Below are 112,248 nucleotides of genomic sequence, written 5' to 3'. Positions count from 1 at the left end.
GACGCGCTCTGGGTATACGAGGGCTTGCATACGTTCTTCATCATCAGCGGTCTTTTCGTCTTTCGGTCCGCTGACCGACTGATGGAACGGGACCGCACCGGCACCTGGTGGCGCGACTTCTACGAGAACCGGGTCCTGCGAATCGGGCCCGCCCTGTGGGTTTACGGGGTGATCGCGGTGATCTTCGTAGTCGCGGTCGGTGCCGCCGCCTCCTCCGACATCGCATCCGTCCGTGGCGTCTCCTGGATCCTGTCGATGGCCTTCCTTGCGCCGTTCTACAGCCCTGGCTTTCTGGAAGATTTCGGGGTCGGAAACGTCAACGGCAGCCTGGCGACAATTGCGGTCGAGGTCTCTTTCTATGTCTTCGTTCCGCTCCTCGTGCTTGCCAGTCGCCGGATCAGGATCCGAGTCTTCTTGGGAGTTCTCCTCGCGGCCGGTGCTGTTACCTGGGTGCTGTCACCCGGCGTCGACGGCATGGCCGGCAAGTTGTTGAAGGTCACCTTCCTGCCCTACCTTTGGTGGTTCGGGCTCGGCGTCGCCTGGTACTTGTGGGGCCTCAAGCATGTCCGTCTGACCTGGCCCCGTGCCGCGGTTGCGGCAGCCGTCTACATTGCCGCAGTCCAAGCAAACGAGCACCTCTTCGATATCCCGCTGGTCGCCCTGATCAAGGGGCTCGCCCTCTCTTACGTCGTTGTGTGCGTGGGCGAGCGCGGACCGCGGGCGTTCGAGAAGTTCCCGAAGCGATTCGGTGACCTCAGTTACGGCAGCTACATCTGGCACATGCTGATTGTGAACGCCATCCTCTGGTGGGGCCTGGACAGCCACCTGCCCGATTACACGGTGACCTTCGTCGTCTTGGCGGTCTCCCTGACTCTCGCGGCGCTGTCGTGGAACTTCATCGAGAAGCCGGCCTTGAAGCGAAAGCGGGTGAGCTCCCGCTCCGGACGCGGCCTCAACGAAGGTACGCCAGCGGATGAGATCGGGCCGCAGCCGAAGGCGCCTAGTGTCCTGAATCGGTAATTCGTTGCTAACGCCGCTCGAATCCCGACCATCGTGTTCCGCGCGACTTCAGGGGACGATGACCACACCTGCCGCCGCCTGACCACGGTCAGTCCCGATGGAGCCAGAGGACGCCGAGCGGGGGGACCCGCAGCGCCGCCGAGGCGGCCATCCCATGCCAGGGCACGCTCTCCGCGTGCACCGCGCCGAGGTTCCCGACCCCGGACCCGCCGTAGTGGTGGGCGTCGGTGTTGATCACCTCGGTCCAGGCGCCCGCGGCCGGCAGGCCGATCCGGTAACCCTCCAGCGGGAGCGCGGAGAAGTTCGCCACGCATACCAGCGTCTGGCCGTCGGGGGCGATCCGGATGAACGAGACCGTGTTGTTGGCGGCGTCGTCCCCGGAGATCCAGCGGAAGCCGGCGGGCTCGGTGTCCTGCGCCCACAGCGCCGGGGTTGCCCGGTAGACCCGGTTCAGGTCGCCGACGAGGCGTTGCACGCCGGCCCGCGCCGGGTCGTGCAGCAGGTACCAGTCGAGGCCGCGCTCCTCGCTCCACTCCCGGTCGTCGGCCAGTTCGCAGCCCATGAAGAGCAGTTGCTTGCCGGGGTGCGCCCACATGTACGCCAGGAGCGCCCGCACGTTGGCCAGCCGCTGCCAGGTGTCGCCGGGCATCTTGCCGGCCAGCGACCCCTTGCCGTGCACCACCTCGTCGTGGCTGATCGGCAGCACGTAGTTCTCGCTCCACGCGTACGCGAGGGAGAAGGTGAGCTGATGGTGGTGGTGCTGCCGGTAGATCGGGTCCTTCGAGGTGTAGAGCAGGGTGTCGTGCATCCAGCCCATGTTCCACTTGAAGCCGAAGCCCAGCCCGCCCTCAGCCGTCGGGCGGGTGACACCCGGCCAGGCGGTGGACTCCTCGGCGACCATCACCACCCCAGGGTGGTGCTTGTAGACGGTGGCGTTGGCCTCCTGGAGGAACGCGATCGCCTCCAGGTTCTCCCGGCCGCCGTGCACGTTGGGCACCCACTGGCCCTCCTGGCGGGAGTAGTCCAGGTAGAGCATCGAGGCGACCGCGTCGACCCGCAGCCCGTCGGCGTGGAACTGCTCGCACCAGTAGAGCGCGTTCGCCACCAGGAAGTTGCGCACCTCCCGGCGGCCGAAGTCGAAGACGTACGTGCCCCAGTCGGGGTGCTCGCCGCGGCGCGGGTCGGGGTGCTCGTAGAGCGGGGTGCCGTCGAAGCGGGCCAGGGCCCACTCGTCGCGCGGGAAGTGGGCCGGCACCCAGTCGAGGAGCACGCCGATGCCGGCCTGGTGCAGCCGGTCCACCAGGTGGCGGAAGTCGTCCGGGTCGCCGAACCGGGCGGTGGGGGCGTAGTAGCCGGTGACCTGGTAGCCCCAGGAGCCGCCGAACGGGTGCTCCATCACCGGCAGGAACTCCACGTGGGTGAAACCCATGGTGGTCACGTACTCGGTGAGCTGCTCGGCGAGGTCGCGGTAGCCGAGGCCGGGCCGCCAGGAGCCGAGGTGCACCTCGTACACGCTCATCGGCTCCTGGTGCGGTCGCCGCTTCGCCCGGCGCGCCAGCCAGGCCGCGTCGCCCCACTCGTAGGTGGAGTGGTGCACCACCGAGGCGGTGGCCGGCGGCACCTCGGTGCGCGCGGCCAGCGGGTCGGCCTTGTCCCGCCAGTGCCCGTCGGCGCCGAGGATCCGGTACTTGTAGCGGGCGCCGACCGGCACGCCCGGCACGAAGATCTCCCACACCCCGCTGGCGCCGAGCGAGCGCATCGGCCAGCCGTCGTCGGGCGCCCAGCCGGTGAAGTCGCCGACCACCCGCACCCCGCGGGCATTCGGGGCCCAGACGGTGAAGGCCACGCCCTCGTCGAACACCCGGGCGCCGAGCGCCTCCCAGAGCCGCTCGTGCCGCCCCTCGCCGATGAGGTGCAGGTCCAGCTCGCCCAGCGTGGGCGGGTGGCGGTACGGGTCGTCGTGCACCGTGCCGTCGACCTCGACCCGGTAGTCGAGCACCTCGCCGGGCAGCACGGTCTCGAAGACGCCGACGTCGTGCACCCGCTTCATCGGATGCCGTTCGTCGCCGACCAGCACGGCCACGTCGGTGGCGCCGCGCCGCAGGGTCCGGATGGTGGTGCGCCCGGCTGCCGGATGCGCGCCGAGCACGGCGTGCGGGTCGTGCGCCTGGCCGGAGATCAGCTGCTCCATCGTTCGTCGTCCTCCACGGCCGGTGCGGTCGGGGCGGTGCCGCCGGACAGGTCGGCGGGCACGTCCTCGACGGTCAGGTCGGGCGCCGCCGGGTTCGCCGGGTCCGGTGCGGCCGGCGCGGCGGCGCGCCGCACGGTGAACACGTGCGCGGGTTGCAGGTACGGGTCGAGCCGGACGGCGTTGCGCTGCCCCCAGTCGTAGCTGACCCCGGTCAGCTCGTCGTGGACGGTGAACCGGTCGTGCCAGTCGAGGCCGAGCGCCGGCATGTCCAGGGTGGTGTTGCCCCACTGCACGGCGCGGGAGTCGAACGAGCAGATGACCAGCACGGTGTTGCCGGTGTCCGGGTCGTGCTTGGACCAGCAGAGCAGGGCCGGGTTGTCGATGTCGTGGAAGCGCAGGTTGCGCAGCCGGTGCAGGGCGGGGTTGTCGTGGCGTACCCGGTTGAGGGTGGTGATGAACGGGGCGAGCGAGCGGCCGTGCGCCTCGGCGTCGGCCCAGTCCCGGGGGCGCAGCTCGTACTTCTCGTTGTCCAGGTACTCCTCGGCGCCGGGGCGGGCGACGTGTTCGAAGAGCTCGAAACCGGCGTACATGCCCCAGGAGGGGGAGAGCAGCGCGGCCAGCACCGCCCGGATCTTGAACATCGGCGGGCCGCCGTGCTGGAGGGACTCGTGCAGGATGTCCGGGGTGTTGGGCCAGAAGTTCGGTCGCATGTAGTCGGCCGCCGCGACCAGCTCCTCGCAGTACGCCCGCATCTCCGCCGCCGTCGTGCGCCAGGTGAAGTACGTGTACGACTGGGTGAAGCCGATCTTGCCGAGGCCATGCATGATCGCCGGGCGGGTGAACGCCTCGGCGAGGAAGAGCACGTCCGGGTCGACCTGCTTGACCTCCCAGATCAGCCAGTGCCAGAAGTCGAACGGCTTGGTGTGCGGGTTGTCGACCCGGAAGATCCGGATCCCCTCGCCGACCCAGTGCAGCACCACCCGCAGGATCTCCGCCCGGATGCCCGCCGGGTCGTTGTCGAAGTTCAGCGGGTAGATGTCCTGGTACTTCTTCGGCGGGTTCTCCGCGTACGCGATGCTGCCGTCGGCCCGGGTGGTGAACCACTCCGGGTGCTCGGTCACCCACGGGTGGTCCGGGGCGCACTGCAACGCCAGGTCCATCGCCACCTCCAGGCCCTGCTCGGCGGCGGCGGCGAGGAAGGCGCGGAAGTCCTCCGGCGTACCCAGGTCGGGGTGGATGGCGTCGTGGCCGCCCTCGGCGGCGCCGATCGCCCACGGCGAGCCGACGTCGTCCGGCCCGGCGGTGAGCGAGTTGTTGCGGCCCTTGCGGTTGACCCGGCCGATCGGATGGATGGGCGGCAGGTAGAGCACGTCGAAGCCCATCGCCGCGACGCCGGGGAGCCGGTCGACGGCGGTGCTGAAGGTGCCTGACTGGGCCGGCGCGTCGACGGTGGCCGGGATCGCGCCCTCGGAGCGGGGGAAGAACTCGTACCAGGCGGAGTAGAGCGCCCGGGGCCGGTCCACCCAGAGCTGGTATTCCTCGCCGGTGGTGACCAGCTCCCGGACCGGGTGGTCCCAGAGCAGCGCGGCCAGGTCGAGCGCCGGGCCGACCCGCCGGCGCAGCTCCAGGTCGTCGGCGCGCAGCGCGGCGGCCGCCGCCCGGACCCGCGCCCGGTCGGCCGCTGGCACCAGCTCCAGCGCCGCCTCCAGCACCCGGGCGCCCTCGGCCAGGTCGTTGGCCAGCTCGGCTAGGCCCTGGCCGGCGGCGAGCTTCTTGGTCACCGCGTTCTGCCAGGTCAGGTACGGATCGTGGAACGCCTCGACGGCGAATCGCCAGGTGCCGACCGCGTCCGGGCGGATGGTGGCGTGCCAGCGGTCCTGGCCGGGCTCGCCGGGCCGCAGCCGGGTGAACGGGCGGGCCGCGCCGTCCGGGCCGAGCCAGACCACGTTGCAGCCGAGCGCGTCGTGTCCCTCGCGGTAGGCGCGGGCCGACACCGGTACGAGTTCGTCCACCACGGCCTTGGCCGGGTAGCGACCGCAGGAGACGACGGGGGAGACGTCTTCGATCGGGAACCGTCCAGTCACCGGTTCAACCTACTGCGCGAGATCGCTTCGCGCTCGGGTCGAGACGTGCTTTACCCGTCGGGCCCATGGGTAGCCCCTGACACGTACCATTTGTATTACGTGTCAGGAGGGTCGCGATGAAGCTGAACAGCAAAGGTCAGGTGACCATCCCCGCCGCCCTGCGCGCCCGGTACGGGCTGCACGAGGGCGACGAGGTCGACGTCGTCGAGGAGGGCGGCGCGTTGCGGATCGTGCGGGTGAGCGGCGCCGAAACCCGGGGGCAACGCCTGGTCCGCCACATGCGCGGGCGCGGTGGGGCCCGAGCAGCCGAGGGGATGTCCACGGACGAGTTGATGGAACTGCTCCGTGGCGAGTGAGCGGGTCCGGGCCGTCGCCGCCCGAGCGGGTGATTCGGCCACCACTCTGGTCGACACCAACGTCCTGCTGGACATCTTCACCGAGGACCCGCGCTGGGCGGAGTGGTCGGGCGACGCCCTGGCTGCCGCCCGGGACGCCGGTGCTCTGGTCATTAATCCGATCGTGTACGCCGAGGTGTCGGTGCGCTTCGCCACCATCGAGGAACTTGACGAAGCGCTGCCGGCCGCGGACTTCCTGCGCGAGGAACTGCCGTATCCGGCGGGCTTCCTGGCCGGCAAGGCGTACGCGCGATACCGTGCGCAGGGCGGAACCAAGCGTTCACCGATCGCCGACTTCTACATCGGAGCCCATGCGGCGGTATGCGGGTACCGCCTGTTGACCCGGGACGGTGGCCGGTACCGTACGTACTTCCCGAAGCTGGCGTTGATCTCGCCCGGCACCTGACCGGCGTGTCAGCCGGCGGCGCCCACCGACCGGTACACCTCCAGCGTCCGCCGCGCGATCGAGTCCCAGGAGAAATGCTCCACCGCCCTCCGCCGCCCGGCCCGGCCGAACTCGGCGGTGCGCGCCGGTTCGGCCAGCAGCTCGTTGAGCCGGGCCGCCAGGTCGGCCACGAACCGTTCCGGATCCAGCGGCCGGCCGCTGCCGTCAGAGGCCTGGTCGATCGGCACCAGCAGCCCGGTCTCGCCGTCGACGACCACCTCGGGGATGCCGCCGGTGGCGGTCGCCACCACGGCCGTCTCGCAGGCCATCGCCTCCAGGTTGACGATGCCCATCGGCTCGTACACGGACGGGCAGGCGAAGATCGTGGCGTGGGTGAGCACCTGGATCACCTCGTGCTTGGGCAGCATCGCGGCCACCCAGACCACCCCGGAGCGGGTGGCCTGCAGCTCGGCGACCAGTTCCTCCACCTCGGCCGCGATGTCCGGGGTGTCGGGGGCGCCGGCGAGCAGCACGAGCTGGGTGTCGGCGGGCAGCTCCCGGGCCGCCCGCAGCAGGTAGGGCAGGCCCTTCTGCCGGGTGATCCGCCCGACGTAGACCACGCTGGGGCGGGACGGGTCGATGCCGAGCCGGTCCACCACGTCGGTGCCGTGGTCCGGGGTGTACTGCCCGGTGTCGATGCCGTTGTAGACCACCCGCACCCGGTCCGGATTCACCGCCGGGTAGGCCGTCAGCACATCCCGCCGCATCCCCTCGCTGACCGCGATCACCGCGTCGGCGGCCTCCACCGCCGTGCGCTCGCACCAGGAGGAGAGGGCGTACCCGCCGCCGAGCTGTTCGGCCTTCCACGGGCGCAGCGGCTCCAGGCTGTGCGCGGTGACCACGTGCGGCACCCCGTACAGCAGCTTCGCGGTGTGCCCGGCCAGGTTGGCGTACCAGGTGTGGCTGTGCACCACGTCGGTGCCGGCGCAGCCGGCCGCCATCTCCAGGTCGAGGCCCATGGTCCGCAGCGCCGGGTTCGCGCCGGCCAGTTCCACCGGCTCGGCGTACGCGGTGACACCCGGCTCGTCGCGCGGCGCGCCGAAGCAGTGCACCCGCACGTCGGCGAGGCGGCGCAGCTCGCGCGCCAGGTACTCGACGTGCACCCCGGCCCCGCCGTACACCTCCGGCGGGTACTCCCGGGTGAGCAGATCAACGCGCAGCCGAGCGGAATCCGTCATGACCGGCACCCTAGTGCACAAGCCCGCCGCGCACCCGGCGCGGAACTGTGCCCGTACGAGTGGTGAAGTCGGGGCAGGATCGATAGCGTCTGAGCATGGCTGCCAAGGTGCTCGCGATCGTCCTAGCCGGCGGGGAGGGCAAGCGCCTGATGCCCCTCACCACCGACCGGGCGAAGCCCGCCGTCCCCTTCGGCGGGATGTACCGCATGGTCGACTTCGTCCTCTCCAACCTGGCGAACGCCGGCTACCTCAGGATCGTCGTGCTGACCCAGTACAAGTCCCACTCACTGGACCGGCACATCACCACGACGTGGCGCATGTCGACCATGCTCGGCAACTACGTCACCCCGGTGCCGGCGCAGCAGCGCCGCGGCCCGTGGTGGTTCGCCGGCTCGGCCGACGCGATCTACCAGAGCTTCAATCTGATCTACGACGAGCAGCCGGACTACGTGATCGTCTTCGGCGCGGACCACATCTACCGGATGGACCCGCGGCAGATGGTGGAGGACCACATCGCCTCGGGCGCCGCGGTCACCGTGGCGGGCATCCGCCAGCCGCTGTCGATGGCGAACCAGTTCGGCGTGATCGAGGTCGGTGAGGACGGCCGGCGGATCCGAGCGTTCCGCGAGAAGCCCACCGACGCGGTGGGGCTGCCCGACGCGCCGGACCAGATCTACGCCTCGATGGGCAACTACGTCTTCACCACGAAGGCCCTGATCGACGCCGTCGAGCACGACGCCGAGGACAAGAGCAGCAAGCACGACATGGGTGGCAGCATCATCCCGATGCTGGTCGAGCGGGGCGAGGCCAACGTCTACGACTTCAAGGACAACGAGGTGCCCGGCAGCACGGACCGGGACCGGGGCTACTGGCGGGACGTGGGAACGCTCGACTCGTTCTACGACGCCCACATGGACCTGATCAATGTCCACCCGGTGTTCAACCTCTACAACTTCGACTGGCCGATCTACAGCAACCAGCCGCCCTACCCGCCGGCCAAGTTCGTCCACGCTTGGGGGGAGCGGGTCGGCCGGGCGGTCGGCTCGTTGATCTCGCCCGGGTCGGTGATCTCGGGCTCGCTGGTGGAGAACTCGATCGTCTCGCCGAAGGTGAAGGTCCACTCCTGGGCGCACGTGGACGGCGCCGTGCTCATGGAGGGTGTCGAGATCGGCCGACACGCGGTGGTCCGAAGGGCCATCCTGGACAAGAACGTCTACGTCCCGGAGGGCGCCGAGATCGGCGTCGACCTGGAGAAGGACCGCCAGCGCTACACCGTCTCCGACAACGGCATCGTGGTCATCGGCAAGGGCCAGACCGTCGAGCCCTGACCGCCCGAACTCGCAAGGAGGACCCCGCAGTGGCCCACCCCCGCGCCGGCCAGCCCGCCGAGCCCGCCGACCTGGTCGACGTGCCCCGGCTGGTCACCGCCTACTACGCCGCGCACCCCGATCCGGCGGACCCGGCGCAGCAGGTCTCGTTCGGCACCTCCGGCCATCGCGGGTCCAGCCTGAAGAACGCCTTCAATGAGGACCACATCCTCGCCGTCACCCAGGCGCTCTGCGACTACCGGCGGGAGCGGGGCCTGGACGGCCCGCTGTTCCTCGCCCGGGACACCCACGCGCTTTCCGCCCCGGCGGCGGTCAACGCGCTGGAGGTGCTCGCCGCCAACGAGGTCACCGTGCTGCTGGACAGCCGCGACGGCTACACGCCCACCCCGGCGCTGTCGCACGCCATCCTCACCCACAATCGGGGGCGCAGCGCCGGCCTCGCCGACGGCATCGTGATCACCCCGTCGCATAACCCACCCGACGACGGCGGCTTCAAGTACAACCCCACCCACGGCGGGCCCGCCGACACCGACGTCACCAAGTGGATCCAGGACCGCGCGAACGCCGTCCTCACCGCCGGGCTCAAGGAGGTGAAGCGCCTCCCGTACGCGCGGGCCCGGGCCGCCGACACCACCGGGGAGTACGACTTCTTGGCCCGGTACGTCGACGACCTGCCGGCCGTGCTGGACATCGCCGCGATCCGCGACGCCGGGGTCCGCATCGGCGCCGACCCGATGGGCGGGGCGAGCGTGGCGTACTGGGGCGAGATCGCCGAGCGGCACCGGCTCGACCTGACGGTCATCAACCCGACCGTCGACCCGACCTGGCGGTTCATGACCCTCGACGGCGACGGCAAGATCCGGATGGACTGCTCCTCGCCGAACGCGATGGCCTCGCTGATCGCCGCCCGCGACCGGTTCCAGGTCTCCACCGGCAACGACGCCGACGCCGACCGGCACGGCATCGTCACCCCGGACGGTGGCCTGATGAACCCCAACCACTACCTGGCGGTGGCGATCGGCCACCTGTTCCGTACCAGGGACCAGTGGGGGCCCGCGGCGGCGGTCGGCAAGACCCTGGTCTCCTCCTCCATGATCGACCGGGTCGCCGCCGACCTGGGTCGCCCGCTGCTGGAGGTGCCGGTCGGCTTCAAGTGGTTCGTGCCCGGCCTGCTCGACGGGGCGGTCGGGTTCGGCGGCGAGGAGAGCGCCGGCGCGTCCTTCCTGCGCCGGGACGGCAGCACCTGGACCACCGACAAGGACGGCATCCTGCTCTGCCTGCTCGCCGCGGAGATCATCGCCACCACCGGGCGCAGCCCCAGCCAGCACTGGGCCGAGCTGGCCGAGCGCTTCGGCGCGCCCGCGTACGCCCGCATCGACGCCCCGGCCAGCCGGGAGGAGAAGGCCGTCCTCGGCAAGCTCTCCCCGGAGCAGGTGACCGCGACCGAGCTGGCCGGCGAGCCGATCACGGCCATCCTCACCACCGCGCCCGGCAACGGCGCACCGATCGGCGGGCTGAAGGTGACCACCGAGTCGGGCTGGTTCGCCGCCCGGCCGTCCGGCACCGAGGACGTCTACAAGATCTACGCCGAGTCGTTCCAGGGCCCGGAGCATCTGGCCCGGATCCAGGAGGAGGCCAAGGCCCTGGTCGACGCGGTGCTGTCGAAGGGCTGACGCCGGTCCCGGCGCTCGTCGCGGCTGCCCGGGCGGGCTGCTCCCGGCGACTGCTCTCGCCCGGCGGCGGGCTCCCGTCCGGCGGCCCCTCCCGGTCAGCGGCGGACTCCCGTCCGGCGGCCCGTCCCTGGTCAGCGGGGCGGGGCCAGCTCGCGCCGGGTGAGCTGCTCGCGCAGCTCCTCGGGCAGCAGTTCCCGGAGCTGGTCGGGCAGCAGCGGCAGGTCGAGCAGGCTGAGCTTGAGCTGGCTGCGCTCCTGGTAGCGGCGGGGATCGAGCCGGACGACCAGGCCGGCGTCGCGGACGTACCGGGCCTCCACCGCGCCCTCCGTGGCGGCGTCGCGGATCACGAGACCGTCGACCTCGACAGCCACCGGCGCCGAACTGGGCCGGAGGTCGAGCCGGATCCTCTCCTCGGGGGAGAACACCACCGATCGGGAGATGCCCGACATGGGCGCGGAGGGCGTCACCACCACCGCCTGGGTGGCGGGCGACACCAGCGGTCCGCCGGCGGCGTAGCTGTACGCGGTCGAGCCGGTCGGCGTACTCACCACCAGGGCGTCGCAGCGGTAGTAGCCGTACTCCTGGCCGTCGACGGCGAGGCTGGCGGTGACGAAGCCCAGGCCCGGCTGGCGGACCAGGGCGACGTCGTTGAACGCCACCACGTCGTCCCCGCAGACGTCGCAGGCCAGGCAGGCGTGCGACTCGATGGTGAAGTCGTGCGCCACCAGGCGGTCCAGCGCCCGCGGCAGGTCCGGCGGCTCCACCTCGACCAGGAAGCCGACCCGGCCCAGGTGCACCCCGAGCACCGGTTTCGGGTCGTGCACCGCCGCGCGCAGCGCACCCAGCATGGTGCCGTCCCCGCCGATGCTGATCAAGGCGTCCGAGCGGGCGGCCAGCTCCGGCCCCGGGACCGGCTGCACCGACGACGGGACCCGGTGCCGGTCCTCGGCGCGGACGGCCAGTGTCTTGCCGTGCCGGACCGCCCACCGGTCGATGATCCCGACCACCTCGGAGACGTCCCGGGTGGGATGCAGCACCAGCCCGAACACATACCCCGCCACCGGTACAGCTCACCACAGGACCGGGGACAAGGCGGGTAAACCGGGCACGACGACGCGGGCGGGGTGCCGAGTCCTGGGCGATCATGTGGCCGCCCGGCGCCAAGGTGCCCCGGCTCCCCACGGCCGTGGTCCGGGGTCGCGCCGACGCGGACGGGAATAATCGGATAAAACCGAAAGATTCCCCTCTAAGCTGACATCAGGGTTCGTCGGCAGGAGGGCGGTACACCGGTGGCATGCTGCGACATCCACGCCGACCTCAAGGTGGCTGGTGCACCGTACGGTCCGCTGTCCTCACGGGCGCCCGCCCCGCTGCCGTGGACGTCAGGGGGATGCGCGGAAGGGGAAGGTTCGGGATGCGACTGCTGATCACCGGGGGCGCCGGGTTCATCGGCGCGAACCTGGTCCGGATCGCCACGGCGGACCCGGCCGTCACCGACATCCGGGTGCTCGACGACCTCTCCACGGGCAGCAGGTCGAACCTGGCCGGGCTCGACGTGGAGCTGCGCGAAGGATCCATCCTGGACGAGGCCCGGCTGTCCCGTGCCATGGCGGGCCGCGACGTGGTCGTTCACCTGGCCGCGATGTCCAGCGTGCCCGGTTCGATCCGGGAGCCGATCGCCGCGCACGGCATCAACGCCACCGGCACGCTCTCCGTCCTGGAGGCCGCCCGCCGGGAGGGGGTTCGGCACGTCGTGCTGGCCTCGTCGTCATCGGTCTACGGCGCCAATCCCGAGCTACCGAAGAGCGAGTTGACCTGGACCAGCCCGCTCAGCCCGTACGCCGCGGCCAAGCTCGCCACCGAGGCGTACGCGTCCGCATACCAGGCCTGCTACGGCCTGCCCACCCTCGCCTTCCGCCTCTTCAACGTCTACGGCCCGGGCCAGCGCCACGACCACGCGTACGCGGCGGTCATCCCACAGTTCGTGCACGCCGCCCTGCATGACGAGCCGGTGGTCATCCACGGTGACGGCCATCAGAGCCGGGACTTCACCTACGTGGACACGGTCTGCGAGGTCATCCTCGACGCCGTCCGGCGGCACGTGCACCAGCCCCAACCCGTGAACCTGGCCTTCGGCGCCCGGACCGACCTGCACTCGGTGCTGGCCGAGCTCGAACTGATCCTCGGTCGACCGGTGGCCCGGCGGTACGCGCCGGCCCGAACGGGAGACATCCTGCACTCCGAGGCGGACAACCATCTCATGCGCCAGTTGTTCCCGCAGGCGGCAGCCGTACCGCTCGCCGAGGGGCTCGCTGCCACGGTCGCGTGGCACCAGACGCACGTTCCGCTGCGGGCCCAGGTGGCCGCACGACCCCAGCGCCGGGCCGAGCCGATCGTCGGCTGAGGCGGAGGAGGCGAGGCCGAGGCCGACACGTGCTCGTCAAGGGCTGAGGCTGGCGATCGTCACCGCCTGCCCCGGATTTCGTTACGCCAGGTGATCGCCGCCGTCCTCGCGCCGTCCGATTACCAGGATTTCCGACCCGTCCGTAAGGGGTTCCGCGTGCCCAGCCGCGTTCGCACGCTCGTCGGCAAACTGCACGACCGTTGGGTCGCCTCCCGCGATCCGGTGGCATTCGCCCGGTCGATTGGCGTCAACATCAACGGCCAGGTGAAGTTCTATGGGATGAGCCGGGAGATGTTCGGGTCGGAGCCGTGGCTCGTGACGCTGGGCGACAACGTCTACATCACTGCGGGGGTTCAGTTCGTCACGCACGACGGCGGCACCCTGATCCTGCGTAAGGACCATCCGGACCTCGAGTGGACCGCCCCGATCATCGTCAGCGACGATGTGTACATCGGTATCCGGGCGATCATCCTGCCGGGGGTGACGATCGGCAATCGCTGTGTCATCGGCGCCGGTTCGGTCGTGGCCCGGGACGTGCCGGACAACACGGTCGCGGCGGGGGTGCCCGCTCGTCCGATCCGCAGCACGGACGAGTACCTCGAGCGGCTTCAGGCGAAGTCCCTGCGGATCGGTCACCTGCCGGCGCAGGCTAAGGCCGATGCGATCAAGAAGATCTATGGCGTTACCACCGGCTGACAGCCCGGTTCGCTGCGGCGGCGGCAGCTCGCGCCAGTTGAGTTGGTCGTTCAGCAGCGGCAGGTCGAGCAGGCTGAGCTTAAGCTGGTTGCGCTCCTGGTAGCGGCGGGGATCGAGCCGGACCACCAAGCCGGCGTCGCATACGTACCGGGTTTCCACTGCGCCGGCGCGGACCGTACCGATCGGTCTGTCGTGATGCTGCCGTGTCTGGGCGGCGTTTCGGCGTGCCGTACCAAAGAGTGACGACACCCCGCGACGTCCCCGTCGTTGCTTCCTGTAAGTGCCGCAGGCGCGGAGCAGTCGCGATCAGGGCTATCGACGGGGAGAAACGGTTCGTGAGGGAGTTGTGGTCAGCGGGACACCCGCGGGTTCTCGTGGTCGGGGCTGACCCATTCAGCCACGACAGTGGTACCGGCATCACCCTCTCCAACCTGTTCCATGGATGGCCCGTCGAACACCTGTCGCAGCTTTACTTGTCGCCTGCAAGCCCTACGGCGGGCGTTTGCGGGGCCTTTCATCGCCTCGATCCCCGAAGCGCTTTAGTTGACCATCTGCTTCGCAAGGTTGTTGCACGTTCACTGCCTGTCGGAGCCGGCGGTCGTGAACCCGCTGCAGCCGGACGCACAGCATCTTCCTGGCGGTCCCGATGCCTCGGCGCTGCGCGAGCGGCAGCGGATCTGAGTCCTCTCGTTGTCGGGCACGAGGTGCGTGAATGGGTGGCATCCTGCCAACCTCAGGTGATCTATTCGATGCTCGGTAGCGTGCGGGTCATGGCGTTGGTTAACCGCCTCGCCAGGCTCTTTCACCTGCCCGTCGTGCCACATTTCATGGACGATTGGCCGACGACGCTCTTCACACGGGGGGAGCTCCTCGGGCTCGGGCGCCACGCGGTCCAATCGAGTATCGCGAAGGTCCTTCGCCACTCCCGGATGGGCCTGTGCATCAGTGAGGAGATGGCTGTCGAGTACGAGCAGCGGTACGGCATTCCCTTCGCCGCCTTCATGAACTGTGTGCCCGAGAGCGCGTTCGAGGCGTACCAGGCTAGACCGGAGGGACAGCCGGAGGGCGAACTGGAATTCGTGTATGTGGGCGGCCTACACCTGGGCCGTTGGGCCTCGCTGGTGCAGCTCGGCAGGATCTTGGAACGGCTCCGTCCCCCGCTGCCACCGGCGCGGCTCACTGTGTACGCCCCTGACCGCGACCTCGCTCGCCACACCGACGCGTTCCGTGGGCTCGCTTGCGTGCGCCTAGCGCATTCGGTCGCCAGCGAGGCGGTGCCGATCGTCCTCCAGTCGGCCGACGTGGTGGTGCATGTCGAGTCCTTCGATCCGGACTTTGCCCGCTACACCCGACTGTCGCTCTCCACCAAGCTGCCTCAATACCTGGCCGCCGGGCGTCCGGTGCTTGGCTTCGGGCCGGGAGGTCTCGCCTCGCTGCGTTATCTGGCATCGACCGGCGCCGCGTCGGTCGTCGGCGAGAACGATCCCGACCTCCTTCTTCGCACGGTCGAGCAGCTGTGCGGTGACCCGCTACTCCGACAACGGCTTGCCGAAACCGGCTATGCCCATGCCAGGGCCCACCACTCGAAGCGCGACGTTGCCGAGCGGTTCCGTGCCCATCTGGCGGCAGCGGCCGTCGCGCTTCCAGTGTCGCTGCTTGCTGATCGAGGGGACGGTCGGTCAGCCGGCACGGTGCTGGGAGCTCGTCCCTGACATGTGTCGCGTTGCACCTGTTCGCGGATCCGGACCAAGCTGAGTGCCCGTGATCTGAGAGATCAGAACACGGGAGGCGTCGGCCCAGGCCCGGCAGTCGAACTGGCTGCGTGCCGTGTCGGACGCCGCCCGGCTCATGCGGTCGAGTTGATCCTCGTCGAGGGTGAGGACCCGTCGCGCCGCCGCCGCGAAGGCCTCGGCTGAGCAGTCGTCAACGACCACCGCGTTGTAGCCGTCCGCGAGGTGGTCCGCCAAGTCGCTGGTCAGGTTAACGAGCGGCGGAGTGCCGGCGGCCAGGCTCTCCGGGATCTTGGAGGGAAACCCTGCCGCCGAGTATCTGCTGACTGGCCGTAGCAACACGGTGAAATGGGCTTGGGCGAGTCGTCGCAGCACTTCGTCCCTCGAGACCCGACCGATGACGTTCACAGTCTGCTCCAGTGCCTGGAGTGGCTCGTCCCCGCCGACCAGTTCGGAGATTTCCGTTCTGCTCGGGCCGGCGATGGTGAAGCGGAATCGGGACCGCTCGTCCGGCGTGAGAAGCATGAGGCCGCGTAGCGCTGTGCCGAGATCGTCCTTGCCTCGCGCGGAGCCGCCGTAGAACAGCTCGATGCGTGTTGCCGCGAGCGGCCCATGCGGCGCGAAGTGTGTCATGTCCACCTGTGGCGGTATCCGGACCACCTGATTCCCTCGTCGACTTAGCTCTGCGCAGATGGCCCGGGTGATGCCGATGACGTGGCCGCGGCACAGGAAGCGGAACCGATAGGCGAAACGGAGGTACTGCGGAGACAGACGGCCCCAGCGGAACTGTGACGGTTCGTGCCACTCGGTGCAGTCGATGAGGAGGGGGCGGCGCCAGACCAGCCGGCACAGCAGCGTGAGTCCGAGGGTGACGGTGCTGTGCGTCACGTATATCAGCGCAGCGTCCTTGGTGCCGCCCCGACGGGCAGCTCGGGCGAGAGCGAGGGTTTGGAAGATCCGGGCGAGGGCGCGGTGCAGCGTCCGGTCGCGCCGGTCACGGACGGTGGTGAATGGCACACCGTCCACCACATATAGGTCTGTACCGACGCGGTAGCGCTGATCAGGTACGCCGTTACCCACCACGTAGGGCGCGCAGCCCGCCTCGGCGAACGAGCGGGCCATGGCGAGCATCCGGTTGGACGGGGCATCACCGTGCGGGAACCGGTGCATCCCCAGCATGAGAATCCTGATCACGGAACTTCCTGTTCGTCCACTGGAACACCTCCCGGTACAACCAGGCCGGATCTGTGGTGGTTATGGGACTTCCGTGCCTTACGCGTAACTACCGCCATCCACGAGGCGTTGGACTGGTAACGATCGGGCGGTGACCCGTGGACGTCGCGGCGTCTCATCCATCCACTCCGACCTGCCCGGCCGTGCCTGTCACGCCAGGCACGGGTGGCGCCGCGCCCGGAGACATAGGAGATGGCAGTGAAGGTCGTGGTCACCGGCGGAGCCGGCTTCATCGGCTCCCATGTCGTGCAGACCCTGGAAGGCGTTTCGGACGTCACCGAGGTCGTCGTCGTCGACGACCTATCCACCGGGCGTGCAGAAAACCTGCTCGGTACGACGGCCGAGATGGTCCAGGGTTCGGTCCTGGACGACTCCGTGCTCGACAAGGTGCTGCCCGGTGCGGCCAGTGTCGTCCATCTGGCGGCGGTGCCCTCGGTGCCCCGATCCATCGACGACCCGCTGCGCAGCCATCACGCCAACGCCACCGGCACCCTTACCGTCCTCGAGGCGGCGCGTCGGCACCGCATCCCGCAGGTCGTGCTCGCCTCGTCGTCGTCCGTCTACGGTGCCAACACGGCGTTGCCGAAGCGGGAAGCGATGCGGCCGATGCCGCTCAGTCCCTATGCCGTGTCGAAGCTGGCGACGGAGTCCTACGCCCTGGCCTACCGAGCCTGCTTCGGCCTGCCTGTGCTGCCGGTACGCTTCTTCAACGTCTTCGGTCCGCGGCAGCCGCTCAACGGCGTCTACTCCGCGGTTGTCCCCGCCTTCGTCGCAGCTGCTCTCGAGGGCCGGCCCCTGCGGATATTCGGAGACGGTCGGCAGACTCGCGACTTCACCTATGTGGGCACGGTGGCGCAGGTGCTCGTGGCGGCCGTGACCCGCCGAGTGTCCGTCCCCGATGTGATCAACCTGGCCTTCGGTACGCGTACGTCGTTGCTGGAGTTGATCACCGAGCTGGAAGAGGTGCTCGGTCGTAAGGTCGAGGTGACCCACGACCAGGCGCGGCCTGGTGACGTGCGGGACTCGCAGGCGGACGGCTCGACACTTCGCAGTTTGTTCCCCGACATTCAGCCGGTGCCCCTCCGGGCCGGCATCGAGGCCACCGTCACGTGGCGGATGGGACAGGACACCCTGGCTGCGCGGGAAGCGGCCGCCTCCCTCGCCGTCTGACAGGGAATGAGCCCCTCTCCGGCGACGGCGGCAGATGAGGTACCTGCCGCCCTCCCCGCTACGGCGGATCCCATCGAGTCCGCCGGAACCGCTCGTGATCGCCGCCTCGTAGTCGACATCGCGTCCAGCGTGCTGAGCCGGGGCAGCGGTGCGATCGTCCCGCTGGTGCTCATCCCGCTGACGCTCAGCTATCTCGGCGCCGACCTCTACGGACTCTGGATGGCTGTCGCGGCTGTAACGGGGATGGCCGCCTTCGCCGATCTCGGACTCGGCAACAGCCTGATGACGAGGTTGAGCGTCTGCCAGGCTGCGGGTGACGTCACACGTGCGAGATGCTATGTCGCCACCGCCTACCTGGCTCTGTCGATGATGGCCCTGGGCGTCTGCGCCATGCTCTGGCTGTTTGCCGGAGTCGTTCCGTGGTCGTCGCTGTTCAACGTGGCGCAGCCCGCCCTGAATGAGGACGCTCGACTGATCGCGTTGGTCTGTCTCACGGCCTTCATCGTCAATGTTCCCCTTTCCCTCATCGTTCGGGTGCAGTACGCCTATCAGCGCGTCGCTCGCAGCAACCTCTGGCAGACCGGCGGCAATCTGCTCGCCCTGCCGCTCGCCATCGTCGCTGTACGGGCGGATCTGTCCCCCGCCGCCGTGGTGGGCGCCGTGGTGGTTGCTCCGCTGCTCGGCAACCTCGTGACAAGCTTCTGGACCTTCGCCCGCGAGTTGCCGGGACTGAGGCCGCGGCTGAGGTATGTGCGACGTGAGGTCGCTTCCTCCCTGCTGGGGCTCGGGGGGGCGTTCCTCGCCCTGACCGTGGTGATGTCCCTGGCGGCGAACGTCGACGCCTTGATCGTCGCGCACGTCCTGGGCCTTCGAAGTACGACCTCATTCGCCGTGCCGGCACGCCTCTTCGCGCAGGTGGGCCTCCTCGTTTCCATGATCAACACCCCCCTCTGGACGGCGAACGGTGACGCGCTCGCCAGAGGGCACGTGTCCTGGGTCCGCCGGTCGACGCGGCGCATGACGCTGGTCTCCCTGGTCGGGGCAGCTCTGCCTGCGGTCGTCCTGGTCGCCGCCGGCGATCTGCTCCTCGGCGTCCTGGTGGGCGAAGCGCTGGTCCCTGACCGGTGGTTGTTGGCCGGACTGGCGTGCTGGTGGACGCTCATGGCGGTGAGTTCGCCGTGCTTCATGGTGCAGAATGCTGCCGGTCTGGTTCCTCCGCAACTCTGGGGTTGGACCCTCTACCTGCTCTTGTCGGTGCCGGCGAAGTGGTTTGCCGCCGACCACTGGGGCGTGGCGATGGTCCCGTGGGCCGGCGTCGCCATCGGTCTGGTGACGCTCCTTCCGGCCGCGCTGCTCGGATACCGGCGGGTGGTCCTCAATGCGGGCCGGCCCGCGGGCGACCTGGCGGTGTGCCCCTGATTCCCGCCGGCCGCGTCGAGGCCGGGAGACCTTGGTTCGGCGACCGACCAGTGGTCGCCCACCTGCCAGTCCAAGGAGGTAGCGAGATGTCGATGCCGGTGAGGGTGTGTCTGGTCGCTCCTCTACCTCCGCCGCTCGGAGGTATCGCGCGGGGCACACAGATGATTCGCGAACGCGCCCGCCAGGGGTCAGACGTGGATCTTCAGATCGTCGACATCGCTCAGCGACGGCGTGCCTTCCACGACGACTCGCTGCGATCGCGCATCGTCGCTGGCGGCTGGCAGTTGGCTACCAGCGCATGCCGGGTCGCCGCACTGGCGCTCACTCACCGTGTGGATGTCGTCCACCTGAATTCGTCGGGGGGTCTAGGTTCCGTTCGCGACGTGGTCCTGGCCGGGATCGCCCGGCTCGGGCGGCGCCCCTTCGTCTACCACCTGCGGTTCGGGCGTGTGCCGGACATCGCTCGCCGAAACACCGTGGAGTGGCGGCTGATGGCATGGGTGATGCGTCGGTCCGATGCAGTCATCCCAATCGACCCGACGACCGCCGACGCCATTCGCTCTCGCCTGGCCGATGTCCGAATCGTGCGGATCCCCAATGGTGCCGAGCTGGATGACATACCCCAGCGGGCACCGACACACGCCGGGCAGCCCGGCACCGTGCTTTTCGTTGCCTGGGTCTTGCCGAGCAAGGGGGTCGAGGATCTGTTGACCGCATGGCAGGAACGGGACCGCCCGGGGTGGCGACTGCTGATCGCCGGTCCGGCCGACCAGGAGTACGTCGAGTCCCTCCAGCAGACGTTCGCGCCTCTGCCGAATGTTGCGTTCGTGGGTGAGCTACCGCACCGGGAGGCGTTGCGCGCGATGGCGGCGGCGGACCTGTTCGTCCTACCCAGCCACACCGAGGGCTTTCCGAACGTCATCGTCGAGGCGATGGCTGTGGGCTGCGCAATCGTCGCCACCGAAGTCGGCGCGGTGAGTGAAATGCTCGAAGGCGGATGCGGGATGGTGGTGCCACCGCGATCGCCAGCACGGCTCGCTGCCGCGCTGGACGAACTCACGGCTGATCCTGAGCGGCGCCGCCAGATGGGAACCCTCGGCCGGCAGAAGGCCCATCGAGAGTACGGAATGGCGAGCGTCTTCGACCGCTACGTGCAGTTGTGGCGCTCGGTCACTCGGCCGGCCATCGGCGAGAGCGCGGACGCCGTCGCTTCTGACGGCAGGGAGAGGGCGGGTTCGCACTGACTTTCGGGTGCGTGTGCGACCTGGCCCCGAACCTGGACCGTCAGGCGCTTCCGCGCCGCGGCAGATGCCGGCCCGGTCCGAGCCGAATCGGCTCATTGGCTGCCGCGGAGGCGGCGACGCGCCGACGGATGCGGTCGGCCAGGGATAGGGCTGCCAGTGAAACGAACGCGATCAGGGCCGGCCGGGTTTGGCCGAGTTGGTTGTTTGCCGGCACGAACGCGATCAGTAGTGCGAGTTGGCCGAACAAGGCCACCGAAAGAATCCGCCTTGTGCGTATCGATTCGATCCAGAATTTCGCCAAGAACCACCCCACTATCGCCATGAAGGCAAGCGAACCTGGATAGCTCAAATCTGAGGCAAGCCAGGGGAATATGGTCGACCAGTACATGCCGTCGGGCCATCCTGTGGCCTCGGCGGTTCGGGCCGTATACCGGTCATCGAAGTGGGGGTCGATGCTCGTGTACTGGCCGAGGTAGCTGCCGATCGCGGGCGACCCGCCGATCCCCTTCGTCCACACGAAAGGGACGGAGAGGTTATAGCTCAACCCGAGGTATCCGTGGGTCGGGTAGGAGAGGGTTACCGCAAGTCCGGAGGCGAGATCGTCTCCGACGATCCGGGCGATCACCGGGTTTGCGGGGATGGCGGAGGGCTGCCCTGAGCTCTCGGTGCGGTCGTTCTGATTGAACGACATGTACGTCAGGAAAATCAGCGTCATCACTGTTAACAGCGCCGCGCGGCGCCAGGGTCGGATTCGAACGTGTCGAGCCTTCCCGCCAACCCGGGTCGCTGATAGAAGAAGATAGCTGGCACCCCATGTGATGAGTAGGTCGCCTAGTCCCTTGAGCACGCCGATGGACAGATAGTAGGTCACGTAGATGGCGATGCCGGTGATTACGTAGCATCGCAGAAGCTTTCCAAGTCGCGACCAGTGCAGGACTGCCAGGGGAATGAGCAGGGGATAGAAGCCGGCCAGCAGTGTCAGGACCTGGACGGGGCGAGAGAACTCGCCCTCAAATTGGCGCTGGAGGAAGTACTGCTCGCCGGGATGCGTCAGGGCGTGGGCCACTTCCGACGGCGACGGGACGCCGATCACGTTGAGTTGGGCAAGTCCCAGGATCAGGAAGTACGTGGCGCACAGGAAGACGAGGCCTGGTGTGGCGGGGCCATCGGCCCTTTCGGCTGTCGGGCGTGACCGCTTCAGGCGCTGGACCTGGGCGACGTAGCCTATGCACAGTGCGCTGACGGCTGCGAGGACGAACAGCGTCAGACGGGACAGGTTCTCGACTTCCGCGGCCCGGCCGGCGGTCAGGAAGAACGCGTACGTTCCTATCAGGTAGCCGGCTGCGAGCTTGAGCGGCGTGAACATCGCGAGAGAGGCTCGCCGCGCCTCCGTCCTGATCTCCGGACTGGGCCTCAGGCTCGTCGTCATCGTCATGTGCACTGTGCTCCAGCGTCGATGCGGATAAGGGTGTGCCTTGCGCCCGAACCGGCGGGCAGGATCAGCGGTTGGACGTGCTGGCTCGTGTGCTCCCACCGTCACCGCCGGCCGCAGTCGGAGAGCGTCGATGAGAAAACTTCACCTAAATCACGCAAATCAATCCCAGGAGTTATAACACCTGGGGGCGGCCCGAGCGGCTCATTGGCGCGACGCAGTGGTCGGTATCATCCTGATCGCGTCGTTCATCACGCATATACTTTTTATGGCGTTTCGCGATCTGTGCTCCCTCGTTACAGCATGTGCGGGCCAGACCCTGCTCACTCCGGGTCCTCCTCCCGCCCCATGCAAGCCGACCAACGGGAGCGTCAGTGACTTTCTTGACTGCGGGACGCCGGGTGCTCATCACCGGCGGCACGGGTTCCTTCGGACAGACGATGGTGCGTCGCCTGCTCGACGGCGACGTCGGCGAGGTCCGGGTGCTCAGCCGGGACGAGGCGAAGCAGGACGCGATGCGGCGCCAACTCGGCGACGACCGGGTGCGATACCTGATCGGCGACGTCCGGAACGCGGACTCGGTGCACCTTGCCAGCCGCGACGTGGACTTCATCTTCCACGCCGCCGCGCTGAAGCAGGTGCCGTCCTGCGAGTTCTTTCCGCTGGAGGCGGTCCGCACCAACATCCTCGGCAGCGCCAACGTGATCGAGGCCGCCGAGCGTAACGGGGTGCGCTCGGTGGTGGTGCTGAGCACCGACAAGGCCGTCTACCCGGTCAACGCGATGGGGATCAGCAAGGCGCTGATGGAGAAGGTCGCCCAGGCTCACGCCCGCAACAACCCGCACAGCCGCACGGTCGTCTCCTGCGTCCGGTACGGCAACGTCATGTACTCCCGCGGCTCGGTGATCCCGCTCTTCGTGGAGCAGATCAAGGCGGGACGTGCGCCGACGGTGACGAACCCGTCGATGACCCGCTTCCTGATGTCGCTGACCGACTCGGTGGAGTTGGTGGAGCATGCCTTCCAGCACGCCCGCCCCGGCGACGTCTTCATCCGCAAGGCGGTCGCCTGCACCATCGGCGACCTGGCCGAGGCGGTCTGCCAGCTCTTCGACGTGCCCTCGAAGACCGAGGTGATCGGTGTACGGCACGGGGAGAAGCAGGACGAGACGCTGGCCAGCCGGGAGGAACTGGCCCAGGCCGACGACTTCGGTGACTTCTTCCGGGTGCCCGTCGACGCGCGTGACCTGAACTACGCGCTGTACACCTCTGAGGGCGAGCTGCGGGAGAATCCGGCCGAGGACTTCAACTCCGCCAACGCGCCGCGCTTGGACGTACCCCAGATCATGGACCTGCTGCGCACCTTGCCGGAGATCCGCGCGGAGCTGGCCCTACGGGATCCGGTGCTGGCATGCTGAGGCTCGCGCTCACCGGCGGGCAGGGCTTCCTCGGCTGGCACGTCCGGGTGCTCGCCCGCGCCCTGGGCTGGCCGGACCCGGTCCTGATCGATCGCGCCGAGCTGCTCGACGAGGCCTCGCTGGCGGCGAAGCTGGACGGTGTCGACCGGGTGCTGCACCTGGCCGGGGTGAACCGGGGTGACCCGCGGGAGGTGGCTACCGGGAACGTCGAGCTGGCTGCCGCACTCGTCCGCGGCCTGCGCCGCTGCGCCACCCAGCCCGGGACGGTGGTCTTCGCCAACTCGGTGCAGGCGGGTAACGGCACCCCGTACGGCGACTCCAAGGCGCTCGCCGCCGTCACCCTGGCGGCCGCCCGTCCCGACCTGGTGGATGTGCAGCTGCCCAACCTGTACGGCGAGCACGGCCTGCCCTACTACAACTCCGTGGTGGCCACCTTCTGCCGGATGCTCGCCGAGCAGCGGTCGCCGGAGGTGCACGAGGACCGGGAGCTGACCCTGGTGCACGTCACCGACGCGGCGGCCCGGCTGATGGGCGCGCCAGCGGGCGACTCGTGGGACGCCGGCATGCCGGGGCTGCGTACCGGGGTGCGAGAACTGGCCGACCGGCTCGCCGGATTCGCGGCGCTGTACCGGGGCGGCGAGATACCGCCGCTGACCGATCGGCACGCCGTCCGTTTGTTCAACACCTACCGGTCGCACTGCTTTCCGGCGCACTACCCGCTGCCGCTCACCCGCCGCGCCGACGCGCGCGGCGAGCTGGTCGAAACAGTCAAGGTGCACGGTGGCGGCGGCCAGACGTTCTGCTCCACGAGTCGTCCCGGAGTGGTCCGGGGTGAGCACTTCCACCTCGCCAAGGTGGAGCGGTTCTGCGTGCTGCGGGGCAGCGCCGAGATCCGGTTGCGCCGCGTCGGCGACGACGCCGTCGTCCGGTTCCCAGTCGACGGCGCTGAGCCGGTGGTGGTGGACATGCCGACGATGTGGGTCCACAACATCGTGAACACCGGCTCGGCGGAACTGCTCACCCTCTTCTGGACCAACGAGGTCTTCGACCCCGCCCGACCCGACACCTGGCCCGAGCCGGTGGAGTTGACCATCGCGGAGCCGGCCGTGGCGGCGGCGTAGGGAGGGAGCAGGCATGACCCGAGTGATGACGGTGGTCGGTACGCGTCCGGAGATCATCCGGTTGTCCCGGGTGTTGGACCGGTTGGACCGTACGGTGGACCACGTCCTCGTGCACACCGGGCAGAACTGGGACCACTCGCTGTCCGACGTGTTCTTCACCGAGCTGCGGCTGCGTGAGCCGGACCGGTTCCTGCGGGTGGACACCTCGTCGCTGGGGCGGGTGCTCGGCGGGGTGCTGATCGACATGGAGGACGCCATCGCCGAGGTGCGTCCCGACGCCCTGCTGGTGCTGGGCGACACCAACAGCTGCATCGCCGCCCTGATGGCCCGCCGGATGCGGGTGCCGGTCTACCACATGGAGGCGGGCAACCGCTGCTTCGACCTCAACGTGCCGGAGGAGACCAACCGCCGGCTGGTCGACCACGTGGCCGACTTCAATCTGGTCTACACCGAGCACGCCCGGCGCAACCTGCTCGCCGAGGGGTTGCACCCGCGGCGCATCCTGCACACCGGGTCGCCGATGCGGGAGGTGCTGACGCACTACCTGCCGGACATCGAGCGCTCGACGGTGCTCGACCAGCTCGGGCTGGACGAGGGCGGGTACTTCCTGGTCAGTGCGCACCGGGAGGAGAACGTGGACCGGCCGGACCGGCTGGGCCGGCTGCTCGACTGCCTGCGGGCCGTCCGGGACGCCTGGGGCCTGCCGGTGCTGGTGTCCACCCATCCGCGTACCCGCAAGCGGCTGGAGGTGCTGGCGGCCGATGCGCTGACCCTCGACGGGATCACCTTCCACGAGCCGTTCGGGCTCATCGACTACGTCCAGTTGCAGCGCTTGGCCCGATGCACGCTCTCCGACAGCGGCACGATCAGTGAGGAGTCCGCGATCCTCGGCTTCCCCGCGGTGACGTTGCGCGAGTCGATCGAGCGGCCGGAGGCGCTGGACGCGGGCGGCATCGTGATGACCGGCCTGGACCCGACGGGGGTCGTGGAGGCGGTCGGCGTGGTGGTCGAGCAGGTCGCTGCCGACGGCGTGCCCTGCCCGGCCGACTACCAGGTGACCGACACCTCCCGTCGGGTGGTCGACTTCATCCTCTCCACCGTCCGCCGGCACCACGAGTGGGCCGGCATCCGTCGCTGACCCGTCCGAGCCACGAGAAAAGGGCCGGGGACCACGAGGTCCCCGGCCCTGTCAGGTGAGGTCAGCGGCCGATGACCGCCTGCACGGTTCGGGCGAGGATGAGCAGGTCGCCGAGGAAGCTGCGGGTCTCGACGTAGCGCACGTACATCTCCACCTTGCGAGGCAGCACCACCGACACGTAGTACTCCTCCGGCTGCGGCGCCCGGGCCAGCTCCGTTGACTCGTTGCGGTACGTGATCGACGCCGGGTCGGTGATGCCCGGCCGCACCGAGAGGATGCGCCAGCGGGCCAGCGGCGGCCAGCAGTCGACGTACCTGCGGACCTCAGGGCGCGGACCGACCAGGCTCATGTGGCCGATCAGCACGTCGAAGAGCTGGGGGAGCTCGTCGAGCTTGCTCGCCCGCAGCAGCCGGCCGACCCGGGTGATCCGGGCGTCGGTGTCAGCGGTGACGGCGGCGCCGGGTCCGGCCCGCATGGTCCGGAACTTGCGGATGTGGAAGCTGCGCCCGGCCCGGCCGGCGCGTTCCTGCCGGAAGAGCACCGGCCCGCCGTCGTCCAGCCGGATCGCCAGGGCGATCACGGCCAGGACGGGGGCGCAGAGGATCAGGGCCGCCGCCGCGACGACGACGTCGAAGAGTCTTTTGATCACTGAAGCACCTTGTGGACGGTCGTGATGACGCGGTCGACCTGCTCGTCGGTCATGGCCGAGAAGATGGGCAGGCTGACCACGCGCGCGAACTCCGCGCTGGCGACGGGGAACATGGCATCGGTGAGGTGGTACCGGTGCCGCCAGTAGCTGTGCTGGTGCAGCGGGATGAAGTGCACGCTGCAGCCCACGCCGAAGCGGGACATCTCCTGGATGAACCCGTCCCGGCCGGGCGCCGCCTCCGGGCGTAGCCGGACCACGAAGAGATGCCAGGCGTGCACGTCGCCGGCGGGAGCCGGCGTGGGCAGGTCGAGGGGGAGTCCGGCGAAGGCCTCGCGGTACCAGCCGGCGATCTCCTCGCGGCGCGCTCGCATGGCCTCCGCGCGGTCGAGCTGGACCAGGCCGAGCGCGGCCGCCGGATCCGTGAGGTTGCATTTCCAGCCGGCCTCGACCACGTCGTACCGCCACGCCGGCCGGTCGCTGCGGTAGCGGTCGAAGCCGTCCCGGTCGAACCCGTGCAGCCGGGTGGTGCGGATCCGCCGGGCCAGGTCGGGGTCGCGGGTGACCACCATCCCGCCCTCGCCGGTGGTGATCGTCTTCGTCGCGTAGAAGCTGAACACCGTCGCCGCGCTCGGTCCGGCTCCGACGGCGACTCCCTGGCTGCTCGCCGGGAACGAGTGGGCGGCGTCCTCGACCACGGCCAGCTGGTGGCGCTCGGCGAACGCCTGCACCTGCGCCGGGGCGACGAGCTGGCCGGCGAAGTGCACGGGCAGCATCGCGACGGTCCTCGGCGTGACCTTCCTTGCCGCGTCGGCGAAGTCGATGTGCAGGGTCACCGGGTCGACGTCGACCAGCACCGGTTCGGCGCCCAGGTGCACGACGACCTCGGCGGTGGCGGTGAAGGTCCAGGTCGGCACCAGCACCTCCATGCCCGGCCCGACGCCGAGCGCCTCCAGGGCCAGGTGCAGGCCGGCGGTCGCCGAGTTCACCGCGACGGCGCTGACCCCCGGTCCACACGCCTCGGCGAACCGCTGCTCGAAGCGCGGCACCAACGGCCCGCTGGAGAGCCACCCGGAGCGGAGGGCGGCCGTGACGGCAGCGATCTCCTCCTCGCCGATGTCAGGCAACGCGAAGGGAAGGCTGCTGTCTCCCACCAAAACTCCTCTTTGCTGCCTTGGTCCGTTTTGCCTTGTCGGAGGTTAAACTCCCTTCGCCCCTTCTGGTGACTATTTGCCTATTTGCGAATATGGTTCGTGAGGTGACGAATGCGGGTCGGTCTGCTGACCCAGTGGTACGACCCCGAGCCGGGGCCGGCGGCGCTGCCCGGCACGCTCGCGCGCGGCCTCGCCCGACGCGGCCACACGGTCCAGGTGCTCACCGGCTTCCCGAACTACCCGACCGGCCGGCTGGCCCCGGGCTACCGGATGAGCCGGCGGCAGGACGAGGTGGACGCCGAGGGGGTGCGGATCCGCCGGGTCGCCCTCTACCCGAGCCACGACGACTCCCCGCTGCGCCGGCTGGCCACCTACGGCACCTTCGCCGCCTCGACCCTCGCCTCCGGCACCGACGCCCTGCGGGGCCTGGACGCGCTCTGGGTGAGCAACTCCCCGATCACCGTCTCGCTGCCGATGTGGTTCGCCCGCTACGCGCACCGGATCCCGGTGGTGCTGCACGTGCTCGACCTGTGGCCGGACAGCGCGCAGGCCAGCGGCTTCCTCGGCGCGGGACGGCGGGGCGCGCTGCTGGCCCGGGGCATGGCCGGCTGGTGCGCGGCGATGTATCGGTCCGCCGCTCAGGTGGCGTACATCTCGCCCAGTGTCGGTGAGCTGCTGGTCCGCCGGGGGGTGCCCGAGCACAAGCTGGTGCACATTCCGATGTGGGCCGACGAGAAGCCTGCGGCCGCTCCGGGCGACCTCCGTGCGGAGCTGGGCCTGCGCGACGACCAGATCGTCCTGGTGTACGCCGGGACGATGGGGGAGGCGCAGGGGCTCGACGCCCTCGTCGACGCCGTGGCGATGGTCGACGACCCACGGCTGGTCTGCCTCTTCGCCGGGTCCGGGGGGTGCGAGGAACGCCTGCGCCGGCAGGTCGCGCAGCACGGGCTGCCGAACGTGCGGTTCCTCGGCCGGCTACCGGCCGAGCGGATGCCGGCGCTGCTGCGCACCGGCGATGCGCACGTGGTCAGCCTCCGGCCCACCGACATGTCGGCGTACACGATGCCGAGCAAGGTCCAGGCGATCCTCGCCGCCGGCCGCGCGCTGCTCGTCGCGGCGGATGGTGACGCCGCAGCGGTGGCGTCGGCGAGCGGTGCGGGGATCACCGCCCGGCCCGGAGACCCCCACTCGATCGCCGACGCCGTCCGTGCGGTGTGCGGGCTGGGACGCGAGAAGCTGGACCTGCTCGGCCGGGACGGCCGGGAGTTCTACGACCGGGAGTACTCCCTGGCCTCCGGGGTACGACGGGTGGAGGAGGCGCTGCGCGCGGCCGCCTGGGCGGGTGGGCGCCGATGAGCCCGGCCGGCGACCTCGACGTCCTGCGCCCTGGTGACGTCCGCCCGGCCGCGGCGTTGCACGTCCGCGCGTTCGACCGGTTCTTCCTGTCCACTCTCGGCGAGCCCTTCCTACGCGAGTTCTACGCCGGCTTCGTCCGAGACCCCGACGCGGTCACCGCGGTCGCTCGGGACTCCGACGGCCAGCTGGTCGGCATGGTCGTCGGCACCGTCGCCCCGGAGCTGTTCTTCCGCCGGCTGCTGCGGCAGCGCGGCCCGCGGCTCGCGCTGGCGAGCATGCCGGCGGTGCTCCGTCGCCCGGCGGTGGCACTGCGGGTGCTGCGTGGGGTCGCCTACCGTGGCGATGCGCCGGTCGAGACCCGGGGGGCGTTGCTCAGCTCGATCTGCGTCGACCCCGCAGCCGAGCACGGCGGGCACGGGCGACGGCTCATCGACACCTGGTGGCAGGGAGTCCGCCGGCGGGGGGTGGCCTCGGCGTACCTGACCACCGACGCGGACGGCAACGATCGGGTGAACGCCTTCTACGAGCGGGCGGGCTGGACGCTGCGGGGCGGCTGGACCACCCGGGAAGGGCGGCGGATGAACTGCTACGCCATCTCGGCCACGCCGTCCGTGCCGCGCGTGGGCGAGCCGGCCGGCTGATCGGTACAGTGCGGCGACCGGCGGCGTGTGAGCCGCCCGACCGCAGGGAGTACCCGCCGTGTTGCACCTCCGGGTGATCGCACCGTCCGACCGGTCGTCCGCAGTGGTCGACATGTTGGCCGCGGAACCCGGCGTCACCCACCTCGCGGTGCTGTCCGGTGCCGCGCGGCAACCGCCGGGCGACCTGGTGCTGTGCGACGTGGTCCGGGAGAGCGCCGACGGAGTCCTGCGGCGGCTCCAGGAACTCGGCGTCGAGGCGCGCGGCGGCATCTCCGCCGACGACGTCGAGGTGACGCTGTCGGCGGCGGCGGAACGGGCCGCCCGGGAGGCGCCGGGGCACGGGGAGGATGCCCTGGTCTGGGACGAGATCGCCGCGAAGACCGGCGAGCAGACGGTGCTCAGCGGGACGTTCCTGGCTCTCATCATGGTGGCCACGATGATCGCCGGTATCGGCGTGCTGCTCGACCAGCCGATCCTGATCGTCGGGGCGATGGTGGTCGGCCCCGAATTCGGCCCGCTCGCCGCACTCAGCGTCGCACTGCTGCGGCGCAACTGGCGGGTGGTCGGCCGGTCGGTGCAGGCCCTGGTCGTCGGGTTCCTGGCCGCGATGCTGGTGACTGTGCTGAGCACCTGGGCGTTGACCGCGGCAGGTCTGGTCAGCCGGGCCACCCTGCTGGCGCCTCGGCCGCTGACCGACTTCATCTGGCGGCCGGACGCCCTCTCCTGGGTGGTCGGTCTGCTCGCCGGTGTCGCCGGCATGCTCTCCCTGACCTCGAAGAAGTCCGGCGCGCTGGTCGGGGTGCTGATCTCGGTGACCACCGTGCCGGCCGCCGCGAACGTGGCCGTGGCGGCGGCGTACGGCGTATGGCAGGAGGCGGCAGGTTCGTCGCTCCAGCTGATGATCAACCTGCTCGCGATCGTGCTGGCCGGCCTTGCCACCCTGGTCGTACAGCAGGTGTGGTGGTGGCGAATCCGCCACCGGGCGGCCGGGTACCGGGCCGCCGGGGGCTGAGCCGGCTCAGCCCCAGTCGTCGCCAGCTGCCAGCCGCCGGGTGAGCAGGTCCCGCAGCGGCATCGACTCCCCGTCCCGGCCACCGCGCCCGACGACCAGCGGCGGCGGGGTCGGCTCGGGGTCGGCCCCGAACAGCCGCGAGCGGAGGCTGGGCGGCACGGTCAGCAGGTAGAACCGTCCCTCGGCGTCGACCGCCCGACTGCGCGCCCGGTCCACGTACCACCCGGTGAGGCGGGTGCGGTAGCGGGCGCGGCCGTCGTAGGACGTCACGGTCAGCCGGTCCGGGCGCAGGCCGCGCCGGGTCGCCTCGGCCGCGAACCGGGCCACCAGCTCCGCCGCCTCGGCCTGCTCGGCGGCGCGCTGCCGGGCGTCGGCCTCGGCGTGCGCCCGCACCGCGCGGCGCTGCCGCTCCCGCCACTCCAGGCCGTCGTCCGCCACGTGTGCCACGGTACGCGGGCCTCACCGGCCCACCGCCGGGACGCCCTCGCAGCACGGCTGGCCGTGCGCCGTCCGGTGCTCGCGCCGCCTCAACCGGCGCGCCCGGTCCGCCCGCCAGTGCCGTCAGCTCCGGGCGGTCCGCTTCCGGTCGCGCTGTCGAGCTGACGCGTTCCGGCGATCCGTTGACGACATCAGCTCGACAGCGTGGCCCGAGGCTCAGGCCAGGCCGGCGCGGCGCAGCGCGTCCGCCATGGCGCCGTTGGCCGGGGCCGGTGCTCCGCCGCCGCGCCCCGGCCGCTGCTGCGGCCCACCGCGCGAGCCGCCCCGGTCCCCGCGCGGCGCACCGCCCTGGCCGCCGCGCTGACCGTCGCCCTGGCCGCCGCGCTGACCGCCGCGCTGACCGTCGCCCTGGCCGCCCCGCGCGCCGCCGCCCTGGCCACCGCGCTCCCGCCGGCCGTCAGCCGGGCGGCCACCGCCGGCGGGCGCCTCGTCGTCCAGCCGCAGGCTCAGCGAGATGCGCTTGCGGGGTACGTCGACGTCGAGCACCCGGACCCGGACCACGTCGCCGGACTTCACCACGTCCCGCGGGTCCTTCACGAAGGTGTGCGACATGGCCGACACGTGCACCAGACCGTCCTGGTGCACGCCGACGTCGACGAACGCGCCGAACGCGGCCACGTTGGTGACCACACCCTCCAGCACCATCCCGGGGTTCAGGTCACCGATCGTCTCGACCCCCTCGACGAACGTCGCCGTCCGGAACTCGGGGCGCGGGTCGCGGCCGGGCTTCTCCAGCTCGGCGAGGATGTCGGTGACGGTGGGCAGGCCGAACGTCTCGTCGACGAACTCGGTCGCCTTCAGTCCGCGCAGGATCCTGCTCTGCCCGATCAGCGAGCGGACGTCCTGCCCGGTGTGGGCGAGGATCCGCCGTACCACCGGATACGCCTCGGGGTGCACGCTGGAGGAGTCCAGCGGGTCGTCGCCGCCGGGGATGCGCAGGAAACCCGCGCACTGCTCGAACGCCTTCGGCCCGAGCCGGGGCACCTTCCTCAGGTCGGCCCGGGTGCGGAACGGTCCATTGGCGTCCCGGTGCAGCACGATGTTCTCCGCCAGCCCGGCGCCGATGCCGGAGACCCGGGTCAGCAGGGGAGCGGAGGCGGTGTTGACGTCGACGCCGACCGCGTTGACGCAGTCCTCGACCACCGCGTCCAGCGAGCGGGACAGCTTCACCTCGGACAGGTCGTGCTGGTACTGCCCGACGCCGATCGAGCGCGGGTCGATCTTCACCAGCTCGGCGAGCGGGTCCTGGAGGCGGCGGGCGATGGAGACCGCGCCGCGCAGCGACACGTCCAGCTCGGGCAGCTCCTGCGAGGCGTACGCGGAGGCGGAGTAGACCGACGCGCCGGCCTCGGACACCACCACCTTGGTCAGCTTCAGCTCAGGGTGCCGCTTGATCAGGTCGCCGGCCAGCTTGTCGGTCTCCCGGCTGGCGGTGCCGTTGCCGATCGCGATCAGCTCCACCCGGTGCGCCGCGGCCAGCTTGGCGAGGATGTCGATCGAGGCGTCCCACTGCCGGCGCGGCTCGTGCGGGTAGATGGTGTGGGTGGCGACCACCTTGCCGGTGGCGTCCACCACCGCCACCTTCACGCCCGTCCGCAGGCCCGGGTCGAGGCCCATGGTGGGCCGGGTGCCAGCGGGCGCGGCGAGCAGCAGGTCGCGCAGGTTGGTCGCGAACACCCGCACGGCCTCCTCCTCGGCCGCCTGCCAGAGGCGCATCCGCAGGTCCGCGCCGAGGTGGATGAGGATCCGGGTCCGCCAGGCCCAGCGCACCGTGTCGGTCAGCCACTTGTCCGCCGGGCGCCCCTGGTCGCTGACCCCGAACCGGCCGGCGATCGCCGCCTCGTACCGGGTCGGGCCGCCGGCCACGGCGTCGGAGTCACCCTCCGGCTCCGGGTCCATGGTCAGGTCGAGCACGCCCTCCTTCTCGCCGCGCAACATGGCGAGGATCCGGTGCGAGGGGAGCTTCGGGTACGGCTCGGCGAAGTCGAAGTAGTCGGCGAACTTGGCGCCGGCGCTCTCCTGGCCGTCGCGTACCCGGGAGACCAGCCGACCCCGCGACCACATCTGCTCCCGCAGCGTGCCGATCAGGTCAGCGTCCTCCGCGAACCGCTCGATGAGGATGGCCCGGGCGCCCTCCAGCGCGGCGGCCGGGTCGACCACCCCCTGGTCCGCGTCGACATAGCCGGCGGCCGCCTCCCGCGGGTCCAGCGTCGGGTCGCCGAGCAGTGCGTCGGCCAGGGGCTCCAGCCCGGCCTCGCGGGCGATCTGCGCCCGGGTCCGCCGCTTGGGCTTGTACGGCAGGTAGATGTCCTCGAGCCGGGACTTCGAGTCGGCCGCCATGATCTGCGCTTCCAGCGCCTCGTCGAGCTTGCCCTGGGACCGGATCGACTCCAGCACCGCGGCGCGTCGCTCGTCCAGCTCGCGCAGGTAGCGCAGCCGCTCCTCGAGGGTGCGCAGCTGCGCGTCGTCGAGTGAGCCGGTGGCCTCCTTGCGGTATCGGGCGATGAACGGCACGGTGGCGCCGCCGTCGAGCAGCTCCACGGCCGCCCGCACCTGGCGTTCGGCGACGCTGAGCTCGTCGGCGATCCGCTGATGAACAGACTGGGTCACGATCTGATCCGCCTTCTCGGGTGGGTTCCGTGGTGCATTCTGCCGTCCGCCCCGGACGCTCCGCGCCCCGGCGCACCCACCGGCGTGGATCGGCCGCCGATATCACGAAAACGGACTTACGGCATCAGAAGTCCCTCTAGCCTCCTAACCAGGTGATTCCTCCTTCCAACTGGAGCCCGGGTGAGTGCTGAGAAGCTGGTCGTGATCGGCCAGGGTTACGTCGGTCTGCCGCTGGCCATGCGGGCCGTCGAAGCGGGCATGGACGTCGTCGGTCTGGACGTCGACACCGACCGCGTCAAGCGGCTCGCGTCGGGTGAGTCATTCGTGGAGGACATCCCGGCCGACCGGCTCGGCCGGGCGCTCAGCAGCGGCCGGTACCGGCCGAGCGCGGAGTACCCCGATGCCGAGGGCTTCGACGTCTGCGTGATCACGGTGCCGACCCCGCTGCGGGACGGCACCCCGGACCTGAGTTACGTGGAGCAGGCCGGCATCGGCATCGGCCCGTACGTCCGACCGGGCTGCACGGTGGTGCTGGAGTCGACCACGTACCCGGGCACCACCGAGGAGTTGCTGCGTCCGCTCCTGGAGTCGGCCAGCGGACTGCGCAGCCCGGGTGACTTCCACCTCGGCTACAGCCCGGAGCGCATCGATCCGGGTAACCCCACCTGGCGGCTGGAGAACACCCCGAAGGTGGTTTCCGGGGTGGGCGCGGCGTCGCTGGCCCGGGTGGACGAGTTCTACCGCCGCCTCGTGGCGCGCACGGTGCCCGTGGCCTCGACCCGGGTGGCCGAGCTGACCAAGCTGATCGAGAACACCTTCCGCCAGGTCAACATCGCCCTGATCAACGAGCTCACCATGCTCTCCCACCATCTGGACATCGATGTGTGGCAGGCGATCGAGGCCGCCGAGACGAAGCCGTTCGGGTTCATGCCGTTCCGGCCCGGGCCCGGCGTCGGGGGGCACTGCCTGCCGATCGACCCCTGCTACCTCTCCTGGCAGGTGAAGCGGCGGCTGGGCCGGCAGTTCCGCTTTATCGAACTGGCGAACGACGTCAACCACGAGATGCCCGAGCACGTGACGCAACGGATCATGGCCGGGCTCAACCGGACCGGCCGCGCGGTCAGCGGTGCCCGGCTGCTACTGCTCGGGCTGGCGTACAAGAAGAACACCGGCGACATGCGCGACTCGCCGGCCGTGGAGGTGGCCCGGCGGCTGCGCGACCTCGGCGCGGAGGTCCGGGCCGTCGAGCCGTACGCCGAGCCGCACCACATCCCCGGCGGGGTGCTGGTGGTGCGGTTGACCGAACAGGAGGTCGCCGCGGCCGACGCGGTGGTCGTGGTGACGGATCACGACGTCTTCGACTACGACATGGTGACCAGGCACGGGCGCTATGTCTTCGACACCCGTAACCGGTGCGCGGGGCCGGCGGTGGAGCGCCTGTAGGACACCGGGCCGCCCGGCCCGGACGCCGACCCGTCGCTGCTGGCCGGTTCGCTGCGCTACGGTGGGCGATCATGGAACAACCTGCGGATCCGCGGGCCCGGCGGCTCTTCGGCGGCAGCGCCCGGGCGCTCGGCGACCTGGCCGCCAGCCCGTTCCGGGCCGACCGGGACCGGATCGTCGCGTCGCCGTTCTTCACCCGCCTGGGCGGGGTGACCCAGGTGGTCAGCCCGGGCGGGTCCGGCCTGCTGGTGCACAACCGGCTCACCCACAGCCTGAAGGTCGCCCAGGTGGCCCGGGCGATCGCCGAGCGGCTGACCGCCGAGGAGGCGCACCGCGAGCTGCTGGAGAAGCTGGGTGGCTGCGACCCGGACGTGGTGGAGGCCGCGGCGCTCGCCCACGACCTCGGCCATCCGCCGTTCGGGCACCTGGGGGAGCGGGTGCTGGACCGGCTGGCCCGCCAGCGCCTCGGGCTGCCCGACGGCTTCGAGGGCAACGCCCAGTCGTACCGGATCGTCACCAGTACGGAGATCCGGGGCGCGGCGACCACCGGCCTGGATCTGACGGCGGCGGTCCGGGCGGCGATGCTGAAGTATCCGTGGACCCGCCTGGACCACCCGGACCCGCACCCGCGGCACCTCCACCCGGCGCCCCGCGGCGCGGCCGCCCCGCCCGACGACCCGGATAGCGGGTCGGCGAAGTTCGGCGCGTACCGGACCGAGGTGGACGACCTGCGGCAGGCCCGGGAGCCGTTCGCCGGCCGGATCCCGGACTGGCAGCAGACCCCGGAGGCGTCCATCATGGACACCGCCGACGACATCGCGTACGCCATCCACGACGTGGAGGACTTCTACCGGGTCGGGGTGCTCCAGCAGGGCGCGGTGGCCGCCGAGCTGATGGCCTGGCAGCGGGAGAGCGGCCACTTCCGGGCGATCACCGGCGCCGCGCTGACCGCCGCCGGCCGGCGTCCCGGGGCGGCCATCGAACGGCTGCGCCGCCAGCTGCACCGCAAGGACGCCTGGATCGCCGACGACGAGGCGTTCGCCGCCGCCGTGGAACACGTCCGCGAGGAACTGGTGGAGGGGCTGCTGGCGCTGCCGTTCGACGGGTCGATCGAGGCGGAGCAGTACGTGGCCCGCTTCTCCGCCCGCTGGTCCACCCGGTTCGTCGAGGCCATCACGCTGACCCCGGAGCCGGACGTGCGCTCCGGCCACGTGCTGCTGGCCAAGGCGCAGTGGCACGAGGTGCAGGTGCTCAAGTTCGTCCACCACCGGTTCGTGCTGGCCCGCCCCGACCTGGCCCTGCACCAGCGGGGCCAGGCGCGGCTGCTGGGCAGCCTGGTGGAGGCGCTCTGGGAGTGGCTGCTCGACCCGGAGGAGGAGTCCCGGTTGCCCCGCCGGCTGCACGACCTCGTCGAACTGGCGGAGGCGGAGCTGCACCCGCGTACGCCGGACCGGATCGGCCGGGCCCGCGGCCGGGCGATCGTCGACTTCGTCGCCCAGCTCACCGACGGGCAGGCGGTGGCGATGCTGGATGCGCTCTCCGGCCGCTCCGGCGCGCTCTGGACCGACGCCTTCGTGCTCTGATCAGGCGACCGCCTGCCACCAGCCGTCCACCGGCGGCGGGTCGTCCACCACGACGCGCTCGCCCGGGCGTGGCACCGCCAGCCGGACGTCGCGGGCCTTCGCCTCGGCCCACAGCCGGTCCACCGGCTCGGACCAGTCGTGCAGGGCGAGGTTGAAGGTGGCCCAGTGCACCGGGAGGAGCAGGTCGCCGCGCAGGTCGAGGTGGGCGGCGACGGCCTCCTCGGGGAACATGTGGATGCTCGGCCAGGCGCGGTCGTACGCGCCGATCTGCATCAGCGTGACGTCGAACGGACCGTGCTCGGCGCCGATGCCGGCGTAGCCGTCGAAGTAGCCGGAGTCGCCGGTGTAGAAGACCTTCCGGTGCGCCCCGGCCACCACCCAGGAGCTCCACAGCGTGCCGTCGCGGCGCAGCCCGCGCCCGGAGAAGTGCTGGGCGGCGGTGGCGGTGACCGTCAACCCGCCGACCCGGTGGCTCTCCGACCAGTCCAGCTCGACGATCCGCCCCGCCGGTACGCCCCACCGGTCCAGGTGCGCACCGACGCCGAGCGGGACCAGGAACGGCGCGGACTGGTGGGCGAGCAGCCCGCGCACGGTGGCCAGGTCCAGGTGGTCGTAGTGGTCGTGGGAGATGAGGATGGCGTCGACGGGGGGCAGCTCGTCGAGGCGTACCGGCGGCTGGTGGATGCGGCGCGGCCCGATCCGGGCCGACGGGGAGCAGCGGTCGCTCCACACCGGGTCGAGCAGCACCCGGTGCCCCTCGATCTCGACCAGGGCCGACGCGTGGCCGTACCAGACGATGCTCAGCTCGCGGGCGGTGTCCGCCGGGGCCGGGTCGGCCGGCCGCAGCAGCGGGACGGGGCCGTCCGGCCGCCGCTTCTGCTTGCCGAACAGCAGCTCCCTGAGCAGGTTGCGGCCCGGGTCGGCGACCATCGTCCGGGTGCCCGCCGGGTTGTGGAAGGTGCCGTCGCGGAACTGGGGGGAGCGGGCGGCACGGGCCGCCCGGGCACCGGTGAGCCGGCCTCCGAGCTGCAGCGGCACGTCCCGGCCCACCCAGGCCACCCCGGCCAGGGCGGCCACGCCGGCCATCCGCCACAGCCGCCGGCCCAGCGCCCGCTCGACCGCCTGCTCCTCGGTTGTGCCCATCGCCGTCCCCTCCCGTGTCCCGCAGACCCCTGCGGCCGCCCGGGCCGCCGCCGAGTACACGGTAGCCACCCGCACGCCGGTTCGCTTCCGTTGATCACCACCGTCCGGCTCACGGCGTGAGCACGACCTTGACGCAGCCGTCCCGCTTCTGCTGGAACATCTCGTACGCCTGCGGCGCCTGCGCCAGCGGCAGCCGGTGGGTACGCAGTGTCTTCATGCCTGTTTGTCCCCTCTTCGGTGCCGTCCATGGGACTGCTACCCGCGAGGGGTGACTTGAACCGGCCGCCGCCCGTCGCTCGGCTCCGGGCGGCTCCGGCCGCGCTGCGACTGAGGCACCAGGTCTCCGCTCCCTTAGGAGCTGATCTCGCCAACGATTCAAGCCCGGCCGGTGAGCGAGTCTGGCAGGGTCGCCGCCCACCTCCGATGCCCCCGCCGGCCCTGGCCCCGCCACCCCGGGCCCAGCACCGCTCCGAGACGGCAACCGCTCCGGCCGCGCCAGCACAGCCGACTCAGCTCGAAAGGAGGTCACCGGAGATGTCCTGGCCGTGACACGGCGTACCCCGGAAAGGCCGACCGCCGCACCCTGAGGTGGGTGCGGCGGTCGGTGGGGTCGGACGGCGGGCGGACCCGCCGCGGGGGCTCAGGAGCCCGGGGTGCCGGCGCGCTTCGCGGTCGCCTTGAGGTAGTCCCGGTTGAGCCGGCCGATGGTGTTCAGCGGGATGCCCTTCGGGCAGGCCGCCGCGCACTCGCCGATGTTGGTGCAGCCGCCGAAGCCGGCCTCGTCGTGCGCGTCCACCATGCCGATCACTCGGGTGTACCGCTCGGGCTGGCCCTGCGGCAGCAGCGAGAGCTGGGTGATCTTGGCGGCGGTGAACAGCATGCCGGAGCCGTTCGGGCAGGCCGCCACGCAGGCGCCGCAGCCGATGCAGGCGGCCGACTCGAAGGCGGCGTCGGCGTCGGCCTTGGCCACCGGGCTGGCGTGGGCCTCCGGGGCGCTGCCGGTCGGCGCGGTGATGTACCCGCCGGCGGCGATGATCCGGTCGAAGGCGTTCCGGTTGACCACCAGGTCCTTGACGACCGGGAAGGCCCGGGCACGCCACGGCTCGATGTCGATCGTGTCGCCGTCGGAGAACTGCCGCATGTGCAACTGGCAGGCGGTGGTGCCGCGCTGCGGCCCGTGCGCCTCGCCGTTGATCATGAGGCTGCACATGCCACAGATGCCCTCGCGGCAGTCGTGGTCGAACGCGACCGGCTCCTCGCCCTGGAGGATCAGCCGCTCGTTGAGCACGTCGAGCATCTCCAGGAAGGACATGTCCGGAGACACGTCGTCGACCTGGTAGGTCACCATCCGACCCTTGTCCTCAGGGCCTTGCTGGCGCCAGATGCGCAGGGTCAGATTCACTTGTAGCTCCGCTGCGTGGGGTGGACGTATTCGAACTGCAGGTCTTCCTTGTGCAGCACGGGCTGGTCGCCGGTGTACTCCCAGGCCGCCACGTAGGCGAACCGGTCGTCGTCGCGCTGCGCCTCACCGTCCGGGGTCTGGTGCTCGGCCCGGAAGTGGCCGCCGCAGGACTCCTCGCGGTGCAGGGCGTCGATGCACATGAGCTCGGCCAGCTCGAAGAAGTCGGCCACCCGGCCGGCCTTCTCCAGCGACTGGTTGAGCCCCTCGCCGTCGCCCGGGACGCGGACCCGCTGCCAGAACTGCTCGCGCAGGGCGCGGATCTCGTCGATCGCCTTGCGCAGCCCGGCGTCGCTGCGCTCCATGCCGCAGTGTTCCCACATGATCTGGCCCAGCTCCCGGTGGAACGAGTCCACGGTCCGGTCGCCGTTGATGGAGAGCAGCTTCTGGATCCGCTCCTCGACGGCCGCGCGGGCCGCCACCACCTCGGGGTGGCTGGCGTCGACCTGCTCGAACGAACCGGCGCCCGCCAGGTAGTTGGGCAGGGTGTTCGGCAGCACGAAGTAGCCGTCCGCCAGGCCCTGCATCAGCGCCGAGGCGCCGAGCCGGTTCGCGCCGTGGTCGGAGAAGTTCGCCTCACCGATCACGAACAGGCCCGGGATGCTCGACTGGAGGTCGTAGTCCACCCAGAGGCCACCCATCGTGTAGTGCACGGCGGGGTAGATCCGCATCGGGACCTCGTACGGGTCCTCGCCGGTGATCCGCTCGTACATCTCGAAGAGGTTGCCGTACTTCGCCTCGATGGCCTTGCGGCCGAGCCGGTTGATCGCGTCGGCGAAGTCCAGGTAGACGCCGAGCCCGCTCGGGCCGACGCCGCGCCCCTCGTCGCAGACGTTCTTCGCGGCGCGGGAGGCGATGTCGCGGGGGACCAGGTTGCCGAAGGAGGGGTAGATCCGCTCCAGGTAGTAGTCGCGCTCGTCCTCGGGGATGTCCCTGGCGGGGCGGTCGTCGCCCTTGGCCTTCGGCACCCACACCCGGCCGTCGTTGCGCAGCGACTCGCTCATCAGGGTCAGCTTCGACTGGTGGTCGCCGGAGACCGGGATGCAGGTCGGGTGGATCTGCGTGTAGCAGGGGTTGGCGAAGTACGCGCCCTTGCGGTGCGCCCGCCAGGAGGCGGTGACGTTGCAGCCCTTGGCGTTGGTGGAGAGGTAGAAGACGTTGCCGTAACCGCCGGAGGCGAGCACCACCGCGTCGGCCATCTCGGTGGTGATCTCACCGGTGACCAGGTCGCGCACCACGATGCCGCGCGCCCGGCCGTCGACGACGACCAGCTCCAGCATCTCGTGCCGGGCGTTCATCTCCACGTTGCCCAGGCCGATCTGCCGCTCCAGGGCCTGGTACGCGCCGAGCAGCAGCTGCTGGCCCGTCTGGCCCCGGGCGTAGAAGGTGCGCTGCACCTGCGCGCCGCCGAACGAGCGGGTGTCCAGCAGGCCGCCGTACTCGCGGGCGAACGGCACGCCCTGGGCGACGCACTGGTCGATGATGTTGACCGAGACCTCGGCCAGCCGGTGCACGTTCGACTCCCGGGAGCGGAAGTCGCCGCCCTTGACGGTGTCGTAGAAGAGCCGGTGCACCGAGTCGCCGTCGTTGCGGTAGTTCTTGGCCGCGTTGATGCCGCCCTGGGCGGCGATCGAGTGGGCCCGGCGCGGGCTGTCCTGGTAGCAGTAGGACTTGACGTGGTAGCCCTGCTCGGCCAGGGTCGCCGCGGCCGAGCCGCCGGCCAGACCGGTGCCCACCACGATCACGGTCAGCTTCCGGCGGTTGGCCGGGTTGACCAGCTTCGCCTCGAAGCGGCGGCGCTCCCAGCGGGTCTCGATAGGGCCGTCCGGGGCCTTGGTGTCGGCGATCGGGTCGCCTTCGGTGTAGAGATCCATGTCAGGCCACCAATCCGGTGAGTACGGCGAACGGGACCACCAGGTAGCCGGCGACCAGCACGACGGCGAAGACCAGCGCGGCGGTTCGGGCCCGGCGCTCGCCCTTCGGGGTCTGCTGGCCGAGGCTGCGGAACGCGCTGGCGGCGCCGTGCCGCAGGTGGAAGCCGAGCGTGATGACCGCCAGCGCGTAGAAGAGCGTGACGTACCAGCGCTCCGGGGCGAAGTCGGCGACCACGTTGCCGTACGGGTTGCTCAGGTCGCCCTGCGGGTTCAGGTGACCGGTGGTCAGGTCCAGGATGTGGTAGATCACGAAGAGCAGGATGATCACCCCACCCCAGCGCATCGTGCGGGCCGCGTAGTTGACGTGCACCTTGCGGCGGTGCGCGTACGCCACCGGGCGGGCGGCGTGGGCGCGCATCGACAGGACGGTGGCGGCCCCGATGTGGCCCAGCACGGCCACGGTCAGCACGGTGCGCTGGATCCACAGGTACCAGGTCGACGGCAGCAGCGGCGTCCCGAGCTCGCGCAGCCAGTGCGCGTAGTGGTCGAACGAGGTCTCGCCCGTGAAGATCTTCAGGTTGCCGAGCATGTGCACGACGAGGAACAGCACGAGGAGAATGCCCGTCACCGCCATGACGACCTTGAGGCCGACGTTGGAGCGGATGGGCGACCGAGTCTTGGTGATTACCACGCGACCGACGCTAGGAGCACTTTGATCAGTCGTCCAATGCATCGACTGCGCAGTCTTGATAGCCATAGGCTATAGAGATGCAGCTCCATCAGCTTCGGTACTTCGTCGCGGTCGCAGAAGTACGACATTTCACCCAAGCGGCCGACCTGGTGGGCATTACCCAGCCCTCGTTGAGTAAGCAAATTCACGCCCTGGAGACCGACCTCGGGGCCCCGTTGTTCGAGCGGGTAAGGGGCAACATCGCCCTCACCGCGGCCGGCGAGGTGCTGCTGCCGCTGGCCAAGCGGATCCTCGCCGACGTCGACACCGCCACCCGCGAGGTGCAGGAGCTGGTGGGGCTGCGCCGCGGCCGGGTCCGGCTCGGCGCCACGCCTAGCCTCGCCACCTCGCTCGCGCCGCCGGTGCTGCGCCGGTTCCGCGACGCCCATCCCACCGTCGATCTGCGGGTGGAGGAGGGCGGCTCCCAGGACCTGGTCCGCGACCTGCTCCGCGGCGACCTCGACCTGGCGCTGATCATCATGCCGTCGGCCGGCACCGATCCGGGGCTGCGCGCCGACCCGATACTGCGGGAGAGCCTGGTGGTCGCCTCGGTGGACCCGCTACCGGCCGACCCGGTCACCGGCGAGCTGCGCATCACCGACCTGCGCGACGAACCGCTGGTGATGTTCCGCGAGGGCTACGACCTGCGCGACGCCACCCTCCAGGCGTGCCGGGAGGCCGGCTTCGAGCCCCGGCTCGCGGTGGACGGCGGCGAGCTGGACGCGGTGCTCAGCTTCGTCGAGGCGGGGCTCGGCGTCGCGCTGGTGCCCGGCATCGCGGTGGCCCGCCGGCCCGGCATCCGGGTCACCCGGCTCACCCGGCCCGGCGTACGGCGGACCATCGGGGTGGCCCGCCGCCGTGATGTGGTGCCCACCCACGCCGGCCGCGAGCTGCGCCGCATCCTGCTGGAGTACGTCCACGACGCGACCGCCGACAACCAGCTCCCGCCCGGTGTGGAGCCCTTGCCCTAACGCCCCTCGGCCTCGTCCATCGCCCGGTAGAGGCGCTGCTCGGACACCGGATACGGGGTGCCGAGCGCCTGGGCGAACACGTTGACCCGCAGCTCCTCGATCATCCACCGGATCTGCCGGGCCGCCGCCGACTGCCGCTTGGCCGGCGGCAGCGCGGCCAGCAGGTCCTGGTACTCCCGCTGCACCACGGCGATGCGGTCCTGCTGCTGCTTGTCCCGCTGCGGGTTGCCCGGCAACCGGTCCAGCCGCCGCTCGATCGCGGTGAGGTAGCGCAGCAGGTCGGGCAGGCGGGCGTACCCGGCCTCGGTGAGGAAGCCCTTGTGCACCAGGCCGCCGAGCTGGTTGCGGATGTCGGCCAGGGCGGCCACCACGGCCAGGTTCTTCGTCGCGCCGAGCCGCTGCTCCACCGCGTACGCGGCGGCGAGCACCTGACGGACCCGGCCCATCACGTCGACCACGGTGTCGACCAGGTCGGCGCGGACCTTGTCACGCAGCACGGCGAACCCGTCGGCGTCCCAGGCCGGGCCGCCCGCGTCCGCCATCAGCTTGTCGATCGCCGCGCCGGTGGCGTCCTCGATGAGCGCCTGCACCCCGCCGTGCGGGTTGCGGCTGAGCGCCAGCTTGGCCTCGTTGCTGAGCCGGCCCTGCAGGAACTTCGCCGGCGACGGCAGGGTCAGCCGGAGCAGTCGCCGGGTGCCGGCCCAGTGCGCGGCCTCCTGCTCGGCCGGGGAGTCGAACACCTTCACCCCGACCGTGGCGCCCTCGTCGGTCAGGGCCGGGTACGCGGTCACCGCGTACCCGGCGCGGACCTGCTCGATGGTGCGCGGCAGGGTGTCGAAGCTCCACTCGGTGAGCCCGGTCCGGGCCACGTCCGGCGCGGCGGCGGCGACGACCTGGCGTACCTCCTGGCGGAGCTGGCGTTGCAGGGCCGGCAGGTCCTTGCCCTCGGCGACCGGCTTCTCGTCCTCGCCGAGCACCCGGAAGGTGACTCGTAGGTGCGGCGGCAGCTTGGCCAGGTCCCAGGCGTCCGACGGGACGGTCACTCCGGTCATCCGGCGCAGCTGCCGGGTGAGCGCGTCGAGCAGCGGCTCCTCGCCGGGGACGATCGCCGCCAGGGCCGCCCGGGCGTAGTCGGGCACCGGGACGAAGTTGCGCCGGACCGCCTTCGGCAGCGACCGGATCAGCGCGACGACCAGCTCCTCGCGCAGCCCGGGCACCTGCCAGTCGAAGCTCTCCGCCGGCACCTGGTTGAGCAGCGGCAGCGGGATGTCCACGGTGACCCCGTCGGTCGGGGTGCCCGGGTCGAAGGTGTAGGTCAGCGGGAGGGTCACCCCGGCGGCCCGCCACTCGTCCGGGTAGTCCGCCTCGTCGACCCCGCCGCGACCGGAGTTGACCAGCAGGTCGCGGGTGAAGGTGAGCAGGTCGGGCTGCTCCCGGCGGGTCTTCTTCCACCAGGAGTCGAAGTGCCGGCCGGAGACCACGTCGGCCGGGATCCGCTCGTCGTAGAACTGGAAGATCGTCTCGTCGTCGACCAGGATGTCCCGGCGCCGGGCCCGGTTCTCCAGCTCCTCCACCTCGGTGAGCAGCCGCTGGTTGTCCCGCCAGAACTGGTGGTGGGTCTGCCAGTCGCCCTCCACCAGGGCGTGCCGGATGAACAGCTCCCGGGACAGCGCCGGATCGATCCGGCCGAAATTGACCTTGCGGGAGGTGACGATCGGGACGCCGTACAGGGTGATCTTCTCGTAGGCCATCACCGCGGCCTGCCGCTTCTCCCAGTGCGGCTCGCTGTAGCTGCGCTTGACCAGGTGCTGGGCGAGCGGCTCCACCCACTCGGGCTCGACCCGGCCGGCGACCCGGCCCCACAGCCGCGTGGTCTCCACCAGTTCGGCGGCCATCACCCAGCGCGGCGGCTTCTTGAACAACGCCGAGCCGGGGAAGATCGCGAACTTCGCCCCGCGTGCGCCCAGGTACTCGTGCTTCTGCGCGTCCTTGAGCCCGATGTGGGACAGCAGGCCGGGCAGCAGGGACTGGTGCACCTTCGGGGTGTCAATCTCCTCCGGCAGGTCCGCCCCGGCTCCGCGCCGGCCACCGGCTCCGTCGGGCTCGGCCGCCGGGCCGCCGCGCCGGCCCCGCCGCCCGTCACCCGGTTCCGGGGTACGCAGCACCTGGCGCAGCTGGCTGACGATGTCCTGCCACTCGCGGACCCGCAGGTAGTTGAGGTACTCGGCCTTGCACATCCGGCGGAACGCGCTGGACGACAGGGCGCGCTGCTGCTCGCGCAGGTACCGCCAGAGGTTGAGGAACGCGACGAAGTCCGACTCCTGGTCGGCGAACCGGGCGTGCGCCTGGTCGGCCTGGGCCTGCTTCTCCGCCGGCCGCTCGCGCGGGTCCTGGATGGAGAGCGCTGCCGCGATCACGATCACCTCGGTGGCGCAGCCGTTCCGCTCGCCCTCCAGCACCATCCGAGCCAGCCGCGGGTCGACGGGGAGCTGGGCCAGCCGCCGGCCCAGCGGGGTAAGCCGCTTCGCCGGGTCGGTCTCGGCCGGGTTCAGCGCGCCCAACTCGTGCAGCAGGTTGACGCCGTCGGTGATGTTGCGCCGATCCGGCGGGTCGATGAACGGGAACGCCCCGACGTCGCCGAGCCCGATCGAGGTCATCTGGAGGATGACCGAGGCGAGGTTGGTCCGCAGGATCTCCGGGTCGGTGAACTCGGGTCGGGACTCGAAGTCCTGCTCGTCGTAGAGGCGGATGCAGATGCCGTCCGAGGTACGCCCGCAGCGGCCCTTACGCTGGTTGGCCGATGCCTGGGAGATCGGCTCGATCGGCAGCCGCTGCACCTTCAGCCGGCTGGAGTAGCGGGAGATCCGGGCGGTGCCCGGGTCCACCACGTACTTGATGCCCGGGACGGTCAGCGAGGTCTCCGCGACGTTGGTGGCGAGCACCACCCGGCGCCCGGCGTGCGGGGCGAAGACGCGGTGCTGCTCGGCGGTGGAGAGCCGGGCGTACAGCGGGAGGATCTCGGTGCCCAGCAGGGACCGTTTCTTCCCCACCAGCTTGCCGAGCGCCTCGGCGGTGTCCCGGATCTCCCGCTCGCCGCTGAGGAAGACGAGGATGTCGCCCGGCCCCTCGGCGGCCAGCTCCTCGACCGCGTCGCCGATGGCCTGGATCTGGTCGCGGACGTTCTCCTCGTCGGCCTCCTCCTCGGCCTCGGTCACCTCGACCAGCGGCCGGTAGCGCACCTCGACCGGGTAGGTCCGCCCGGACACCTCGACGACCGGCGCGGGGTTGCCCTCGGCGTCGGCGAAGTGCCGGGCGAACCGGTCGGTCTCGATGGTCGCCGAGGTGATGACCACCTTGAGGTCGGGACGGCGGGGGAGGAGCTGCCTCAGGTAGCCCAGGATGAAGTCGATATTGAGGCTGCGCTCGTGCGCCTCGTCGATGATCAGCGTGTCGTACTGGCGCAGCATCCGGTCGGTCTGCAGCTCGGCCAGCAGAATGCCGTCGGTCATCAGCTTGACCAGGCTCTGCTCGCTGACCTGGTCGGTGAAGCGCACCTTGTAGCCGACCACGTCGCCCAGCTCGGTGCCGAGCTCCTCGGCGATCCGGTCCGCCACCGTACGCGCGGCGAGCCGGCGGGGCTGGGTGTGCCCGATCAGCCCGTTGATCCCACGCCCCAGCTCCAGGCAGATCTTGGGCAGCTGGGTGGTCTTGCCGGAGCCGGTCTCGCCGGCCACGATCACCACCTGGTGGTCCCGGATCGCGGCGGCGATGTCGTCCTTGCGCTCGCTCACCGGCAGCTGCGCCGGATAGGTGACCGCCGGCACGGCGGCCCGCCGGGCGGCCAGCCGCGCCTCCGCCCGCGCCACCTCGGTGGCGATCTCGGCGAGCGCCGCGTCGCGCCGCTGCGGGTCCCGCAGCTTCCGGACCCCGTCCAGCCGCCGCTGGAGCCGGCGCTGGTCGCGGAACATCAGGGGGGAGAGGCGCCGGTGCAGGTCGCGGACGGCCTCGGGTGCGGCGGGTGCGGCTGGATTCTGCATGTCGTCGCCAAGGATAGGCAGCCGCCGGGCGCAGCGCTCCCGGGTTACCGGCCGGGCCGCGGTGCCGCGCCCCGACCACGTCCCCGCGCGTGCCGTCCCAGGTCGGGCCGGGGCGCCGGGCTAAAGTGGCCGCCGATCGAGGTTGACGACGGACGGGATGATCATGCGCGACACCGACCGGGCACTGGTGCAGGCCGCCATGGCCGTTGCCAAGCTGCGCTGCCGCAGTGACAACCACACCGTCGCCGCCGCCGTGCGAAGCACCGACGGTCGGGTGTTCAGCGGGGTGAACGTCTACCACTTCACCGGCGGACCGTGCGCGGAACTGGTGGCGATCGGTGCCGCCGCCACGCAGGGCGCCGGCGACCTGGAGACCATCGTCGCGGTGGGGGACCGGAACCGGGGCGTTCTCGCGCCGTGCGGTCGCTGCCGGCAGGTGCTCGCCGACTACTTCCCGTCGATCAAGGTGATCGTCGGCCCGCCGGACGGGCTGCGCGCGGTCCCGGTGACCGATCTGCTGCCCGAGACGTACGTCTGGTCGGACCACCAGCTGGACGTGCCGGCCGTGCCGCGGACCGGGGTGTGGCCGATGCCGGTGGTGCCGGGCAGCCGCCAGGCCCCGGAAGACTGAGCCGGGTCAGTCGCCCGACGCCACCTCCAGCATCGACCGGGGGACCGGCACCTGTTCGAAGCGCAGGTTGCCCTCCGGCACCAGCCAGCTCATCACCTGGGCGACCAGCCGCCCGGCCCGTACGGCGGGGTCGTTGGCGTAGAGCTCGCGGGCCATCTGCGGGTCCACGGAGAGCACGGCGAAGCCACGGATCCGCTCGTCGTCGCCGCCGAGGAACGGGCCGGCGGCGAGGAGGGCGCCCTGCTCCGCCAGCCCGGCCTGGTGGGCCAGGTGCGCGTCCTGCAACCGGTCGACCGCGTCCCGGGGCAGCTCGGGCGGGTCGTCGGGACGGACCAGGAGGACGACGGTGTGCTGGTCGAATCGCATGCTCCCAGGGTAGGAGCGCAAACCAGCCGAAAAGGGGCTACGCCGAGGTCCGGGCCCGCAGCGCGCGGATCGACCAGTCGAGGACCGGCGCCAGGCTCTCGGTCGCCGGCCAGCCGTTGACCACCGAGAGCAGGTGCAGGTAGCGCTCCCGACGGGGGTCGTTCGCGGCGTCCAGCCGGTCCAGCAGCCGCCGCCGGAGGTCGACGTCGTCGGGCCGGCCGCAGAGGTGCGCGTACCGGCTCGTGAGCGCGGCGACGACCCGGTCGGCTCGGGGCGAGGCCGGGTCGACGCCGGCGGCCAGCGCCTCCTCGACCTCGGCCCGGGCCAACGCGACCGCGTCGCGGCGTACGCCCGGCGCGTCGGCCTGGTCGGCCGCGTGCTGCTCCGCCAGGTGTCGCAGGCTGGCCCGGAAGCCCGGGTCCTGCGACATTTCGGCCAGCTCCACCCAGGCCTCGACCTGGTCGGCGTCGGGGTTGTCAGGCAGGTCGGGGGTCAGCGAGCGCCTGATCCCCGCGTACGCGGGGTTGCCCGCCTGACCGGCGAAGGCGGCGTCGAGGAATTCCTCGATCAGCCGCTGGCGCTCGTCGGCGGAGAGCCGGGCCAGCTTGTGCATGAGCGCCATCTCCTCGGGTGTGGACCCGCGCCGGGCCACCGCGGTCAACACCGCGCGCCGCAGGCGCAGCACCCGGATCTGTGCCGCGAGTGCGTCGGCGTGCGCCGCGGCGACCTCGGGCAGCGAGACCTCCCGGTCCACGATCCGGCGGATCGTGGCCAGGTCCAGTCCGAGGTCGCGCAGCGTGCGGACGAGGTCCAGGCGGGCGACGGCGTCCAGGCCGTAGCGGCGGTGGCCGGTCGGGCCGCGGTCGGTGGGCGGCACGATCCCGCGGTCGGAGTAGAACCGGATGGTCTTGACCGTCAGGCCGGTCCGCCGGGCCAGTTCGCCGATCGAGTAGCGCGGGTCACCGTTCATACCCTCACCCTGGCGTCTCCCCCCACGGGAGGCGCAACCCGTCGGCCGAAGATCGACGATCCCGAGTTAGGTTCACCTAACCTCGTCGGCTAAGGTAAGGCGAACCTAAGCCGAGAGGGAACTCCGTCCGTGACCACCGTCGCCGTCCGGCCCGAGCGGGCCGACACCCCGGCCCGCCGAGGCGTCAGCCGCCGTCTCGCGGTCACCCTGGTGGCGGCGCTCCTGCTCGCCATCGCGCTGCTGGCCAGCCTGGCGCTCGGCAGCCGCCCGCTCCCCGTCGACCAGGTGTGGGCCGCGCTGACCGCCCCGGACGGCGGCGAGGCCAGCACCATCGTCCGGGAACTGCGGCTGCCGCGTACCGCCCTGGGACTGGTGGTCGGGCTGGCGCTGGCCGTCGCCGGGGTGCTCTTCCAGGCCGTCACCCGCAACCCGCTCGCCGAGCCGCGCATCCTCGGGATCAGCGCCGGCGCGTCCTTCGGCGTGGTGCTGGCCATCGCCGTCTTCGGCGTCGGGACCCTCACCGGGTACGTCTGGTTCGGCATCGCCGGGGCGTTCCTCGCCGGCCTGCTGGTCTTCGCCGTCGCCAACCGCACCCGCGAGGGCGCCAGCCCGGTCACCCTCGCGCTGGTCGGTGCGGCCCTCGACGCCAGTCTCGGCGCTGTCGTGTACGCGCTGCTCAGCATCGACGCCCGCACCTTCGAGGAGTACCGGTTCTGGGTGGTCGGCGGCCTCACCGGCCGGGACGTCGGGGTCGCCGGGCAGGTGCTCCCGTTCGTCCTCGCCGGGGCGGTGCTGGCCGCCCTGGTCGCCCGGGGCCTCGACGCGCTCGCCCTGGGCGACGACGTGGCCCGCGGCCTCGGCCACCGGATCGCCCTGGTCCGCCTCGGCGCCGGCGTCGCCGGCGTGCTGCTCACCGGCGCCGCCGTCGCCGCCGCCGGACCGATCGCCTTCGTCGGGCTGGCCGTGCCGCACCTGGCCCGGGCTCTGGTCGGTGCCGACCACCGGTGGACCCTGCTGGTCGCCGGCCTGCTCGGGCCGGCCCTGGTGCTCGGCGCCGACATCCTCGGCCGGCTCGTCGCCCCGCCCGGCGAGGTACCCGCCGGCATCGTCACCGCCATGATCGGCGCCCCGCTGCTCGCCGTCCTGGTCCGCCGCGCCCGGGTGGTGACCGCGTGACTTCCATCCACGCCGGAGCCCGGAGCGCGTCGAGCGTCGCGCTGCCCGGACGGTCGCTGCTGCGGATCGGGCCGGTGACCGTCCAGGTCCGCCGCCGTCCGGTGCTCGTCGCCGGCACGTTGTTCCTGCTGCTCGCCGGCTCCGTCGTGCTCAGCCTCTCGCTCGGCACGCCGTACGTCGCCCCGGCCGACGTGCTGCGCGCGCTCTCCGGGGCCGGCACCCCGTACGACCTCGTGGTGCTCGACCTGCGACTGCCCCGCGCGGTGCTCGCGGCGCTCGCCGGGGCCGCCTTCGGGGTGGCCGGCACCCTGATCCAGAGCGTGGCCCGCAACCCCCTGGCCAGCCCCGACGTCATCGGCGTCACCCAGGGTGCCGGGCTCGCCGCGACGGTGGCCCTCACCGGCGGCGCGGCCGCCGTCCTGGTGGCGCCGGCCGCGCTGCTCGGTGGCCTGGTCGCGGCGGTCCTGGTGTTCGCCCTCGGCGCCCGGCACGGGCTGGCGGCGCAGCGGTTCGTCCTGGCCGGCGTGGCGGTGGCGTTCGCGTTCCGGGCGCTGACCGAGGTGGTCATGCTCACCGCCGACCCGATCGACGGGCTGCGCGCCCAGCTCTGGCTGATCGGCACGCTGGCCGGCAAGGGGTGGACCGAAGCGGCCTGGATCGGCGGCACACTCGCCCTGCTGCTGCCCGTGCTGGCCTGGGCCGGCTGGGCGCTGCGCAGCACCGCCCTGGACGACGACACCGCCCGGGGCATCGGGCTGCGGCCGGTGGCCCGGCGGATCGGGCTGGCCGCCACCGGCGTGCTGATCGCCGCGGCCGTCACCGCCCAGGTCGGCGCGGTGGACTTCGTCGCCCTGGTCGCCCCGCAGGTGGCCCGCCGGCTGGTCCGGGCGGAGCGGCCGCCGCTGCTCTGCGCGGCGCTGCTCGGGGCGCTGCTGCTGGTGCTGGCCGACCTCGCCGGCCGCCGCCTGTTCGCCCCCACCCAGCTCCCGGCCGGCGTGCTCACCGCCGCGATCGGCGGGCCGTACCTGATGTTCCTGCTGCTCCGGACCCGGAAGAGGGGGTCGTGACCATGCTCTCCACCCGTGACCTGGTCGTCGGCTACGAGGGCCGGACGGTCCTGGACGGGCTGGACCTGGACCTGCCCGGCGACGCGTTCACCGTCATCGTCGGCCCGAACGCCTGCGGCAAGTCGACCCTGCTGCGCACGATGGCCCGGCTGCTCACCCCGCGCCGCGGCAGCGTGCTGCTCGACGGCGCGGTGATCCGGGACCTGCCCACCCGGGAGGTGGCCCGCCGGCTCGGCGTGCTGCCGCAGAGCCCGCTGGTGCCGGAGGGGATCACCGTCGCGGACCTGGTCGGGCGGGGCCGGCAGCCGTACCAGCGCTGGTGGCGGCAGTGGTCGGCGGAGGACGAGCGGGCCGTCGAGCGGGCCATGACCATGGCCGACGTCGCCGGGCTCGCCGACCGGCCGGTGGACACCCTCTCCGGTGGGCAGCGCCAGCGGGTCTGGATCGCGATGACCCTCGCCCAGGACACCGAGGCGCTGCTGCTGGACGAGCCCACCACCTTCCTCGACCTCGCCCACCAGGTCGAGGTGCTGGATCTGCTGCACCGGCTGCGGACCGAACGCGGCCGGACGGTCGTCGCCGTGCTGCACGACCTCAACCAGGCCGCCCGGTACGCCGACCACCTGGTCGCGATGCGCGCCGGCGCGGTGGTCGCGGCCGGACCGCCGCGCGAGATCCTCACCGCCGACCTGGTCCGGGAGGTCTTCGGGCTCGACTGCGTGGTCGTGCCCTGCCCCGTCACCGGCGCCCCGCTGGTGGTGCCCGCCCTCACCCACACCTCGCCCGTGCCGGCCGCCGCGCCGGCCGGCGCACCGGCTCCGGCCGGCTCCTCCGTCGGCGACGCCTGAGCGCGCGTCGACCCGTACCTCCACGAAAGGACCCTGATGCGTCGTCTCGCCGCCGCCCTCACCGCGGCCCTCGCCCTCGGCGTCGGCCTCACCGCCTGCGGGAAGAGTGACCCCGCCCCCGGTGCGGCCACCGGGGAGACCCGGGAGATCACCCACGCGATGGGCACCACCAAGGTGCCGGCCGAGCCGAAGCGCGTAGTGGTGCTCGACACCGACAAGATCGACACCGCGCTCTCGCTCGGGATCACCCCGGTCGGCGCGGCGACCGCCGGCGAGGCGAAGAGCTGGCCCACCTACTTCGGCGCGGAGAAGCTCGCCGGCATCAAGGAGGTCGGCGTGCTCACCGAGCCCGACCTGGAGGCGATCAACGCGCTCAAGCCCGACCTGATCCTCGGCAGCAAGTTCCGCCAGGAGAAGTTCTACGACGAGCTGTCCGCCATCGCACCGACGGTCTTCACCGAGAAGGTGGGCATCACGTGGAAGGAGAACTTCCTCCTCGACGGTAAGGCGCTGGGCAAGGAGCAGGCGGCTCGCGATCTTCTGGCGGCGTATGAGAAGCGGGCCAAGGACTTCGGCGCCAAGCTCGGCGACGCGGCCTCGCGGGAGATCTCCATCGTGCGCTTCATGCCCGGCAACATCCGGGTCTACGGCCCGGAGTCGTTCTCCGGCATCGTCATCGGCGACACCGGGCTGGGCCGCCCCGCGCGGCAGCGCCTCGACGCCAAGGAGGACAAGCGCTTCGACCAGGTCAGCCCCGAGCGCGTCAAGGAGGTCGACGGCGACGTCATCTTCGTGACCGCGTACGGCGAGAAGGCCGCCGCCGAGCAGGCGAAGGTCACCGCTGGGAGCCTCTGGCAGGGCCTCTCCGCGGTGCAGGCGGGCAAGGCCCACGTGGTCTCCGACGAGACGTGGATGACCGGCATCGGCGTCACCGCCGCCAACAAGATCCTCGACGACCTCGAAAAGTACCTTTCCGCCTGAGCGCCGCCCCGCGCCGCGCCCCGCGCCAAGATCGCGCTCGATCCAGGAAGTAGTGGCCTCGCCCGCATAGGGAGGCCACTACTTCCGTGTTCGAGCATGGTCTTTACGTCTGTGGCGTGCGCCAGCCGCGAGCGCGGAGTGCCGTCCGGACCTCGGCGGGAAGGCCCTCGAAGTCGTCGCGGAGGCGTTTCGCCGTGACGTGCAGGACGATCCACTCCGCCCCGAGCAGCCGGTTGAGTCGTCGGCGGTCCCGGTGGAACTGCTCGGGATCGTCGTGCCACCGGCCGTCGTACTCGACCGCGACCTTGAACTCGGGCCAGGCCAGATCGAGTCGGGCGACGAACGCCCCTGGTGCGACACCACCCACTGCGACTGAGGTCGGGGGAGGCCGGCCAGCACCAGGCGGACCCGGGTGCGGGACTCCTGCGGCGACTCCGCGCCGGCATCGGCGAGATCGACGGCGCGCAGCAGCGACCGCCAGCCCCGTCTGCCGGCCCTGGCCAGGGCGTACCCCCGCAGCGTGGCCACGTCGGTGAGCCCGCGGGCCAGCAGGCCGTCGATGAGCACGACCGCTTCGACCACATCAAGCCATCGGGCCAGGTCCCAACAGGTGCGGGCCGGTGCGGTCGTCGGGATGCCGGCCCGGTCCACGACGTCTCCTGGCTCGACGTCGGCGCGGTGCACCCGCAGGCCGGTCATCGGCCCGCGCCGGCCGGGGACGCAGCCCGGCGTCGCCTGGTCCGCGGCCGAGGTCGGTACGTCGGCCGGACGGGCGGCCGGCGCGGGGACGGATGCCAACAGGGCGCTTGGCAGGGTGGGGGTGAGCACGTCAACGGGCTGGTCGGGAGCGACGTGCCCGACGCCGTAGAGGGCGGCAGCCGAACGCCCCGCGATGGCGGCGCCGTGCGGGACCAACCAGCGGATCACGGCGGCGCACCGGTCGGCATGGGTCACTCTCAGGTGCGCTCGGCATAGATGTCCCGAAAGAGCGGCCGCCAAGCCGAGCTGCGGAGATCATTGCGGGTCAGCAGGCCATGCCGCACGGCCACGGAGCCACGGAAGATCTGACCGCGCAGCTGGGGCGGCCGCCGAGGAGGCTTCGACATACGACCACGCTGCCCGATCCCGTGCCAGTGGCGCCGCCCCTGTGGATAACCGACAACTCGCTGACCAAGATCGCGCTCGAACGCGGAAGTAGTGGCCTCCGTGCGGCGGCGAGGCCACTACTTCCTGGGCCGAGCGCGATCTTGCCGGGCGCGCGGTGGGTGGCGCGCTGCGGGTGGGGGTCAGGCGGCGGTGGACCAGATGGCGCGGAAGGCGGCCGCCTCACCGGCCAGCCACTGCTCGACCTGGTCCAGCTTGACCTCGGTGGGCATGCGGTGGGCCTCGCCGCGCCGGACGTCGACCAGGACCGGCTCGGCGTGCGGGAGGACCGCGTCCATGTGCCGGGCCATCAGGTGCAGGGTGGCCAGGGTGGCCTCCTCGCTCGGCGGGGCCTCGTCGAAGTGCAGGCGGATCGCCTCGGCGCGGCCGTCGGCGTATCGGACGCCGAAGTGCGGGTTGATCTTGACGGGGAGGTCGCCCAGCATGGCCAGGGCGTCGCGGGTCTGCGCCAGGTCGACGCCCGCCGGCTCGCCGAGGGAGTGCAGCCAGCTGGTCGCGCCCGGGACGAGGGCCTCGTAGAGCGGGCGCCAGCGGGGCTTGACCAGGTCGGCGACCTGGGCCAGGTGGGTGCCGCCGGTGTGGAAGGCGACGTCGGCCTTGAGCGCCTTGACGAACTGCCCGTGCGGGTTGAAGCCGGACTTGCTCGCCCGTTGGCGGCGCAGGCCCCCGACGAAGGTGGCCTTGGTGGGCCCGGTGCGGTCCACGTACCGGGTGAAACCGAGGAGGGTGGCGTAGGGGGTGAGAGGGGCGGTGGAGGTGGGCGCGTTCACGAGCATCCTCCCAGGTCAGCGGCTCGATTAGTACATACATTCTAATCGACGGGACTGACATCGCCCAGGGAACGAAAGGGGCCGCCCGGGCATCCCGGACGGCCCCTGAAAAGAAAGCAGTTACAGCTGCCCGACGGCGGTGATCCGCACGACGGCGGCACCGGCCTCGTCCGAGGCGGCCAGGTCGACCTCGGCGCTGATGCCCCAGTCGTGGTCGCCCTCCGGATCGTCGAGGATCTGTCGTACGGACCACCGCTCCCGGCCCTGCTCGATCATGAGCAGCGCCGGCCCGCGGGCGTCCGGCCCGACCCCGATCTCGTCGTACGCCTCGAAGTACGGCTCCAGCGCGTCCGCCCACGCGTCCGCGTGCCAGCCCGAGGCGCCGTCGAGTTCGCCCAGCTCATCCCAGCGGCGCAGGGCGGCCAGCTCGACCCGACGGAACAGCGCGTTGCGGACCAGCACCCGGAACGCCCGGGCGTTGCGGGTGACCGCCGGCGGCCGGTCGTCCAGCGACGCGGCGACCTCCGCGACGTCGGACGGGTTGCGCAGCCGCTCCCACTCGTCGATCAGGCTGGAGTCGACCTGGCGGACCAGCTCGCCCAGCCACTCGATCAGGTCGACCAGCTCCTCGGTCTTGGCGTCCTCGGGCACGGTCTGCCGCAGCGTCTTGTACGCGTCGGCCAGGTACCGCAGCACGAGCCCCTCCGACCGGGACAGGCCGTAGAACTGCACGTACTCCGGGAAGGTCATCGCCCGCTCGTACATGTCGCGGACGACGGACTTGGGGGAGAGCTGGTGGTCGGCGACCCACGGGTGCCCCTGGCGGTACATCTCGTACGCGTTCTCCAGCAGCTCGGAAAGGGGCTTTGGCCAGGTCACCTCGTCGAGCAGTTCCAGCCGGGCCTCGTACTCGATGCCCTCGGCCTTCATTGCGGCGACCGCCTCGCCGCGGGCCTTGAACTGCTGCGCGGAGAGCACCTGGCGGGGGTCGTCGAGGATCGACTCGATCACCGACAGCACGTCCAGGGCGTACGACGGGGACTCCCGGTCCAGCAGCTCGATGGTGGCCAGGGCGAGCGGCGACAGTGGCTGGTTGAGCGCGAAGTCGAGCTGGAGGTCGACGGTGAGCCGGACCCGGCGGCCCTGCTCGTCCGGCTCGGGCAGCTCCTCGACCACGCCGCCGGCCCGCAGCGCCCGGTAGATGGCGATGGCCCGCCGGATGTGCCGCCGCTGGGCGGCCCGGTCCTCGTGGTTGTCGGTGAGCAGGTGCCGCATCGAGGCGAACGCGTCGCCGGGCCGGCCGATGACGTTGAGCAGCATCGAGTGGCTGACCTGGAAGCTGGAGGTGAGCGGCTCCGGCTCGGCCTCGACGAGGCGCTGGAACGTCGGCTCGCCCCAGCCGATCGACCCCTCCGGCGGCTTCTTCTTGACGACCTTGCGCCGCTTCTTCGGGTCGTCGCCGGCCTTGGCCAGGGCCTTCTCGTTCTCGATGACGTGCTCGGGGGCCTGCACCACCACCCGGCCGAGGGTGTCGAAGCCGGCCCGTCCGGCCCGGCCGGCGATCTGGTGGAACTCGCGGGCCTTGAGCAGCCGGGTGCGGGTGCCGTCGTACTTCGACAGGCCGGTGAAGAGCACGGTGCGGATCGGCACGTTGATGCCGACGCCGAGCGTGTCGGTGCCGCAGATGACCTTGAGCAGCCCGGCCTGGGCCAGGGTCTCGACGAGGCGGCGGTACTTGGGCAGCATGCCGGCGTGGTGCACGCCGATGCCGTGCCGCACCAGCCGGGACAGCGTCTTGCCGAAGCCCGAGGTGAAGCGGAAGTTGCCGATCGCCTGGGCGATCATGTCCTTCTCGGCCCGGGTGCAGACGTTCACGCTCATCAGGGCCTGGGCGCGTTCCAGCGCGGCGGCCTGGGTGAAGTGCACCACGTACACCGGGGCCTGCTTGGTCTCCAGCAACTCCTCGAGGGTTTCGTGCAGCGGGGTCATCGCGTACGAGAAGAGGAGCGGGACCGGCCGCTCGGCCGAGCGGACGACGGCGGTCGGCCGCCCGGTACGCCGGCTCAGGTCGTCGACGAAGCGGGTGGTGTCGCCGAGCGTGGCGGACATCAGGACGAACTGCGCCTGCGGCAGCTCGATCAGCGGCACCTGCCAGGCCCAGCCCCGGTCCGGCTCGGCGTAGAAGTGGAACTCGTCCATGATCACCTGGCCGACGTCGGCCCGGGTGCCCTCGCGCAGCGCGAGGTTGGCCAGGATCTCCGCGGTGCAGCAGATGATCGGGGCGTCGGCGTTCACGCTCGCGTCGCCGGTGAGCATGCCCACGTTCTCCGCGCCGAAGATCTCGCAGAGCGCGAAGAACTTCTCCGACACCAGGGCCTTGATCGGCGCGGTGTAGAAGGTGGTCCGATCGTCGGCCAGGGCCGCGAAGTGCGCCGCGATCGCCACCAGACTCTTGCCGGAGCCGGTGGGCGTATTCATGATCACGTTCGCGCCGGAGACGATCTCGATGACCGCCTCCTCCTGGTGGGGGTAGAGGTCGAGACCGCGCTCGGACGCCCAGCCGGCGAACGCGTCGTAGAGGGTGTCGGGGTCGGCGCTCTTCGGCAGCGCGGCGGTGAGGGTCATAGCCGCTCCATGGTGCCTGGATCATGGCCCGCGGCGCCAACCGGGCCGCCCCGCGGACGCCGGCCGCCGCGCCGAGCGGGACTGCGCACCGGCTCAGCGCCGGCGGTGGACCAGGTCGAAGATCGGGCGGCCGGCGATCAACGCGCGGCGCTCGAACTTGGTCACCGGGCGGTGGGCCGGGCGGGGGGCGTAGTCGCCGTGCACGTCGACCAGCTCCGGGTCGCCGGTCAGCGTCTCGCGCATCGACTCGGCGTACTCGGCCCAGTCGGTGGCGCAGTGCAGCGTGCCGCCGGGGGCCAGGCGGGCGCGCAGCAGCGCCACGTGCGTCGGCTGGATGATCCGTCGCTTGTGGTGGCGGGCCTTCGGCCACGGGTCGGGGAAGAAGACGTGGACCGCGTCCAGCGAGCCCGCCGGCATCGCCCGGACCAGGTCCAGCGCGTCGCCCCGGGCCACCCGGACGTTGGCCAGCCCGTGCCGCTCGACCAGTTCCAGCAGGTTGGCGATTCCGGGCGTATGCACCTCTACCGCCAGATAGTGTCGGTCCGGGTCGGCGGCCGCCATCGCGGCGGTGGCGTCGCCCATGCCGGAACCGATCTCCAGCACCAGCGGCGCCCGCCGCCCGAACAGCGCCGTCGGATCGAACGGCCCGTCCAGGTCGGCGATCTCCAGGCCGTACGCGGACCAGAGCCGCGCCAGCGCGTCGCGCTGCCGGTCGCTCATCCGGCCGCGGCGCGGATGGAAGGTACGGATGCGGGCGGCGTGGGCCGGCGGGGTGGCGTTCTGGTCGGTGGTGGTCACAGCGACCCGAGCGTACGCGACCGCCGCCGCGGAACGGATGTGATGTGCGACCGGGAGTGAGAGGATTCATCCACGGCAGGACGGGCGGCCCGCCGACCGACACCGCCGACGCGACAGCTCCCGGTCGTGGTGCGGCGTCAGGCGCGCCGAGCGGGATTGTCGGACGACGGCTCCCGGTCGTGGCGCGGCGTCAGACGCGCCGAGCGGGAGTTGTCGGAGCGCGAAAGGGGTCATGGTGTCAGTCACGCGACGCGGGGCGATGCTGATCGTGGCCGCCGCCGTGTGCGCCGCCCCGCTGCTCGGCGCGGTCCCCGCCCTGGCCGCCCCGCCACCCGGCGCGCTCGTCGCCGGGCCGACCGATCCGCCGGATCAGGGCCAGCGGCAACCGGAGCCGGTCGACCTGGTCTTCGTCGAGGTCACCCCGAGCACGGTGCAGCCCGGTTTCCTGGTCGGCATCCGCGCGAGCTGCCGGGACAACTCGGTGCCGGCGATCGTGGTCTCCGACGCCTTCGGCCGGGTCCAGGTGCAGCCGCAGCGCGGGCTGCTCACCGCCTCGCCGATGGTCCGGGAGCGCACCCGTCCGGGCAACTACCGGGTCAAACTGGAGTGTCCCAGCGGGCAGACCGCGTCGACCATGCTCCAGGTGGTCAAGGCCACGCCCAGCCGTACCGCCGCGCCGCCCAGCCGCGGGCCGGCGACCGGGTTCGGCGGCACGGCCGGGATCGGGCTCGGTGGGCTGCTGGTGCCGGTCGGGCTGGCGTTGACCGTCGCCGGTGCGGTGGTCGGCGTGGCGGCCGCCCGCCGGCCCCGGATGGCCCGCCGCTGACGCTCGCCATGACCGCGCATCCCGCCCCCCAGCCGGCCGCCCGGTCGGCGACCGGCACGGGGCGTAGACCGTGGTCCACGCCGCTCGCCGTGGTGCTGGTGCTGGTCGGGGTCTTCGCCACCGGGGCCGGGCTGGGCCGCACGGCCGCGCCGTTCGACTGGGTGGACGCGACCGCCGGGCCGACGCAGCGCGCCGACGAATCGGCGCGGGCGCCGTCGACGGCCAGCCGGCCGGTGAGCCTCGCCGTGCCGGCGATCAAGGTGACCGCACCGATCACCCCGGTCGGGCAGGCGAAGGACGGCTCGGTGGACGTACCGCCGCTGAGCCAGCACAACCAGACCGGCTGGTACGACCGCGGCCCGGTCCCGGGCGAGCCGGGCCGGGCGATCATCGTCGGGCACGTGGACACGAAGAGCGGCCCGGCGGTCTTCTACCACCTGCGCGAGCTCAAGCCGGGGGACCGGATCGAGGTGACCCGCGCCGACCACAGCGTCGTCACCTTCACCGTCGACACCGTCGAGCACTTCGACAAGGCCAACCTCCCCGCCGACCGGGTCTATGGCGACGACGGCCCGCCCGGGCTGCGCCTGATCACCTGCGGCGGCGAGTGGCTCGGCGGGCGGTCCGGCTACGCGGACAACGTCATCGCATTCGCCTCGCTTGCCGGCACCCGCGAAACCTGACCGTCGCCCGATCAGCCCGGTGCCGGGGCACCGGACGCGTCGCCGCCACCGCCGCGGGACCGGCGGGCGATCGACGCGAGCGCGAACAGTTGGGCGGCCACCAGCAGCGTGACCGCGAGCAGCCACCACAGCCCGAGGTCGGCGCGGATCGTGACGGCCAGCAGCGCGACGCCGACCAGCGCCAGGCCGGCCGCCAGCCGGCCGGCCCGGCCGCGCAGGGCCCGCCGGTGCCGCCAGATCAGCCAGCCGACCGGCAGCCACGCGACCACCACGACGACCATCCCGACGAGGTCCGCCGCGGAGGGCCCGTGCGTACGGCTGAACGAGAACACCCGGGGCCCGGTGTCCGGCAGCGCGAGCAGCAGGCCACCCACGGCCGAGCCGACCAGCCAGCCGAGCAGGCGACTGCGCACCGGTGGACGCGTCATGCCGGCATCATGCCGTGCCCGGTCAACCGGTTCCGACCACCGGCCGCCACGGGCGCAGCGACACGACGGTCACGCCGGGAGTTGGTGGTTGGTGTCGGCTGCCACGATCCCGTACGGCCGCCTCGTCGACGCGGAAGACGGGCCCGCCGCCGGGGCAGGGGGGCGGTAGGACGTCGGGTACCGCTGACCGCCCGCCTCTACGGACCCGGCGACATCACCGGCCTCGACACCCGCGGAGCTGCCGGGTTCAGCCCTTGCCGGGGACCTGCTGGACCACCTCGAACTCCAGCAGCGTGGCCCCCGTGGCGACCGGCTTGCGCGGCTCGCCGCCCGCGCCACCGGCGTGCGCGGCCCGGGACGGTCCTTGCGCCCACGCCTGGTACGCCTCCTCGGACTCCCAACGGGTGTAGACGAAGTAGCGGTTCTCTCCGGCGACCGGGCGGAGCAGCTCGAAGCCGAGGAAACCGGGGGAGTTCTCCACCGCGCCGGCCCGGGCGGCGAACCGCTTCTCCAGCTCCTCGCCCGCGCCCGGCGGGACGTCGATCGCGTTGATCTTCACCACTGCCATGACTTCACCCTAACCAGCCGGGTGCCGCCTGACCGCGCCGCGCGGGCCGTCGGACACCACTTCGGGGATGTGGCGGCATCCCGGACCGCCGTCACCGCAACCTCGCCGACCTGGGCGGCAGCGCCGGGCTGGCCGGGCAGCGCCTGGCCGGGCAGGGCCGGGCTGGCCGGGGCGCCGAGTTCAGAACGTCTCGACGGCCGGCACCAGGTCCGCGTCGACCACGATCGGCGCGTGGTCGGAGGGGCCCTTGCCCTTGCGCGCCTCCCGATCCACGTACGCGGAGCGGACCGCGCGGACGAATGGCGCGGAGGCGTACACCAGGTCGATCCGCATGCCCTTGTTCTGGTGGAACATGCCGGCCCGGTAGTCCCAGTAGGTGAACGGGTGCGGGCCCTTCATCGGGGTGGGCACCACGTCGCTGAGCCCGAGGTCGCGTAGCGCGGCCAGGGCGGCCCGCTCGGCCGGGGTGACGTGGGTGGAGGTGACGAAGAGCGTCGGATCCCAGACGTCGGCGTCGGTCGGGGCGACGTTGAAGTCGCCGCAGACCGCCAGCGGCAGGGCGCCGACCAGCTCGGGCTCCAACGCGTCCCGCAGCGCCGCCAGCCAGGCCAGCTTGTAGGCGTAATGCGGGTCGTCGGGGGACCGGCCGTTGGGCACGTACACCGACCAGACCCGCAGCCCGTCGCAGGTGGCCGAGAGGGCCCGGGCCTCGGGCAGGGGGAACCCCGGCTCGCCGGGGAAGCCGACCGCGACGTCGGCCAGCCCGACCCGGGACAGGATGGCCACCCCGTTCCACCTGCCGTCGCTGTGGCTGGCCGCCTCGTAGCCCAGCTCGCCCACCTCGGCGACCGGGAACGCCCCGTCGGGGCATTTGGTCTCCTGCAGGCAGACGACGTCGGGCTTGGTGGTGGCCAGCCAGTCCAGCAGCCGGGGCAGTCGGGCCTTCACCGAATTGACGTTCCAGGTCGCCAGGCGCATGGGTCCAGCCTGCCGTATCACCGGCCGCCGCGCCGGGTCAGCGTTCCGGGGTGTCTCGCTGGTTCGTGGGTCGGGTCTGTTCGGCTGCCGGGTCAGCGTTCGGGCGTGTCTCGCTGGTTCGTGGGTCGGGTCTGTTCGGCCGCCGGGTCAGCGTTCGGGCGTATCTCCTGGGCGGGTCTGCTCGGCGAGGAAACGCTCCAGTTCGGCGCCGAGCTCGTCGGCCGTGGGCAGTGGGCCGGTCTCGGCGGCCAGCAGGTTCTTCTGGCCGCGGCCCCGGGCGAACGTGTCGTACTGCTCCTCCAGGGCCTGGACCAGGGTCGCCGCCTCCTCGGTCTGGGCGACCTGGCGGTCGATCTCCACCCGGACCACCTCCGCGGCGGCCCGCAGGCCGTCCCGGGGCAGCAGCAGCCCGGTGCTGCGGGACACCGCGGCGAGCAGCGCCTCGGCGGCGGCCGGATACTCGGTCTGGGCGACGTAGTGCGGCACGTGCGCGGCGAAGCCGAGGGCATCGCGACCCTGCTCGCCGAGGCGGTATTCCAGCAGGTGGCCGACGCTGCCAGGCACCTGGACCCGCTGGAGCCACGGCTCGTAGCCGGCGATCAGCTCACGCCGGGTGGCGTGCGCGGTGACGCCGCTGGGCCGGGTGTGCGGCACCGCCATCGGGATGGAGTTGAGCCCGACGGTGAGCCGGACGTCGAGCCGGGTGGCCAGGCCGGCGACCGCGGCCACGAAGCGTTCCCACTGCAGGTCCGGCTCCGGGCCGGTGAGCAGCAGGAACGGGGTCTCGTCGTCGTCGCGCAGCAGGTGCAGCTCCAGCGCCGGGGCGTCGTAGTCGGCCCAGTGGTCCTCCGCGAAGGTCATCACCGGCCGGCGGGAGCGGTAGTCGAACATCTGGTCGATGTCGAAGCGGGCCACCGGCCGCGCCTCGAGGGAGGTGAGCAGCTGCTCCCGGGCCAGCCGGGTGGCGCTGCCGGCGTCGACGAAGCCGGTGAGCGCCTGGATCAGCACGGGTTGACCGAGGTCGGCCAGATCGTCGCTGAGTTCGTAGAGCTCGTGTGGGTCGAGCACCGGTTCGGACCTCCCTGGGAACGCGCGTACGGGTGCCGTGCGAGCACGACCATCCCGTTCGGCAAAACGTACCGGCTGGCGTGGTCCATTCCGTTACGGGCCGGCTGCACCCCGAAATAATGATCACGATTCGGCGACGGCGGGGAGCAGATCGGGGCGAATCCGCTGATCTTGCTCCATCGTCCGGGAAACGGCCGAATGGAGGGTCGGCCGAAAGGACGAGTTAGTCGATCGTGGGCGGGCCTGCGGGCGTCGGCGAGGTTCCTGCCCGGGGCCACCCGCCTCGTCGCCGGCCGGAGGTTCTACCGTTCTGCGAGGGTTGGCCCGTCCTGATGTCGACCCGGGCCGCACGTCGGATTTGGGCGGGGCAAAGTGTGACGAGGGCCACGAGATCACCGTGGGTGATCAGCGGTCCTTCTGCCTAGCCTCGTCGAATGCGTGACGACGGCACCTTCGACGACCATCACGGCCTCGGCGGTTCGGCTGACCGTTCGGACGATACCCATTCCACCGTTCGGTCAACCGGTTCCCTGGAGCCAGCCGCCCCCCGACGCTTCCCCTTCGGCTTCCTGCGTACCCGCTTCGGGGACGCCGCTAACCCCCTCGCCCCCCGACCCGGCCGCACCAAGCTGGCGGTCGCCACCGGCGCGGTCTGCTGCCTCGGCCTGCTCGGCGTCAGCCAGGTCGGCGCCGACGCGGTCGACGGCTCGGCCCCCGCGACGTCCGAGGAGGTCGCCCAGCGTGCGGCCGCCGACGCCGCCTCCCGCGGCCTGACCCGCGAGACCCCCGCCGCCCCGACCCCCACCCCCGCCGCCTCGACCCCCACCCCGGTCGCCTCGACCGCCAACCCGGACACCACCCCGGCCACCAAGAAGCCGAAGCCCAAGCCCAAGCCCAAGCCAAAGCGGATCGTGCCGGTGGCCGGACTGGACCAGGACCAGATGGACAACGCCAAGGCCATCGTCCAGGCCGGCCGGGACATGGGCGTGCCCCGCCGGGGCCTGATCATCGCGGTGGCCACGGCCATGCAGGAGAGCAACCTCTACAACTACGCCAGCGGGGTGCTGCCCGAGTCGCAGAACTACCCGCACCAGGCCATCGGCTGGGACCACGACTCGGTCGGGCTGTTCCAGCAGCGCCCCAGCAGCGGCTGGGGGGCGGTGCGCGACCTGATGCAGCCCGCGTACGCCACGAGGCAGTTCCTCACCGCGCTGGTGCAGATCCCCGGCTGGCAGAACATGGCGCTCACCGATGCCGCCCAGGCCGTGCAGGTCTCCGCGTTCCCCTGGGCGTACGCCCAGCACGAGTGGCGGGCCACCGAGGTCGTCGACGCGATCCTGAACTGACCGGGCCGGTCGCCGACCACTGTGGACGCGTGCCGGAGGGTCGGCCCGGGTACCGGTGACTTGTCGGTCCCGGGTACACATGATGTGGGGACCGCGGACAGGAGGACGCCATGTCACCGTTGCAACGGATCGCCACCTTCCTGCGGTCGCCCCGCGGTCAGCAACTGGTCGAGCGTGGCCGGCGCGAGCTGGCCAAGCCGGAGAACCAGCGCCGGCTCAGGCAGCTGCTCACCCGGCTGTCCCGCCGTCGCTGACCCGTACGCCCCCAAGCTCGACCACCGGGAGCCCCTCGTGACCGACTCACCCGTCGACGGCGGGTCCACCGTTCCCACGCCGCCGGCCGCGCCGCAGGACGCCCCCGACGCGCTGCCGGCCACGCTCTGGGACCGGATGCGGGACGACCCGCAGTACGCCCCCGAGCACCTGGCCCTGGAGGCCGTCCGCCGGCTCGGGCCGGAGGCGGCGCAGTGGGCCGCCCGGGAGCGCGCGCTGCGCCCCGACATCGTCGCCGACGAGCTGGCCGACCAGGCGGTCCGCAGGTTCGTCAACCGGGCCCGGCTCTCCGGCGCGGTCTCCGGGGCGGCCGGGCTCCCCGGCGCGGTGATCGACGTCGGGGTGCTGGCCTGGACCCAGGCCCGGCTGGTCCTGCACGTGGCGGCCGCGTACGGCGTCGATCCGACGCATCCCGATCGGGCCGCCGACCTGCTGGTGCTGCAGAAGGTGCACAAGGTCGCCGAGAGCGCCCGGCTCGCGCTCGGGGTGGCCGCGGGGCGGGAGCGCGCCGGGGCACTGTTCGGCATGGCCGGGGAGCGCCCGCTCGGCAAGGTGATGCTCCAGCTGGGCGTACGGCTGGCCCGGATGGCCGGGGTACGCGCGGCCAAGCGGTTCTTCGCCAAGCTCGTCCCCGGTGCCGCGATCATCCTCGGCACCTGGGCCAACTCGTCGGCCACCAAGGACCTCGCCGACCGGTCCCGGGCCCTCTATCGCGGCGGCGCGCGGCGCCTGCCGGAGCAGCGCCAACCCTGACCGGGACGCCTCGTTCACGGCAGCGTGCTACCGCCGCCACGGAGCGGGGTGGCCGTGCAGCCACCAGTGCAGGACCCGGGTGATCCGGGGCAACACCAGATAGGTCATGAGCGGGGTCAGGCAGAGCGTCATCAGCAGCGTCCGCACCGCGAGCGGCACGTCGGCGACGAACCGGGCGGTGAGCAGGGTCGCGGTGAGGCTCAGCGGGAAGAACGCCAGCCAGATGGTCACGGCCTGCTTCCACCGGGGCGGGCTGGGCGGCCCGGCCGGCGCGGCCTCGGCCCCGGTGATCGTCTCCACCACGTGGTCCACCGGCGGATCGAACCAGCCCTCGATGCCGGTGCGGCGCTCGACCCGGGTGTGCTCGACGATGCCCTGCGCCGAACTCAGCCACCAGTGCCGCTGCGGCGACTCCTCCCAGCGGCGTAGCGTCTCGTCGTCGGCGAACCGGTACATCACATGCCACTCGGGCGACCCGGGCGCGCTCTGCACGAAACCCGCGCCGAGGAAGCCGGGGAAGCCCTCCGCCAGCGTCGTGCCGGCCCGCATCCACGCCACCATCTCGCCGGTACGCGCGGGATCGGCGCGTCGGGCGACGGCGACGGTCACCGGCACCGCCTGGATCATGGTCATGCCCCCCATCCTTCCCACCGCCGTCCGGATCGGCCCGGTCACGGCGTAGGGGTGTAACGCAACCCACCGGCGCTCGCATCCGCGGCATGCCCGTCCGGTGGCCGGCATCACCGCGTCATCTCCGCTCGGGACCGGGAAACTCGCAGAACCGGCATCCGGCGGGCGGCGGCGGGTCGGTTAGCCCCGTCCGTGCCGGGGTAGCCCGAAGGAATGACGCGATCACAGCCGCGCCGCCGGATCAACGCCGCGTACAGCGCGTTGAACCTGCGGCTCGTGCTCGCCACCTTCGGGTTGGTGATCATGACCTTCTTCGCGGTGGTGGCGTTCTGGGCCCACGTGGTCTGGCTGGGCGTCGTCTGCGCGCTCCTCGCCGTCGTGGCCGTGGTCGACCTGGTCGTCATCCAGCGCCGTCGCGCCGCCCGCCGCCGTGAGGAACCGGGCGTGCGGCACTCACTGTTCGAGTGACAGGAGCCCGCCATGTCCATCGCCACCACCAATCCCGCCACCGGACAGGTGCTCAAGACGTACGACCCGATGTCGGACGAACAGGTCGACGCCGCCATCGAGCGGGCCGACCTGGCCTTCCGGCAGCTGCACGGCACCACCATCGCGGAGCGCGGCCGGTGGCTCATCGCCGCAGCCGAGCTGCTCGAGGCCGAGCGGGACGAGACCGCCCGGCTGATGACCACCGAGATGGGCAAGACGTACGCCGCGGCCCGGGCCGAGGTGACCAAGTGCGCTGCGGCCTGCCGGTTCTACGCCGCCAAGGCCCCCGAGATGCTCGCCGACGAGCCGGCCGACGCCGGCGCGGTCAAGGCGAAGCGGGCCTACGTCCGCTACCAGCCGATCGGGCCGGTGCTCGCGGTGATGCCGTGGAACTTCCCGCTGTGGCAGGTGATGAGGTTCGCCGCGCCGGCCCTGATGGCCGGCAACACCGGCCTGCTCAAGCACGCCTCCAACGTGCCACAGGCCGCCCTCTACCTGGAGGACCTGTTCCGCCGGGCCGGCTTTCCCGAGGGCGCGTTCACCACCCTGCTGGTCGGCTCGGAGGCGGTGGACCGGATCCTCAGCGACCCGCGGGTCCGCGCGGCCACCCTCACCGGCAGCGAGGTCGCCGGCCGCTCGATCGCCCGGATCGCCGGTCGGGAGCTGAAGAAGACCGTGCTGGAGCTGGGCGGCAGCGACCCGTTCGTGGTGATGCCCTCGGCCGACCTGGACCGCGCCGCCGAGGTGGCCACCACCGCCCGCTGCCAGAACAACGGCCAGTCCTGCATCGCCGCCAAGCGGTTCATCGTGCACACCGACGTCTTCGACGCCTTCGCGGAGAAGTTCACCATGCGGATGGCGGCGTTGACGGTCGGCGACCCGATGGACGAGGGCACCGACGTCGGCCCGCTGGCCACCGACCGCGGCCGGGACGAGGTGCACGCCCAGGTGCGGGACGCGATGGACAAGGGCGCGCGCGTCCTGTGCGGCGGCGAGCTGCCCTCCGGGGACGGCTGGTACTACCCCCCGACCGTGGTCACCGACCTGCGGCCGGAGATGCGGATGTGGTCCGAGGAGGTCTTCGGGCCGGTCGCCGGCCTCTTCCGGGTGTCGTCGTACGAGGAGGCGATCGAGGTCGCCAACGGCACCCATTTCGGCCTCGGCTCGAACGCCTGGACCACCGACCCGGCCGAGCAGGAGCGCTTCGCCATCGACCTGGACGCCGGCAACGTGTTCATCAACGGGATGACCACCTCCTACCCCCAGCTGCCGTTCGGCGGGGTGAAGAACTCCGGCTACGGCCGGGAGCTCTCGGCGCTGGGCATGCGGGAGTTCTGCAACATCAAGACGGTCTGGCTCGGCGAGGGCGAGGCCGGCCCCGGCGCGGGCGCGCACTCCGAGTAGCCGGGACCGCGATGGGGTGCCGGTATCGCCCCCGCCGTGGAATTCCGGACTTCGGCGTGATCACGCCGGTAACCGGGGCCGCCTAGGCTCCTACCTCATGGAACCGCTCATCGAGGTCGTGCTCTTCCTCGCGATCGCGACGTTCGGCGCGGCGCTGGCCCGACGGCTGGGTCTGCTCGCGCCGATCCTGCTGGTCGTGCTCGGCCTCGTGCTCTCCTTCGTGCCGGGCTTCCCGCACGTCCGGCTCGACCCGAACCTGGTGCTGGTGGGCATCCTGCCGCCGCTGCTCTACGTGGCGGCCCTGGAGACGTCGGTGCCCGCGTTCCGGCTCAACCTGCGGCCGATCCTGCTGCTCGCGGTCGGGCTGGTCATCTTCTCCGCGTTCGTGGTGGGCACCGTGGTGCACCTGTTCCGGCCCGACCTGCCGTACTCGATCTGCCTGGCCCTCGGCGCGGTGGTGGCGCCGCCCGACGCGGTGGCCGCCACCGCGGTGGCGCGCCGGGTCGGCCTGCCCCGCCGCATCGTGACCATTCTCGAGGGGGAGAGCCTGGTCAACGACGCCACCGCGCTGGTGCTGCTGCGGGTGGCGATCGTCGCGGCCACCACGGCGACCGGCGGGATCGGCGTCGGGGACGTGGCCCGGGAGGTGCTGGTGGCCGCCGGCGGCGGGGTCCTGGTCGGGCTGCTCGGCGTGGTGGTCTTCGGCTTCCTGCACAAGCGGATCACCGACCCGGTGCTGGACAACGCGCTGTCGCTGATCGTGCCGTTCGCGGTGGTCTTCGCCGCCGAGGAGATCCACGCCTCCGGCGTCATGGCGGTGGTGGTGACCGGGCTGGGCATCGGTCACAAGATGCCGCTGCTGATGTCCGCCGCCTCCCGGCTCCAGGTCGACGCGTTCTGGCGGCTGATCCGGTTCCTGCTGGAGGGGCTGGTCTTCCTGCTGGTCGGGCTCCAGTTGCGCGAGGTGGTGCGCGGCCTGGACGAGCCGCTCGGCTTCCTGGTCGGGATCACGGCCGCGGTGCTGCTCGCCGTCTTCCTGGCCCGGTTCGTCTGGATCTTCCCGGCCACCTATCTGGGCCGGCTGGTGCCCCGGGTCCGCCAACGGGACCCGGCGCCGCCGGTGCAGTTCCCGATCGTCATCGGCTGGGCCGGGATGCGCGGTGTGGTCACCCTCGCCGCCGCCCTCGCCCTGCCGCTCACCCTGGCCGGCGGGCGCGCCTACCCGCGACAGCTGTTCATCTGGCTCGCCTTCGCGGTGATCGTGGTGACCCTGGTCGCGCAGGGCGCCACCCTGCCGGCGGTGGCCCGCCGGGCCAAGCTGCCGCCGGACGACCCGGTGCAGGACGCCCTCTCCGCCGCCGCCGTGCAGCAGCAGGCCGGCCGGGCCGCCCGGGAACGCCTGGACAAGCTGGCCGAGGGGGCGCCCGCGGCGGTCGTCGAGCGGCTGCGCGGGCTGGTGCAGAGCCGCACCAATCTGGCCTGGGAACAGCTGGGCGGCACTGCGAAGGAGACCCCGTCCGAGGCGTACGGTCGGCTGCGGCAGGAGATGATCGATGCCGAGCGGGAGGTCTTCCGGGCTGCCCGCGACACCGGGAAGATCCCCCAGGAGGTGCTGGTCCGCGCCTATCGCGACCTGGACCTGGAGGAGTCGTTGCTGCGACGGGAGACTGACTGATGAGCTGTGCGCACCTGGCCGAGGCGGGCGACGCGGCGCCGGCGACCACGACCGAGTGCCCGGACTGCGTGGCCATCGGCAACGCCGACTGGGTACACCTGCGATCCTGCCTGGCCTGCGGGCACGTCGGCTGCTGCGACTCCTCGCCGTACCAGCACGCCACGAAGCACTTCGAGGGCAGCGGGCACCCGGTGATGCGCTCGGTCCAGCCCGGGGAGTCGTGGCGCTGGTGCTTCGTGGACGAGGAGATCGGCTGAGCGAGCTCGTCAGCCGAGCCGGCGTTCCAGCACCTGGCCCGGCCACGGCGGGCGGCCCGGCCGGTCGACCGTGAACGGGTCGGTGGCGGTGAAGCCGCAGCTCTCGTAGAAGCCGACCAGCGCCCGGTCGTCGCCGCCGTAGCAGTCCACCCGCAGCAGCCCCAGGCCACGGTCGCGGGCCAGTTCCGCCGCGTACGCCAGCAGCCGGGCCCCGATCCCGTGGCCCGCGTACGCCCGGTCCGAGACCAGCAGGTTGACGTACAGCTCCGGCTCGGTGGCCGGTGGCACGTACTCGGTGGCCGCCCCCACCACCAGGGCACCCACCGGGGTGTCGCCGAGTCCGGCCAGGTAGAGCCCGCCGCTGGTCGCCCACGCGTCGGCCTGGGCGATCCGGCGCGGATCGCGCGACGCGGGCTCGGTGCCCCACTGGCCGGTCCGGCCGCGCGCCGCCAGCCAGGCCGTGGCGCTGTCGAGCAGCCGCAGCACGGTGCGGGCGTCGCCGGGCCCGCCCGGGCGGATGGTGAGGGTCGGCTGGTCCGTCATGCCGGCCATGCTGCTACACCGGTCAGCCGGCATGACCGGCCGGGGTGTGGGCCGCGCCCGCCGCGTCGGGGGCCGGTCGGGTGATCAGCGCCCACCGGGTCAGCGCCGGGGTGGCCAGGCCGACCACGGCGAAGAGCGCGGCGACCGCCACCCAGCCGGGCGGCCCACCATCGAGCACCAGCAGCGCCAGCAACGCCGGACCGAGCGCCCGGGACAGCCCGGCGAGCAGCCCGTCCGCCCCCTGGTAGGCGCCGATCGCGTCCGGCGGGGCCAGCCCGTACGCCAGGCCCGCCCCGGCGCTGCCGTGCCACAGGTCACCGGCGGTGTAGACCGCGGTGGCGACCAGCAGCAGCGCGACCGACGCGGCGGGCGGCAGGCCGGCGGTCACGGCGTACAGCAACATGGCCACGGCCAGCACCAGCCCGGCGCGGCGCATCGACCGGGCCGCCCCGACGGCGTCGTCCGCGCCGCGGGCCAGCCGCACCGCGAGCAGCACGGACAGCGCCGTGTTGGTCAGCAGCACCGCCGACACCACCGGCGGCGGGGCGCCGGCCCGGCTCACCGTCCACAGCGGCACCACCAGGGTGAGCACCGTCCAGTGCAGGCTGAGTACGGCCGACGCCCCGCTCACCGCGAGGAACCGCCCGTCGCGCAGCGCCCGCCCCCGGCGCGGCCGCCCGCCCGCCCGGTCACCGGCCGCCGGCGGGCAGGCCGGCAGCCGCAGCAACAGCGCCGCCGACAGCAGATAGGTGACCGCGTCGCCGACCACAAGCAGTTGGTACGCCCGGTGGGTGTCCGCGGCCAGCGCGAGCCCGGCCAGCCCGGCCCCCACGGCGATGCCCAGGTTCGCGACCGCGCGCAGGGTGGCGAAGGCGCGTACCCGGCCCTGTGGCCCGGCCACCGCGGCGACCAGCGCGGCGCGGACTGCCAGGTTGCCGGAGGTGAGCAGCGCGTCGAGTACCGCCACCGCGAGGAACACCGGAAACGAGCCGACCAGCAGGTACGCGGCGGCGACGGCGGCCTGGCCCAGCTGCAGGACCGCGCGCAGCGTACGCGGATCCCACCGGTCGGCCAGCGCGCCGAGCGGCACGCTGGCGGTGAGCCCGACCAGCCCGGCGACGGTGAGCCCGGCGCCGACCGAGGCGGGGGAGAGCCCGACGTCGCGGGTCAGGTAGAGCGCGGCGCCGGCCAGCCACAACCCCGAGCCGACGGTGTTGGCCAGGGTGGCCAGCGAGAGGGTGCGCAGCGGCCCTGGCGGCGGGATCGGCGAGACCCCGGCACCCGTCAGCGCAGGTCCGTCCCCGGCACAACCACGGACAGCATGTCGTCGATGCCCTTGGTCACCCGCCCGGACCGGGGTGCGGCGGCACGCACGGCGTCCGGATCGATGGTGATGTCCCCGTTGACGGTCATGAGGCCGACCCTAGGCAGGGCCGGGTGGGACCGGTGGCCCCGAAATGCGCGACACCGGTCACATCGGACGGGCGGCTATCCTCCCGGCCCGCTCCCAGGGCGCCGGCACCCGGACCGCCGCCATGTCCGCCGCCGTCGCGGCCCGGATGCCCAGCTCGGTGTCCTCGAAGACCAGGCAGTCCGCCGGGGCCACGCCGAGCCGCTGCGCGGCGAGCAGGAACGCCTCCGGGTCGGGCTTGGGCCGCGCGTAGTCCCCGGCGCACACGAGCTCCTCGAACCGGTCGAGCAGACCCAGCGTCGTGAGCGAGGCGGTGACCCCTGCCCGGGTGCTGCCGGACACCACCGCGAACGGGATCCGCCCGTGGTCGGCCTCGATGTGCGCCAGCACCTCCGGCACGGCGGTCAGGTCGGGCAGCGACCGCTCGTACAGCTCCTCCTGGCGCCGCACGACCGTCTCGACCGGCATGGCCAGCCCGTGCCGCTCGTTGAGCGTGGCGACGATGTCGGCGATGGGCCGGCCGCCCCAGGCGTAGAACAGCTCCTCGGGGAACTCGCAGCCCCACTCGTCCAGCGCCGCACACCACGCCGCGTAGTGCAGCGGCATCGAGTCGGCGATGGTGCCGTCGCAGTCGAACAGGTACGCGCGGAAGTCGCCGGGCGGCAGGGGCAGCAGCATGGCCGCAGCCTACGGCGCGGAGGTGGAAAAGCGCTGGCCGGGGCGGCCTGCGCTCTGGTTGGCTCCGGCGCTGTGGAACGAACCAGGATGGCCCGGGCCGACGAGTTGACCGAGGTGCAGCGGATCGAGGTGGCCTCCGGTGCGCCGTTCCGGAAGGTCGGGATGGCCGACGTGGCCGACATGCCACCGCTGCCGCTGGACGTGCTCGCCGACCGCCAGCGGGCCGGCCGGGTCTGGGTGGCGGTGAACACGGGGGACCGGCCGGTCGCCTTCGTGGTGGTCGATCTGGTGGACGGCTGCGCGCACGTCGAGCAGCTCAGCGTCGACCCGGCGTACGCCCGGCGGGGGATCGGGCGGGGACTGCTCGACCACGTCGCCGGGTGGGCCGCCGCGCGTGGGCTGCCGGCGTTGACCCTGACCACCTTCCGGAGTGTGCCGTGGAACGGGCCGTACTACACGCGCTGCGGGTTCCGGGAGCTGACCGGCGCGGAGGTCACGCCGGGACTGGCCGGGCTGCTGGCGGCCGAGGCGGCGCTGGGGCTGGACCCGGCCGAGCGGATCGCCATGCGTCGGCCCGTCGCCTAGTCGGCGTCAGCCGGGCGCCCCGGTGACGAGGCGTTCGGTGGCCAGGCAGGAGACCAGGCAGCGTTCCTTGGCGTCGCCGGTCAGCCGGGCGGTCCAGTCGGTGAGGCCGCCGTCGCCGACCTCCCACGCGCCGTCGTCGAGGGTGAGTCGCAGCGCGCAGCCGCGGTAGTAGCCCCGCCCGCGCCGCCGCTCCGGCTCGTCGCGCAGCGGGATGCCGTCGGCGGCGAGGGCCGGGCGGACGGTGTCGGCCAGCCGTTCGCCGAGGACCGCGTCGTCCAGGACCGTGACGTGCAGCCCGGGCGCGGCCGACCGGGCCAGCTCGGCAAGAACCGCCCGCCACCAGGCCAGGTGCCGGACCAGCAGCCGCGCCTCGGTCCGCCCCGAACCGGTGTCCCGGGCGCTGGACACCAGCGTGAAGAGCCGGAAGTGCGCGGCGGCGCCGGGGCCGAAGTCCTGTGCCCGGAGCACCCGGTGCACGGCGGCCAGGTGCACCTCACCGGTCCGGGGCTGCCGTTGCCGGCGCGCCGCCGCCTCGACGGCTAGGGCGTTGGTCGGGTCGCTGACCACCTCCGCGCCGCGCATGGTGGTGACGATCCGGTTCTGGCTGACGGGCGCGACGGCGGAGCAGCTGCCCAGCGGGACGACCGGCGACAGTTCGACGCCGGCCACGTCGGCCGGCAGCAGCTCCCACAGCCGCGTCTCCAGTCGGGCGAGCACGCGCGGGTCCACCTCGGACGGGCGGACCAGCCGGTCCTCCCGCCAGCGCCGCAGCACATCCGCCGGGCGCACCGCCGCCGCGCGGTCGCGGGCCACGGTCAGCAGCAGCGTCCGCAGGTCCGCCGCGGGCACGCCGGCCAGCGCGGCCCGCGTCCCAGCGGGCAGCGCCGCCCACACCCGGCGTTCCGCGCCGGCAAGCTCGTCCGGGTCCATGACCGCCACCATCGCGTACGTGCCGTGGCGCGTCCACCGGGTTTGTTCAGTGGGCGCCGCCCAGGTTGAGCACCACCACGCCGGCGATCACGAGACCGGCGCCGGCCACCTTGGCGACGCTGAGCGGCTCACCCAGGAAGGTCGCGCCGATCGCCATGATCGCCGCGGTGCCGAGGCCGGACCAGATGGCGTACGCGACGCCGACCGGGATATCCTTCACCGCCAGGGCGAGCAGCCCGAACGACGACACGTACGCCACCGCCAGGCCGAGCGTGGGCCAGAGCCGGGTGAAGCCGTCGGTGGCCTTGAGCAGGCTGGTGCCGATCACCTCGGCGGTGATCGCGGCCAGCAGAAACAGGTACGCCATGCGGGGACGGTACCGGCTGGGTTCTGTCGTCCCCTACAGTGTCGGTCGCCGATGGGATTGTGAACCAGGGCGTTCGTAGCCACGAGTGGGGGAAGCACGGTGCACGGGCGGCGGGGAGACGATGTGGTCGACAGCGGTGGCGCGGCCATGGCCGTCCTCGACCCGCCCGCGGCGCAGCTCGAGGCCGACTCGTGGCCGCGCTGGCGCTTCTGGCCCCTGGTGGCGATGGCCGTCACCGGAGTCGCCCTCTACGCGTTCTGGCAGTGGAGTCAGACGCTCCCACCCATCGGCTACGGCTACTTCGCCCGTCCACCGATCTACGGCCAGCTGATCCTGGTCCGGGACGAGCTGGCGTTGACCGTGATCCCGGCCGGCGTGCTGCTGGCCGGCATCGGCTGGATCGTCACCTCCTGGCGTCGCCTGCCGACCTGGCTCGCCCTGGCGCTGGTGGTGGTCGCCGGGGTGCTCACCGCCACCGCGGTGAACCTGGTCCGGGGCCAGCTGGGCGAGCTCACCCGGGGCCTCTCGACCGGCTCGAAGCCGGCCTACTACACCGCCGACCTGCACTTCGTGTACGAGCTCGGGCTGCGCGAGTTCGTCGAGCGGCACGCCGAGCTGAGCGAGCGGTTCCAGTCGTACAACGGCCGGACCCACCCGGCCGGGGTGATGGTCTTTCTCTACCTGTTGTTCCGTACCTTCGGCGCGTCGCACAGCCTGCGCGTCGCCGGTGTGATCGCGGTGGTGGCGTTCTGCTCGGCGGTCTCCGCCTGGCTGATCGGTCGCACCCTGGGTGGGGAGCGGGCCGGCCGGATCGGCGCCGTGCTCTTCGCGGCGGCGCCGGCGCCGTTGATGATGGCGTACAGCACCCTCGACACGACCTTCGCCGTGCCGCTGAGCATGAGCGTCGCGCTCTTCCTGCTCGCCGCCGACCGTCGGTCGTGGCGGCTGTCGGCGGCCGCGGGCGCCGTGTTGGGGCTGGGCACCCTGATGACCTTCGCCACGTCCTTCGTCGTGCTCTCGGCGACCATCGCGCTGGTGGTCCAGACCGGGTGGCGGACGGCGGTGCGGCTGCTGGCCGCCGCGGCGGCCGGCGGAGCGGCGGTGCTGGCCCTGGCCTGGCTCGTCCTGGGCTTCGACGTCCTCGCCTCCTACCTGGTGTCACCGACGGTTTCGGTTCCCTACAACTGGTACTGGTTCGTGGGCAGCCCGGCGGCCTGGCTGATCTACGCGGGTCTGCCGCTGGCCGCCCTCGGGATCTACGGCGTGTTCCGGAAGGTGCCGGGGGCCGGGCGGCCGGTGCTCGTGCTCGTGCTCGTGCTCGTGCTGGTCGTCTGGGCGGGGTTGCCGTCGGAGCTGACCAAGCTGCGTCCGGGCGAGGTGGAGCGGACGTGGATGTTCCTCTACCCGATGGTGGCGGGCGCGGCCGGTGTGGTGGTGGACCGCTGGACCGCCGCGTTCGTCCCGCGCTGGCGGCGGGGCGCCGTGGTCGCGGGCCTGGTGCTGCTCTCGGTCGGGCAGGCGGTGTTCCTGCAGGCCCTTTACAACAACTTCTTCTGATCCGCGGACCGGGCGGCAATTTCGGGAGTTGCGCGGTCCACGCGGGGTGGTGGCACCTTCCCGAGGTTGGTGCCACCACCCGGCGGCGGTTCAGGACCGGGCGCAGGCCGTTCCGTTGAGGGTGATCAGGTTGGGGGCGGGGTTGGGGCCGCCGGCGGTGGTGCCGATCAGGCCGAAGGTCACCGCGCCGCCTGGGGCGATCTTCGCGTTCCACGCCTCGTTCTTCGCGGTCACCGTGGCCCCGGACTGGCTGACCCGGGCCGACCAGAAGCTCTGCACCTGCTGGTCGCCGGTGAACGCCCACCGCAGGCTCCAGCCGTCGACGGCGGACGTGCCGGTGTTCCGTACGATGACCTGGGTGTTGAAGCCGTCCGGCCAGCTGCCGTGCGTGGTGTACGTGACGGCGCAGGTCGGGGCCGCCACCGCGGCCGCGTCGCGCTGGTCGGCCAGGAAGGATGCCAGCCAGGCCAGCGCGGAGTTCCAGTTGATCGCCACCTCGTTGGTCGAGTACGAGTTGATGTCGTCGACGTAGCAGAGCATCGGCTGGCAGCCGGCCAGCAGGTTGGCCGCGTACGGGTCCTGGAGGGCGGCGTTCGGGCCGCCGGCGAGGGAGCCGTCCGGCGGGTTCGGCAGGTCCGGGTCGAGCTGGTGGGCGAAGATCCGGCTGTGCTGGTGGTGTGCGTTCTGCTCGCCCCAGCCGGTCACGTAGGACATGTTCAGCGCGTTGCGGCCGAGCAGGTAGTCGGCCGCCTGCACCGCACCGTCCCGATACCTCGCGTCCCGGGTCAGGTCGAAGGCGGTGGCGAGCACGATCGCGTTGTTGATGATGTTGCTGTTGCCGCCCCAGACGTACGCGCCGGCCTCGCCGGGCAGCGGCAGCCCGTACGCCTGGCCGCCCAGGGTCGCCAGGTAGCGGTCGGCGGCGGCGGTCACCGAGGTGCGGATCCGGGACTGCTCGGCGGCCGGCAGTGCGTTCGGCACGGTGGCCAGGTCGAGCCGACCCAGCGCGGCCACGCTCTGCCAGCCGAACGCGCCTCCGGCGGCGAAGACGTCGGCGGTGTGCAGCGGCGACGCGGTGAGGTCGGTCAGGTACGCCTGCTCCCCGGTGGTCAGCCAGAGCTCGACGGCCGCCCAGTAGAACTCGTCGGTGACGTTCGAGTCGTCGTACGCGCCGCCGCCGTTGCCGTCGGCCGGCGACGCGTAGCGCGCCGGGTGCGCCTTCGCCGCCGCGTACGCCGTCTTCGCGGCGCTGCCGCACCGGGCCGCGAAGGCGGCGTCGTACGGGGCGAAGAGCCGGGCGCACTGGGAGGCTACGGCGGCCAGGTTGAGGGTGGCCGCGGCAGACGGCGGGTGCAGCTCACGCGGCTGCGGGTCGTCCTGCGGGGCCAGCGGCAGTCCGGTCCAGTTCTGGTCGTGGATCTTGTGGTGGGCCATCCCGGCGAGCGGCTGGCCGGCGGGCACCTGCATGCGCAGCAGGAACTCCAGCTCCCAGCGGGCCTCGTCGAGGATGTCGGGCACCGTGTTGCCCCGCTCGGGCACCCGCAGCGTCCCGTCGCCGAGCGCCCCGCCGCCCGCCGCGGTCTCCGCGGTCTTGGTGCGCTCGAACGCGCTCAGCAGCTGGTAGGTGGCGATCCCGCCGTTGACCACGTACTTGCCGTGGTCCCCGGCGTCGTACCAGCCGCCGCGCACGTCCAGTCGGTGGTCGCAGACGCCGGGCTGGCAGGGCACGTCGGTGTCGCCCTGGTTGGGCGCGACGCCCAGGTGCCCGGCCGGGCGGGCGTACCCGGCGCCGATCAGGCCGCCGTCGATCGGGGTGCCGCTGCGCTGGGCGTAGAAGAACTGGAGCGAGTCGACCCGCAGCCGGTCGTAGAGGGTGCCGGAGATGTCGAACGGGTGGCTGGCCTCCCCGTCGGCGACCAGTGTGTAGCCGGTGCCCGGGGTGCGGAACGACGAGAAGTCGACGGTGTGTACGCGCTGCTGGGAGGCCGCGTCCACCCCGCGCGGGGTGGACGCGCCACTGGCCACCACGGCTCCGGCGGCCGACCTGAGCTGCCAGGGCAGCGGGTCGGTGGCGTCGGTGACCACGGTGGCGTTCTTCGGGCCGCCGGGCAGGTAGCCGACCTGGTTGACCCGGACCCGCGGCCCGGTGTCCGGCTCGTACGGCGGGGCCGCCTCGCCGCCGCGCAGCGAGACGTTGTCCAGGCAGAAGGTCTGCGCGGCGGGGCTGCCGCCGACCTGGAAGACGAGCTGGGCGCCGGGGTTGTCGGCCGGGGCGGTGAACGTCCTGGCGACGTGCTGCGCGGTGCCGGTCGCGGTGGCGTCGACGCTGGCGTACGTGGTGTAGGGCGCGCTGCCGAGCTGGAGCACCGCCTTGAGGGCCGCCCCCGGCGTGGCGGAGACGTCGAAGGAGAGTTCGTACTCGGCGCCCGCGATGAGCGGCACGGCGTCCTGGCCGATGCCGGCGTCCCACGGGTTGGCCAGGCCGCCGGGGACGGTGGTGCAGAGCCGCCCGTCGACGACCGTGAGGTCCCCGGTGCCGTAGGAGAACCAGGGGCTGGTGCCGGCGCTGAAGTCGCCGTTGCGGAGCTGTTCGGGGGCGTCCGGGGGCACCTCGGCGTAAGCCACGCCGGCGGTGGCGCCGGTGAGTACCAGGGTGGTGGCCGCGGCGAGCGCCGCGAGGCGGCGTCGGTGTGGGATCACGGAGGTTCCTTCCGCGCTGGGGGAGTGGAGTGAGGCACTAACGGTTGGGAGCGCTCCCACCTGCTGTCCGATGTTTCCAGCACCTTCGCCCACTGTCAATTGATCCGGCCCGATGCGCGCCAGCCCCGCGCGACAGTGAGATTCGCCGCGCCACGCCGGCATCATCCTGATCTCCTAGAGACAACTGCCGCCTTCGCCTGGCAGGCTGCCTCCCATGACCCTGAAGCTTCGTTCCGTGGGGGCGAGCGACCGTGGGCTGATCCGTAGTGGCAACCAGGACGCCCAGCACGCCGGCAACTGGCTGGTCGCCGTGGCCGACGGCATGGGCGGCATGGCGGCCGGTGACCTGGCCAGCCAGATCGCCATCGACGCGTTCGGCCCGCTGGACGTGGAGACCCCTGAGGACGCGTTGGTCGCCGCCCTCCAGAGCGGCATCGAGCTGGCCACCACGCGGATACGTCAAGCCGTCGTGGAGGACCCGGAACGCCAGGGCATGGGCACCACACTCACCGCGCTGCTCTTCGCCCGCACCGGAAGCTGCCTGGCCCTGGCCCACGTCGGCGACTCCCGGGCGTATCTGTTCCGCGAGGGCGTGCTCAAGCAGGTCACCCGGGACGACACGTTCGTGCAGATGCTGGTCGACCAGGGCGTGATCACCCCGGATCAGGCGAGCAGCCACCCCCGCCGGGCCGTGGTGACCCAGGCGTTGCAGGGTGACGAGGTCTCCCCGGCGTACGCGACGATGGTCCCCCGGGCCGGCGATCGCTGGCTGCTGTGCAGCGACGGCCTCTCCAACGTGGTCCGTCCGGACACCCTCGCCGAGGTGCTCCGCGAGTACCCCGACCGGGAGGCGTGCGCCCGCAAGCTGATCGACCTGGCGCTGCGGGCCGGCGGCCCGGACAACGTGACCGTGGTGATCGCCGACGTGGTGGACGAGTAGCCGCGGTCAGCCTCGGCGCGGCGCGGCCCGCCGGGTCGGCTCGGCGGTGGTCGGATCCTCCGGCCACGGGTGCCGCGGGTAGCGTCCGCGCAGCTCCGCCCGCACCTGCGGGTAGCCCACCCGCCAGAACGAGGCCAGGTCGGCGGTGACCGCGACCGGCCGGCCGGCCGGGGAGAGCAGGTGCAGCAGCACCGGCACCCGGCCGTCGGCGATCCGCGGCGCGTCCTGCCAGCCGAAGGTCTCCTGCAGCTTGACCGCCAGCACGGGGGCGGCCGAGTCGGCGTAGTCCACCCGGATCCGGGAGCCGCTGGGCACCGGCAGCCGTTCCGGCGCCAGCTCGTCGAGCCGGGCCGCCTGCCGCCAGTCGAGCAGCCGGCGCAGCGCCGCCGCGACGTCGATGCGGGCCAGGTCCGCCCGGCGCCGGGCGCCGGCCAGCTCCGGGGCCAGCCAGGTGGCCGCGCCGGCGAGCAGCGCCTCGTCGGACACGTCCGGCCACTCGACGCCGAGCGCCTGCCGGCAGAACGCCAGCCGCCGGCGCAGCGCGGTCGCCTCCGGCGTCCAGGTCAGCAGGCCCAGCCCGGCCTGGCGCAGCCCGGTGAGCACCGCCTCGGCCACCAGCTCCGGGTCGGGCGCCGCGAGGGGCCGGTCGACCAGCTCGATCGCGCCGAGCCGGACGACCTCCCGGGCCACCACGTCCCCGCCGGACCAGCCGACCTCCCGGTCGGCGCGGAGCAGGGGTCCGCCGGCCTCCCGCGCGGTCGCCTCGTCGACGGGGGTGGCGAGCCGCACCCGGGCGGTCGGCGCGCCGGGGGAGCGGTCGGCCACCGCGATCGCCAGCCAGGCCGAGCCGGCCAGCCCCGACCCGGCCGCCAACTCCGCCGCGGTTCCGCCCGCCATCAGGTACGCGGACCCGCCGGCCCGGCGCGCCCGGGCCAGCCGCTCCGGGTACGCCAGCCCCACCAGCAGCCCGGCCGCCAGGTCGTCGGGGAGGTGCTCCCCGGTGGCGTCCACGGCCGGCCGGCGGTGATCCCGGTCCACACGGGCGGCCGCAACCCGGGGGCGATCGGCTGGCGCGCTGCCCGGCGGCAGGGTGGCGCGGAGCCGGCGTACCTCGGCGCGCCAGCGGGCGGTGGCGGCCTGGTCCGTGCCGCCCCGCACCCGCCGCCACAGCGCGGTCAGATCGTCCCCCGCGCCGGCGAGCGTCTCGTCGGCGAGCAGGGCGACCACCTCGGCGGCCCGGTCGGCGCCGACCCGCTCCGCACCGTCGAGCAGCGCCCGGGCCAGCCGCGGGTGCGCGCCCGCCGCCGCGATGGCCCGCCCTCGGTCGGTGATCCGGCCGTCCGCGTCGACCGCGCCCAGCGTGGTCAGGGTCTCCCGGGCGACCGTGAGGGCGGCGGGCGGTGGCGGGTCGGGCAGCGCCAGCCCGGCCCCGTCCGGGTCACCCCACGCGGCCAGCTCCAGCGCGAACCCGGTCAGGTCGGCGGTGGCGATCTCCGGCTCCGGCTGCGGGGCGAGCCGGGCGTGGGTGGCCTCGGACCAGCACCGGTAGACCGCGCCCGGGCCCTCCCGCCCGGCCCGGCCGGCCCGCTGGGTGGCCGCCGCGCGGGACACCGGCACGGTGACCAGCGCGCCCAAGCCCCGGGCCAGGTCGGTGCGGGGCACCCGGCTCAGGCCGGCGTCCACCACCACCCGTACTCCGGGCACGGTCAGGCTGCTCTCCGCCACGGCAGTGGCCAGCACCACCCGCCGCCGGTCGACCGTTCCGGGGCGTGTCGCGGCGTCCGGCCGGGCTGCGCGGTCCGCCGCCGTTGCGCCTGGCGGCAGGATGTCCCCGGGCTGGGCCGCCGGCAGCCGCAGCGCGGCGTCCTGCGCCGCCCCGGGCAGCCGGCCGTGCAGCGGCAGGACCGCCACCGAGTCGGGCAGGTCGGCCAGGCGGGTGCCGACGGCAGCGATCTCACCGGCGCCGGGCAGGAAGACCAGCACGTCCCCGGCCTGCTCACGCAGCGCCCGGCGCACCGTGGCGGCCACGTGGTCCAGCAGCGCCGGCGCGACCCGGCCCGCGCCCGGCGCGGCGACCGGCCGGGGCGGGGGCGCCCAGACCCGGGTCACCGGGTGCAGGGCCGCCTCGGCCCGGACCACCGGCGCGGGCCGGTCGGAACCGCCCAGCAGCGCGGCGAACCGCTCCGCCTGCGGGGTGGCCGACATCGCCACCAACCACAGCTCGGGCCGGAGCGCGCCCCGGGCCTCGACGCCGAAGGCCAGGGCCAGGTCGGCGTCGAGCTGTCGCTCGTGGACCTCGTCGAGCAGCACCGCGCCGACGCCGGGTAGTTCCGGATCGTGGTGCAGCCGTCGGACCAGCAGGCCGGTGGTGACCACCTCGACCCGGGTCTGCGGACCGACTCGGCGCTCGCCCCGGACGGCGTACCCGATCCGGCCGCCGACGTGCTCGCCGAGCAGGGCGGCCATCCGGTGCGCGGCGGCCCGGGCGGCCACCCGGCGGGGCTGGGCGATCACCACCCGGCCCGGGACCGCGTCGGCCACCGCGAGCGGGGCGAGGGTGGTCTTGCCGGTGCCGGGCGGCGCCACCAGGACCGCCGTGCCGGCCGCGCGCAGCGCCTCGACCAGCGCCGGCAGCACCGCCCGGACCGGCAGGTCGAGGGCTACGTCGGAGAGCACCGATCCACTCTCGCATCCGGCGCCTCAGGCCGGGCGCACCCCGTCCACGCCGGCGACGAAGGCCGCCCACGCCGCCGGCCCGAATACCAGGACGGGACCAGGGCGGTCCTTGCTGTCCCGCACGGCGATCCGACCGCCCACGGCGGCGACCTCCACGCAGTTGCCGTTGCCACTGCTACGCGTGCTGGTGCGCCAGCCCGCCCCCGACAGGTCGAGCCCCATCCCCGTTACCTCTTCTTCCGCCGGCGTGCCGCCGAGCGGTCACGCAAAGTTACGAGAAGCGTCCTCCAGACGGGCCAAAGACGCCGCCGGATCCAGTGCCATCCGGCACAGCTCCTCATGCAGCAGGCTATACCGTTGCACCTGCGCAAGCTCCTCCAGAGCCAGTCCCATAGTGAGATTGTCCAGGTAGACCACGGAGGCGTCGGCCGCGTCGGCGAAGCCGAGGATGACGTAGGAGGTGCTCATCGCCGGGTGACCACCGGCACTGAATGGAAGTACGTGGATGGTTACATTGGGTAGTTGAGCGAGTCGTGCCATGTGGGTGAGTTGATCGGCCATCACCGCCGGCCCGCCGACGGCGCGCAGCAGCACCGCCTCGTTGAGCACCACCGACAGCCGTACCGGTGCCTCCCGGTGCAGCACCTCCTGCCGGCGCAGCCGGGCGGCGACCTTGCGCTCGACGCCCTCCTCGCCCGCCGTGACCCGGTAGATCTCCCGGGCGTACGCCTCGGTCTGCAGCAGCCCCGGCACCGCCTCAGCCTCGTACGTGCGCAGCGTCGCCGCCTCGGCCTCCAGCCCGACGTAGAACTCGAACCACTCCGGCAGGACGTCGCTGTAGTTCTGCCACCAGCCGCGCTGCTGCGCCCCCCGGGCGATCTCGATCAGCGCCTCGGCGTCCGCGCCGGTCACCTGGTAGAGCGCGAGCGCGGCCCGGACGTCCCGCGGTTTGATGCCGATCTGCGCGTTCTCAATGCGGGAGAGGTTGCTCTTCGACATGTCGAGCTGGCGCGCGGCCACGTCGAGGGTCATCCCCGCGCGTTCGCGCAGTTGGCGGAGTTCCCGGGCGATGCGGCGGCGACGAACGGTGGGACTGGCGGTCACGCCGTCGAGTTTGGCACGCCAAGATCCGCAGCTCACGCCGGGCGCGGATTGCAACCGTGAAATTCGGGAGTTGCATCCCCGGAGCTTCGCGGTGCATTCTCTTCCCGGTATCAGCCGTCATCTGTGGACAGCCGGGAGGCTCGTTTGCTCATCGCTGACGAGTTCTTCCTGATCGCGCACAACGACAGCCGGGGCAAGGCCAGACTGCACCCGGCCGCGACGGGGCTCGGCCTCGCCGCCGGCCTCCTCGGCGAGTTGATCCTTTTTCGACGGATCACCGTCGCCTCCGGACTGATCACCGTGCTCGACCGCCGGCCGCCGGCCGACGCGCTCGCGCACACCGTGCTCGACCAGCTGATCGGCGAGGCCCAGCACCGGGCAGTCCGCACCTGGCTCAGTTTCCTGGCCCAGACCGGCGTGACCACGGTCGGCGAGCGGCTGGCCCGCGCCGGGGTGCTGCGCCGCCAGGAGAACCGGCGTCTCCTGCGGACGAGCCTCAGCTACGTTCCGGTCGATCTGAACGCGGCCGCCTGGCCGGCGGCCCGGCTGTGGACCCTGCTGGAACGCCCGGAGCCCATCGCCGTGCCGGACGCCCTGCTGCTCGGCCTGATCGCCGCCACCGGGTTGACCCGCGAGGTGCTGTTCAGCGCCGGACCGCAGGCCCACCACCGGCTGAGCGGGCTCATCCCCACGCTGCCCGCGCCGCTGAAGGAACTGGTCGGGCACACCGAGGCCGCCGTCGGTGCCGCGGTGCTGCGCGGCATCCCCTGACCTCCGGGTCACCGCCCCCATTCCTCCCCCTCCACCGGAGCAGCCCCCATGCCCCCTGCAGCCACCGTCGAGCGTCCCAGCAACGTCTCCGAGGCCCTGGCCCGCGGCCGGCTCGGCATACCGTCGGTCGTCTTCTTCGTCCTCTCCGCCGCCGCCCCGCTGACCGTGGTGGCCGGCGTGGTCACCACGGGGTACGCCGTCACCGGCGTCACCGGCATCACGCTGGCGTTCCTGGCGGTCGCGGTGGTGCTCACCCTCTTCGCGGTCGGCTACGTGGCGATGGCCCGCCGGCTGACTAACGCCGGCGCGTTCTACGCGTACATCGCCCGTGGGCTCGGTCGGCCCGCCGGGGTCGGTGCGGCGTGGGTCGCGCTGATCGCGTACAACGCGCTGCAGGTCGGGCTCTACGGCGCGATCGGCGCGGCCGCCGAGCCGGTGCTGGACCAGCTCTTCGGCGGTTCACCCGCCTGGTGGGTGGTGGCCCTGGTCGCCTGGGCGCTGGTCGCGGTGCTGGGCGTGCTCCGGGTGGACGTGAACGGCCTGGTGCTCGCCGTGCTGCTGCTGGCCGAGATCGCAGTCATCCTCGTCTTCGACCTGGCGCAGGTCACCCACCCGGCCGGCGGTTCGGTCAGCTTCGCCACCCTGTCGCCGGACAATCTGCTGGTGCCGGGGGTCGGCGCGATCCTGGTGCTGGCCACGACCGGCTTCACCGGCTTCGAGTCGGCGGTGGTGTTCAGCGAGGAGAGCAAGGACCCGAAGCGGACCGTCCCGATGGCCACCTACCTGTCGGTGGCCATCATCGCCGGTCTGTACGCCTTCTCGGCCTGGACGATGACCGTCGCCACCGGACCGGACCGGATCGTCGACGCGTCCCGGGAACAGAGCACGGGGCTCATCTTCAACCTCGCCGGCGCGCACCTCGGCGACACCGCGGTGACCATCGGCCAGGCGCTCTTCCTCACCTCGCTGCTGGCGGCGATGATCTCGTTCCACAACACCACCGCCCGGTACGCCTTCGCGCTCGGCCGGGAGCGGGTGCTGCCGGCACTGTTCGGGCAGACCTCGCCGCTCACCGGGGCGCCGCGGGCCGCCTCCCTGGCGCAGAGCGCCCTCGGCCTGGTCGTGATCGTCCTCTACGCGGCCGCCGGCTGGGACCCGCTGGTGCAGCTGTTCTTCTGGGGCGGCACCGGCGGCGGGTTCGGGGTGTTGCTGCTGATCACCGCCACCGCGGTCGCGGTGATCGCCTTCTTCGCCCGAACCCGCACCGAGGAGACGTTGTGGCGGCGGGTCGTCGCCCCCGCCCTCGCGGCGATCGCGCTGGTCGCCGTCATCGTGGTCGCGGTGGACAACTTCGCCATCCTGCTCGGGGTCGCCCCGGACTCGCCGCTGCGCTGGGTGATCCCGGCGGTCTACCCGGTGGCGGCGCTGCTCGGCCTGCTCTGGGGGCTGGTGCTGCGCCGCACCCGGCCGGCCGTGTACGCCCGGATCGGGCTGGGCGCGGAGAGCGCCGTCGTCGCCGCGCCGCGGACGGCCGACGAGGTGACGCCGCCGGCGGCGGAGGTGACGGCATGAGCGAGCGTCAGCGAGTGAATCGTCAGTGCGGTGCTGTGGTGCCTCATGGCGGCGCCGAGCGGAGCGAGGTGACGGCATGAGCGAGGTGCCGATCGAGCGGCTCGGCCCGGCGGAGACCCGGTCGGTCGCCGAGCGGATCGCCCGGGCCTTCCGGCTGCTGGCCGTCACCCGGTGGCTCGTGCCGGACGAGGCGAAGCGGGAGGCGGTGCTCGCCGACAACTTCGAGATCCTGGTCGACCACGCGATGCTGCACGGGATCGTGCACGGCACCGCGGACCGGGCGGGCGTCGCGGTCTGGTTCCCGCAGGCCGGCGAGCCGGCCCCGCCGCCGGCCGACTACGACGCCCGGCTCGCCGCCGCCTGCGGCGAGTGGACGCCGCGGTTCCAGCATCTCGACGAGCTGTTCGAGGCACACCACCCGCACGCCGACCACCACCATCTGGCGTTTCTGGCGGTCGCGCCGGAACGCCAGGGGCGGGGCCTGGGCAACGCGCTGCTGCGGCACCATCACGGCCTGCTCGACGCCGACGGCGTGCCCGCATATCTGGAGGCGAGCAGCGAGCGCAGCCGCGACCTGTACGCCCGGCACGGCTACCGGGCCGCCGAGCCGTTCCGCGTTCCCGACGGCGCCCCCTTCTATCCGATGTGGCGCGACCCGGTCGGCTGAGCGGTGCGCGCCGCCGATGCGCGGCTGGCCACGCGGCCCGGGGCGACGGGCGGGAAACCGGGTACGGCCCGGTCGGCGAACCGCCGACCGGGCCGCGTGGACGCGACGGTGGTCGGGCCCGCCGGCCCGACCACCGTCGTCCACCCCGTCAGTACGCTCCGTCGAGCTGCCCGCGCAGCCTCGTCAGCGCCCGGGCCAGCAGCCGGGACACGTGCATCTGTGACACGCCGATCTGCTCGGCGATCTGGGACTGGGTCAGGTTGCCGTAGAACCGCAGGGTGAGGATCTTCTGCTCCCGCTCGTCGAGCGTGGCGAGCGCCGGGCCCAGGGCGACCCGCAGCTCGGCCAGCTCGAATTCGCCGTCCTCGCCACCGAGCATGTCGCCCAGCTCGGTGGCCCGGTCGCCGTCGCCGGTCGGGGTGGACAGCGACACCGCGTTGTAGGCGCGGGCGCCTTCCAGGCCCTCCAGCACCTCTTCCTCGGTGAGGTTGAGGTGGGCGGCGATGTCGGCGACCGTCGGCGAGCGGCCGAGGGTCTGCAGCAGCGCGCTGTTGGCGTCGGAGATGGCCAGCCGCAGCTCCTGGAGGCGCCGGGGCACCCGGATGTCCCAGGTCCGGTCGCGGAAGTGCCGCTTGAGCTCGCCGATGATGGTCGGGATGGCGTAGCCGGCGAAGTCGACGCCCCGGGAGGGGTCGAACTTGTCGATCGCCTTGATCAGCCCGACGGCGGCGGTCTGCGCCAGGTCGTCGGTGGGCTCGCCCCGACCGCTGTAGCGGTGGGCGAGGTGGTTTGCGAGCGGCAGCCAGGCCTCGATCGCCCGGTCGCGCAGCGCGGGGCGCGACGGGTGGTTGACGGGCAGCGCCGCCATCGCGTTGAGCAGGTCGGCGGCGCTGTCGGTGAGCGCGCCCGGGTCGAGCTTTCCGGTGGTGGACGGTGTGGTCGCCTGCTCGCTGATCGTGTGCGCGGTCATGGTGGTCCTCCCTGCACCTCGTCCGCGGAGGAAAGGCGTGACGCATGGGTTCAGCTTCAGTTCGTACGTTCGGGAGCCACCGTAACCCGATCGTCCGAAAGAAATCTAGCCGAAAGTACGATGTGCTTATGGGATTTTGATTATCCTATCCGGCGGCACCGGACATAGCGGGCCGGCGGCGGCCCGCAGTCCGAGTCCGTTTCGGGTGTCCGCTTCGTCAGTGCAGCTCAACCGATGGGTCAATGGAGAAGCCGACAATCAGCTCGCATTGCCGACTTTCGGTCGTTGTCCCGCTGACGAGACCGCCCGTAGCGTCACGGGGTAGCCGTATACGGAGGCACCCCGTGCTCGACCCCGCCGCTCCGCAACTCGTCCTCAACGCCCGGATGCTGCAGTTCAGCTGGCTCCCGGCGGACCCCGACGCGGTCGCGGCGGTACTGCCCGCCGGGGTGTGTCCGAGCCCCGACCGCCAGGTGTTCTTCTGTCAGTACGTGGTGGACGACGCGGCGCAGACCTCCGGCCTCGGCGCGTACTCCCTCACCTACCTCGGCGTCGCGCTTGACGGCATCGAGCCGCCGGCCGCGGGGGACACCCCCGGCGGCCTGTGGATTCACTACTTCGCCTCCAGCCCCCGGGTCCGCGACTACGCCGCCGCCCGGGGCGTCCCGGCCACACCCGGGGAGACCCGGCTCGACCTGCGGGGCGAGCAGTTGACCGCGGAGACCCACGCGGATGGGGCTGCGCTCATCCGCACGATCGCCCGCGTCGGCGACACCGGCTGCCAGGTGTTCAGCGGGCACCACCGCTACCTGACCGCCTGGGGCGGCGGGCTGCTCAGCGCCGAATTCCCGTACGTGGCCGAACCGGTGACCCCGTTCGAGGTCGAGTCGGTGGAGTTCCTCGTCCCGGCACACCCGGTCTATCCGTTACGCCCGGCCAACCCGCTCACCATCTGCGGCGGCCTGTACTCGCCCCGGGTGTCGTTCGCGTACCCGGCGCTGCCGGTCGCGCTGGACCAGCCGCCGGCCGCCACCGGCCTCCGGCCGGTGCCAGTCGGTGAAGAACAGGTGGTCACCGGCCTTTAGCGTGGCCGCCTCGCGGACCAGCCGATCAAAGTGGGCAGCGCCGTGAATGAGCGGCTCGGCGAGGTTTCCGCTCGTCCAGACGGGTAACACAGATCCCGGGTTGGCGCGTTCCGGTGCGGTGAGGAACCAGTCCCGCAGCGCCACGTTCCAGCCTCCCGAGGTCGACCCCGACCTCACGGTAGGCCCCCCGAGACGGCCCCGCGCGCTGACCGCCCCTGGTCGGCCGCCCCTCCCGTGGGTCCCGCCGCGACCCTGTACCGCCCCACGGAGGAGGCCGCACCATGTCCGCCGAGACGACGAACACCGTGACCGAGCACCGCGCGCCGGCGGTGGAGGGGGAGCGGGGTGCGCTGGTGGCGGTCTTGGTGATGGTGATCCTCGGCGTGGCCGGCATCTTCGCCGTCTCCTGAGCGCCGGCGGGCGCCCCGGGTTGCCCCGGGACGCCCGTGCGGCGCGGATCCGTCAGGGCCGGGAGCCCTCGCCGTCGGTGTGCGGCATCCGCCCGGCCGGGATCACGCCGAGCCGGCCGGCCTGGAAGTCCTCGAATGCCTGGACCAGCTCGTCCCGGGTGTTCATCACGAACGGGCCGTAGTGCGCGACCGGCTCCCGGATCGGCTGCCCGCCCATGATGTAGAGCTCCAGGGCCGGGGTGTTGCCGTCCTGCTTCGCGTCGGCGGTGACCCGCAGCGCGTCGCCCGGGCCGTGCACCGCGAGCTGGCCGAGGTGGATCGGGCGGCGGTCGCTGCCCACCGTGCCCCGGCCGGCCAGCACGTAGACCAGCGCGTTGAAGTCCGGCCGCCAGGGCAGGCTCAGCTCCGCGCCGGGCTGCAGCGTCACGTGCGCGATGGTGATCGGGGTGTGGGTCGAGCCCGGGCCCTTGTGCCCGGCGATCTCCCCGGCGATCACCCGGATCAGCGCGCCGCCGTCGGGCGTGGTCAGCAGCGCCGATTCCCGGCCGCGGATGTCCTGGTAGCGCGGCGGGTTCATCTTCGCCACCCGAGGCAGGTTGACCCAGAGCTGGAGGCCGTGGAAGAGGCCGCCGCTCATCACCAGGTGCTCCGGTGGCGCCTCGATGTGAAGCAGGCCGCTGCCGGCCGTCATCCACTGGGTGTCGCCGTCGGTGATGGTCCCGCCGCCGCCCTGCGAGTCCTGGTGGTCCATGATCCCGTCGATCATGTAGGTCACCGTCTCGAAGCCGCGGTGCGGGTGCCAGGCGGTCCCTTTCGGCTCGCCCGGTGCGTAGTCGACCTCGCCCATCTGGTCGAGGTGGATGAACGGGTCCAGTTCGGTCAGCGGCACGCCGGCGAAGGCCCGGCGGACCGGGAAGCCCTCGCCCTCGTACCCGCTCGGGGCGGTGGTCAGCCGGCGGACCGGACGGAATGTGGTGGACTCGTCCAGCCGCGGCAGGCGAGGCAGGACGAGGACGTCGTCGACGGTGATGGCGGGCATCGCGGGCTCCTTACTTGTCGGCCGGGGTGGACGACGCGTCGCGGTCGGCGCGCAGGCGCCGGCCGAGCCGCTCGAAGACCCGGGTGAGGCAGGCGACCTCGGCGTCGTCGAGGTCGTCGATCAGGTGGGTGCGCACGGAACGCAGGTGGTCCGGCGCGGCCCCGCGCAGCGCCAGCAGGCCGGCCGCGGTCAGCACGGCCTCGCTGCCGCGTCGGTCCTCCGGGCAGGACTGCCGGGCGACCAGGCCGCGCTTCTGCATCGAGGAGATCTGGTACGTCAGCCGGCTCGGCGAGAACACCAACCGGCTGGCCAGCTCGCCCATCCGCAGCCGCTGCCCCGGCGCCTCGGAGAGTAGGACCAGCACGTGGTAGTCGGCGAAGCTCAGCTCGCTGTCGGCGCGCAGGTCGTCCTCGAGCTGGGTGAAGAGCCGCTGGCTCGCCTCGATGTAGGCGCGCCAGGCGTTCATCCGCTCGGGGCTCAGGCTCTCGGTCACGGCTACGAGAGTAGCACTACTTCAAATTTAAACAAGTGCCGTGGAGTGCGTGTGAGCGGCGCGACAGCGAGTGGTGCTGGGAAGGAGTTTGGAATTTGAAACAGATCCGAACGCCGCTGCCCGGGCTAGGGTCGGGGGGTGGATGATCTCGACCTGCTCGACTGGCGGGAGCGGGTGGCCCGGCTCTACCTCTCCGACCTGGACCTGGCCGGGTTCCGGGCCGCCCGCGACGACCTGTTCCGCTCGCACCCGTGCAGCCCGCTGCCGGCCGCCGACCGGGCCGGCTTCCCCGGGCTGCGCTGGTTTCCGCCCGATCCGGCGGCCGTGGTCGAGGCGCCGCTGCGGCCCGCCTCAGGCGCGGAGACCATCGACACCGGCGGGCCCGACGGGGTCGTCCGGTACCGCCGGGTCGCGGTGGCCGAGACCCCGTGGGGCCCGCTCACCGTGTGGTGGATCGAGGCGTACGGGGGCGGGCTGTTCGCGCCCCTGCGCGACGCCACCTGCGGCGCCGAGACCTACGGCGGTGGGCGCTACCTGACCGACACGGTGAAGGGCACCTTCGGGCGCGGCCTGACCGTGCTGCCCGGCGGGCGGGTCCGCCTCGACGCCAACTACCTCTACAACCCGAGCTGTGCGTACGACGACCGCTGGGCCTGCCCCCTCGCCCCGCCGGAGAACCGCCTCGACGTCCCGATCCGGGCAGGCGAACTGGCGTACCGCCCCTGAGACCTGGCCCGCTGTCCATTTCTAGCGGTGATCATGAGGTTGGCGGGGAGTTTGATCTCTAGGAGTGCCGCTAACCTCATGATCAACCTGGCGGCGGTTGCGGGTTTCGGGGGCGGCCCAGGCGAGGAAGCGGTCGAAGAGTTCCGCCGGGGACGGGGTGGCATTCGGGTTGAGCTTCACCAGGTCTCCGGTGGCGTCGAAGAGCAGGCCCGCCAGGTAGACCGAGAGGGCCACCCGATCCCGCCGGTACTCCATCAGCAGCAACAGCCGGGCAGGCTGGCACGGCCAGGGTGCGGCGCAGATCCGGCACAGCCACCGGGGCCGCATGGGCAGGTGCGGGCGCACGGCCCGACGCTGGCGGTCGTGCAGGGGGACGGTCACCTGCTCATGGTGATGCAAGGTGTTGACTACGTCAACGGCCTGCGTAGTTGTCGTCGTCTAGGCACATCGCCGCTGTCATCGTCAACATGTGGAGCTTGTCGGCGTGTCGGAGATCCGGGTGATGCTCGGCGGTGTCTCCCGGCAGCGCGCCTCGGTGATCGCCAACCAGCGGAACTTCCCCGAGCCGGTCGCCGTTCTGGCGATGGGCAAGGTGTGGCGGAAGTCGGACGTGGAGCAGTGGATCCGGGAGCACCGGCCGGATCTGTCGACAGACTGAGGAGAGGGCCCCGCGCGGGGCCCTCTCGGCTGGTGCCGGTCGGCTAACGGGCGGTCGCGCCGGTCGGCGTCAGGTGCATCCGGCCGAGCAACTGTCGGGCCTGGTCGGCCAGGTCGGCGTGCACGGTCACGGCGTACTGGCTGGCGCGCAGCGAACTGGCCGAGGTGAAGTCCCGCTGGCCCCCGGTCATCGCGTGGACCACCGCGCCGAACACGGCACCCCAGATCGCGCCGATCACCAACCCGACCACGATCACCGCGAGCCAGTTCCCGGCGGTGAAGATGCCGAACAGCAGGCCGATGAAGAGCCCGAACCAGGCGCCGGTCCCCGCGCCGATCAGCGCGGCCCGGCCCGTGGTCATCCGGCCCATCACCGTCTCCACCAGGGTGAGGTTGGTGCCGATGATCGCCGCGTGTTCCACCGGGAACCGGTTGTCGGCCAGATAGTCCACCACGCGCTGGGCGGACGGATAGTCCGGGTACGTGCCGATCGTGACGGTCGGCGGACCCGGCTCCGGCCCGTGGCCGTCCCCGCTCGGCGCGGCCGGTTGTCCGCCCGGGCCGGACGGGAGGTTGGAGCCGCCCGGCATCCCGGGCCGCCAGGCGGGGGACGGAGTCGAGGGTCTGGTCATGAGCGTCCTCCTTCGTCGACCGCCCGGTTTCCCACCCATGACGGGCGGTAACGCCGGGGCCGTCGCCGCACATGCCGCCGGTCCAGCCGGGTAGGCAGGGTCGTGGAGAGCGGGCGGATAGCCGAGCACGGGTTCCTGGCGGACGGTCTCAGCGCGGCACTGGTCGACCGGGCCGGTGCGGTCAACTGGTGGTGCCCACCGCGCTTCGACGGGCCCTCCGTCTTCGGGCGGCTGCTGGACGACCGCGCCGGGCACTGGACCATTCGCCCCGAGGACGACTTCACCACGGAACGGTCCTACCTGGACGACACGCTCGTGCTGCGTACCGTCTTCACCACCCGGACCGGCTCCGTGGCGGTGACCGACGCGTTGGCGCTGGAGTCCGGGGCGTGCGGCCACGAGATCGGACTGCGTTCACCGCGTGTTCTCGCGCGGCTGGTCGAGGGACTCACCGGCGAGGTCCCGATGCGGGTGCAGTACCAGCCCCGCTTCGAGTACGGGCGGGTCAGCGCGTACCTCACCGAATCCGACGGGCAGATCCAGGCCACCGCCGGCACCTGCCGGTTGAACCTGCGGGCCAACGTTCCGCTGGACCTCGGGGACGGTGAGGCCACCGGGCGGTTCACCGCTCGTGCCGGCAGCCGCCACCATTTCACGCTCGGCCACGCCGACACCTACTCCGGCCGTCCACCCGACGTGCCCGACGCCGACCGGGTGGTGGCCGACACGGTCGCCGGGTGGCGGTCCTGGGCCGACCTGCATCGCGACCAGTACCAGGGCGAGTATCGCGAGCAGGTGCAGCGCAGCGCGATAGTGGTGCAGGGGATGATCTACCAGCCCAGCGGCGCGGTGGTCGCCGCGGCCACCACCTCGCTCCCCGAGGAGTTGGGCGGTGACCGCAACTACGACTACCGCTTCGTCTGGGTACGCGACTTCAGCCTCACCCTCCAGGCGCTCTGGCGGGCCGCCTGTCCGGACGAGGCCAACCGGCAGTTCGCCTGGGTGTCCCGGGCCATGGGCCGGATCGGCGACGAGCCGGTGCCGATCATGTACGGCGTGCACGGGGAGCGGGACCTCACCGAACACCAGTTGGACCATCTCTCCGGATACGCCGGCAGTCGGCCGGTCTTCATCGGGAACGACGCGTGGCGGCAGCGGCAGACGGACGTGCTCGGCGAGATCCTCGACGCCGCCTGGTTGATGCGGCACTACCTGGACCCGATGTCCCCCGAGGTCCGCCAGTTGCTGCACGCCCTGGCGGTCCGAGCGGTCCGGGACTGGCACCGGCCGGACGCCGGGATGTGGGAGGCGCGCGACGCCGAGCGGCACTACCTGTCGTCCAAGGTGCAGTGCTGGACCGCGCTGGACCGGGCGGTCCGCTTCGGGCGGCGGATTGGCGACGACGCCGACGTGGCCCGCTGGGCGGCGGCCCGGGACGAGGTGCGCCAGGCGGTGCTTACCCGGGGCTGGAACGACCGGCTCGGCGCGTACACCGGGGCGTTCGACTCGGACGAGTTGGACGCCTCCGTGCTGATCATGCCGCTGGTCGGTTTCCTGCCGGCCGACGACCCGCGGATGCGGTCGACGATGGACGCGGTGGAGCGCCGGCTCTCCCGGGATGGCCTGCTGCGGCGCTGGGACACCGACCCGGCGGGCTTCGTGATCTGCTCGTTCTGGCTGGTCAGCTGCCTCGCCGAGGCCGGCGAGCTGGACCGGGCGCGGCGGCTGTTCGAGCAGCTCGCCGCCCGGCTCAACGACCTCGGCCTGTACGCCGAGCAGATCGACCAGGCCACCGGCGAGCAGCTCGGCAACTTCCCGCAGGCCTTCTCGCACATCGGCCTGATCAACGCCGCGGGCCACATCACCGAGGCCGCCGAACGGTTCGAGCGGGAGGCCGTGCCGACCGGTACGGCGACCACGGAGGGAGCACGCGGATGACGGGACGACTGGCGGGCAAGACCGCCCTGATCACCGGCTCGGACTCGGGCATCGGCCAGGCCACCGCCATCGAGTTCGGCCGGGAGGGCGCCGACGTGGTGGTGCACTATCTCCACGACCACGCCGGGGCGAACCACACCAAGGCGGAGATCGAGAAGGCCGGCCGGCGGGCCGTGGTGGTGCAGGGCGACATCAGCGTGGAGCACCAGGTGGAGGCGATGTTTGAAGAGGCGCTGGCCGAGTTCGACACCCTGGACGTGTTGATGAACGACGCGGGCGTCGACGCCTCCGGCATTCCGGTTGCGGACCTGGACACCGAGACCTGGGACCGGTGCATCCGGACCAACCTGTACGGGATGTTCTTCTGCTGCCGCCGGTTCGTCCGGCACCGGCGTGACCAGGGCGGGCACGGGAAGATCATCAACATCACCTCGATCCACCAGGAGGTGGCCCGGGCCGGCGGCTCCGACTACGACGCCAGCAAGGGCGGCATGCTGGAACTGGCCAAGAGCCTGGCCCTCGAGGTGGCGCCGATGCACATGAACGTCAACAACATCGGCCCCGGGATGGTGCTCACCCCGTTCAACCAGCGGGCCATCGACGACCCGAAGTACCTGGAGGAACAGGTGCAGAGCATCCCCTGGAAGCGGGCCGCGAAGCCGGAGGAGATCGCCAAGGTGGCGGTCTTCCTGGCCAGCGACGACGCCGACTACGTGACCGGGTCGACGTACTTCATCGACGGTGGCCTCATGCAGAACCAGGGCCAGGGCGCCTGACCCCGTCCGCCGCCCCGCCCCGCCCGTCGCCCCGCCCGCGCCGGCGATCATGAGGTTGGCGGCGGAGTGGATCTCCCCGAGTGCCGCCAACCTCATGATCGACGCGGAGACGGGCGGGGTGGGGGAGGATCGGGGGGTGGAGTTGGTGGTTACCGCGGATACGCATGTGCCTAAGCGGGCGCGGGATCTGCCGTCGACGCTCTGGGCGGCGATCGACGCCGCCGACGTGGTGCTGCACGCGGGGGACTGGGTGGACGTGTCGCTGCTGGACGCGATGGCGGCCCGGGCCCGCCGACTGATCGGCGTCTACGGCAACAACGACGGGCCGCCGCTGCGGGCCCGGCTGCCCGAGGTGGCCCGGGTCGAACTGGCCGGGCTGCGGGTGGCGGTGGTGCACGAGACCGGGCCGAAGACCCGCCGGGAGGAGCGCTGCGCGGCCGCCTACCCCGACTGCGACCTGCTCGTCTTCGGGCACTCCCACATCCCGTGGGACAGCGTCGCCCCGAACGGACTGCGCCTGCTCAACCCCGGCTCACCCACCGACCGTCGGGCCCAGCCGTACGCGACGTACCTGACCGCGCGGGTGGCGGCGGGGCGGCTCGACCGGGTGGAGCTGCACCGCCTGCCCCCGCGCTGACTCGCACCGGCCGCGACCGGGGGAGCTCGTCGATCCGCCGGGATGGCGCCTCGGCCAGCCCTCCGGTCCGGAGGCCGGCACGCCGCCCGCCGCTTACGATCATGCGGTGGCGGCGGACCGGGCGGGTGTGGTGGTGGTCGGCGCGGGCATCGCCGGGGTGGCCTGCGCGAACGAGCTGACTCGGGCCGGCATTCCGGTGGAGGTCCGCGAGCGGGCCCGGGTCACCGGCGGGCGGATGGCCAGCAAACGCTTCGACGGCCGCCCCGCCGACCTGGGGGCTGCGTACCTCACCGTCGACGACCCGGACTTCGCCGACGTCGTCGACGGCTGGCGGGCCGCCGGCCTGATCCGGCCGTGGACCGACACCCTGATCGCGTACGGCCCAGAGGGGCGGTGCGAGGTCGCCGGGCCGGTGCGCTGGGCGGCCCCGCACGGGCTGCGCTCGCTGGTCGAACACCTGGCCCGGGACCTCACCGTGGTGCACGACCGGCTGGTGATGACCGTGGCACCGGGGCCGCGGGTGGACGGCCGGGCGTGCGAGGCGGCGGTGCTGGCCATGCCGGGCCCACAGGCAGCCCTGCTGCTCGACCCCGCACTCGCGGCGGCGACCCGGGCGGTGGCCGCGCAGCGCTGGTCGTCGGCGCTGGCCGCGGTGCTGCGCTTCCCGGCCCGCCGCTGGCCCGACTTTCGGGGCGCCTTCGTCAACGGCCACCCGCTGCTGCGTCTGGTCTGCGACGACGGCGACCGGCGGGGCGACGCCGCGCCGGTGCTGGTCGCGCACACCACCCCCGAGTTCGCCGCGGCGCACCTGCTGCAGCCCACCGCCGCCGGCCCGTCGATCGAGGAGGCGGTCCGCGACCTGCTCGGCCTGCCCGAGCCGGCCGAGCTGGTGCACGTGCACCGCTGGACGTACGCCACCCCCACCGACGGCGGTGACGGCGCCTACCACCTGGACGACGACGGGATCGGCGTTGCCGGGGACGCGTTCGGGCGGCCCCGGGTGCAGAGCGCCTGGCGCTCCGGCCGCGACCTCGGCCGAGCGCTCGCGACCCGGCTGCGCACCGACCGCCGCTGACCGGGCCCGGTCAAGATCCGCCTACCTCCGGGGAGGTTGCTGCGTCCCGGCGCGCTGAGGCGGCAACCTCCCCGAAGTTGCTGGCAGCCCCCGGCCAGCGGGGACGCCGTCCAGCGTGGGTTCGGGCGCGCGGTCGCGCGCCGCAGCGTCGTGGCTCCGTTCGCCCGCCCGGTCGAGCAGCTGCATGACCGGGGTGGCCGCGATGCCGTGCCCCACCACCGAGACGATCACCACCAGGCCGACCGTCGCCCAGAGCAGCTCGGCCTGCGGGAAGTCGATCTGGCTGGTCGCGTAGGCCAGGTAGTAGAACGAGCCGACGCCGCGGATGCCGAACAGGGCGATCACCCAGTGCTCGGCCGGCCGGCCGGGGGCGCCGCGCAGCGACAGCCACCCGGACAGCGGCCGGATCACGAGGAGCAGGGCCAGCCCGACCACGGCCGCCGGCCAGGTCAGCGGGGCGAGCAGGCCGCCGACCACCGCACCGCCGAAGAGCAGCAACAACAGCACGGTCAGCAGGCGCTCGACCTGCTCGGCGAAGTCGTGCAACACGGAGTGGAACTCGTGGGTCCGCTCGGCGGCCCGGATCGCCCGGGCGGCCACGAACACGGCCAGGAAGCCGTATCCGCCGGCCACCTCCACCAGCCCGTACGCCAGGAAGGTGGCGGCCAGCACCAGGAAGCCCTCGGCGTGCCGGGCGAGCCGCAGCTGGCTCGGCGCCCGGAAGAAGAGCTTGCCGAGCAGCCAGCCGATCAGCAGCCCACCGGCGAACCCGACAGCGATCTGATAGAGCACGTGCACGGTGAACCAGCGGGCCAGCCAGTCCGCCGGGGCGAGGCTGGTGGTGGCGATGGCGATGGCCGCGTACACGAAGGGAAAGGCCAGGCCGTCATTCAGCCCGGCCTCGGAGGTGAGGGCGAAGCGGACCTCGTCCTCGGAATCCTCCACGTCGGTCGGCTCGCCCACCTGCACATCGGCGGCGAGCACCGGGTCGGTCGGGGCGAGCACGGCGCCCAGCAGCAGCGCCGCCGCCGGCACCAGGCCCGCCCACCACCAGCCGAGCAGCGCCACCGCCGCGATGCACAACGGCATGGCGATCGCCAGCAGTCGCCAAGTCGACGCCCAGCGGACCGGGCTCAGCGGCCGGTCGATTTTCAGTCCGGCGCCCATCAGCGCCACGATCACGCCGATCTCGGTGAGGTGGGTGGTTACCTCCGGCCAGCGCAGCGGGTCCGGCGTCGGCAGCCCGGTGGGCAGGAGGAACACCAGCATGCCGAGCCCGAGGAAGGCGATCGGCATGGACAGCGGCCGGCGTTCCAGGACCCGCGGCAGCACCCCCGCGAGCAGCGCACCGGCGCCCAGCAGCGCGATCGCGACATCCACCGGTTCCACGGCACCACCCTCCCGCCGCCCGCGGCGGCCAGGTGGTCACCAGTGCCCCGTAATCCGGTCCGCCATGCCTCCGGGTCCGGCTTGTCCCGGGTGCGACCCGCCACCGTCCCGCCGGTCTCAGCCCAGGGCCGCGAGGGTGCTCTCACCGAGCCCGTCGAGCAGCGCCGCCGGGTCGTCGTACACCGCCACCGCGCCGGCCGCCGCCAGCTCCGCCCGGCTGGTGCCGCCGCAGGTCAGGCCGATACAGGGGATGCCCAGGCGGCCGGCCGCCACGACGTCCCAGACCGAGTCGCCGACGAACACCACGCGTTCGGCGGCCAGCCCGGACTGGTCCAGTGCGGCGACCAGGATGTCCGGAGCCGGCTTGCTCTCCCGCGCGTCGGCCGAGGACGTGACGGTGTCGATCACGTCGTCCGCGTCGAGCGCGGCCCTCAGCGCGGCCACCTCGGGTTCGGCCGCCGAGGTGGCCAGCACCACCCGCAGCCCGCGCGCCGCGCAGGCGCGCAGCAGGTCCACCGCCCGTGGCAGCGGTGTCAGCCGCTCCCAGTACTCGGCGTAGCTGACGTCGTGCCCGTCGCGCAGCTTGCCGTCGGCGTCCCGGTCGCGCTCCGGCCCGAGCAGGTGGTCGAGGAGCTTGTCCGAGCCCATGCCGATGGACCGGTGGATGGTGGCCATCGGTACCCGGTGGCCCGCCTGTCGCAGCGCCTCCCACCAGCTCACCGTGTGCAGGTACGTGGTGTCGACCAGGGTGCCGTCCACGTCGAAGAGGACACCTCGGCGGTTGTCGCTCGGCATGGCTCCCCTCCTACCCGCCCGCGCCGTCGCCGACGCGCGACTCAGGTCGCGGGAATAAGGATCTCGAACCAGACGGTGGACCCGCGCACCGTCGGGTCGGTGCCCCAGGCGTCGCTCAGCTCCTCGATCAGCCCCAGCCCGCGCCCCCGGCTGCTCAGGGTGTCGGTCTGGGCCCGCGTCACCTGACCCCGGGTGCCCGAGTCGGCCACCGAGACCAGCAGCCGTTCCGCGGTCAGGTCGATCTCCACCCGGGCGGCGGTCCCGGCGTGCAGCAGGGCGTTCGTGGTCAGCTCGCTCGTGCAGAGCACGGCGGCGCCGACCACCGACTCGGGCACCTGCCACTCGACGAGCTGGGCGGTCAACCAGTGCCGGACCCGGCTCGGCGCGGTCGGCTCCGCCGGCACCGCCATGCTGGCCGAGCGGCTCGGCTTGACCGCGTGCTCCACGGCGAGCACCGCCACGTCGTCCTCCGTCGTGCCGGGCACGGCGGCGGTGGCCACCGCGCAGAGCGCCCGGGGGTCACCGCTGGTCGCCGCCGTCACCGCCGCGGCCAGCCCGGCCAGCCCGGCACCGAGGTCCTGACCGCGCCGCTCCACCACCCCGTCGCTGTACAGCAGCAGGGTGTCGCCGGGGTGGAACGCCACGGTGGCCGTCCCCGACTGGTGGCCCAGCCCCAGCGGCGGGCTGGGAGGTACCTCGACGTACTCGGCCGCCGGACCGCCCACCGGCGGGCAGCGCCGGATCAGCGGGGCGGGATGGCCGGCGCTGGCCAGGGTGATCCGTTCCCGGTCGGTGTCGATGACCCCGAACACCACGGTGACGAACAGCTCCTGCGTCCCGCGCTCGGCGCCCAGGCTGGCAACGAGCCGGTCCAGGCCGGCGAGCACGGCGTCCGGCCGCGGGTCGGTGAGCGCCAGCGCGCGCAGCGCGGCGCGGACCTGCCCCATCCGGGCGGCGGCCTGCACGTCGTGTCCGGCCACGTCGCCGAGGACCACCCCGAGCGCGCCGCTGGGCAGCAGGAACGCGTCGTAGAAGTCACCCCCGGCGGCGTTGCCGTCCACGCCGGGGTCGTACCGCGCGGCGATCCGCAGCCGGGGCAGGTCCGGTAGCTGCTCGGGGAGCATGCTGCGTTGGAGCAGCTGGGCCGTGCCGTGCTGGGTCTCGAAGCGGCGGGCCCGCTCGGCGGCCTGGCCGACCAGCTCCGCAGACGCGGCGAGCAGCGCGCGCTCCGCCGGCGACCAGGGGTGCGGGGACTGGTAGCCCACGGTGACCGCGCCGCGGATCACCGCCGAGCGCAGCGGCAGCGAAGCGAGCGACCGGATCTTCTGGTCGTGCCGGTCAGCCGCGGTGTCCCGCAGCGGCTGCCCGTCGGTGGTGAACACGGGCACGCCACTGCGGGACGTCACCACGATCGGGACGGGCGACTCGGCCGGTATCCGGCGCCACAGCGGCGGCAGCCGCTCGTCGGCCTCGTCCAGCAACTCGCCGCGGACCCGGCGGACCATCCGCCAGGCCGACCCGTCGTCGACCATGAAGGAGACCCGGTCGGCGTCGAACGAGTCGAGGCAGTAGCGGAGGGTGACCCGGGCGACGTCGTCCAGGGTGAGGGTGCCGGAGAGCGCGGCGGCGAAGTCGCTGAGGCTCTGCAACTGCTGGGTGACGTGGGTGGTCTGCGCGGCCACGCTGAGCACGCCGATGATCTGGCCGGCGCTGTCCCGGACGGGCGAATAGCCGCGGGTGAACACCGGTGGCTCGGCGGCCCCGGCCCGGTGCCGGTCGACCGGCAGCACGGCCTCCCGTTCCAGGAACGGCTCGCCCTGCCGGTACGCCCGCCCGATCACCTCCCCGGCGTCCGGTTCGTGCCAGATGTCGGCGAACACCTCCGCCGCCGGCCGCCCGAGCGCCTCCGGATGCCGCGCGCCGATCAGTTCGGCGTACCCCTCGTTGTAGAGCAGGACCAGGTCCTCGCCGTAGAGCAGGGCCATCGGCACGGGCGAGGCGAGCACGAGGTCGACCACCGCGCGGACGGCCGGGTCCCACTGCTCGGGTGCGCCGAGCGGCATGCCGGCCCATGAGTGCGCCGCCCCGGCGGGGGACGCGGCGGCGCCCGAGCCCATGGGCGCCCCCGAGGTGGGGGCTGATGGCGTGGGAACCCGCCCGACCGTGCCTGGCATGACCGCAGCCTATCCGGAGAGTGTCGTACCGGTTTCGATCACGCGCGGCGGGCCGGGTCGCCGAATCGCCCGGTACGGAGGCTCGCGCAGGTCAGAGCCACAGGCCAAGACGGGGGAGGGCGGCTCCGCCGTGTCTCAGGCCAGGTGCCGGGGGTCCAGCGAGCGGGCCAGGGCACAGACGGCGAGCAGGCGGGTGAGCAGCCAGTCCGGCTGCGCCCAGTCGATCGGCTCGACCGGTGGCCGCCAGCCGTGCTCCAGCGCCGCGGCGAGGACCCCCTCGGCGTACCCGGCCAGCGCGGCCACGGTCAGCGCCCGACTGTCGCCCTGCAGGCTGTCGCGTACGGCGGCGGCGTGCTGGTCGACCGCGGCGAGCAGGCCGGGGTTGGCGGCGGCCGCGGTGAGCCCCGTGGCGCCGACGGAGGCGGTGAGCCTGACGAGGGTGGACCGCGCGGATTCCGCCGCGGAGCGGGACACCACCCGGTTGTTCGGCACGCGCATGGTGACCGAGGCTAACCGCGCGGCGAGCGCGGCGGCCTCGGCCGACCGGCCGATGCCGGGGTCCACCGGGCGCGGTCCGGTCCCGCCCGCCGGGATTGAGCCGACCGCTAGGGGGCAGATGGGAAAGGGGCGAACCGTGCGGCGGACCCGTGGAGGAGCTGGAATTGGCACAGCAGGCGGACGGACCGGACGAGGCGCACCGGCGGCCGGCGGGCGTGAGTGACACCACGGTCGAGGCGCTCGGCAAGCTCAGCGAGGCCCTGGAGTGCGTGGAGCGGGCCCGGGGGCACTTCTACTCGGTGCACCAGCTGATCGGCCACGCCGACCTGATGCTGGACGACGCGGTGGCGCTGTTCCGGTCCGCCGGTCACGACGGGATCGCCGACCGGATCGAGCAGGACCTGCTCGGCCGCAACGTGATCGCCGGGCGCTGGACCTTCCAGCTCGTCGAGGACTTCGACGACGGGTACTACGCGCTGTTCCGGGAGCTGGACCGCCGGGCCCGCGACGAGTTGGTCGGCGGCCGGCGGCACCTCTACGAGGCGGAGATGAAGGAACGCCGGCGCACCCGGGGGCGGCCGGGTCACGAGGCGCGGCCCGGCGCGGACGGCTAGTCGGACGAGCGGGCGTCCGCCGGCCGGCGCCGCATGGCGTCGTCGGCGATGATCACGGTCGCCACCATGAGCGCCACCACGAGGCTGAACAGCCACGAGCTGTCGGCCACCAGTTTGGCGGCGACGGGCGCCTGGGCGGCGACGAGCAGGAAGCCCAGCCAGGCCAAGCGACGCTGACGGGTGGTGAGGAAGCCGGTGCCCTGTTGCATCCGAAAAGTCTTACGTGGGACGGGAAGATCGCCGTCCCCCGTTCGGCCGATTCTGGATGGGCTGTCCGTTTTTCCGACCGTCCGTACCTCACTTCTTGTCGTTTCGGGCGAACCGCGCGTCATCGCCGCACGGGTCGGCCTCCGGGCGCCTCGCGACGCCCGGAGGCGGGCTCACGCGTCGGGGCCGGTCCGGCCGGTGGTCGACGGCCGGTACGCCCGGTCGGCGTCGGTCATCTCCTGGCGCTCGGCCTCCGGGCCGGCACCCCGGTCCACCGCCTCGGGCCCGTGGCCGAACGCGGACTCCTCGCCGGCGTCGTTGCCGGTGACGTCGTCGGCCTGCCCGTCGACGGTCGACCGGGCGATCGCCCGGTCCAGTTCGTGCAGGGAGGTGCGATCCTCGTCGCGCCACACGTGCCTGTCTTTTTCGGTCATTCTCCAGCGGTACCCGGACCCGGTGATCGCAAACGGCCCGGGTGGCGGGCGGCGGGCACGGCGATGGCCGCCGGAACGTACCGGCGGCCATCGGAGCTGTCGTGTCCGGGGAGCGCGACGTCAGGGGGTGGGTCGCTCGACCGTGCCGCGCCAGGCGCCGGTCTCCTGGCCGCGCCGCTCGATGAACTGCTTGAACCGCTCCAGGTCGCCCCTGGCCCGGCGGTCCACCGCGCCGAGCTTGGCGCCGGCCTGCTCGACCACGCCGTGCGGCTCGAACTCCATCTGCAAGGTGACCCGCGTGTTCCCCTCGTCGAGGCGGTGGAAGGTCACCACGCCGGCCTGCTGGGTGCCCCCGGTGGACCGCCAGGCCACCCGCTCGTCCGGCAACTGCTCGGTGATCTCGGCGTCGAACTCGCGCTTCACGCCGCCGATCTCGACCGTCCAGTGCGTCAGCGTGTCGGAGAGCTGCCGGACCTCCTGGACGCCCTCCATGAAGTGCGGAAACTCCTCGAACTGCGTCCACTGGTCGTAGGCGGTGCGGATCGGAACGGAAACGTCCACGTGTTCCATCACGCCGCTCATCGTCGAATCCTCCTGTTCCCGCCGGTGTCGTCGCACGGAACGTGGGCCGATCCGCTCACCAGCGCGTCGTCTCGTTCTTGTGCCCGAGTGCGGCCCACACCTCGGAAATCGTCTGGTAACGCGTGTCGTCAGGCAGGCGTTCCAGGGCGGCCACGATGTCCGCCGGCGCCTGGTTCTCCCGCGCGTTGGCCACCAGCGCGTCGCGGTCCCCAGGCAGCGCGCTCATGGTGATGAACCGGCCGAGGCGGCTGCGCGCCTCGACATCGTCCATGCTCATCCCCTGCGGGTTGCCGCCGCGGCTCGCGCCGGCCGTGAGCGTCTTCGGCTCCGGCTGGTCCTCACCCGCCGGCTCCGGCTGGCGGGACTCCTCGACGCGCGAGCCACCGGCCCCCGGACCCTGGATGAGGCCGCTGACGTCCTGGCTCATGTTGTCGTCGACCCTGGGTGAGTGCTTGCTGCTGCCACGTTCCATGCCGACAGACATGCCCGAGGGGACCGCCGGTAAACCGGGGTGGTCGGCAGAGCCGGTCATCCGGTCACGAATCGGCCGGCGCGCGGGGCGGCAGCACCGGCTCGCCCGGGTCGGTGGCGCCGGTCTGCAGCACCCGGCCGCGCTGCAGCTCCGCGTTGACCTGCACGCCCAGCAGCAGGGCGCAGTTGGACAGGTAGAGCCAGACCAGGAAGGCGATGACCGCGCCGAGGCTGCCGTACGTGACGTCGTACGAGCCGAAGTTGGCGACGTAGAGGCCGAAGCCGGCGGAGGCGAGCACCCAGGCCAGCAGGGCGAGGGCGCCGCCCGGGGTGAGCCAGCGGAACCGGGGCTGCCGGACGTTCGGGGCGATCCAGAACAGCAGCGACAGCAGGGTCATCGCCACCAGGGCGAGCAGCGGCCACTTCGCCACCGTCCACACCGTGCGGGTCAGGCCGCCGGCGTGCAGCCGGTCGCCGACCGCGTCGGTGACCGGGCCGCTGACGATCAGCCCGGTGGCGACCACCGCGAGCAGCACCAGCGACAACCCGGCCAGGCCGATCTGCAGCGGGCGCAGCCGGTAGAACGGCCGCCCCTCCGCGACGCCGTAGACGGCGTTGGACGCCCGGGTGAACGCGCCGATGAACCCGGACGCCGACCAGAGTGCGCCGAGCAGACCGAAGCTGAGCAGCACCTTCGCCGAGCCCTGCTGCTCCACCACGCTGCGGACCACGCTGACGAAGCCGTCGTTGCCGACCACCGACCCGGCGCCGATCTCCCGCGCCAGGCCGATCACCGTGTCGACGGTCCGCTCGCCGTCGGAAACCAGCCCGACCAGGGCGACCACCACGACGGCCGCGGGGAAGAGCGCCAGCACTCCGTAGTACGTCAACGCCGCGGCCCAGTCGGCGCAGTTGTCCTGGACGAAGTTCCGCCCGCTGCGGACCAGCACCCCGCACCAGGTCGCCCAGCTCAGCTGGCGTACCCGGCGGGGCATCCGGGCCCGCTTCCGGGCCGGGACCGCCCGCTCCGTCGTCGCCGCCATGACCGCCTCCTCGACCCGGGCGCGCCCGTCGCGCGTGGCCCGGCGGTACCCCGGCGCGGAAATCGACAAACCGGGTGGCGGTTTGCGGCCGGAACGCGGGGGAACGGTCATAGGAACCCATCGAGACGGAGGAGGACGAGATGCCCGGGCGCGAGGTACTGCCCAGCACGCTGCGGCGCTCCCCGGCGAAGGCGCAGCGGACCTGGGAGAAGACGCACGACTCGGCCGTGGAGACGTACGGCGAGGGACAGCGGGCGCATCGCACCGCGTTCGCCGCGGTGAAGCACGAGTTCGAGAAGGTCGGCGACCACTGGGAGCCCAAGGGACGCAAGGGCCCGAGCGACCGCCAGGCCGCCGGAGGTGGCCCGGCGCGGCGGGCACCCACCGCCGCCGGAGTGGACGCCAACGCGCCCAAGGAGCACCTCATGGAGGTCGCCAAGAAGCTGGAGGTGCCCGGCCGGTCCCGGATGACCAAGCCGGAACTGGTCAAGGCGATCCAGAAGGCGAACGCCCGCGAGACCACCAAGGCCCGCGAGAGCGCCAAGTCCCGCGGCCGCTGACCGCACCACCGGAAAGGGTGGCTGTCCCTCGGACAGCCACCCTTTCCAGGTCGGTCACCAGTGGCCGCCGCCCGGCGCCTCGATGTGCACCGTCTTCACCGTGCTGAACTCGTCCAACAGTTCCGGGCCGTACCCGAAGCCCTGGCCGCTGCCGCGGCGCGGCTGCGCGGCGCCGCCCGGCGCGCCCCCGAAGACCGCGTTCACCTTGACGGTGCCCACCGGCAGCTCCCGCCAGGCCCGGTGGGCGTGGCTCATCGAGCCGGTCAGCACCGTGGCGGCCAGTCCGTACGGCGAGTCGGCGGCGCAGCGCAGCCCCTCGCTGAACGAGTCGACCACGACCACCGGGGCGACCGGGCCGAACGTCTCCTCCCGCACCAGAACCATCTCGTGCCGGCAGTCCGACACCACCGTGGCCGGGTAGAACGCCCCCGGGCCGTCCGGGAGCTCTCCGCCGGTGCGGAGCCGCGCCCCCTCGGCCACCGCCGCGGTGACCTGCCCGTGCACGTGGTCCCGGTGCCGCCGGTCCACCAGCGGCCCGAGCTGCGTACCGGGTTCCCGGCCGGGGCCCACGGTCAGCGCCTCCGCCCGCTGGATCAGCGCGTCGACGAAGTCCTCGGCCACGTCCCGGTGCACGTAGATGCGTTCCACGGCGACGCAGATCTGCCCGGCGTTCGCGAAGCAGCCCAGCGCGGCCTGATCGGCCGCCCAGACCGGATCCACCCCATTGTCGATCACCAGCGGGTCGCTGCCGCCGTTCTCCAGCAGCACCTTGGCGCCGGTGCGGGCGCCGGCGGCGGCGATCGCCCGGCCGGTGGCGGTGGACCCGACGTGGGCCACCACGTCCACGTCCTGGCCGGCCAGCGCCGCGCCCACGTCGGCCCCGCCGGTGAGCAGGGACAGCACCCCGGCCGGCAGCGCGGCGTCGAGGGCCCGCGCCAGCAGCCAGCCGGTGGCCGGGGTGCGCTCGCTGGGCTTGTAGAGCACGACGTTCCCGGTCACCAGCGCCGCGCCGAGCAGGCCGCAGGAGACCGCGACCGGGTCGTTCCAGGGGGTGATCGCGGCGACCACGCCGCGCGGTTCGGGGGTCATGAAGTCGAGGGCGCCGTGCCCGCCGTGCAGCGTCCGCCCGCCGCGCAGCGGGCCGAGCTCCGCGTACTGGCGCAGGGTGCCGATGCCGGCCGCCACGCCGCCGCGGGCGTCGTCCAGCGGCTTGCCCATCTCGGCCGTGGTGGCCTGGGCCAGCTCCTCCGCGGCGGCCTCGACCGCGTCCGCCGCCCGGTGCAGCGCCGCCGCCCGGTCCGCCGGGTCGATCACCGCCCAGTCCGCCGCCACGCCCCGGGCGGCCTCGACCGCCTTCGCCACCTCGTCCGCCGTCGCCACCGGCACGGTGGCCACCGGGGAGTCGTCGGCCGGATCACGTACGACCAGTTCGCCCCCCTCACCACCCGCGCCCCACACTCCACCTATGAGTTGCGAAACCGTGTACATGCGGCGGTGGATGCCCCGACCCGGCCGAGGCAAACGCGTTTTGCCCGGTAACCGGCCGGGTAGGCGGATCGGATGAGCCCGCCCGGCGCGCAGAGCGCGGACGCTGTCGTCATCGGCGCCGGCCACAACGGTCTGGTGGCCGCCAACCTGCTCGCCGACGCGGGCTGGGACGTCCTGGTGCTGGAGGCCACCCAGGCGCCGGGCGGAGCGATCCGCTCGGCCCAGGTCACCGCCCCCGGCTACCTCAGCGACCTCTACAGCTCGTTCTATCCGCTCGGCTACGCCTCCCCGGTGCTGCGCCGGCTCGGCCTCGACCGGTACGGGCTGGCCTGGACGCACGCCCCGGACGTGCTGGCCCATCTGCTGCCGGACGGCCGGGCGGCGGTGGTCAACCGGGACCTGGACGTGACCGCGGCCTCGCTGGCGGCGTTCGCCCCCGGCGACGGGGACAGCTGGCGGCAGGCCTACGCGGCCTGGTGCGAGGTGGCCGAGCCGATGCTCGGCGTCATCACCAGCCCCTTTCCGCCGGTCCGTGGCGGGCTGACCCTGCTGCGCCGGCTCCACCTGTCGGGCGCGTTGCGGCTGGCCCGGCGGCTCGTCGTACCGGTCCGCAGGCTCGGCGACGAGCTCTTCGCCGGCGAGGGCGGGCCGGTACTGCTCGCCGGCTGCGCGCTGCACACCGACCTGTCGCCGGACGAGGCCGGCTCCGGGGTGTACGGGTGGCTGCTCGCCATGCTCGGCCAGCAGGTCGGCTGGCCGGTGCCGGTCGGCGGCGCCCAGAAGATCACCGACGCGCTGGTGGCCCGGCTGGTCGAACGGGGCGGCCGGATCGACTACGGCGCCCGGGTCGACCGGGTGCTCACCGCCCGGGGGCGGGCCATGGGTGTCCGCACGGTCGGCGGCGCCAGCTGGCGGGCCCGGCGAGCGGTGCTCGCGGACGTGCCCGCCCCGGCGCTCTACCTGGACCTGGTGGGCCCGGCCGCGCTGCCGCCCCGCCTCGTCGAGGACCTGGCCCACTTCCGGTGGGACGGCTCCACACTCAAAGTCGACTGGGCGCTGTCCGCGCCGGTGCCCTGGCGCAACCGGGCGGTGGCCGGCGCCGGCACGGTGCACCTCGGCGCCGACCTGAACGGGCTCACCACGTACTCGGCGGCGCTGGCCCGCGGCGAGGTGCCCCGGGACCCGTTCCTGCTGGTCGGGCAGATGTCGGTGGCCGACCCGAGCCACTCCCCGCCGGGTACCGAGTCGCTGTGGTCCTACACCCACCTGCCGTTCCGGCACGACTGGCGGGGCGAGGAACTCGCCGCACAGGTGGCGCGGATGGAGGGGGTGCTGGAGGATGCCGCACCCGGGTTCCGCTCGCTGATCGTCGGGCGGCACGTGGCCGGCCCGGCCGAGCTGGAGGCGGGCGACCCCAGCCTGGTCGGCGGCGCGCTCGCCGGCGGCACCGCGGCCGCGTACCAGCAGCTGTTCCTGCGGCCGATCCCCGGCCTGGGGCGCGCGGACACTCCGGTGGACCGGCTCTTCCTGGCCAGTGCCTCGGCGCATCCCGGCGGCGGCGTACACGGCGCGCCCGGCGCGAACGCCGCGCGGGCCGCCCTGGCGCGCGACCGCGCGCTCACCGGCGGCCTGTACGCGGGCGCGATCGGCGCGGCGCACCGGGCGGTCTACCGCTGACGCCCGCCGTGCTCGGTGTGCTCGGCGTGCTCGGCGGTCCGGGCGCTCGGCGTGCTCGGGGTTCGGAACGCTCGGCGCGCACCGTGCGTGCTCAGCGTGCCGGTGGCCGCGAAGTTCGGCGGCCGGGAGCGGGTGGCGCTCGCCGCCCACGGCGCACTCGGCCTGCCGGCGGCGACGGTTCGTCGGCGCGGCGGTGTGCGGGCAGCGGCGCGGCGGTGTGCGGGCCAACGGCGCGGCGGTGTGCGGGCAACGGCGCGCGGTCACGGTGCGTGAGCCATGTGGCCCGCCGGCACCATGCCGCGCGTTGCCTTTGCTCTGCAGCCAGATACGCAGCGGTCACGGTCGGTACATGACGCGAAGTCGGGCGACGGTGGTCGCTGATCCAATGTCCCAGGTCATCGCGGTGTTGCGTGGATGGCTGCAGAGCAAAGGCGGGCGACAGGCACCGCAGGGCAGCGGCAGAGACCTCACGCTACGTCACGATGACGCAGCGTGAGGCTGGAGATGGTGGATCGCTGCCGTCAGTCCGGCAGGTTGCGGTGCCGGGCCCGCAGCATGAACGGCATCAACGCGCTCTCGATCTTGGTGGCGGTGGTCATCTTCGAGGCGCCGTCGCGGCGCTCCTCGAAGCGGATCGGCACCTCCAGGATGGTGTGCCCCAGCTTGGTGGCCAGGTAGTGCATCTCCACCTGGAAGCTGTAGCCGTTGGACTGCACCCGGTCCAGCCCGATGTCCCGCAGCGCGTCGGCCCGCCAGATCTTGAAGCCGGCGGTCAGGTCGCGGATCCGCACCCGCAGCAGGGTGTGCACGTAGAGGTTGGCCCAGCCGCTGAGCGCACGCCGGTAGAGCGGCCAGTTCTCGTCCAACTCGCCGCCGGGCACGTACCGGGAGCCGATGACCACGCTGGCCTGGGTGGAGAGCAGCGCGCCGAGCATGCCGGGCAGGGCCTCCGGCGGGTGCGACAGGTCCGCGTCCATCTGCGCGACGAACTCGGCGTCGCCGGCGAGCGCCCGCCCGATCCCGTCCACGTACGCCCGGCCGAGTCCCTCCTTGCCCGGGCGGTGCACCACGAGCACCCGGTCCGGGTGCTCGATGGCCAGTTTGTCGGCCACCTCGCCGGTCCCGTCCGGTGAGTTGTCGTCCGCGACGAGCACCTTCAATCCGGGCAGCGGCAGGGCGAGGAGCCGCTCGACCAGCACCGGGAGATTGCCCGCCTCGTTGTAGGTGGGAACGACGACGGTCAGGCGTGCGTCGCGCCACGGGGCGGGCAACTGCACGGGTTCGATCATCACGGACATCCTCGGTCGGCCGACATGGTTCACCTGAGAGGGTAGCCAGTCGCCCGCGCCAGGTCCGCACAGACGCCCGCTCGGCGGGCCGGAAACGCCGTTTCGGGGGTTGCGGGCCGGCGGAACCGACCGTGCCGACCGGCGGTCACCGCGGGTGGCGTCAGCGCATCGTCTTTTGCCTGGTGGCGATGTCGGAGAGCCGGTTCAACATCTCCTTGTTGCGCTGACGCAGGACCAGGCCGTTGAGCCCGGTCCAGACCCAGCGCAACGGCCCGGCGGCGAAATCCTCGCGGAAGCGGACCTGGGTCCGGCCGCCGTCGAGCGGTTCCAGGGTGAAGTCGACGATCGCCTCGCCCGCCGGCCACAGCCTCGCGCGGAGCACGAGCCGGTGCGCCGGTTCGCAGGCCAGCACGTGGGAGCAGTCCTGCAGCGAGAAGGGCCAGGGCCCGACCCGGTGGTGCAGCCGGCTGCCGACCTGCGGCCAGCTGTCGTCCACCCCCCGCACGTGCGCCGTGCCGACCACCCAGTCGCTGTACGTCCACCCGTCGGCGAGCACGGCGAAGACCTGCTGCGGGGGTGCGTCGATCACTTTCTCCACAAACGCCACGCCAACCCCGTACCCCGCCTCCGCCACGGCTAACGACGACTCCGGGTTAGCTTCTCGGGGGCGGCGGGTATCGCCGGACCGGGCCGGCGGAGTGCGGGACGCACCGGCCGTGGCAGCACCGGCGGAGGCGGCTCCGCCGAAGTTGATGTTTACTCCTCGGGGGGTCGGGAACCCGCCGCCCGTGCGACGGGACCACGAGCGGGATCAGTGCAGGTCAGCCCGGGTTGACCCGGGTGCTGACCGGCTCCCGTCCGGCCTGTACGACGCGGTGCTGCTGGATCGGGACGGCACGCTCGTCGAGGACGTGCCCTACAACGGCGACCCGGAGAAGGTCCGCCCGGTGCCCGGCGCGCGGGAGGCGCTGGACCGGTTGCGCGCGGCCGGGCTGCGCCTGGCCGTGGTCAGCAACCAGTCCGGCCTGGCCCGGGGCTACTTCACCGAGCGGCAGATGCGCGCCGTCAACGCCCGGGTGGAGGAACTGCTCGGGCCCTTCGACAGCTGGCAGATCTGCCCGCACGGCGAGCCGGACGGCTGCGGCTGCCGCAAGCCGGCGCCGGGTCTGGTGCACGCCGCCGCCCGGGCGCTCGGCACCACGCCGACCCGGTGCGTGCTGGTCGGCGACATCGGCGCCGACATGACCGCCGCCGCGGCGGCCGGCGCGGCCGGCATCCTGGTCCCCACCCCGGCCACCCGGGCGGCTGAGGTGGCTGCCGCGCCCACGGTCGCCCGCGACCTGCCGGAGGCGGCGACCGAGATCCTGCGCCGGGTGCGGCTGGTGGCCGCCCCCGGCTCCCCGCCACGGCGGGGCACCGTCCTCGTGGTGCGCAGCGACGCGGCCGGGGACGTGCTGGTCACCGGCCCCGGCATCCGCGCCGTCGCAGCCGGCGCCGACCGCGTCGTACTGCTCTGCGGACCACAAGGCCGCGCAGCCGCCGACCTGCTACCCGGCATCGACGAAATCATCGAATGGCCACTGCCCTGGATCGACGCCAACCCCCAACCCGTCGACCCCCACGACATGCACCACCTCACCACCCGACTCACCACCACCCACGCCGACGAAGCAATCATCTTCACCTCCTTCCACCAATCCCCCCTACCCCTCGCCCTGCTCCTACGCATCGCCGGCATACCCCACGTCACCGCCATCAGCGACGACTACCCCGGCACCCTGCTCAACATCCGCCACCACGTCCCCACCGGCATACCCGAACCCGAACGAGCCCTCTCCCTCGCCGCCGCCGCCGGATACACCCTCCCCACCGACGACGAACCGGGACTACGACTGCGTACCGACCGGCTGCCGCCCGTCCCGGCCGGGGCCGGCGAGCCGGGCTATGTCGTGCTGCACCCGGGCTCCTCCGTGGAGACCCGGGCCTGCCCGCCCGAGCTGGCCACCCGGATCGTCCGGGTGCTCAGCGCCGCCGGCTACCGGGTGGTGGTGACCGGTGGCCCGGACGAGCGGGACCTGACCGCGCGGGTCGCCGCCGCCGGCGGCGTGGACCTGGGCGGGCGTACCGGACTCGGTGAACTGGCCGCCGTCATCGCCCGGGCCGGCGCCCTGGTGGTCGGCAACACCGGGCCGGCGCACCTGGCCGCCGCGCTCGGCGTGCCCGTGGTCAGCCTCTTCGCCCCCACCGTCCCGTTCGGTCAGTGGGGACCGTACCGGGTGCCGACCGTCCGGCTCGGCGACGCCGGGGCGCCGTGTCGGGACACCCGGGCCACCCGCTGCCCGGTCCCCGGCCACCCGTGCCTGTCCGCCGTGGAGCCGGGGCGCGTACTGGAGGCGCTGCGGCTGCTCGGCGTACCCGCCGACGCGCCGGAGTCCGTCCTCGCCGGCCCGGTGGCCACCCGAACCGGCGGGGTGGTCGGATGAACATCCTGGTGTGGCACGTGCACGGGTCGTGGACCACGTCGTTCGTCCACGGCAAGCACCGCTATCTGGTGCCGGTCACCCCGGACCGGGGTCCGTACGGCCTCGGGCGGGCGCGGACCTACCCGTGGCCGGACAATGCCGTCGAGGTGACTCCCCAGCAGCTGCGCCGGTCCGAGGTGGACCTGGTGCTGCTCCAGCGCCCCGAGGAATTCGACCTGGCCTGCGAGTGGCTGGGCCGCCGGGTGGGCCGCGACGTGCCGGCGATCTATGTCGAGCACAACACCCCCAAGGGCGACGTGCCGAACACCCGCCACCCGATGGCCGACCGGGACGACCTGACCATCGCCCACGTCACCCA

General features: G+C 72.6%; 104 protein-coding genes and 3 pseudogenes (1 of these 107 only partly in view). 53 read left to right on the top strand and 54 right to left on the bottom strand.

The genetic code is table 11. From position 1 onward, the window contains the following. Positions 1–1,020 carry the 3' portion of an acyltransferase family protein gene (locus ACGF4F_RS28080; RefSeq protein WP_393081889.1) on the top strand. The gene continues 129 nt to the left of window position 1, outside the view, so the window shows 1,020 of its 1,149 coding nt (coding positions 130–1,149); its start codon lies off the left edge, out of view; its stop codon occupies positions 1,018–1,020. Positions 1,021–1,108: 88 nt separating this feature from the next. Here ACGF4F_RS28080 and glgB read toward each other — a convergent pair whose 3' ends face one another. Both glgB and ACGF4F_RS28070 read right to left on the bottom strand, forming a co-directional pair. Next, on the bottom strand, positions 1,109–3,211 hold the full coding sequence (gene glgB / locus ACGF4F_RS28075) for a 1,4-alpha-glucan branching protein GlgB (protein ID WP_393081886.1): 2,103 nt from the start codon (positions 3,209–3,211) through the stop codon (positions 1,109–1,111). Continuing rightward, positions 3,199–5,295 (bottom strand): alpha-1,4-glucan--maltose-1-phosphate maltosyltransferase, encoded by a 2,097-nt coding sequence (locus ACGF4F_RS28070; RefSeq protein WP_393081883.1) that lies wholly within the window; start codon positions 5,293–5,295, stop codon positions 3,199–3,201. Before ACGF4F_RS28070 ends, glgB begins: the two co-directional genes overlap by 13 nt. A gap of 116 nt (positions 5,296–5,411) precedes the next feature. Between ACGF4F_RS28070 and ACGF4F_RS28065 the strand changes: the two genes are divergently transcribed. Continuing rightward, positions 5,412–5,651: an AbrB/MazE/SpoVT family DNA-binding domain-containing protein gene (locus ACGF4F_RS28065; protein ID WP_073839703.1), complete on the top strand. Its 240-nt coding sequence runs from the start codon at positions 5,412–5,414 to the stop codon at positions 5,649–5,651. Beyond that, entirely contained in the window at positions 5,641–6,096 is a 456-nt protein-coding gene (locus ACGF4F_RS28060; protein WP_393081880.1) for a type II toxin-antitoxin system VapC family toxin, read from the top strand. Before ACGF4F_RS28065 ends, ACGF4F_RS28060 begins: the two co-directional genes overlap by 11 nt. 8 nt (positions 6,097–6,104) lie before the next feature. Here the strand turns inward: ACGF4F_RS28060 and glgA are convergent, their stop codons facing one another. After that, entirely contained in the window at positions 6,105–7,313 is a 1,209-nt protein-coding gene (gene glgA / locus ACGF4F_RS28055) for a glycogen synthase (RefSeq protein ID WP_393081877.1), read from the bottom strand. A 95-nt stretch (positions 7,314–7,408) separates the two neighbouring features. Between glgA and glgC the strand changes: the two genes are divergently transcribed. Together glgC and pgm are read left to right on the top strand one after the other, a co-directional pair. Next, positions 7,409–8,641: a glucose-1-phosphate adenylyltransferase gene (gene glgC / locus ACGF4F_RS28050; RefSeq protein ID WP_357441350.1), complete on the top strand. Its 1,233-nt coding sequence runs from the start codon at positions 7,409–7,411 to the stop codon at positions 8,639–8,641. 29 nt (positions 8,642–8,670) lie between these two features. Continuing rightward, positions 8,671–10,314, top strand: coding sequence for a phosphoglucomutase (alpha-D-glucose-1,6-bisphosphate-dependent) (pgm, locus tag ACGF4F_RS28045; RefSeq protein ID WP_393081873.1), 1,644 nt, complete (start codon positions 8,671–8,673; stop codon positions 10,312–10,314). A gap of 131 nt (positions 10,315–10,445) precedes the next feature. Here pgm and ACGF4F_RS28040 read toward each other — a convergent pair whose 3' ends face one another. Continuing rightward, positions 10,446–11,375, bottom strand: a complete 930-nt coding sequence (locus ACGF4F_RS28040) for an NAD(+)/NADH kinase (RefSeq protein WP_393081870.1) — start codon at positions 11,373–11,375, stop codon at positions 10,446–10,448. 353 nt (positions 11,376–11,728) lie between these two features. Between ACGF4F_RS28040 and ACGF4F_RS28035 the strand changes: the two genes are divergently transcribed. Together ACGF4F_RS28035 and ACGF4F_RS28030 are read left to right on the top strand one after the other, a co-directional pair. Beyond that, positions 11,729–12,718, top strand: coding sequence for an NAD-dependent epimerase/dehydratase family protein (locus ACGF4F_RS28035; protein ID WP_393081867.1), 990 nt, complete (start codon positions 11,729–11,731; stop codon positions 12,716–12,718). 90 nt (positions 12,719–12,808) lie between these two features. Then, positions 12,809–13,414: a DapH/DapD/GlmU-related protein gene (locus ACGF4F_RS28030; protein WP_393081864.1), complete on the top strand. Its 606-nt coding sequence runs from the start codon at positions 12,809–12,811 to the stop codon at positions 13,412–13,414. Positions 13,415–13,432: 18 nt separating this feature from the next. On the opposite strand, the pseudogene ACGF4F_RS28025 reads toward ACGF4F_RS28030, so the two are convergent. Next, a pseudogene (locus ACGF4F_RS28025) lies at positions 13,433–13,579 on the bottom strand (NAD(+) kinase); the annotation flags it as partial. Positions 13,580–14,151: 572 nt separating this feature from the next. Here ACGF4F_RS28025 and ACGF4F_RS28020 point away from each other — a divergent pair. Then, on the top strand, positions 14,152–15,126 hold the full coding sequence (locus ACGF4F_RS28020; RefSeq protein WP_393081861.1) for a hypothetical protein: 975 nt from the start codon (positions 14,152–14,154) through the stop codon (positions 15,124–15,126). On the opposite strand, the gene ACGF4F_RS28015 is transcribed toward ACGF4F_RS28020, so the two are convergent. Beyond that, positions 15,094–16,338, bottom strand: coding sequence for a glycosyltransferase (locus tag ACGF4F_RS28015; RefSeq protein ID WP_393081858.1), 1,245 nt, complete (start codon positions 16,336–16,338; stop codon positions 15,094–15,096). The genes ACGF4F_RS28020 and ACGF4F_RS28015 overlap by 33 nt on opposite strands. 237 nt (positions 16,339–16,575) lie before the next feature. On the opposite strand from ACGF4F_RS28015, the gene ACGF4F_RS28010 reads away from it, so the two are divergent. The 3 genes from ACGF4F_RS28010 (at position 16,576) to ACGF4F_RS28000 (ending at position 20,210) form a co-directional block, all read left to right on the top strand. Further along, positions 16,576–17,547: an NAD-dependent epimerase/dehydratase family protein gene (locus tag ACGF4F_RS28010; RefSeq protein ID WP_393081855.1), complete on the top strand. Its 972-nt coding sequence runs from the start codon at positions 16,576–16,578 to the stop codon at positions 17,545–17,547. A 165-nt stretch (positions 17,548–17,712) separates the two neighbouring features. Further along, positions 17,713–18,966, top strand: a complete 1,254-nt coding sequence (locus ACGF4F_RS28005) for a lipopolysaccharide biosynthesis protein (protein WP_393081852.1) — start codon at positions 17,713–17,715, stop codon at positions 18,964–18,966. Between the two features lie 194 nt (positions 18,967–19,160). Then, positions 19,161–20,210, top strand: coding sequence for a glycosyltransferase family 4 protein (locus tag ACGF4F_RS28000; RefSeq protein ID WP_393081849.1), 1,050 nt, complete (start codon positions 19,161–19,163; stop codon positions 20,208–20,210). A 40-nt stretch (positions 20,211–20,250) separates the two neighbouring features. Here the strand turns inward: ACGF4F_RS28000 and ACGF4F_RS27995 are convergent, their stop codons facing one another. Then, positions 20,251–21,576: a hypothetical protein gene (locus ACGF4F_RS27995; protein WP_393081846.1), complete on the bottom strand. Its 1,326-nt coding sequence runs from the start codon at positions 21,574–21,576 to the stop codon at positions 20,251–20,253. Positions 21,577–22,016: 440 nt separating this feature from the next. On the opposite strand from ACGF4F_RS27995, the gene ACGF4F_RS27990 reads away from it, so the two are divergent. From ACGF4F_RS27990 to wecB, 3 genes are read left to right on the top strand one after another with little or no spacing between them, the layout of a single operon-like run. Further along, positions 22,017–23,057, top strand: coding sequence for a polysaccharide biosynthesis protein (locus ACGF4F_RS27990; protein WP_393081843.1), 1,041 nt, complete (start codon positions 22,017–22,019; stop codon positions 23,055–23,057). Further along, a complete protein-coding gene (locus tag ACGF4F_RS27985; RefSeq protein WP_393081840.1) occupies positions 23,051–24,178 on the top strand; it encodes an NAD-dependent epimerase/dehydratase family protein in 1,128 nt (375 codons plus the stop codon). The genes ACGF4F_RS27990 and ACGF4F_RS27985 overlap by 7 nt, the downstream gene beginning before the upstream one ends. Positions 24,179–24,191: 13 nt before the next feature. Next, the gene (gene wecB, locus ACGF4F_RS27980) at positions 24,192–25,316 is read left to right on the top strand and encodes a non-hydrolyzing UDP-N-acetylglucosamine 2-epimerase (protein ID WP_393081837.1); all 1,125 of its coding nucleotides are present in this window, start codon (positions 24,192–24,194) and stop codon (positions 25,314–25,316) included. Between the two features lie 61 nt (positions 25,317–25,377). Here wecB and ACGF4F_RS27975 read toward each other — a convergent pair whose 3' ends face one another. Together ACGF4F_RS27975 and ACGF4F_RS27970 are read right to left on the bottom strand one after the other, a co-directional pair. Continuing rightward, positions 25,378–25,965 carry a sugar transferase gene (locus tag ACGF4F_RS27975; RefSeq protein ID WP_357441319.1) on the bottom strand — a complete coding sequence of 196 codons (588 nt, stop codon included), beginning with the start codon at positions 25,963–25,965 and terminating at the stop codon, positions 25,378–25,380. Then, entirely contained in the window at positions 25,962–27,116 is a 1,155-nt protein-coding gene (locus tag ACGF4F_RS27970) for a DegT/DnrJ/EryC1/StrS family aminotransferase (RefSeq protein ID WP_393081834.1), read from the bottom strand. The genes ACGF4F_RS27975 and ACGF4F_RS27970 overlap by 4 nt, the downstream gene beginning before the upstream one ends. Before the next feature lie 111 nt (positions 27,117–27,227). On the opposite strand from ACGF4F_RS27970, the gene ACGF4F_RS27965 reads away from it, so the two are divergent. The 3 genes from ACGF4F_RS27965 to ACGF4F_RS27955 are packed head-to-tail and all read left to right on the top strand — an operon-like array spanning position 27,228 to position 30,125. Next, complete coding sequence (locus ACGF4F_RS27965) at positions 27,228–28,472, top strand: glycosyltransferase family 4 protein (protein WP_393081831.1); 1,245 nt, start codon at positions 27,228–27,230, stop codon at positions 28,470–28,472. Next, the gene (locus tag ACGF4F_RS27960; RefSeq protein WP_393081828.1) at positions 28,469–29,113 is read left to right on the top strand and encodes a GNAT family N-acetyltransferase; all 645 of its coding nucleotides are present in this window, start codon (positions 28,469–28,471) and stop codon (positions 29,111–29,113) included. The genes ACGF4F_RS27965 and ACGF4F_RS27960 overlap by 4 nt, the downstream gene beginning before the upstream one ends. Before the next feature lie 58 nt (positions 29,114–29,171). Continuing rightward, positions 29,172–30,125: a DUF389 domain-containing protein gene (locus ACGF4F_RS27955; RefSeq protein ID WP_393081825.1), complete on the top strand. Its 954-nt coding sequence runs from the start codon at positions 29,172–29,174 to the stop codon at positions 30,123–30,125. A 6-nt stretch (positions 30,126–30,131) separates the two neighbouring features. Here the strand turns inward: ACGF4F_RS27955 and ACGF4F_RS27950 are convergent, their stop codons facing one another. Together ACGF4F_RS27950 and ACGF4F_RS27945 are read right to left on the bottom strand one after the other, a co-directional pair. Beyond that, on the bottom strand, positions 30,132–30,563 hold the full coding sequence (locus tag ACGF4F_RS27950) for a hypothetical protein (RefSeq protein WP_387277546.1): 432 nt from the start codon (positions 30,561–30,563) through the stop codon (positions 30,132–30,134). Positions 30,564–30,779: 216 nt separating this feature from the next. Beyond that, positions 30,780–33,233 carry a Tex family protein gene (locus ACGF4F_RS27945; RefSeq protein ID WP_393081821.1) on the bottom strand — a complete coding sequence of 818 codons (2,454 nt, stop codon included), beginning with the start codon at positions 33,231–33,233 and terminating at the stop codon, positions 30,780–30,782. 180 nt (positions 33,234–33,413) lie between these two features. On the opposite strand from ACGF4F_RS27945, the gene ACGF4F_RS27940 reads away from it, so the two are divergent. Beyond that, on the top strand, positions 33,414–34,676 hold the full coding sequence (locus ACGF4F_RS27940) for a nucleotide sugar dehydrogenase (RefSeq protein ID WP_393081818.1): 1,263 nt from the start codon (positions 33,414–33,416) through the stop codon (positions 34,674–34,676). Positions 34,677–34,747: 71 nt separating this feature from the next. Beyond that, positions 34,748–36,259, top strand: a complete 1,512-nt coding sequence (locus ACGF4F_RS27935; RefSeq protein ID WP_393081815.1) for a deoxyguanosinetriphosphate triphosphohydrolase family protein — start codon at positions 34,748–34,750, stop codon at positions 36,257–36,259. Here ACGF4F_RS27935 and ACGF4F_RS27930 read toward each other — a convergent pair whose 3' ends face one another. The 4 genes from ACGF4F_RS27930 to ACGF4F_RS27915 all read right to left on the bottom strand — a co-directional run bounded on the left by ACGF4F_RS27930 (position 36,260) and on the right by ACGF4F_RS27915 (position 41,468). Further along, on the bottom strand, positions 36,260–37,402 hold the full coding sequence (locus tag ACGF4F_RS27930; RefSeq protein ID WP_073839620.1) for an MBL fold metallo-hydrolase: 1,143 nt from the start codon (positions 37,400–37,402) through the stop codon (positions 36,260–36,262). Between the two features lie 640 nt (positions 37,403–38,042). Then, complete coding sequence (locus tag ACGF4F_RS27925) at positions 38,043–38,804, bottom strand: succinate dehydrogenase/fumarate reductase iron-sulfur subunit (RefSeq protein ID WP_357441295.1); 762 nt, start codon at positions 38,802–38,804, stop codon at positions 38,043–38,045. Beyond that, positions 38,801–40,735, bottom strand: coding sequence for a fumarate reductase/succinate dehydrogenase flavoprotein subunit (locus tag ACGF4F_RS27920; protein ID WP_393081811.1), 1,935 nt, complete (start codon positions 40,733–40,735; stop codon positions 38,801–38,803). Before ACGF4F_RS27920 ends, ACGF4F_RS27925 begins: the two co-directional genes overlap by 4 nt. A 1-nt stretch (position 40,736) precedes the next feature. Beyond that, on the bottom strand, positions 40,737–41,468 hold the full coding sequence (locus ACGF4F_RS27915) for a succinate dehydrogenase cytochrome b subunit (RefSeq protein ID WP_393081808.1): 732 nt from the start codon (positions 41,466–41,468) through the stop codon (positions 40,737–40,739). Between the two features lie 29 nt (positions 41,469–41,497). Between ACGF4F_RS27915 and ACGF4F_RS27910 the strand changes: the two genes are divergently transcribed. Beyond that, positions 41,498–42,436, top strand: coding sequence for a LysR family transcriptional regulator (locus ACGF4F_RS27910; protein WP_393081985.1), 939 nt, complete (start codon positions 41,498–41,500; stop codon positions 42,434–42,436). Here the strand turns inward: ACGF4F_RS27910 and hrpA are convergent. Beyond that, positions 42,433–46,473 (bottom strand): ATP-dependent RNA helicase HrpA, encoded by a 4,041-nt coding sequence (gene hrpA / locus ACGF4F_RS27905; RefSeq protein ID WP_393081805.1) that lies wholly within the window; start codon positions 46,471–46,473, stop codon positions 42,433–42,435. The genes ACGF4F_RS27910 and hrpA overlap by 4 nt on opposite strands. A gap of 163 nt (positions 46,474–46,636) precedes the next feature. Here hrpA and ACGF4F_RS27900 point away from each other — a divergent pair, with 163 nt between their 5' ends. Continuing rightward, entirely contained in the window at positions 46,637–47,104 is a 468-nt protein-coding gene (locus ACGF4F_RS27900; RefSeq protein WP_357441281.1) for a cytidine deaminase, read from the top strand. Positions 47,105–47,110: 6 nt separating this feature from the next. Here ACGF4F_RS27900 and ACGF4F_RS27895 read toward each other — a convergent pair whose 3' ends face one another. Together ACGF4F_RS27895 and ACGF4F_RS27890 are read right to left on the bottom strand one after the other, a co-directional pair. Then, positions 47,111–47,470, bottom strand: a complete 360-nt coding sequence (locus ACGF4F_RS27895) for a YciI family protein (RefSeq protein ID WP_393081801.1) — start codon at positions 47,468–47,470, stop codon at positions 47,111–47,113. A gap of 37 nt (positions 47,471–47,507) precedes the next feature. After that, positions 47,508–48,440 (bottom strand): MerR family transcriptional regulator, encoded by a 933-nt coding sequence (locus tag ACGF4F_RS27890; RefSeq protein WP_393081798.1) that lies wholly within the window; start codon positions 48,438–48,440, stop codon positions 47,508–47,510. A 129-nt stretch (positions 48,441–48,569) separates the two neighbouring features. Between ACGF4F_RS27890 and ACGF4F_RS27885 the strand changes: the two genes are divergently transcribed. From ACGF4F_RS27885 to ACGF4F_RS27870, 4 genes are read left to right on the top strand one after another with little or no spacing between them, the layout of a single operon-like run. Beyond that, the gene (locus ACGF4F_RS27885; protein WP_393081795.1) at positions 48,570–49,616 is read left to right on the top strand and encodes a FecCD family ABC transporter permease; all 1,047 of its coding nucleotides are present in this window, start codon (positions 48,570–48,572) and stop codon (positions 49,614–49,616) included. Then, positions 49,613–50,683 (top strand): FecCD family ABC transporter permease, encoded by a 1,071-nt coding sequence (locus tag ACGF4F_RS27880; protein WP_393081792.1) that lies wholly within the window; start codon positions 49,613–49,615, stop codon positions 50,681–50,683. Before ACGF4F_RS27885 ends, ACGF4F_RS27880 begins: the two co-directional genes overlap by 4 nt. Positions 50,684–50,685: 2 nt before the next feature. Beyond that, positions 50,686–51,531 carry an ABC transporter ATP-binding protein gene (locus ACGF4F_RS27875; protein WP_073839698.1) on the top strand — a complete coding sequence of 282 codons (846 nt, stop codon included), beginning with the start codon at positions 50,686–50,688 and terminating at the stop codon, positions 51,529–51,531. A 36-nt stretch (positions 51,532–51,567) separates the two neighbouring features. Next, on the top strand, positions 51,568–52,512 hold the full coding sequence (locus ACGF4F_RS27870) for an ABC transporter substrate-binding protein (protein WP_393081789.1): 945 nt from the start codon (positions 51,568–51,570) through the stop codon (positions 52,510–52,512). Between the two features lie 103 nt (positions 52,513–52,615). Here ACGF4F_RS27870 and ACGF4F_RS27865 read toward each other — a convergent pair whose 3' ends face one another. The 4 genes from ACGF4F_RS27865 to trmB all read right to left on the bottom strand — a co-directional run bounded on the left by ACGF4F_RS27865 (position 52,616) and on the right by trmB (position 57,869). Then, complete coding sequence (locus tag ACGF4F_RS27865; protein WP_393081786.1) at positions 52,616–52,879, bottom strand: hypothetical protein; 264 nt, start codon at positions 52,877–52,879, stop codon at positions 52,616–52,618. A 919-nt stretch (positions 52,880–53,798) separates the two neighbouring features. Beyond that, positions 53,799–54,446 carry a hypothetical protein gene (locus tag ACGF4F_RS27860; protein WP_393081783.1) on the bottom strand — a complete coding sequence of 216 codons (648 nt, stop codon included), beginning with the start codon at positions 54,444–54,446 and terminating at the stop codon, positions 53,799–53,801. 120 nt (positions 54,447–54,566) lie between these two features. After that, positions 54,567–57,071: a DUF3516 domain-containing protein gene (locus tag ACGF4F_RS27855; RefSeq protein ID WP_357441259.1), complete on the bottom strand. Its 2,505-nt coding sequence runs from the start codon at positions 57,069–57,071 to the stop codon at positions 54,567–54,569. Positions 57,072–57,164: 93 nt separating this feature from the next. Next, entirely contained in the window at positions 57,165–57,869 is a 705-nt protein-coding gene (gene trmB, locus ACGF4F_RS27850; RefSeq protein ID WP_357441257.1) for a tRNA (guanosine(46)-N7)-methyltransferase TrmB, read from the bottom strand. Positions 57,870–58,101: 232 nt separating this feature from the next. On the opposite strand from trmB, the gene ACGF4F_RS27845 reads away from it, so the two are divergent. Together ACGF4F_RS27845 and ACGF4F_RS27840 are read left to right on the top strand one after the other, a co-directional pair. After that, positions 58,102–58,695 carry a hypothetical protein gene (locus tag ACGF4F_RS27845; RefSeq protein ID WP_357441255.1) on the top strand — a complete coding sequence of 198 codons (594 nt, stop codon included), beginning with the start codon at positions 58,102–58,104 and terminating at the stop codon, positions 58,693–58,695. Between the two features lie 8 nt (positions 58,696–58,703). After that, positions 58,704–59,378 carry a class F sortase gene (locus ACGF4F_RS27840; protein ID WP_393081778.1) on the top strand — a complete coding sequence of 225 codons (675 nt, stop codon included), beginning with the start codon at positions 58,704–58,706 and terminating at the stop codon, positions 59,376–59,378. An 11-nt stretch (positions 59,379–59,389) separates the two neighbouring features. Here the strand turns inward: ACGF4F_RS27840 and ACGF4F_RS27835 are convergent, their stop codons facing one another. The 4 genes from ACGF4F_RS27835 to ACGF4F_RS27820 all read right to left on the bottom strand — a co-directional run bounded on the left by ACGF4F_RS27835 (position 59,390) and on the right by ACGF4F_RS27820 (position 62,420). Then, positions 59,390–59,806, bottom strand: coding sequence for a hypothetical protein (locus ACGF4F_RS27835; protein WP_393081775.1), 417 nt, complete (start codon positions 59,804–59,806; stop codon positions 59,390–59,392). Between the two features lie 247 nt (positions 59,807–60,053). Continuing rightward, positions 60,054–60,374, bottom strand: coding sequence for an antibiotic biosynthesis monooxygenase (locus ACGF4F_RS27830; protein WP_357441249.1), 321 nt, complete (start codon positions 60,372–60,374; stop codon positions 60,054–60,056). 180 nt (positions 60,375–60,554) lie between these two features. Then, the gene (locus ACGF4F_RS27825) at positions 60,555–61,352 is read right to left on the bottom strand and encodes an exodeoxyribonuclease III (RefSeq protein WP_387277590.1); all 798 of its coding nucleotides are present in this window, start codon (positions 61,350–61,352) and stop codon (positions 60,555–60,557) included. A gap of 147 nt (positions 61,353–61,499) precedes the next feature. Further along, entirely contained in the window at positions 61,500–62,420 is a 921-nt protein-coding gene (locus ACGF4F_RS27820) for a PAC2 family protein (protein WP_357441245.1), read from the bottom strand. A 434-nt stretch (positions 62,421–62,854) separates the two neighbouring features. Here ACGF4F_RS27820 and ACGF4F_RS27815 point away from each other — a divergent pair, with 434 nt between their 5' ends. The 3 genes from ACGF4F_RS27815 (at position 62,855) to ACGF4F_RS27805 (ending at position 64,792) form a co-directional block, all read left to right on the top strand. Beyond that, on the top strand, positions 62,855–63,766 hold the full coding sequence (locus ACGF4F_RS27815) for a peptidase M23 (RefSeq protein ID WP_393081770.1): 912 nt from the start codon (positions 62,855–62,857) through the stop codon (positions 63,764–63,766). Between the two features lie 110 nt (positions 63,767–63,876). Next, on the top strand, positions 63,877–64,020 hold the full coding sequence (locus ACGF4F_RS27810; RefSeq protein WP_387277596.1) for a hypothetical protein: 144 nt from the start codon (positions 63,877–63,879) through the stop codon (positions 64,018–64,020). Between the two features lie 37 nt (positions 64,021–64,057). After that, positions 64,058–64,792, top strand: coding sequence for an EcsC family protein (locus ACGF4F_RS27805; protein ID WP_393081767.1), 735 nt, complete (start codon positions 64,058–64,060; stop codon positions 64,790–64,792). 27 nt (positions 64,793–64,819) lie between these two features. Here the strand turns inward: ACGF4F_RS27805 and ACGF4F_RS27800 are convergent, their stop codons facing one another. Beyond that, positions 64,820–65,425, bottom strand: coding sequence for an antibiotic biosynthesis monooxygenase (locus ACGF4F_RS27800; protein ID WP_393081764.1), 606 nt, complete (start codon positions 65,423–65,425; stop codon positions 64,820–64,822). A gap of 210 nt (positions 65,426–65,635) precedes the next feature. Between ACGF4F_RS27800 and ACGF4F_RS27795 the strand changes: the two genes are divergently transcribed. From ACGF4F_RS27795 to ACGF4F_RS27780, 4 genes are all read left to right on the top strand, one after another. Next, positions 65,636–65,890, top strand: coding sequence for a DUF6343 family protein (locus tag ACGF4F_RS27795; RefSeq protein ID WP_387277600.1), 255 nt, complete (start codon positions 65,636–65,638; stop codon positions 65,888–65,890). A gap of 12 nt (positions 65,891–65,902) precedes the next feature. Further along, positions 65,903–67,315 (top strand): NADP-dependent succinic semialdehyde dehydrogenase, encoded by a 1,413-nt coding sequence (locus tag ACGF4F_RS27790; protein ID WP_393081759.1) that lies wholly within the window; start codon positions 65,903–65,905, stop codon positions 67,313–67,315. 97 nt (positions 67,316–67,412) lie between these two features. Continuing rightward, the gene (locus ACGF4F_RS27785) at positions 67,413–68,990 is read left to right on the top strand and encodes a Na+/H+ antiporter (protein ID WP_393081756.1); all 1,578 of its coding nucleotides are present in this window, start codon (positions 67,413–67,415) and stop codon (positions 68,988–68,990) included. Then, positions 68,990–69,247 carry a UBP-type zinc finger domain-containing protein gene (locus ACGF4F_RS27780; RefSeq protein ID WP_357441227.1) on the top strand — a complete coding sequence of 86 codons (258 nt, stop codon included), beginning with the start codon at positions 68,990–68,992 and terminating at the stop codon, positions 69,245–69,247. The genes ACGF4F_RS27785 and ACGF4F_RS27780 overlap by 1 nt, the downstream gene beginning before the upstream one ends. A 9-nt stretch (positions 69,248–69,256) precedes the next feature. Here ACGF4F_RS27780 and ACGF4F_RS27775 read toward each other — a convergent pair whose 3' ends face one another. The 4 genes from ACGF4F_RS27775 to ACGF4F_RS27760 form a co-directional block, all read right to left on the bottom strand. After that, positions 69,257–69,790: a GNAT family N-acetyltransferase gene (locus ACGF4F_RS27775; protein ID WP_357441225.1), complete on the bottom strand. Its 534-nt coding sequence runs from the start codon at positions 69,788–69,790 to the stop codon at positions 69,257–69,259. Between the two features lie 22 nt (positions 69,791–69,812). Next, the gene (locus tag ACGF4F_RS27770) at positions 69,813–70,988 is read right to left on the bottom strand and encodes an MFS transporter (RefSeq protein WP_393081752.1); all 1,176 of its coding nucleotides are present in this window, start codon (positions 70,986–70,988) and stop codon (positions 69,813–69,815) included. Between the two features lie 86 nt (positions 70,989–71,074). Then, complete coding sequence (locus ACGF4F_RS27765; RefSeq protein ID WP_357441220.1) at positions 71,075–71,203, bottom strand: hypothetical protein; 129 nt, start codon at positions 71,201–71,203, stop codon at positions 71,075–71,077. 58 nt (positions 71,204–71,261) lie between these two features. After that, positions 71,262–71,879, bottom strand: coding sequence for an HAD family hydrolase (locus ACGF4F_RS27760; RefSeq protein ID WP_393081749.1), 618 nt, complete (start codon positions 71,877–71,879; stop codon positions 71,262–71,264). Positions 71,880–71,951: 72 nt separating this feature from the next. On the opposite strand from ACGF4F_RS27760, the gene ACGF4F_RS27755 reads away from it, so the two are divergent. Next, positions 71,952–72,464, top strand: coding sequence for a GNAT family N-acetyltransferase (locus tag ACGF4F_RS27755; RefSeq protein ID WP_357441216.1), 513 nt, complete (start codon positions 71,952–71,954; stop codon positions 72,462–72,464). 6 nt (positions 72,465–72,470) lie between these two features. Here the strand turns inward: ACGF4F_RS27755 and ACGF4F_RS27750 are convergent, their stop codons facing one another. Together ACGF4F_RS27750 and ACGF4F_RS27745 are read right to left on the bottom strand one after the other, a co-directional pair. Next, positions 72,471–73,394, bottom strand: coding sequence for a hypothetical protein (locus tag ACGF4F_RS27750; protein WP_393081746.1), 924 nt, complete (start codon positions 73,392–73,394; stop codon positions 72,471–72,473). 46 nt (positions 73,395–73,440) lie between these two features. Further along, positions 73,441–73,761, bottom strand: coding sequence for a DMT family transporter (locus tag ACGF4F_RS27745; protein ID WP_393081743.1), 321 nt, complete (start codon positions 73,759–73,761; stop codon positions 73,441–73,443). A gap of 123 nt (positions 73,762–73,884) precedes the next feature. Between ACGF4F_RS27745 and ACGF4F_RS27740 the strand changes: the two genes are divergently transcribed. Beyond that, positions 73,885–75,318 (top strand): glycosyltransferase family 39 protein, encoded by a 1,434-nt coding sequence (locus ACGF4F_RS27740; protein WP_393081740.1) that lies wholly within the window; start codon positions 73,885–73,887, stop codon positions 75,316–75,318. A 90-nt stretch (positions 75,319–75,408) separates the two neighbouring features. Here ACGF4F_RS27740 and ACGF4F_RS27735 read toward each other — a convergent pair whose 3' ends face one another. Then, positions 75,409–78,018, bottom strand: a complete 2,610-nt coding sequence (locus ACGF4F_RS27735) for a glycoside hydrolase family 9 protein (RefSeq protein WP_393081737.1) — start codon at positions 78,016–78,018, stop codon at positions 75,409–75,411. A 214-nt stretch (positions 78,019–78,232) separates the two neighbouring features. Here ACGF4F_RS27735 and ACGF4F_RS27730 point away from each other — a divergent pair, with 214 nt between their 5' ends. Continuing rightward, complete coding sequence (locus ACGF4F_RS27730) at positions 78,233–78,958, top strand: protein phosphatase 2C domain-containing protein (protein WP_357441207.1); 726 nt, start codon at positions 78,233–78,235, stop codon at positions 78,956–78,958. Between the two features lie 6 nt (positions 78,959–78,964). Here the strand turns inward: ACGF4F_RS27730 and ACGF4F_RS27725 are convergent. The 3 genes and pseudogenes from ACGF4F_RS27725 to ACGF4F_RS27715 all read right to left on the bottom strand — a co-directional run. Beyond that, a pseudogene (locus ACGF4F_RS27725) lies at positions 78,965–80,713 on the bottom strand (ATP-dependent helicase C-terminal domain-containing protein); the annotation flags it as partial. A 945-nt stretch (positions 80,714–81,658) separates the two neighbouring features. Continuing rightward, positions 81,659–81,856 (bottom strand): DUF397 domain-containing protein, encoded by a 198-nt coding sequence (locus tag ACGF4F_RS27720; RefSeq protein WP_357441204.1) that lies wholly within the window; start codon positions 81,854–81,856, stop codon positions 81,659–81,661. Positions 81,857–81,895: 39 nt separating this feature from the next. Then, complete coding sequence (locus ACGF4F_RS27715; RefSeq protein WP_357441202.1) at positions 81,896–82,738, bottom strand: helix-turn-helix transcriptional regulator; 843 nt, start codon at positions 82,736–82,738, stop codon at positions 81,896–81,898. A 144-nt stretch (positions 82,739–82,882) separates the two neighbouring features. On the opposite strand from ACGF4F_RS27715, the gene ACGF4F_RS27710 reads away from it, so the two are divergent. The 3 genes from ACGF4F_RS27710 (at position 82,883) to ACGF4F_RS27700 (ending at position 85,748) form a co-directional block, all read left to right on the top strand. Further along, positions 82,883–83,509: a GPP34 family phosphoprotein gene (locus ACGF4F_RS27710; protein ID WP_357441200.1), complete on the top strand. Its 627-nt coding sequence runs from the start codon at positions 82,883–82,885 to the stop codon at positions 83,507–83,509. Between the two features lie 48 nt (positions 83,510–83,557). After that, entirely contained in the window at positions 83,558–85,081 is a 1,524-nt protein-coding gene (locus ACGF4F_RS27705; RefSeq protein ID WP_393081731.1) for an APC family permease, read from the top strand. A gap of 76 nt (positions 85,082–85,157) precedes the next feature. Beyond that, positions 85,158–85,748: a GNAT family N-acetyltransferase gene (locus tag ACGF4F_RS27700; protein ID WP_357441195.1), complete on the top strand. Its 591-nt coding sequence runs from the start codon at positions 85,158–85,160 to the stop codon at positions 85,746–85,748. Between the two features lie 148 nt (positions 85,749–85,896). Here ACGF4F_RS27700 and ACGF4F_RS27695 read toward each other — a convergent pair whose 3' ends face one another. Then, entirely contained in the window at positions 85,897–86,718 is an 822-nt protein-coding gene (locus tag ACGF4F_RS27695) for a SigB/SigF/SigG family RNA polymerase sigma factor (protein ID WP_357441193.1), read from the bottom strand. A gap of 344 nt (positions 86,719–87,062) precedes the next feature. Here ACGF4F_RS27695 and ACGF4F_RS27690 point away from each other — a divergent pair, with 344 nt between their 5' ends. Further along, entirely contained in the window at positions 87,063–87,803 is a 741-nt protein-coding gene (locus ACGF4F_RS27690) for a hypothetical protein (protein ID WP_357441190.1), read from the top strand. 281 nt (positions 87,804–88,084) lie between these two features. Then, positions 88,085–88,213: a hypothetical protein gene (locus ACGF4F_RS27685; RefSeq protein WP_357441187.1), complete on the top strand. Its 129-nt coding sequence runs from the start codon at positions 88,085–88,087 to the stop codon at positions 88,211–88,213. 52 nt (positions 88,214–88,265) lie between these two features. On the opposite strand, the gene ACGF4F_RS27680 is transcribed toward ACGF4F_RS27685, so the two are convergent. Together ACGF4F_RS27680 and ACGF4F_RS27675 are read right to left on the bottom strand one after the other, a co-directional pair. After that, a complete protein-coding gene (locus tag ACGF4F_RS27680) occupies positions 88,266–89,252 on the bottom strand; it encodes a pirin family protein (RefSeq protein WP_357441184.1) in 987 nt (328 codons plus the stop codon). Between the two features lie 10 nt (positions 89,253–89,262). Further along, complete coding sequence (locus ACGF4F_RS27675) at positions 89,263–89,745, bottom strand: MarR family transcriptional regulator (RefSeq protein ID WP_357441182.1); 483 nt, start codon at positions 89,743–89,745, stop codon at positions 89,263–89,265. Positions 89,746–89,883: 138 nt separating this feature from the next. Here ACGF4F_RS27675 and ACGF4F_RS27670 point away from each other — a divergent pair, with 138 nt between their 5' ends. Continuing rightward, positions 89,884–90,471, top strand: coding sequence for a DUF1684 domain-containing protein (locus ACGF4F_RS27670; RefSeq protein WP_357441179.1), 588 nt, complete (start codon positions 89,884–89,886; stop codon positions 90,469–90,471). A gap of 21 nt (positions 90,472–90,492) precedes the next feature. On the opposite strand, the gene ACGF4F_RS27665 is transcribed toward ACGF4F_RS27670, so the two are convergent. Next, positions 90,493–90,852 carry a hypothetical protein gene (locus ACGF4F_RS27665; RefSeq protein ID WP_393081724.1) on the bottom strand — a complete coding sequence of 120 codons (360 nt, stop codon included), beginning with the start codon at positions 90,850–90,852 and terminating at the stop codon, positions 90,493–90,495. 88 nt (positions 90,853–90,940) lie between these two features. Here ACGF4F_RS27665 and ACGF4F_RS27660 point away from each other — a divergent pair, with 88 nt between their 5' ends. Continuing rightward, positions 90,941–91,129 carry a hypothetical protein gene (locus ACGF4F_RS27660; RefSeq protein ID WP_357441177.1) on the top strand — a complete coding sequence of 63 codons (189 nt, stop codon included), beginning with the start codon at positions 90,941–90,943 and terminating at the stop codon, positions 91,127–91,129. Between the two features lie 43 nt (positions 91,130–91,172). Here ACGF4F_RS27660 and ACGF4F_RS27655 read toward each other — a convergent pair whose 3' ends face one another. Continuing rightward, complete coding sequence (locus tag ACGF4F_RS27655) at positions 91,173–91,760, bottom strand: general stress protein (RefSeq protein WP_357441174.1); 588 nt, start codon at positions 91,758–91,760, stop codon at positions 91,173–91,175. 102 nt (positions 91,761–91,862) lie between these two features. Here ACGF4F_RS27655 and ACGF4F_RS27650 point away from each other — a divergent pair, with 102 nt between their 5' ends. From ACGF4F_RS27650 to ACGF4F_RS27635, 4 genes are all read left to right on the top strand, one after another. Next, positions 91,863–93,698, top strand: a complete 1,836-nt coding sequence (locus tag ACGF4F_RS27650; RefSeq protein WP_357441171.1) for a glycoside hydrolase family 15 protein — start codon at positions 91,863–91,865, stop codon at positions 93,696–93,698. Beyond that, positions 93,695–94,474: a glucose 1-dehydrogenase gene (locus ACGF4F_RS27645; protein ID WP_357441168.1), complete on the top strand. Its 780-nt coding sequence runs from the start codon at positions 93,695–93,697 to the stop codon at positions 94,472–94,474. Before ACGF4F_RS27650 ends, ACGF4F_RS27645 begins: the two co-directional genes overlap by 4 nt. 136 nt (positions 94,475–94,610) lie before the next feature. Then, positions 94,611–95,111 (top strand): YfcE family phosphodiesterase, encoded by a 501-nt coding sequence (locus ACGF4F_RS27640; protein ID WP_357441165.1) that lies wholly within the window; start codon positions 94,611–94,613, stop codon positions 95,109–95,111. A 127-nt stretch (positions 95,112–95,238) separates the two neighbouring features. After that, positions 95,239–96,186: an FAD-dependent oxidoreductase gene (locus ACGF4F_RS27635; RefSeq protein ID WP_357441427.1), complete on the top strand. Its 948-nt coding sequence runs from the start codon at positions 95,239–95,241 to the stop codon at positions 96,184–96,186. Between the two features lie 21 nt (positions 96,187–96,207). Here the strand turns inward: ACGF4F_RS27635 and ACGF4F_RS27630 are convergent, their stop codons facing one another. The 4 genes from ACGF4F_RS27630 to ACGF4F_RS27615 form a co-directional block, all read right to left on the bottom strand. Then, positions 96,208–97,575 carry a cation:proton antiporter gene (locus ACGF4F_RS27630; RefSeq protein ID WP_393081718.1) on the bottom strand — a complete coding sequence of 456 codons (1,368 nt, stop codon included), beginning with the start codon at positions 97,573–97,575 and terminating at the stop codon, positions 96,208–96,210. A gap of 117 nt (positions 97,576–97,692) precedes the next feature. Then, positions 97,693–98,370 carry an HAD family hydrolase gene (locus ACGF4F_RS27625; protein ID WP_393081715.1) on the bottom strand — a complete coding sequence of 226 codons (678 nt, stop codon included), beginning with the start codon at positions 98,368–98,370 and terminating at the stop codon, positions 97,693–97,695. Between the two features lie 41 nt (positions 98,371–98,411). Further along, a complete protein-coding gene (locus ACGF4F_RS27620; RefSeq protein ID WP_357441156.1) occupies positions 98,412–100,544 on the bottom strand; it encodes a SpoIIE family protein phosphatase in 2,133 nt (710 codons plus the stop codon). A gap of 135 nt (positions 100,545–100,679) precedes the next feature. Further along, positions 100,680–101,042 carry a DUF6401 family natural product biosynthesis protein gene (locus tag ACGF4F_RS27615; protein WP_357441153.1) on the bottom strand — a complete coding sequence of 121 codons (363 nt, stop codon included), beginning with the start codon at positions 101,040–101,042 and terminating at the stop codon, positions 100,680–100,682. Between the two features lie 164 nt (positions 101,043–101,206). Between ACGF4F_RS27615 and ACGF4F_RS27610 the strand changes: the two genes are divergently transcribed. Beyond that, entirely contained in the window at positions 101,207–101,656 is a 450-nt protein-coding gene (locus ACGF4F_RS27610) for a hypothetical protein (protein WP_357441150.1), read from the top strand. On the opposite strand, the gene ACGF4F_RS27605 is transcribed toward ACGF4F_RS27610, so the two are convergent. The 5 genes from ACGF4F_RS27605 to ACGF4F_RS27585 all read right to left on the bottom strand — a co-directional run bounded on the left by ACGF4F_RS27605 (position 101,653) and on the right by ACGF4F_RS27585 (position 104,393). Continuing rightward, positions 101,653–101,865 (bottom strand): hypothetical protein, encoded by a 213-nt coding sequence (locus tag ACGF4F_RS27605; RefSeq protein ID WP_073839517.1) that lies wholly within the window; start codon positions 101,863–101,865, stop codon positions 101,653–101,655. The two genes, ACGF4F_RS27610 and ACGF4F_RS27605, sit on opposite strands and share 4 nt — an antisense overlap. Before the next feature lie 171 nt (positions 101,866–102,036). After that, positions 102,037–102,297, bottom strand: coding sequence for a hypothetical protein (locus ACGF4F_RS27600; protein ID WP_357441147.1), 261 nt, complete (start codon positions 102,295–102,297; stop codon positions 102,037–102,039). Between the two features lie 120 nt (positions 102,298–102,417). Next, the gene (locus ACGF4F_RS27595; protein ID WP_357441144.1) at positions 102,418–102,879 is read right to left on the bottom strand and encodes an SRPBCC family protein; all 462 of its coding nucleotides are present in this window, start codon (positions 102,877–102,879) and stop codon (positions 102,418–102,420) included. 55 nt (positions 102,880–102,934) lie between these two features. Then, positions 102,935–103,351, bottom strand: a complete 417-nt coding sequence (locus ACGF4F_RS27590) for a DUF2795 domain-containing protein (protein ID WP_357441141.1) — start codon at positions 103,349–103,351, stop codon at positions 102,935–102,937. A gap of 64 nt (positions 103,352–103,415) precedes the next feature. After that, positions 103,416–104,393 (bottom strand): YihY/virulence factor BrkB family protein, encoded by a 978-nt coding sequence (locus ACGF4F_RS27585; protein ID WP_357441138.1) that lies wholly within the window; start codon positions 104,391–104,393, stop codon positions 103,416–103,418. A gap of 140 nt (positions 104,394–104,533) precedes the next feature. Between ACGF4F_RS27585 and ACGF4F_RS27580 the strand changes: the two genes are divergently transcribed. Continuing rightward, positions 104,534–104,953 carry a ChaB family protein gene (locus ACGF4F_RS27580; RefSeq protein WP_357441135.1) on the top strand — a complete coding sequence of 140 codons (420 nt, stop codon included), beginning with the start codon at positions 104,534–104,536 and terminating at the stop codon, positions 104,951–104,953. A 54-nt stretch (positions 104,954–105,007) separates the two neighbouring features. Here ACGF4F_RS27580 and ACGF4F_RS27575 read toward each other — a convergent pair whose 3' ends face one another. Beyond that, positions 105,008–106,441 (bottom strand): aldehyde dehydrogenase family protein, encoded by a 1,434-nt coding sequence (locus ACGF4F_RS27575; RefSeq protein WP_357441132.1) that lies wholly within the window; start codon positions 106,439–106,441, stop codon positions 105,008–105,010. Between the two features lie 72 nt (positions 106,442–106,513). On the opposite strand from ACGF4F_RS27575, the gene ACGF4F_RS27570 reads away from it, so the two are divergent. After that, entirely contained in the window at positions 106,514–108,118 is a 1,605-nt protein-coding gene (locus ACGF4F_RS27570) for a phytoene desaturase family protein (RefSeq protein WP_393081706.1), read from the top strand. 521 nt (positions 108,119–108,639) lie between these two features. On the opposite strand, the gene ACGF4F_RS27565 is transcribed toward ACGF4F_RS27570, so the two are convergent. Both ACGF4F_RS27565 and ACGF4F_RS27560 read right to left on the bottom strand, forming a co-directional pair. Next, positions 108,640–109,407, bottom strand: a complete 768-nt coding sequence (locus ACGF4F_RS27565; RefSeq protein WP_357441126.1) for a polyprenol monophosphomannose synthase — start codon at positions 109,405–109,407, stop codon at positions 108,640–108,642. A 160-nt stretch (positions 109,408–109,567) separates the two neighbouring features. After that, positions 109,568–110,014 (bottom strand): SRPBCC family protein, encoded by a 447-nt coding sequence (locus ACGF4F_RS27560; RefSeq protein ID WP_357441123.1) that lies wholly within the window; start codon positions 110,012–110,014, stop codon positions 109,568–109,570. A 181-nt stretch (positions 110,015–110,195) separates the two neighbouring features. On the opposite strand from ACGF4F_RS27560, the gene ACGF4F_RS27555 reads away from it, so the two are divergent. Beyond that, on the top strand, positions 110,196–111,890 hold the full coding sequence (locus tag ACGF4F_RS27555) for an HAD-IIIA family hydrolase (RefSeq protein WP_393081701.1): 1,695 nt from the start codon (positions 110,196–110,198) through the stop codon (positions 111,888–111,890). Next, positions 111,887–112,248 (top strand): annotated as a pseudogene (locus tag ACGF4F_RS27550) (glycosyltransferase family 1 protein); the annotation flags it as partial. The gene ACGF4F_RS27555 and the pseudogene ACGF4F_RS27550, both read left to right, overlap by 4 nt.

Source organism: Micromonospora sp. NPDC047740 (genome assembly GCF_043204735.1).
Taxonomy (GTDB): domain Bacteria; phylum Actinomycetota; class Actinomycetes; order Mycobacteriales; family Micromonosporaceae; genus Micromonospora.
The sequence above is the reverse complement of the archived record's forward strand: the minus strand, read 5'-3'. Positions and strand labels throughout refer to the sequence as shown.

Coding starts and splice junctions, on each gene's coding strand:
- ACGF4F_RS27760 (WP_393081749.1), bottom strand. CDS start 71,879: ATGCTGCTGCCCCTGCCGCCCGGCGACTTCCGCGCGTACCTGTTCGAC.
- ACGF4F_RS27695 (WP_357441193.1), bottom strand. CDS start 86,718: ATGACCGCGCACACGATCAGCGAGCAGGCGACCACACCGTCCACCACC.
- ACGF4F_RS27565 (WP_357441126.1), bottom strand. CDS start 109,407: ATGATCGAACCCGTGCAGTTGCCCGCCCCGTGGCGCGACGCACGCCTG.
- ACGF4F_RS27985 (WP_393081840.1), top strand. CDS start 23,051: ATGCTGAGGCTCGCGCTCACCGGCGGGCAGGGCTTCCTCGGCTGGCAC.
- ACGF4F_RS27800 (WP_393081764.1), bottom strand. CDS start 65,425: ATGACCATGATCCAGGCGGTGCCGGTGACCGTCGCCGTCGCCCGACGC.
- ACGF4F_RS27605 (WP_073839517.1), bottom strand. CDS start 101,865: ATGCAACAGGGCACCGGCTTCCTCACCACCCGTCAGCGTCGCTTGGCC.
- ACGF4F_RS28065 (WP_073839703.1), top strand. CDS start 5,412: ATGAAGCTGAACAGCAAAGGTCAGGTGACCATCCCCGCCGCCCTGCGC.
- ACGF4F_RS27680 (WP_357441184.1), bottom strand. CDS start 89,252: ATGCCCGCCATCACCGTCGACGACGTCCTCGTCCTGCCTCGCCTGCCG.
- ACGF4F_RS27785 (WP_393081756.1), top strand. CDS start 67,413: ATGGAACCGCTCATCGAGGTCGTGCTCTTCCTCGCGATCGCGACGTTC.
- ACGF4F_RS27935 (WP_393081815.1), top strand. CDS start 34,748: ATGGAACAACCTGCGGATCCGCGGGCCCGGCGGCTCTTCGGCGGCAGC.
- ACGF4F_RS27575 (WP_357441132.1), bottom strand. CDS start 106,441: ATGTACACGGTTTCGCAACTCATAGGTGGAGTGTGGGGCGCGGGTGGT.
- ACGF4F_RS27745 (WP_393081743.1), bottom strand. CDS start 73,761: ATGGCGTACCTGTTTCTGCTGGCCGCGATCACCGCCGAGGTGATCGGC.
- ACGF4F_RS27870 (WP_393081789.1), top strand. CDS start 51,568: ATGCGTCGTCTCGCCGCCGCCCTCACCGCGGCCCTCGCCCTCGGCGTC.
- ACGF4F_RS27750 (WP_393081746.1), bottom strand. CDS start 73,394: ATGGACCCGGACGAGCTTGCCGGCGCGGAACGCCGGGTGTGGGCGGCG.
- ACGF4F_RS27780 (WP_357441227.1), top strand. CDS start 68,990: ATGAGCTGTGCGCACCTGGCCGAGGCGGGCGACGCGGCGCCGGCGACC.
- ACGF4F_RS27655 (WP_357441174.1), bottom strand. CDS start 91,760: ATGACCAGACCCTCGACTCCGTCCCCCGCCTGGCGGCCCGGGATGCCG.
- ACGF4F_RS27700 (WP_357441195.1), top strand. CDS start 85,158: ATGAGCGAGGTGCCGATCGAGCGGCTCGGCCCGGCGGAGACCCGGTCG.
- ACGF4F_RS27840 (WP_393081778.1), top strand. CDS start 58,704: ATGACCGCGCATCCCGCCCCCCAGCCGGCCGCCCGGTCGGCGACCGGC.
- ACGF4F_RS27960 (WP_393081828.1), top strand. CDS start 28,469: ATGAGCCCGGCCGGCGACCTCGACGTCCTGCGCCCTGGTGACGTCCGC.
- wecB (WP_393081837.1), top strand. CDS start 24,192: ATGACCCGAGTGATGACGGTGGTCGGTACGCGTCCGGAGATCATCCGG.
- ACGF4F_RS27790 (WP_393081759.1), top strand. CDS start 65,903: ATGTCCATCGCCACCACCAATCCCGCCACCGGACAGGTGCTCAAGACG.
- ACGF4F_RS27810 (WP_387277596.1), top strand. CDS start 63,877: ATGTCACCGTTGCAACGGATCGCCACCTTCCTGCGGTCGCCCCGCGGT.
- ACGF4F_RS27615 (WP_357441153.1), bottom strand. CDS start 101,042: ATGCGCGTGCCGAACAACCGGGTGGTGTCCCGCTCCGCGGCGGAATCC.
- ACGF4F_RS28035 (WP_393081867.1), top strand. CDS start 11,729: ATGCGACTGCTGATCACCGGGGGCGCCGGGTTCATCGGCGCGAACCTG.
- ACGF4F_RS27685 (WP_357441187.1), top strand. CDS start 88,085: ATGTCCGCCGAGACGACGAACACCGTGACCGAGCACCGCGCGCCGGCG.
- ACGF4F_RS27580 (WP_357441135.1), top strand. CDS start 104,534: ATGCCCGGGCGCGAGGTACTGCCCAGCACGCTGCGGCGCTCCCCGGCG.
- ACGF4F_RS27625 (WP_393081715.1), bottom strand. CDS start 98,370: ATGCCGAGCGACAACCGCCGAGGTGTCCTCTTCGACGTGGACGGCACC.
- ACGF4F_RS27600 (WP_357441147.1), bottom strand. CDS start 102,297: ATGACCGAAAAAGACAGGCACGTGTGGCGCGACGAGGATCGCACCTCC.
- ACGF4F_RS27775 (WP_357441225.1), bottom strand. CDS start 69,790: ATGACGGACCAGCCGACCCTCACCATCCGCCCGGGCGGGCCCGGCGAC.
- ACGF4F_RS27825 (WP_387277590.1), bottom strand. CDS start 61,352: ATGCGCCTGGCGACCTGGAACGTCAATTCGGTGAAGGCCCGACTGCCC.
- ACGF4F_RS27920 (WP_393081811.1), bottom strand. CDS start 40,735: ATGGATCTCTACACCGAAGGCGACCCGATCGCCGACACCAAGGCCCCG.
- ACGF4F_RS27835 (WP_393081775.1), bottom strand. CDS start 59,806: ATGACGCGTCCACCGGTGCGCAGTCGCCTGCTCGGCTGGCTGGTCGGC.
- glgB (WP_393081886.1), bottom strand. CDS start 3,211: ATGGAGCAGCTGATCTCCGGCCAGGCGCACGACCCGCACGCCGTGCTC.
- ACGF4F_RS27830 (WP_357441249.1), bottom strand. CDS start 60,374: ATGGCAGTGGTGAAGATCAACGCGATCGACGTCCCGCCGGGCGCGGGC.
- ACGF4F_RS27900 (WP_357441281.1), top strand. CDS start 46,637: ATGCGCGACACCGACCGGGCACTGGTGCAGGCCGCCATGGCCGTTGCC.
- ACGF4F_RS27765 (WP_357441220.1), bottom strand. CDS start 71,203: ATGACCGTCAACGGGGACATCACCATCGATCCGGACGCCGTGCGTGCC.
- ACGF4F_RS27595 (WP_357441144.1), bottom strand. CDS start 102,879: ATGAGCGGCGTGATGGAACACGTGGACGTTTCCGTTCCGATCCGCACC.
- ACGF4F_RS27795 (WP_387277600.1), top strand. CDS start 65,636: ATGACGCGATCACAGCCGCGCCGCCGGATCAACGCCGCGTACAGCGCG.
- ACGF4F_RS27930 (WP_073839620.1), bottom strand. CDS start 37,402: ATGGGCACAACCGAGGAGCAGGCGGTCGAGCGGGCGCTGGGCCGGCGG.
- ACGF4F_RS27855 (WP_357441259.1), bottom strand. CDS start 57,071: ATGACCCTCACCGCCGCGCTGCCGAAGAGCGCCGACCCCGACACCCTC.
- ACGF4F_RS27585 (WP_357441138.1), bottom strand. CDS start 104,393: ATGGCGGCGACGACGGAGCGGGCGGTCCCGGCCCGGAAGCGGGCCCGG.
- ACGF4F_RS27890 (WP_393081798.1), bottom strand. CDS start 48,440: ATGAACGGTGACCCGCGCTACTCGATCGGCGAACTGGCCCGGCGGACC.
- ACGF4F_RS27730 (WP_357441207.1), top strand. CDS start 78,233: ATGACCCTGAAGCTTCGTTCCGTGGGGGCGAGCGACCGTGGGCTGATC.
- ACGF4F_RS27875 (WP_073839698.1), top strand. CDS start 50,686: ATGCTCTCCACCCGTGACCTGGTCGTCGGCTACGAGGGCCGGACGGTC.
- hrpA (WP_393081805.1), bottom strand. CDS start 46,473: ATGCAGAATCCAGCCGCACCCGCCGCACCCGAGGCCGTCCGCGACCTG.
- ACGF4F_RS27705 (WP_393081731.1), top strand. CDS start 83,558: ATGCCCCCTGCAGCCACCGTCGAGCGTCCCAGCAACGTCTCCGAGGCC.
- ACGF4F_RS27915 (WP_393081808.1), bottom strand. CDS start 41,468: ATGCATTGGACGACTGATCAAAGTGCTCCTAGCGTCGGTCGCGTGGTA.
- ACGF4F_RS27965 (WP_393081831.1), top strand. CDS start 27,228: ATGCGGGTCGGTCTGCTGACCCAGTGGTACGACCCCGAGCCGGGGCCG.
- ACGF4F_RS27620 (WP_357441156.1), bottom strand. CDS start 100,544: ATGCCAGGCACGGTCGGGCGGGTTCCCACGCCATCAGCCCCCACCTCG.
- glgC (WP_357441350.1), top strand. CDS start 7,409: ATGGCTGCCAAGGTGCTCGCGATCGTCCTAGCCGGCGGGGAGGGCAAG.
- ACGF4F_RS27845 (WP_357441255.1), top strand. CDS start 58,102: ATGGTGTCAGTCACGCGACGCGGGGCGATGCTGATCGTGGCCGCCGCC.
- ACGF4F_RS27590 (WP_357441141.1), bottom strand. CDS start 103,351: ATGGAACGTGGCAGCAGCAAGCACTCACCCAGGGTCGACGACAACATG.
- ACGF4F_RS27895 (WP_393081801.1), bottom strand. CDS start 47,470: ATGCGATTCGACCAGCACACCGTCGTCCTCCTGGTCCGTCCCGACGAC.
- ACGF4F_RS27570 (WP_393081706.1), top strand. CDS start 106,514: ATGAGCCCGCCCGGCGCGCAGAGCGCGGACGCTGTCGTCATCGGCGCC.
- ACGF4F_RS27720 (WP_357441204.1), bottom strand. CDS start 81,856: ATGGGGCTCGACCTGTCGGGGGCGGGCTGGCGCACCAGCACGCGTAGC.
- ACGF4F_RS27645 (WP_357441168.1), top strand. CDS start 93,695: ATGACGGGACGACTGGCGGGCAAGACCGCCCTGATCACCGGCTCGGAC.
- glgA (WP_393081877.1), bottom strand. CDS start 7,313: ATGACGGATTCCGCTCGGCTGCGCGTTGATCTGCTCACCCGGGAGTAC.
- ACGF4F_RS27815 (WP_393081770.1), top strand. CDS start 62,855: ATGCGTGACGACGGCACCTTCGACGACCATCACGGCCTCGGCGGTTCG.
- ACGF4F_RS27995 (WP_393081846.1), bottom strand. CDS start 21,576: ATGTTCACGCCGCTCAAGCTCGCAGCCGGCTACCTGATAGGAACGTAC.